The sequence below is a fragment of the Thalassolituus sp. UBA675 genome (assembly GCF_002297765.1).
In the GTDB taxonomy this organism is placed as follows: domain Bacteria; phylum Pseudomonadota; class Gammaproteobacteria; order Pseudomonadales; family Oceanobacteraceae; genus Thalassolituus.
Genome location: NZ_DBNJ01000001.1, coordinates 57672 through 166329 on the forward strand (window position 1 = coordinate 57672; position 108658 = coordinate 166329).

The window sequence follows — 108658 nt, forward strand, 5'->3', positions numbered from 1 at the left end:
GCTGGAATGCCAATATCTCAGATCCAACGTTCTGCAGTTGCACACCTGCTAACGGTAAAGAGTGTACGTTGATTGAAGAGAGCGAGCAGTGCCCTCGCAGTACTACCGAGTGGGGTGACGTGACCTTGCTGCAATTCGACTTTGCTGTAAAAGACAGTCGTGCCAAAGGTACTGAGTGGGTGTTCGGTACCTTCGTTGCTGACGGTCAGCGTAAGGCGGATGTAGCAGACCCGTGGCAGCGTATTGCTCTGCTGGGTGTTATGTGGGGTAACGACACACCACCAGAAGGTCAGCTTGCGTATAACCATCCGGTCGACGTGAAGAAAAATGGCTTTAAACAGGAAGTTATTTTTTGGGATACCGTTGATGAGCTGAATAAATACGGTGGTGATGACGTCATGAAGCAAATGGGGCATCTGGGCTGTAATTATCGCTTAAATGGCCCTGCGGATAATGCCAACAGCTCATGTATGTCCTGTCATGGAACGGCTTCTGTACCAGACAAAAATCTGGTGACACCGCCACTTCTCTCGCAGTTCTCATCTCTGACCAAAGAATGTGTCACGCCAAATGCGGCTAACCCGGCTATTGGTAAAGATCGCAGTGGTGCTGATGCAACAGTGAATAACGGTATCGGCTTTGCTGAAATAGACAGTATTTACTTCGCCAATACGCCAGCAGCTGAGCCATTTAATATGACGGTTGAAACAGGCTCTGGCCCAGTTAACGTGATGGGCGATGGCGTACCGGCTTATGACAGCGGACGCAGCAGCTGGATTTCACTGGATTATTCATTGCAGCTTTCTATTTCGCTGACGCAGTGGATGCAATGGCAGGATCACAGCGATGATCCAATTGAGGGACGCATTCATATGAAAGAAATCCGACGCGGTTACCCAGCTGGAGTCGGGCATAAAGCGGAATAATTTAAGTACGTTGTAAACAAAAAAGCCCGGCCATTGTTAATGGCCGGGCTTTTTTATTGTGATCATTCAGGAAGCCCAATTCTGGTTGCCAGAACCGAAGGTCGAGGACATTGCACCTTTGAGGTTGCGTGCCATTCCGCATAGGCTGGCGGCTTTACCAGCAATAACGACGACGCCACCGGCAATAGCCAGTGCAGAACCTAAGCCTGCTGGGCTTGAAGCCGCCAGCTCGACAAGTTTCTGCACACTTTCGACACCGGCTTCACCCGCAAAGTGAGCGCCAGCACCGGTGAAAGCAACCGCACCTGCCGCTTTGCCAATTTCTTTCAGAGCATCATTGCGAGCATCTGGATTATGTAAAACGTCGTTCTTATTGAGGTTTACATCGACAAAACTCATACCGACGGACTTACAGATAGCTTCCAGATCTTTTTTACTGGTGTGACGTCCACGAGGATTGGAAAAGAAAACATCCTGATTGGCCATGCCTTTCTGCGCAGTGATGATATCGCTGGCAACCGGGTTCGCTTTGATAAAGCGTAGTGCCTGTACGAATGTGCCACAGCCTTCCCCATGAATCAGCCACTTCATACTCTTGCTCTGCTTTTGCGCTTGCTGGATCATTGATACAAGGCTTTGAACATGCTCTTTGCTGGTGAATTCGTTGTTCAGCCAGAACAGGGAATAATGGTTGCCTCGCTGGCGAGCATCTGAGAGTGCGTTACTGCCTTTTATGTAGGCTTTTTCAATATGAACACCCATCATTCGCCCAGCCCGCTCTTTGTTTTCGAACTCTCCTGAAATAGCAGCAACATGAGCATTATTTGACCAAGCGTGATCTAAATCCATCGCGGTAGATGGGCTTGAACTTTCAGAAACTTCCCAGCTATCACCCTCCCATCTTGGCTTGTAAATACCCGGGGTTCTGGCTGAAATATGAGCGTCGTTTTTAAAGCTGATCAGGTTGATGAATATATCTTTCCGATCAGCACTGGTCGTATACGAGAAGCTGAATGCACCTATGCTCGCTTTGGGAGCGACCGTTTTATCGCCAACGGCAAGGCGCAATACCGCCCTTAGTAATGTGGTTTCATAGTAGTTACCGACGTGGGAGTTCTTGATTGTCTCCCACGATGCTTTCTGACTTTCCGGAATATGCACATTGTGTGCGATTCCAGATTCATGGCTGCTGAATATCTGAGCGTATCCTGCTTTAGTAACTGACATAACTACTCTCCGTGTAATGGTTAAATATGGAATTCGGGTGCTGGGTCGCCTGGTTCTAGAATGATGGCGCGTGTTTCGCCCTGGCTTGCAACCCCTTCACGCCATTTGGCGGGATACTTCCAGGTTGCAGGCTGGCGCTCCGGGCTAATAGAGGCATTGGGGTACTTGGACCTGACCTCCTGCTTTCGCTTTTCGGCGTGATCACTCAGTTGCCAGTGAATGCTACCGACAACCAGATCCCGGACTTTGCTCGCAGCCTCTATTGATTCTGCAACCGGCATGCTTCCAAAATTAATAAAGCGTAAAAATAAGATGTAATGATCATCCAGGGCAGTCACTGCGAAGGCTTTAAAATTAGAGTCTTCGTGCTCTTCAGGCTTGTCTGCCGGGAGGTCTTTGTGCTGCTCAAACAAGATCCATGGGTTGCCCTGTTTGCTCTCGACCCGCCAGTTTACAGGCGCAAGCTTCCGCCCGAAATCAGGCATTGCTGGGCCTGTTTCATACAAATAGCGCATGACTACTTGCTCTAAAGTAGCTGGATTGAAACAGCTCATTCCTTCTGGAAGGCAATCAACTCTTAATGATGTGACCTGAAAATCAGTCATTCCAATGGAATCAAACTTCCAGATTGGGCCGAAAAACTCCCAATTCCGACGAATACAGTTGGCGTAGCTGAACTTATTATCTTCGTATTCGTGGCCGTAGTCGTAAATGGAGCGTTCGTAGATATTAGGAATATCCTTCGGCTCGACATCAGCGTCGAAACCGGCTGAGGAATAGTGCGGTGGCAGCGTGATATCCAGCTTGCAGCCAGCAATGGATACAGACACGCGCTCTGGATTGTCCAGACCGGGAACGTAGGGATTTTTATGAGAGGCAAAGAGGCGCTTAAACATAGTCCATTGCAAGTGATCCTGAATTGACCTGAGTGTAACAATCTGAGCCGTACCAAACCATAGTCAAGCTGTGACATATGTCTGTTTAATAAACAAAAAAGCCCGCCGAGCAGACATGCCTGGCGGGCTTTTCTTGGTCAAGGTATCAGCCTTACAACACCGAAATATCCGCGATACCGATAAACAGCCCTTGCAGTTGCTTCAGCAGTGCGAGACGGTTGTTTTTCACGGCTTCGTCATCGGCCATGACCATAACGTTATCGAAGAAAGCATCCACTGCGGTACGCAGGCCAGCCAGTTCGTTCAGGGCGGCGGCGTAATCGCCTTTGGCCATCAGGGGCTCGAGCGCCTGATGCTTGGCTGCGATTTCGCGGGCCAGTACCTGCTCTTCGTTCTGTGAAAGCAGCTCGCCGTTAACTTTGGCTTCGACGGCATCGCCGCCGTTCTTGGCGAGGATGTTGGATACACGCTTGTTCGCGGCAGCCAGTGATTCGGCAGCATCGAGCTTGCTGAATTCGAACACGGCCTTAACGCGACGGTTCACATCCAGTGCATTGGTAACGCCCAGAGCGCGTACTGCCTGGAATACGCCAGTCGGGATGTTCTCATCCGCGTACCAGGCGCTGAAACGATCCAGCATGTATTCGATCAGGGTGGCTTTGGTATCGGCCTTCGGTGCCGTTTTCCAGTCGCCTTCAAGTGCGTAATCAATCAGAGTCGCCAGATCAATATTGATCTCTTTCTCAACCAGAATACGCAGCACACCCAGAGACGCACGACGCAGTGCGAACGGGTCTTTGGAGCCCGTTGGGATCTGACCTAAGCCAAACAGACCGACAAGGCTGTCGAGACGGTCGGCCAGTGCAATCAGAGTACCGGTCTGTGTTGCCGGCAGTTCATCACCCGCAAACGCAGGCATGTACTGTTCAACCATGGCGGCTGCAACATCGGCGTGCTCGCCATCGTGTTCCGCGTAGTATTTACCGGCGAGACCTTGCAGGTCGGTGAACTCAAACACCATGTTGGATACGAGGTCGTTCTTACACAGCTGCGCTGCACGCTCAACCAGTGCTTTATCGCCACCGGTTTCGCCAGCGATGCGGGCTGCCAGTGCGCCAATGCGGCGGGCTTTATCAGCAACGGAACCGAGTTTGTTTACCCAGACGACGTTCTCGAGCTTGGCGAAACGGCTTTCCAGTTTCTGCTTACGGTCGGTATCCCAGAAGAAGGCAGCATCGGCCAGACGTGGACGGATCACTTTCTCGTTACCTGAGATCACCTGCGCAGGGTCTTTCGACTCGATGTTTGATACCGTGATGAAGTTAGGCAGCAGTTTGCCATCTTTCATCACGTGGAAGTATTTTTGATGCTCTTTCATAGAAGACACCAGTGCTTCTGGCGGAACGCGCAGGAAGTCTTCGTCGAATGAGCCAGCCAGAGCGACAGGCCACTCGTTGAGTGCGGTCACTTCGTCGAGCAGGTCCTCATCAATAATGGCTTCGCCACCGAGGTTTTTTCCTTCAGCTGTGACCTGTTCTTTGATCAGGGCTGAGCGCTCTGCAAAGCTGGCCATCACATAGGCGCTACGCAAGGTTTCCTGATACGCCATTGGGTTGGCAATCACGATCTCGCCCGGTGCATGGAAACGGTGGCCACGGCTGGTATTACCGGCTTTCAGGCCCAGCACTTCGCCATCAACTACCGCATCACCCAGCAGCATGACCAGCCACTGTACCGGACGTACGAATTCAACACGTGATGCACCCCAGCGCATACGCTTAGGAATTGGCAGCTTATCGAGACTGGTCTGAATGATGCCGGCGAGAAGTTCGGTAGTCTGCTGGCCTTTGATGGTGCGTTGCAGCATCAGCTTACCGGCATTTTTGCCGTGTGACTCGGGTGCCGTCTGAAGTTCAGAGGCATCAGCGCCTGCCCGTGAGGCAAAGCCTACAGCCGCTTTTGTTGGGTTACCGTCGGCATCAAAGGCAATGTTCGCCGGAGGGCCGTAGAGAGTTTCTTCTTTATCGGCCTGTTCGCACTGGAGTGCTTCAATCGTGATGGCGAGGCGACGTGGAGCAGCGTAGCTGACGACGTTTCCGTGGCTCAGGCCAGCTTCTTTCAGGCCGGCTTCAACACCAGTAGTGAAAGCGTCAGACAGCGACTTTAACGCCGTTGGTGGCAGCTCTTCGGTACCGAGCTCTACCAGAAAATCTTTATTAGACTGGCTCATTTTACTTCTCCTCCTGAGCGGCAGCTTTTGCTTCGCGGTCGGCTTTTTCGGCCTGATACTTGGCGAGCACATCAGCACGGTTGGCTTCTTCAGCCAGCGGGAAGCCCAGTTCTGCACGGCTGTTGAAGTACGCCTGTGCAACTGAGCGCGCCAGAGTGCGGACGCGGAGGATATAGCCCTGACGCTCGGTCACAGAGATGGCGCCACGGGCATCGAGGAGGTTGAAGGTATGTGATGCCTTCAGAACCTGCTCGTAGGCTGGCAGAGGCAAGCCAGCATCAATCAGGCGAGCGCAGTCTTTTTCGTACTGATCAAACGCAGTGAACAAAAAGTCTACGTCCGCGTGTTCAAAGTTGTACGCCGACTGCTCGACTTCGTTCTGGTGGAATACATCGCCGTAAGTCACGGCTTTGCCGTCCGGGCCGTAGGTCCAGACCAGATCGTAAACAGAATCGACTTCCTGCAGGTACATGGCGATACGCTCAAGACCATAGGTGATTTCGCCAGTCACCGGGAAGCACTCAAGGCCGCCCACTTGCTGGAAGTACGTGAACTGAGTGACTTCCATACCGTTCAGCCAGACTTCCCAACCCAGACCCCAGGCGCCCAGCGTTGGAGATTCCCAGTTGTCTTCAACGAAGCGGATGTCGTGCACCAGAGGATCAACGCCCATTGCACGCAGCGAATCGAGGTAGAGTTCCTGAATGTTTACCGGATTAGGTTTCAGAACCACCTGGAACTGGTAGTAGTGCTGCAGACGGTTCGGGTTCTCACCATAACGGCCATCGGTCGGGCGGCGGCTTGGCTGAACATAGGCAGATGCCCAGTTTTCAGGGCCAATAGCACGCAGGAAGGTAGCGGTGTGGAAGGTACCGGCACCGACTTCCATATCGAGCGGTTGATTGATCACACAGCCCTGCTCGGACCAGTATTCCTGCAGGGCAGCGATAAGGCCCTGGAAGGTTTTGATGTTATGGCGGCTCTCACTCACGGTGATAATTCCTGTGGTTTGCGCGAATTCAAAGACTGGCGATTATAGCAGTGGCGGCGCGGGATAACAGGGGGCAGACGCCCCGTCTTCATTGGGGAAAGTAAACGGACACAAAAAAAGGGGCCAAGGCCCCTTTTTTCACGCTGATTGGTGTTTTGCTGAAAGCTGTTCAGCCTTGCAGCCAGCCATTCAGCATATTGATGTCGCCTTCGTTCAGCGTGCCTGCGTAGTACTTCAGGGTCAGCAGGTTGATGATGTAGTCATAACGCGCGTTTGCGTAGTCACGCTCTGCACCGTACAGCTGCTGCTGTGCGTCGAGCACTTCAACAATATTGCGGGTACCGACTTTGTACCCTGTCTGGGTCGCATCCAGTGCACTACGTGCAGAGCGGATCGACTGCTGGCGTGCCTTGATGTTCAGAACATCATTCTGGACCTGCAGGTACAGAGTACGGATATTCTGACGAACTGTGCGTCGTTCGTTCTCAAGCAGATAGTCAGCGGCAGCGTAATTCAGAGCAGCCTGTTTGGTCTGAGCATACAGAGAACCACCGGCCAGCAGAGGTACTGATACCTTGATGCCATAAGCGGTTCGGGTGGCGCTAGCAGGATCTTCGGTGATGGTTGTGGCCTGATCGCCGTCTTCATAGTTAGCAAAAACTTCTACGGTAGGCAGGTGCGCTGCACGTGCGGCGTTGCGTTGCAGGCGAGCGGCTTCAAGTTGTGAGTCCACCATGCGCAGGCCCGGGAATTTATCCATGCCGGAAGTAACCCAGGCGTTCGGGTCGGCAGGCTCTGGACGATTCATGTCCACCGAGCCTTTCAACGCGGCAACATCACTGATGGTCTGGCCTGTCAGCTGCTCAAGCGTTTCGTACTGAATCTGGCGGTTTGCCTGCTGGCCCAGCAGGTTGGCATAACTCAGATCGTAAGCGGCTTGCGCCGAATGAACATCGGTAATCGCAGTCAGGCCGACGTCATAGCGCTGCTTAGTTTGCTCCAGTGAGCGTTGCACGGCTTTCAGTTCAGCATCGGCAGTCGACAGGTTGTCTTCGGCACGCAGGACGTTGAAGTAGGCTTCCGCCGTACGAAGCAGCAGTTGCTGTTCGGCCATTTGCAGCTCGTAAATGCCGTTGTCGTTACCAGCGCGAGCTGCCTTGTAGGTGTACCAGCTGTTCAGGTTGAACAGTGACATTCCGGCGGTAACCGAGAATGCGCCGAGTTCGTAATCAGTGACCAGTCCGTTTACACCGTCGATTTCGATTTCGACATTAGTGTGCGTGTAGCTGGCTTCTGCCTGTGGCAGCAGAGCGCCGCGGGCGATCATGACGTTGTATGCATCTGCTTCGCGACTGGCGCGGGCAGCAGCAATTTGTGGGTCGTTGCTGGCGGCCATGTCGTATATGGTGCTGAGATCTGCAGCAATAACGGCCGATGGCAACAGGATTGCAGATGTCAGAGTAAGCAGTTTTTTCATAAAGGTGCCTTTCCCAGGAGAAGGTATAAAATGCTCTCAGGTGCCCCTGGAATTTCCGGAGGTGCACCAAGTCTAACAGAAATTATCCGGCTTTCAGTTTCACCTTTGTTGCTACTGAGCGAACAGTCAGTATTGCCGGTGTTTATTCGAATATTCTTGTATAGATATATAGATAGGTCAAGCATGTCCGTTTTCCCATCGCCCATGACAGCCGCCGATGTCGTCGTGGAGGCAAAAGAAGTCGCATATCAGGGGTTCTTCCGCATGGAAAAGCTCACCCTTCGCCATAAACGCTTTAACGGCGAATGGATGGGGCCGTTCACTCGTGAGCTTTTCGAGCGCGGGCAGGCGGTCTGTGTCCTGCTGTTTGATCCCAAAAAAGATGCAGTGGTGCTGCTTGAGCAGTTTCGCGTCGGGGCGCTTGAGGATGAACGTTCTCCCTGGCTGATTGAGCTGGTCGCGGGCATGGTGGAAGAGGGCGAAACGCCTGAGGACGTCGCCTTGCGTGAATCCGAAGAAGAGGCTGGCACCGTGCCCACCCGCCTGATTCCTGTGTGCAATTACTGGGTGTCCCCAGGCGGTACCAGCGAAAAGGTCGCGATTTTCTGTGGACTGATCGACAGTGAAGGCATGGGCGGGCTGCATGGTCTTGATGACGAACATGAAGACATCCGTGCATTTGTGGTGCCGTTTGACGATGCCTATCGCGGTGTGGAGGATGGCACCATCAACAACGCGGCGACCATTATGGCGTTACAATGGCTGAAGATTAATCACGCCTCAGTGACTGCTTAAAGGCAGCGTTCAGGACGACACATGCGCTCTTTTGAGGGCGTCTTCAGTCATGTCTGACATTGCCGGTAGTGGCGCTGATCAGGAAAATCTTCATGCGTCCTGCTAAGGTGTTGTGTCTTTGATATTTACTCCGGAGAGAACGCTTGCGCCGTAAACGCTACGTCCCTGACCTGCAGGAAATGGCTTCCGTTGCCGAGTCGAATTACCTGCGATTCCTTCGCTTGCTGCCTGAGACCGACGAAGGCGGTGAGCGCACGTTTGCGATCACAGGGATGGGTGATCAGAGTGCCCGGGTGCGGATCAGGATCGACGAGGTGCAGCCATACACCACGATGCTGACCGTACAGCAGGAGGGCTTGAGCCCGGAGTGGGTCACTCCTCCTTCCATGAATGTGCGCCTGTACCACGACGCCAGCATGGCCGAGGTGCTGAGTTACCAGAACCAGCATAAATTTGAGGGGCGGTATCAATACCCCAATCCTCAGATGCGCATGCCCGATGAAAAAATTCAGCTGAATAAGTTTCTTGCCGACTGGCTCGAGCACTGTCTGCAGCACGGGCATGTCGAGCAGCCTTTCAGTTTTACGCCGACCTTTTAATTAAGTGTGTTGAGCCGGGCCACTCTGGCCTGGGCTGGTACTTTTTTCGTATATTGGCCCGTATATTCCGATATGTGATGGGTTTCCGTTCGGGGCTTCGACAGACGTCTAGTATATAGTCTCAGCCCACTGAAATTCACACTGAGGCCAACGTGTTCCAACTGACATCCGCCGAGACATTGCGCATCGTGCAGGTGACCGATACCCATCTCTTCGGGGATATCGGTGGTAAGCTGCTGGGCGTACCCACGTACGACAGTATGCACGCCGTTTTGTCTCAGTTGGATGCGTTTCCGTTTCAGGCTGATGCCATGCTTGTCACAGGCGACCTGTCTCAGGATGGCAGCGAACAATCCTACCGCCTGCTGGACGATGCCATGGCCCGCTTCGGTGCCCCTGTCTTCTGGCTTCCCGGAAATCATGACGAACCCCGTAATCTGGAGAAAGTCGGACGCGAGCGGGATCATCTGCATAAGGTGATCCGCAGCGAACACTGGCAGATTGTGATGCTCGACTCTCAGGTGGAAGGTGCTGTGTTTGGCCAGCTCAGGCAGGAGGAGTTGGATATGCTCGAACGTGCTCTGACGGAGCGGGATGACCTGCATTCGCTCGTTTGTCTGCATCATCATCCGATCCCGATGAACAGCGAGTGGATGGACAACATCGGTTTGCGCAACCGTCAGGCGCTGATGGATATTCTCAGTACTCATGACAACGCGAAAGGTGTGCTCTGGGGCCACGTGCATCAGAGCTGCGATGGTTACGTGAATGGCGTGCGCCTGATGTCCACGCCCTCAACCTGTATACAGTTTGAGCCGCAGACCAGTGGCTTCAGTCTTGATGAAGCTGCACCGGGTTTCCGCTGGTTAGAGCTGCACAAAGATGGGCGCATCAGCACGGGCGTTGAACGCCTGAGCAATGTATCCTTTGCGGTAGATCGTACCCAGACAGGATATTGATATGCTGATTCCAGCCTCTGTGCAAAACAGCGGCTGCCTTTATCTCCACGGTTTTCTCAGCTCACCTGCATCTGAGAAGGCCCAGCAGATGATGGCTCTGTTCCGTGAACATCCCGAACTCGGTTCCATTAATGCCCCTTTTATCCACTTCGCTCCTCAGGATGCCATTGCACTCGCCGAGCAGGCCTTGGCGGAATTGCGTGAGAAGCATGACCGGGTCTGGATTGTCGGCAGTTCGTTGGGTGGCTTTTACGCGACCTTTTTAGCCGAAAAGCACGATGTTCCTGCCGTATTGATCAACCCCGCGGTCAGGCCGTTCGAATTGTTCAGGCATTACCTCGGCGAGCACACTCACTACCATACGGGCGAAACGCTGCTACTCGAACAAGCGCACCTGCATCAGCTTGAAGCGCTCAATACGCCAGTTGTTCAGAATCCTCAGAATCTGCTGCTGCTATTGCAGACAGGCGATGAAACTCTCGATTACCGGCATGCTGCTGAGCTGTATCGCGAATGCCCGGCCTGGCTGGAAGGCGGCGGTGATCATAGTTTCCAGCATTTTATTGATCGGGTACCTCAGATGCTGGGGCACTTGAGTCGCCTCTGGTAGGCAGACTCCCCCACGCCCCGGTATACTCCGGACATTACTGCAATTCATGGTTTGACAGGGGAACAGATGTCAAAGCAATACACCGCCTCATCGATTGAAGTCCTGAGTGGTCTGGACCCGGTCCGTAAGCGTCCGGGCATGTACACCGAAACTACCCGCCCGAATCACCTGGCGCAGGAAGTGATTGATAACTCGGTGGACGAAGCTCTCGCAGGTCACGCCAGCAAGATCGAAGTGACGCTGCACGAAGATGGCTCAATGACTGTGCTTGATGACGGTCGTGGTATGCCAACGGATATTCACCCTGAACATGGTATTTCGGGCGTTGAACTGATTCTTACCCAGTTACATGCCGGGGGTAAGTTCAGTAATGACAATTACCAGTTCTCCGGTGGTCTGCACGGTGTCGGTGTTTCTGTCGTGAATGCCCTGTCGCAGGTGCTCGAAGTAACCATCTGGCGCGACGGTCAGGTCCAGCGCATTGGCTTTAAAGACGGTTATAAAGCGATTGATCTTCAGGTGGTCGACACCTGTGGTAAGAAACGCACCGGTACCAGCGTTCGCTTTTTACCGGACCCTCAATACTTTGATACTCCCAAGTTTTCTGTCGCACGACTCAAGCACAACCTGCGTGCTAAAGCGGTTCTCTGCCCGGGACTGCGTATCAAGTTCAATGCCCCGAACGCTGAAGACAGTGCTGAGTGGTATTACGAAGATGGTCTGAAAGATTACCTCAAAGTATCGACAACTGGCTGGGAAGCGATCCCCGAAGAGCCCTTCACAGGCGCAATGAGCGGCGATACTGAAGGTGTCGACTGGGCCGTGCTCTGGCTGCCTGAAGGCGGAGAGCTGTTGCAGGAAAGTTACGTTAACCTGATCCCGACCGCGCAGGGCGGTACTCATGTGAATGGCTTCCGTTCTGGCTTGCTCGACGCGTTGCGTGAGTTCTGCGAATTCCGCAACCTGTTGCCGCGCGGGATCAAGCTGACACCAGATGATCTCTGGGAGCGCTGCTCATATGTTTTGTCTGCCAAGTTAGCCGACCCTCAGTTTGCGGGTCAGACCAAAGAGCGCCTGTCTTCTCGTGAAGCCTCAGCTTTTATCTCGGGCGTAGTGAAAGATGCCTTCGCGCTTTGGCTGAATGAAAATACCGCGGATGCCGAACGTCTGGCTGAGCTGGCGATTTCCAGTGCGCAGTCGCGTTTGCGCAAATCCAAGAAAGTCGCACGTAAGAAAATTACTCAGGGTCCAGCTTTGCCGGGCAAGCTGGCCGACTGTACCGGTCAGGACAGCGAACGTACGGAACTCTTTCTGGTGGAAGGTGATTCGGCGGGTGGTTCTGCCAAGCAGGCCCGTGATCGCGAGTTTCAGGCCATCATGCCGCTGCGCGGTAAGATTCTGAATACCTGGGAAGTGGAGTCAGGAGAAATTCTGGCATCGCAGGAAGTACACGATATCGCCGTTGCTCTTGGGATTGACCCAGCATCAGATAACCTTGATGGCCTGCGTTACGGCAAGATCTGTATTCTCGCCGACGCAGACTCCGATGGTCTGCATATCGCGACCCTGCTGTGCGCGTTGTTTGTGCGTCACTTCCGCAAGCTGGTGGCGGATGGCCACGTCTATGTCGCGATGCCGCCGCTGTACCGGATCGACGTCGGTAAAGATGTCTACTACGCGTTAGACGAAGGTGAAAAGCAGGGCGTTCTTGAACGCATTAAAGCCGAAAATAAGCGTGGCAAAGTGAACGTCCAGCGCTTTAAAGGTCTGGGTGAAATGAACCCGATGCAGTTACGTGAAACCACGATGGACCCGAATACCCGACGTCTCGTCCAGCTGTCGCTGGAGCCGGGGGATGGCACCAATGAAATGATGGATATGCTGTTGGCGAAGAAGCGCTCCTCTGACCGTAAGGAATGGTTAGAGACGCACGGCAACGAGGTTGAGATTCTCTGATTTTTCACCGCTCCACTGTTTCCAGCACAATAGCCGGCAGTGCGCTGCTGGCACCCTTGCCTGCTATGGCTGATGGGATTGCTGCTGAGCCGTTTGATCTGATTCTGGCCGTATTACTGCTGGCCATGATTTCAGTATTCACTGTGCTGCTGTTGCTTCAGCAGCGCCAGCTACGCGCGCGCAGTGATCGTCAGCTGGGTGCGCATACCGCCTTGTTCGGCAACATTTTCGGGGCGCTGCCTGAGATGGTGTTCTACAAAGACCGGCGCGGCGTCTATCGCCTGTGTAATGGGCCGGGTAGTCGTTTTCTTGGTCGTCCGGCTGATGAAATTAAAGGTCAGCGTGATACCGACTTCTTCGATGTGCAGAGTGCTAAGCGGATGCGCCAGCGCGATGTTGAAGCCATTGAGCGACGCAGTGCGATACGCTCAGAAGAATGGTTGCTTGGGCCGGATGGTGAACAGGTACTGCTCGAGATAAACCGCCAGCCGCTGTTCAGTGACACTCAGGAGTGTGTCGGTGTGCTTCTTACATGCCGTGACATTACGGAAACCCGCGAAAAGCAGAAGAAACTTGAGTATCAGGCGCGTCATGACATTCTGACCGGGCTTGCCAACAGAGCGCTGCTGCATGAAAAACTGACCTTTGCGCTGCAGATGGCAAAGCGCAATGATGAGTCGCTGGCGGTAATTTTCATCGACCTTGACCGTTTCCGTGAAGTGAACGATGCGCTGGGCCATACGGTCGGTGATCTGCTGCTACGTGACGTTGCTCACCGCTTGAGCAGTAATCTGCGAGATAGTGATATCTGCGCCCGCTTGAGTGGCGATGAATTTGTCGTCGTACTGACGCAGGCGGATAAAGCCTACGTTGAGAGCAAGTGCACACAGCTTCTCGAAGCTTTAGCACGTGCATATCAGTTGCAGGGCCATTTGCTCAGTATCAATGCCAGCGCAGGGATTGCACTGGCCCCTGAGCATGGGGACAACAGTGATATTCTGCTAGTACATGCTGATGCCGCACTGCATCACGCAAAAGCGCTCGGGCGCAATCGCAGCTGCATCTATTCACAGGAACTGTCGGCTCATAAGAGCAGTCAGTTGTCGCTGGAGCAGGACTTGAGAGATGCGGTTGAGAATGAAGAGTTCAGCCTCGAGTTTCAGGGGCAGTTCCGGCCCGGAGAGCGAGTCCCTCGCCGGGTCGAAACACTGATCCGCTGGCCTCATGAATTACGCGGCCAGGTTTCTCCGCATGAATTTATTCCATTGGCAGAAAGCAGTGGCCTGATCCGGGAACTCGGTTTCTGGGTGTTACGACGCGCATGCGCTGAGTTCATGAGTTGGCGTCAGCAGGGAATGAAACTTGAGAAAATTGCCGTCAATGTGTCGGCCATGCAGATCAACAGTCGCTTCGCCGAAACGGTTGAAACCATTATGAAAGAAACCGGTTTCGAGCCCGCTTGGCTGGAGCTCGAAGTGACCGAATCGTTAATGATGTCGGGCATGACCGAGGTGAACAACCAGATTCACCAGCTTCGGGCGCTGGGTGTCGAGTTTTCAATTGATGATTTTGGTACCGGATACTCTTCGTTGAGCAAGCTAAAAGAGATGCCCGTCAGTGTGTTGAAAATCGACCGGTCGTTCGTGCGTAACATTCACGATCAGGAAAACGACTACGAGATCGCCCGCGCGATAGTGGCCATGGCCGATAGCCTGAACATTGAAGTGGTGGCTGAGGGCGTTGAAAATGAAGAGCAGGGCGAGACCCTGAGACACCTTGGCTGCGAATGGTTGCAAGGATACCTGTACGGCCGGCCTATGGCGGCGGACGATTTCCTCAGGCACTATTCCGAAACGTAGTCCTAAACGCAGTTTAATTGTTAAGTCAGAAGCAGAATATTTTAAACACGGCCCTGTGACGGGCCTCGAGCAGACAACCGGATACTATGACGGATCAGATCAGTTATACCGATGATGGCGTTGAACGTCAGTCACTCAAACAATACACCGAGAATGCGTACCTGAATTACTCCATGTACGTCATTCTTGATCGCGCACTGCCTCATGTGGGCGATGGTATGAAGCCGGTACAGCGCCGGATCATTTATGCCATGAGCGAACTTGGCCTGAAGTCTACGGCTAAGTACAAAAAATCGGCCCGTACTGTCGGTGACGTGTTGGGTAAGTATCACCCACATGGCGACAGCGCCTGTTATGAAGCCATGGTGCTGATGGCTCAGCCGTTCTCATACCGTTATCCGCTGGTCGATGGTCAGGGTAACTGGGGTGCGCCGGACGATCCGAAGTCCTTTGCTGCGATGCGTTATACCGAAGCTAAGTTGTCACAGTTTGCTGATGTGCTTCTGAGCGAGCTTGGTCAGGGTACGGTCGAGTGGCAGCCGAACTTTGATGGCACCATGGACGAGCCTGCAACACTGCCAGCACGTCTGCCGACAGTGATGCTCAACGGTACGACCGGTATCGCGGTGGGCATGGCGACGGATATTCCGCCGCATAATGTCCGCGAAGTGACCTCGGCATGTATTCGCCTGCTGGATGAACCGAAAGCCGATATTGATGCTCTGTGTGAGCATGTCATGGCGCCGGACTTCCCGACAGAAGCCGAGATCATTACCCCACGCGAAGATCTCAAGAAGATGTACCGCACGGGTAAAGGCAGCGTCAAAATGCGCGCGGTCTACACTCTTGAAGACGGTGATATCGTCATTACGGCGCTGCCGCATCAGGTGTCTGGCGCCAAGATTCTTGAGCAGATCGCCGCTCAGATGCAGGCTAAGAAGCTGCCGCTCGTAACGGATTTACGTGACGAGTCAGATCACGAAAACCCGACTAGATTGGTGATCGTGCCTAAGTCCAACCGGGTTGATACCGCCGCAGTGATGGCGCATCTGTTTGCGACGACTGACCTTGAGAAGAACTATCGCGTTAATATGAACGTGATCGGTCTTGATGGTCGCCCGCAGGTCAAAGATCTTAAAACCATGCTCAGTGAGTGGCTGGAATACCGTACCGGTACGGTGCGTCGTCGCTTGCAGCATCGCCTGGATAAAGTACTGGCGCGTTTGCATATCCTTGAAGGTTTGTTGGTTGCCTTCCTGAACATCGACGAAGTGATCGATATTATCCGCACTGAAGACAAACCAAAGCCGGTGCTGATGGAACGCTTTGGTATTTCAGATATTCAGGCCGAAGCCATTCTTGAGTTAAAGCTTCGTCATCTGGCCAAGCTCGAAGAAATGAAGATCCGTGGCGAACAGGATGAGCTGGAGAAAGAGCGCGACATGCTCGAGAAAACTCTGGGTTCTGAACGTCGTATGAAAACTCTGATTAAGAAAGAACTCACTGCCGATGCGGAGCAGTATGGCGATGAACGTCGTTCTCCGGTGGTTACCCGTGCCGAGGCGAGAGCCTTCAGCGAGACCGAGCTGGTGTCTGCCGATCCGGTTACGGTGGTACTGTCGCAGAAAGGTTGGGTCCGCGCCGCCAAGGGTCATGACGTTGATGGTGCAAACCTGAGCTACAAAGCCGGTGATGCCTTCCTCACGTCGGCCAAAGGTAAATCGAATCAGAGTGTGATCTTCCTTGATAACACTGGCCGATCGTACAGTTTGCAGGCGCATACACTGCCTTCAGCACGGGGTCAGGGTGAGCCGTTAACTGGCAAGCTGAACCCTCCGGCAGGCAGTCTGTTCACGAATGCATTGATGGGCAAAGACGATGACCGCTACCTGCTAAGTACCGACGCGGGCTATGGCTTTATCGGTACGCTCGCTGACATGCAGAGCAAGAACAAAGCCGGTAAGACACTGGTTACTGTGCCGACCAACGCGAAAGTGTTGCCACCAACACTGATCGACGAGCCGGATAAGAGCTGGATTGCCGCGGTGAGTAATGAAGGGCGGATGCTGGTCTTCCCTGCGGCTGATCTCCCACAGATGGCGCGCGGTAAAGGCAACAAGATGATCAACATCAACGGCACCCGGGCGGCCGCCAGAGAAGAGCTGATGGTTGCCACGCTTGCTTTCAAAGAAGGGGATACCCTGCTGGTTCATGCCGGTAAGCGTCACCTGAAACTCAAGTTCTCAGATCTTGAACATTACCAGGGAGAGCGTGGGCGCCGTGGTAACAAGTTACCGCGTGGTTTCCAGAATGTTGATTCGATGGAGGTTCAGGGGGCTGACTAAATCAGCGCCCACCTTCTGAAGCAACGAAAAGGTCGGGTTGCCGCTCCGGCCTTAACAGATCTGCAACGGCCTGGGATGTTGGTCTTGCTCTGATCGTGCCATCGGTCGTCACGCTTGCGATGCCGGTGCAAGTTGCCCCCTGAGGGACAGTCGCTGCCGAGCGGTTTGCCTCGCCACTGAGTATTGCATCAATCTCAGCCTGACTGAGTGCTTCCAGGGTCTCCGCCGCGGTGACCTTATGTCCTTCGAAATAGGCTGTTTGTTCACTGTCCCACGAGCCATCGAAATTTCTGTCGAAGTGCTTGTATTGTCCGTGCATCATGCCTTCATCCAGAGTGATGCTCAGAGAGCCCGATTCGCTGTAAGGTGAAGTCGCAGTCTTATCGGTCAGTGAATAGGCGCCGCGCAACTGTGAAGCCTGTTGGTTGAGTGTTATTGGCGTGAAATTAGCGGTGCAGTCGTGTAGCCGGAATTCTCCGTGGCCAGTCTCTTCCAGTACGACAAGCTGTCGTCCGGACATTTGGGTGCGGATATCACTTCCTGAGTCATTGATGCTATCGCTCATTGTTGTCTGAACATACCATACCCCCGCTGGGGAGCTGTCTGTTCGCGAGCTGTCTGCGTTTGAATTATCGCTCATGCATCCACTGATGCAGGTAAGTGAGGCAAGGATCATCGTTGATAGAACTGAGCGCCTGGTCTTCATAACAACTCCTTGCCTGGGTATTCACTAAATCGGTTAACTACCATAGCAATCCATTCCTGGATGAAAACGGGCCCTTAATGACAAGACTGTTAATTTGAGGAGGAAGTCACAAATCCAGCGTTTTCCGGTACGCTTTCTGTCAAATTTGTCACAGATATCAAGAAATGGAAGGCGATTACCTGTTTGTCTACGGCAGCTTAAGGCCGGCTGCGCGCTTTACCAGTTCCATAGTGGGCTCCGATAAGGCAAGAGCACTCCTGACAAAAGACCGCCATGAGACGGCTGCGACTGTTCCTGGTCACTTGCTCTCATTGGGGCTCTATCCTGGGTGGGTCGCGCCCGGAAGCTTGCCGGGTACTTCGTCATATTCACATGTTCAGGGAGACATTTATTGCGTTAATGACCGCATTCTTGCCTGCCTTGATGTGTATGAGGGTTGTTCCGCCTCTTGCCCACAGCCTCATGAATACCGTCGGTGTAAGGTGATAGCGGTAACCGCAGAGGGTTCTGAAATCGAGGTTTGGGTGTATGAGTACATCGGCCATTTAACTGGAATGATCCGGCGGATAGAGCTGATTCCATCAAACGACTGGCTAAAAATGTAACAAAACGAGCCATTGAATTCGTAATCCGGCCGGAAAAGATATGGGCGGCATGATTACCAGACCTTACTATGTTGCCTGCTTATAAGTGAATGAACGACTCATAGAGGAGTAATAATGAAAATAGTTAAAGCGATAGCCGCGCTGGTGGTGGTTGTAGTCATTGGTATTACAGGCACTATCATGGTTGCCCCAGAGGGGACCGCAGCGTTTCTGGTTGATGTGAAACGCGGCCTTGGAGACCTTGAACAGAAAGAAATTACACTGCCAAGTGGTCTGACCTACGTTTACCTGGAGTCAGAAAATACCGACGCTGACACGCTGGTTCTGTTGCACGGCTTTGGTGCTGACAAAGACAACTTCACTGAGTCAGCGCCATACCTGAAAGACTTCCACCTGATCGTGCCTGATCATATTGGTTTTGGTGAATCGTCGAAACCTAACCCAGCTGACTACACACCAACCGCTCAGGCCAAACGTTTGCATGAGTTGTTCAGCGAGCTGAATCTTGATCGTAAGATCCATATGGGCGGCAGCTCCATGGGTGGCCATATTGCTATGACCTACGCCGCGCTGTATCCAGCTGAGGTAAAGAGCCTCTGGTTGCTTGATCCGGGCGGTGTCTGGTCTGCGCCAAAATCTGAAGTCATGGAGATTATCGAAGAAACGGGCAAGAACCCACTGACAGCCAAAACCGAAGATGAATTTCGCGATGTGTTCGACATCGTAATGAGTGAGCCGCCGTTTGTCCCTGGGTTCGTGTTGGACCAGATGGCTAAGAAACGCATCGACAACTTTGAACTGGAACAGGATATTTTCGTTCAGATCAAATCGGACAGTGTTGAAGAACGTGTGACTGGCCTCGAGACCCCGACGCTTCTGGTTTGGGGTGTCGAAGATCGCGTGCTTAACGTCGGTGCAACGGATGTTCTCGAACAGCTGATGCAGAACGTGACTACTATCAAGATGGAAGGTATTGGCCACCTGCCTCAGCTGGAAGCGCCAAAGCAGACCGCTGAAGATCTGAAAGCCTTTATTGCGGGGCTTGAGCAGTAATCAATTACGGTGTTAAACCAAAGAAAAGGCCAGCAATTGCTGGCCTTTTTGTTTGCCCTACGATTACTTCACCATAGTCCTGATTTGCTATGGCAGCTATAATCCGGCGCTTTACTCACTCCCATCTGGAATCCGCCCATGACTGAGAAAACTTTTGTCCGCGAGCGTCTGTATGACGACTACGCCCAGTCCTTCACTGTCAGTGATCTGCTGTTTGAAGTAAAAACCGAACATCAGCATCTGGAGATCTTTGAGACGCCGTTTCTTGGCCGGGTGATGCTGCTTGATGGCGTGGTACAGACCACCGAGAAAGATGAATTTATCTATCACGAGATGATGGTGCATGTGCCGATGCTGGCACACCACAATCCAAAGCGTGTCCTGATTATTGGTGGTGGCGACGGGGGTATCCTGCGCGAAGTTCTGCGTCATAAGAACGTAGAGCACGTGACTCAGGTTGAGATCGACCAGAGCGTGATAGATATGTGCAAAGAGTACTTTCCGAAACACTCTGACGGCGCCTATGACGACCCGAAAGCCAATATCGTCATTGCTGACGGCAAAGACTTCGTGGCCAACTGCACTGACAAGTTTGATGTAATTATCGCTGACTCTACCGATCCTATTGGTCCGGGCGAAGTATTGTTCACCTCTGACTTCTACGCCGATGAGAAAAAGTGCCTGAACGAGGGCGGCATCATGGTGGCCCAGAATGGCGTGCCATTTATGCAGGGCGATGAAGTGACTAACACTTACCAGCGCCTGAGCAAGATTTATAACGAAGCCAGCTTCTACGTTGCTCCGGTACCAACTTATGCGGGCGGCTTTATGTCTCTGGCATGGGCAACAGACGATGAGTCACTGCGCAAGCAAACAGTTGAGCAGATTCAGGCGCGCTATGATGCGGCGGGCTTTGAAACCCGTTACTACAACCCTGAAGTACACGTCGCCAGCTTCGCGTTGCCGAATTACGTGAAAGTGCTGATGAAGTAAGGCATTTGCCTGGTATTCATCTGAAGCCCTAAGGCAAAGATAGAAGTAATGATAGAAACGATAACGCCCGCGTTGGTTGCTACCAGCGCGGGCGTTTTTCGTATTGGTGCCTAAAAATGCCGTCCGGGATCCTGTCTGGCGTGCAGTACCCGGATGATTTGTACCGAATTCGCTCGTATCTGGTAGTAGATAACATGGCTCTCTACTAACAGGCTGCGGGTGTCGGTTAACAAACTATCGAGTAACTCAGGCCGCAGTACACCACTATGAGGCTGCTCCACTAGCCTCCAGAATGTATCTTTGATCGCATCCAGATAATCTCGCGCTTTCCTCTGTCCCCATTGTTGGGCACTGTAGCGGTAGATATCGCTAAGATCGTTATTCGCTGCGGGCGAAATGGTTAGTGCGAAAGTCACGTCTGAAATCAGCCGGTGATGTCTTTAAACAGGCTATCTAACGCATCACGGGATTCAACCTTGATGCCTTCGCCCTGGTTGAGCTGGTCCGCTCCGACCTTTAGCTGCTCACGCAGCTGCGCCAGTTTCAGCTCACGAACCCAGTCTTCGTGGGTTTCCATAAAACGCAGAGCTTCCCGTACAACCTCACTGGCATTGTTATAAAGGCCGCTTTCTACCTTGGCTTTAACCCGTGATTCGAGTTCAGAAGTGAGCGAGATATGCATGGTGAGCCTCTCTGATTGAGTGGATATTGGTTTCAGATTATGAGTCGCTACAAAGATTGTCAATTTTTGATTATTGCCTGAGGTTTATTTCTTAACCGGCTACCTTCGACGTACTTTGACAATAGACCCTGAGCTCCTTTCTTTATAAAGTGCCCCAAAAGAAATCACAGGGACTCTAACGTGAAGGCAACGTACTCACCTTTGCTCGCTATGCTGTTTGTTGTCGGGGCACTGACCGGCTGCGGCGACTCAGGCAGCAAAGACAAAACACCGGCTGATCCGGGCAGTTACAGCGAAAATTCTGAAAACGAGCAAGCGTCTGAGCAACCAACGACTTACGCCGTTACGCTTGCCGCGACCGACGGCGGTGTACTCAGTCTGACGGGTACGCAAACCGTTGAAGAAGGCACCGGTTTCAGCGTAAGCATCACGCCAGATACCGGCTATCGCATTGAATCGGCCAGCGGTTGTGGCGGCTTACTTACCGATAACACCTTTACAGTGGATGCCATCACTGCTGATTGTGCCATCAACGCCACCTTCGCCCGCCTTGAATACATAGTGTCTATCAATGCCAGCGGCAATGGTACTGTCACGCCCGATACGGCACAAACCGTATTGCACGGTGACAACCTGACCCTGACGGTAGCGCCAGACAGCGGATATTACGCCTCGGCCATCACAGGTTGTGAAGGTACGCGCACAGGCAACGACTACATTACGAATATTACCGCCGACTGCACTATCGACGTCATCTTTAATGAGCAAGGGCAGCTCAATGATACTGGCATCACCCTGTGCGGTAACTACGATGCCGAAGATGAAGCCCAGTGGAGTTCAACGTTCAACTGTACCGATACTGGAGCGACGCACACCGCAGATGGTATTGATGCCGACGGCAATCTGATACCTTCGGGGCAGGATGCCCACTATGGCCGCGATCCACAAGCTGCCAACGGCCAGCTCGCCAAAACCGGTGCTGGCGATGCTGGTTTTGACTTCACCAAACTCGATGCGAGCGGCAACGATCTGCCAGAAAGCGCCACCGAATGGTCCTGCGTGCGCGACAACGTTACCGGCTTAATCTGGGAGGTCAAAACCCCTTCTGATGGTAACGTCGGCGACAGCCTCCATGATGCCGACGACCGATATAACTGGTACGACACCGACTCCTCCACCAATGGCGGCTCTGTCGGTTACGCCGATGACGATGGGGCTATCTGTTACGGCTACGACAACGCTAACAGCACCACGCATTGCAATACCGAGGCCTTTGTAGATCGCGTCAATGCCGCCGGCCTGTGTGGCGCTAACGACTGGCGCATGCCTAAAAAAGAAGAGCTGCGCAGCATCGTTCATTATGGGCGTGCCAATCCCGGTATTGAGATTGGTTACTTCCCTAACACTATTAGCACTTGGTATTGGTCAGGGTCACCTAATGCTCGTCGTAATAGTCATTCTTGGATTATGAACTTCTACACTGGCGGTGATGGTAACTTTAGCCGTGACGCCGACTTTAGAGTAAGGGTCGTTCGTTCTGCGCATAATTGATCACTAAAGAGGAAAATTGAATGAAAAACTATTTGTCAGTTGTCGTCGTTTTGCTGGTGCCTTTGCTGGCTTTCGCGCAGACAGTGAACCCCGATATTGAAAATATCACACCTGATAGTCGTTATACCTTACACGACGATGGTACGGTTACGGACAACGAGACTCGTTTGATGTGGTTGCAGTGCTCAGAAGGACAAGTCTGGGAACCTAATGGTGGTGCGGGTAACTGCACCGGCGCGGCAACAACTTATACTTGGAGTGATGCTCTTACGTTGACCTCAGGTATATCAGTTGCGGGCTATTCAGACTGGCGCCTACCGAATATTAAAGAATTGAGCTCCCTGGTTGCGGAGGATCGTTTAGATCCGGCGATTAATCTAGCAATTTTTCCGGCGACACCCTCATCAAGTTTCTGGTCGGGATCGCCGGAAGCAGGCCGCGATGGCTATTCGTGGACTGTGGAGTTTGAATACGGCGCTGATTTCTCTAGGCAACGTAATGCATATTATCATGTTCGATTAGTACGTCACTTACCATAATTCGGATTTGGGGCAGTAATGTGTTCAGAAGGCAGGTATAGCTTCAGTCCGACAACTGCTCTTTCACCAACGCCAGCAACTGCGCTACTGCACCACGATTACTCTCTACCACGTCCAGCCCTTTATGACCCATCGCTTCGCGGGCAATGCTGTCCCTCAGCAAGCGAATTACCTCATCCTGCAACGCCGGCAGGCTTTCGCAAACGGCTATGGCGCCAGCCTCGGTCAGTTCATTAACAATACTGGTGAAGTTTATGTGATCAGCACCAATCAAGGTGGCTTTGCCGAGTGCAGCCGGTTCAATTGGGTTGTGACCGCCGCCGCCCGGATAAAGGCTTCCGCCCATGACGACGACATCGGCTGCGGCAAGCATATTCAGCATTTCGCCCATGGTATCGGCAACATAAATCTGAATATCGTCAGAGACGTTGCCATTCGTGCGGCGGTGGACGTGCAGGTGGCGGCTACGGGCAGCATTGGTCACTGGCTCAAAACGTTCTGGGTGGCGTGGAATCAGTAGTAGCAGGAGGCCTGGAATGGCTTTCTCTAACGCTGGATAGATATCAAGGAGTTGTTCGTCTTCGGTCGGGTGGCTGGATGCGAGTGCCAGTACCGGGCGATCTGCTCCCCATTGCCCGCGAAGCGCGACTCCCTGCTTATGGCAGTCCTCCGGAACAGTGACATCAAACTTTACGCTGCCGGTTACTTTCATACGGCCGGTGGGTAACCCTAATTCAATAAAGCGCTGGCCGTCCGTCGGATTCTGCACTGCGACTACACTCAGGCTGTGTAGCATTGGGCGGGTCAACGCTGGGAGTTTTGCGTATCCACGAGCAGACTTCTCGGACAGTCGGGCGTTCGCCAGTACCACTGGAAGGTCATGCTTAGCGCATGATGCCAATAGGTTTGGCCAGAGTTCAGTTTCAATAATGACCAAGGCACCAGGCTGGATGTTCTTGATAAAACGATTGATGAATGACGGCAGGTCATACGGCAGGTACATGTGGAACACGCGCTCGCCGAATATGCGTTTTACCTGCTCTGAGCCCGTTGGAGTCGTACTGGTAATGATGACCGGCGTGTTCGGGTTCTGCTCCATGAACTGTTTGACAAACTGAGCCGCTGCGAGCGTTTCACCGACGGATACAGCATGCACCCAAAGGCCGCCCGGACGTGGCCTATGGGGCAGAAAACCGAAGCGTTCAGCGACACGCTGGCGGTAACCCGGGTTCGCGCGTCCACGCCACCACAGTCGGGCGACGATTAAGGGTAAGAAGAGGCTGTAAATCAGGGTGTAGATGTGTCGTGCCACAGTGCGTCCGGGTACTGAATGTCGGGCCCGGATAGTAGCACAAATCAGAGGTCGCCTATGTTAAACTGCGCGCTTTCTGATCTACCGGCGACTCCCCTGATGGATGTAACTATCCCTGATTTTCACAAAGCCCGGGTTCTGGTATTCGGCGACATTATGCTCGACCGCTACTGGGGTGGCCCGACGTCACGTATTTCTCCCGAGGCACCTGTGCCTGTGGTGAAAATTCAGGACACAGAGAACCGTGCTGGTGGTGCGGGCAACGTTGCGTTGAACATTGCGGTGCTCGGTGGTCAGGTCGACCTGCTTGGCATTACCGGTCAGGATGACAACGCTGCTTTGCTCGAAGGTCTGTTACAGGATGCCGGCGTTATTTGTGATTTCCAAAGGCACGACACCCATCCGACCATCACCAAATTGCGGATTATCAGCCGTCAGCAGCAGCTGATTCGTCTCGACTTTGAAGATGCCTTTCATGCGGTGGATATCTCCGCATCGAAAGCGTCGTTTGAAGCTCGCTTAAAAAATACGGGTGTAGTCATCTTGTCGGATTACGGCAAAGGCTCGCTGGCAGATCCTCAGCCTCTGATTAAAGCCGCGAAAGCGCAGAATGTTCCGGTTCTGGTCGACCCGAAAGGTGCGGACTTCGAGAAATATCGGGGCGCGACCCTGATTACACCGAATCTCAGCGAGTTTGAGGCCGTGGTTGGCCCGGCTCAGTCGGACGAAGCGCTGGTTGCAAAAGCCCGTGCGCTAGTCGAAGAGTTTGATCTCGAAGGCGTGCTGGTGACCCGCAGTGAAAAGGGCATGACCCTGGTACGTCGCGACGCTGAGCCTTTCCATCTGCCGACCCGCGCCCGCGAGGTGTACGATGTGACCGGTGCCGGTGATACCGTAATTTCTGTTCTGGCGGCCTCGCTGGCTGCTGGTGCTGGTTTTGAAGAGGCTACTGTGTTGGCAAATACTGCTGCTGGCATTGTGGTCGGCAAGCTGGGTACCGCAACGGCCTCAACCGAAGAGTTGCGCCGTGAGCTGCGTCAGGACAGCCAGCAGGGTGCTGGCCTGTTTGATGAAGACTCGCTGATGGTACTGGTCGAGGAGGCCCGTGAACGTGGTGAAACTCTGGTCATGACCAATGGCTGTTTCGACATTATTCATCCCGGTCATGTGCAGTATCTGAAAGAAGCGAAAGCCTTGGGTGACCGCCTGTTGGTTGCGGTGAACTCTGACGAATCTGTGTCGCGCCTGAAAGGCCCGGCACGTCCAATTAACCCACTCGACCACCGAATGGCTGTGTTATCTGGCCTTGAAAGCGTGGACTGGGTGGTGCCTTTTACCGAAGATACCCCGGAGCGCCTGATCTGTCGGGTGCTGCCGGATATTCTGGTGAAGGGTGGTGACTACCGCATCGAAGAGATTGCTGGTGGTCAGTGTGTACAGCAAAACGGTGGTGACGTGATCATCCTGAGCTTTAAAGACAACTGCTCAACCACGGCCATTGTTAAACGCATTCAGGAGACAGAAGCATGATTATCGTAACAGGCGGCGCTGGCTTTATTGGCAGCAACATCGTTAAAGCCCTGAACGCGATGGGGCGCACCGACATCATCGTGGTGGACGACCTGAGCGACGGTCGCCAGTTCTATAACATCAGCGATTGCGATATTGCCGACTATCTGGATAAGGATGACTTTATCCAGCGCGTACAGATTGATGATGGCCTGCTGGACGATGTTGAAGCTATCTTCCACGAAGGTGCCTGCTCATCCACTACCGAGTGGGATGGCAAGTTTATGATGGAGAACAACTACGAGTACTCCAAGATTCTGCTGCATGCCTGCCTCGAACAGGGTATTCCGTATCTGTATGCCTCCAGCGCATCGGTTTACGGCGGCAGCGACGTATTCAAAGAAGAGCGCGCTCACGAAAAGCCTCTGAACGTGTACGGCTACTCTAAGTGGCAGTTCGACCAATACGTTCGTCAGTTGCAGGCCACTTATCCGAATAACCGTTTCCCAAGTCAGGTTGTGGGCTTCCGTTATTTCAACGTGTATGGCCCGCGTGAGCAGCACAAAGGCTCTATGTCGTCAGTAGCTTTTCACTTCAATAACCAGATTAAGGACACCGGCGTTTGTAAGCTGTTTGGCGAGACCGAAGGCTGGGGTGCTGGCGAGCAGCGCCGTGACTTCGTCTATGTCGGCGATGTTGTGAAAGTGAACCTCTGGTTCTGGCAGCAGAGAGCGGCATCGGGGATTTACAATTTGGGAACAGGTAAATGCCAGAGCTTTAACGACGTTGCAGATGCCGTCGTTGCGTGGCATGGCGCGAAAGGTACCGATGGCAAGAAAGAGTACATTCCGTTCCCGGATCATCTGAAAGGTGCATACCAGAGCTTCACCGAAGCGGATATCTCGAATTTGCGTGCAGCTGGCTACACCGACGAATTTTTCACAGTTGAACAGGGCGTTAACGCGTATCTGGACTGGCTGAATGGCTGATGTATCTAAAGGCGGCGCGGAGCAGCTCAAAGCTCCGCTCCACCCTAAGCACTGGCCCATCTGGTTGGGCGTAGGATTGCTCGCGCTTCTGACTCGCTTGCCCTTTTCATGGCAGTTGGGAATCGGCAAAGGTATTGGCTTGCTGCTACACAAGGTCGCCGGGAGTCGTCGCAGAATTGCCGAAGTAAATATGGAAATCTGCTTTCCAGAGAAATCCCCGGCTGAGCGTGATGCCCTGGTACGTCAGATCTTTATCGATAATGGCATCGGTTTGATGGAAACCTTTATGGGCTGGTTCCGTGATCCTCAGTGGTTGGCCGCCCGCACGGATTTTGTAGGTTTCGATAAGGTGCGAGAGGCACAGAATAACGGTCAGGGTGTGATGTTGCTCGGTGCTCATTACTCCATGCTGGATCTCGCTGGCAGCCTGGTCAGTACAGTGCAACGCGTGAGCGTAAGCTATCGCCCGCAGGATAACCCGGTGATGAATTATGTAATGGAGCGGAACCGCGCCCGTTTGTACGATGAATGCCTGACGCGTAAAGACATCCGTGGATTCATCCGTACGTTACGTCAGGGCAACGTGCTCTGGTACGCCCAGGATCAGGATTTCGGCCGTAAGAACAGCATCTTCGTAAACTTCTTTGGCCACCCGGCGGCGACGATTACAGCGACTTCCCGTATCGCGAAAGCGGGTAAGGCGCTGGTGATGCCGATCACTTACTTCCGTAAAGATGATAACTCGGGCTATACCGTCACGGTGCATGATCCTTTACCGATTCCGAGCGGCGATGACGCAGCCGACGCCCAAATGGCGAATGACTTTATCGAAGCACAGTTACGGGAGCACCCCTCTCAGTATCTGTGGCTACACAAGCGCTTTAAGACAACGGTTGACCCTGACATGAAAAAGGGCAGCATTTACCGCAAGAAAAAATAACAACAACTTACGGGGTTTTATCATCATGCAAAAAGTACTGATCACAGGTGCAGCCAGCGGTCTTGGCCGCGAACTGGCCTTACGCTTCGCTAAAGAAGGTGCCGATATCTGTATCGCAGATATTAACAGCGAGGGCTCGGCTGAAACTCTGGAGCTGGTAGAAAAAGCAGGTGGTAAAGGCTGGACGGCCTATCTGGATGTCACCTCTGAAGATCAGTGGAATGCACTGCGTGCTGATGTTGAAGAGCGGTGGGGTGGCCTTGATGTCCTGATTAATAATGCTGGTGTTGCCACTGGCGACCGTATTGACGCGGGCGAGTGGGCCTGGTGGGAATGGATCATCGATATCAATCTGAAAGGCGTCGCTCTGGGCTGCCGGACCTTTACCCCTGTAATGAAGAAGCAGAACAGCGGCTACATTATGAATACTGCTTCGCTTGCCGGTCTGATGATTCTGCCGTCAATGGCCTCCTACAATGTTGCTAAGGCGGGTGTGATCGCACTCTCTGAGACCATGTACTACGAGCTGCACGCTTATAACATCAAAGTCACGGCGCTGTGCCCGGGCTTCTTCCGTACCAATCTGAATAAGACGATGAAAACGTCTGACCCTTCGATGTTGAAGTTCGTCGACAAGGTGTTCGAGAAGTCAGAGCTGGATGCCAGTGAAGTGGCTGATCGCGCCTATAAGTCGCTGATGAAGGGCGAGATGATCTGCAATCCGCACCCGATTGGCCGCAAAGCGGTATTTATTAAGCGTTGGCTGGGTGGTCTGTTCCGCTGGAAAGTGAAGCAGGCATCATTCGATTTGCGGCGTCGTGAAGAGTCACTGCAAAAGCAAAGCTGATTTTGTTCAGTTGGCTTAATCGTCGAAACACACGCATTAAAAAGGGCCGCATGAGCGGCCCTTTTTAATTGAACGGAAGTGAGAGTATTTTAACGACTTACTGAACGGACAGGCTTGCTATCGCTCTCGTCTTCCATGCTGTTATCCGCTGGCTCAGATTCTATGAGGTCAGGCTCTTCGGGGTCAGCTGATGGATTAGCACGCAGAATCCCGAGTCCGCCGTCATCACTGACATCAATGCCGCTGACCAGGCTGACAACAAAGTCGATGTCGGTTACGTCACCGTTAACCTCGACGACTTCTTCAGTCACTGAGTCAGGATAGCCGCCGCAGGTTTCCCCGTTCTGGCAGATGAAAAGATCAACGTCGATATCTGAACCTGCGACAATCCGATAGCTGCCGGTAGGCACATCCGTGACCGCGTAGCTGCCATTTGGATTTACGAGGGTCTCTGCAACGATTTCGGCGGTTTCAGAATCCTCCAGCAGTACATACTGAGGCGCTGAATCTGTCATGGTGATGATGTCACCGACCCGCATAGTTACTGTCACATCGAGACTGTTGCCAGTATCTGGTGTAAAGCGGACCAGACCTTCGTACATGCCATCTACAAGGTCGGCGCGATCGACAGTCACTACGTATTCGCCAAAGCCATTACTGTCGACATCACTCGGGCTGATCGTGAGCCAGTCTTCGCTGACGTCTGTCGTGATGACGGGGTCATCAGCTTCATCATTAACGTTGTTCAGGGTAAGGGTCAGTGAAGAGCCTGAACCGAACTGAAGCTCGTCGGGGTCGCTCTCCAGTACAGGAACCTGGGGAACACTGCCGCCGCCGGCGAGGTTGTTTGCTTCCTGAACCGCCTTTAGCGCGTTGATAAGACCGTGTCCGAACTCATTATCACGACCGGCAGCGCCGATGTCGTCGGTAATCCGACCGCTACTCAGCAAGGAATCTACTTCGCCCGGAGTCAGTGTTGGGTCGACCGCTTTCATCAGCGCAAGAACACCGGCGACGTGCGGTGTCGCCATCGATGTGCCTTGCTGAAGCGTATAAGCACTTTGTCGAGTGCCTGCGGAGTCATCCACCGAGGTACTTAGTACACCGTCCGCTTGCCCATCAGAGTTTGTGTCGTTACGTAGGTCTCCGCCCGGAGCAGCAACGTCTATCTTGCTGCCAAAGTTTGAGTAGTAGGCCAGGCTGTCATCAGGGGCGGTAGCACTGACAGAAATCACACCATCGTATGACGCTGGGTAGAAAAGTTCATCGGTGGAGCTGTTTCCTGCTGCGGCGACGATAATAACGCCGGCATTCCGGGCTGCGGTAAATGCATCCTGTTCCGCCGAGCTGCGGAAGCTCGAGCCAAGGCTGAGGTTTATGATGTCCGCCCGGGATGATGGCAGGGTTCCACTGTCATTACTCAGACGTGCAGCATAGCGAACCGCCTGAAGTACGTCGTATGTTGAGCCTTCACCGTTAAGGCCAAGCACCCTGAGAGGCATAACCCGGGTATCCCAGCCAGCTCCTGCGGTCCCTTGTTGGTTATTGGTGGCTGCCGCAATTGTTCCGGTGACGTGAGTGCCATGCCACGAGCTGGCTCCGCGTTGGTTGCTGTCGCCTGGATCATCAGGGTTCGAATCAATGCCATCACCATCGCGGCTTACCGAGGAGTCGCTGATGAAGTCGTAGCCCGATACCAGCTTACCGGCCAGATCCTCATGGTTGAGGAATACCCCGCTATCAATCACGGCAACAGTCACAGAAGAAGAGCCTGTGGAAAGGTCCCAAGCTTGCGGAAGACGTATATCCGCGTAGTGAAACTGTAGGCGATACAAGCCATCATCCGGTGTGGCTGTGGCATAACGGATGTAGTTAGGTTCGGCGTACTCAACGTCATCGCGCTGATTCAGTGCCTTAATAGCTGAGAGAGTGTCGCGGCCAGCGTTAAAAGCACTCAGATCCTGACCAGTACTGGCCGATAGGCGCTCAACCGATGCCGGTTTCCTAAGGTTGAGTTTGACCGGGCGATCGGTCGCAGTGCTCATCGCTTGTGCACGATGGTCCCGCACATTGAAGGCAGTAATAGCGGAGGTATCCGCAGTGTCTTTCCATTGCACGATGGCCTCACCCGGCTTGAACGATGGCCGGGCAGGTTGTGACTCAGATGCGGTTGGCAACAGGCTATTACTTGCCGGGAGGATCTGTAAAACATACTTAGAGATACCACTGTAGGCGAACACCTCAAGAATGTAGTCACCATCGGCCGGCACTGAAAATTCTTCGCGGTTGGTCTCTGACTGTGAACTGCGGATGGGGTCGCCGCCGGTATTCAGATACAGATACATGTCCAGATCACCCGCGTATGCGCTATCCGGATTGTTATTGCCGTAGTAGTCAACGACGTTCATTACGATTCGCTGTCCGCCCTGAAGTGAGACTGCATAGTAGTCACTTTCATCCGCTACGTTAGCGAAACGTTCAAACTCTGCATCGCCGGTCGCTGTGGCGTTGGTTGGCGTGTTCGAAGCAAAGCCTTGCACTGTGACCACGTTTGGCAGGGGCTGGCCATTGAACGGATCGTCGTTGGTCAGGGAGCCGCTATAAACGTCATTGATGTCGTAATCGATGACTGTCTGCCCGGCGGTGAATAGAGTACCACTGACCGTGTGTCCGGAATTTGAGTCTCCGTCTGAACAGCCAGCCAGCATGGCTGTGCTCAGCAGGGCAGCCGCGAAACTGGCTACTGTCGAAGTAGCATTACGAGTGTTACATTCATCATCGATTAAAATGTCAGGAGTCATGGTTTCATCTTCTTCGCTACTGGTGGCGCCTCCACGTCCTGCTAAGACCAGGCTCAGCGCAATACATATGGGAGAGAGCCGGTTCACAATACGTTCCTTTCAAACTGCATTCTGTTGTCCATTTCCCGCTCATTCGCTCGGCTATAAAATCCAGATACGACCTGGCCGGGATTTCAGATGCAAAGGATACGTGACTGGCAGTTATGGTGTCAGTCTTTCTTCGTATGGTCGTCACTCAGGCACTTCTATAGTCTAGCTGGATACAGCGGCAAGGAGGCCCGATGTCACTTTCTACAGTTTATACCCGTGCTCAAGTTGGCATAGAGTCGCCATTGGTTCAGGTTGAGGTGCACTTGTCTGGCGGTTTGCCTTCTTTAAGTCTGGTCGGTTTGCCTGAGACGGCGGTTAAAGAATCCAAGGATCGCGTGCGCAGTGCGATTCTGAACAGTCACTACGAATTTCCGGCTAAGCGCATCACTATCAACCTCGCGCCTGCTGATCTGCCAAAAGAGGGAGGGCGCTATGATCTGGCGATTGCGTTGGGCATTCTTGCGTCTTCAGATCAGGTACCGAAAGATAAGCTTGCCGATTATGAATTCGTTGGCGAACTGACCTTGTCTGGCGAGCTGCGCCCGGTGACGGGTATTCTCCCAACAGCGTTACGTGCGGCGCATGCGGGTAAGACGCTGATCGTGCCCGCTGGTAATGCCGGTGAGGCAGCCCTCTGTCATGAGGCCAGAATTCTACAGGCGCGTTCCTTATCCGAAGTCTGTAGCTGGTTGCACAATAATGAATCCCTGCCGGAAGTCAGCCCTGAGGATGCACCGGTTCGTACCTCCCGTCTGACGAATGATCTTTCTGAGGTAAAAGGCCAGGTCGGTGCTCGGCGAGCGCTTGAGATAGCCGCAGCTGGGCAGCATAACTTACTTTTTATCGGGCCTCCGGGGACTGGTAAAACCATGCTGGCGTCGCGTTTGCCCGGAATTCTGCCGCCGATGAGCAATGACGAGGCCTTGGTCGCTGCGTCTGTCGCTTCCATCAGTCACCACAGCGGCGACTGGCAAAGCCGTTGGGGGCAGAGGCCCTTCCGGGCACCTCACCATACTTCCTCGGGTGTTGCTCTTGTTGGCGGTGGCGGTAACCCCAAGCCCGGTGAGATATCTTTAGCGCACGGTGGGGTTTTGTTTCTGGACGAGTTGCCGGAGTACAGCCGCAAGGTGCTCGATGTTCTGCGGGAACCTCTGGAGAGTGGCGAAATCGTCATCAGCCGTGCCAACCGCTCTGTCACTTACCCGGCTAGTTTCCAGTTAATTGCTGCGATGAACCCGTGTCCGTGTGGTTACTATGGCGATCCTTCCGGGCGCTGCCAGTGTACACCGGATCAGATCCGTCGTTATCAGGGGCAGACATCGGGGCCCTTGCTGGATCGGATTGATCTTCATGTTGACGTGCCTCCAGTATCACCAGCGCTGCTGCAGCAGGCGCCACCCTCAGAACCGAGTACGGCCGTCCGTGATCGCGTGATCGCCGCGCGTGATCGCCAGATGCGCAGGCAGGGCTGCGCGAATGCCTGCCTGTCGGGGCAACAGCGGGATGATGTGTGCCGGTTGCTTGAGAGTGATCAGGCATGGCTTCTGGACACGATCGCACGTCTGAATTTGTCTGCGCGCTCGTATCATCGTTTGTTGACCGTTGCGCGCACGCTCGCAGATCTGAATGACGCGGACAGCATTCAGCGCCAACACTTAATGGAAGCGATTGGTTTTCGGGCTCTTGACCGTTATCGGATGGCCTGACCCGGCGAGTTTGGTATAGTGCTCAGGTTGAAGAATAATAATTATCCGGAGAAACCTATGAGCCTGCTCAAAAAACTGACGATTGCCGCCAGCATTGCTGGTCTCGCTGCCTGTGGTGCAGACGACGACAGCGATGCCTACGTGCGTATTTTACATGCTTCACCTGATGCTCAGGCTGTGGATGTATACGTTAACGGCGAACTGCAGCTTAGTGATGTAGCTTTTCAGGATGGTACGGGTTATCTCAAATTGTCTGATGGCAATGCCAATATCGAACTGCGCCTTGCTGGTACAGATACCGTTGCTGCGTCTTATGCTGCGAGCCTGAACTCGAATGCATACTATGCCGCGATTGCCGTAAACCAGGCGAGTGACCTTGAGATTACGGTACTTGATGAAACTGACGTCGTCACTGACGGTGATATTGACTTGCGTGTACTTCACGCGGCACCAGCAGCCTCGTCAACAGACGTCGATGTGTTTGTATCAGAGCCCGATGCTGAGCTGGGGGAGACGCCTCAGGTGAATGCGTTGTCTTACCTGAGTAACCAGTTGCTCGAGGGTGTTGAAGATGGTTCTTATCAGGTGCGACTGACAGCGGATGGATCAACGGACGTTATATACGACTCAGGCTCGTTGAGCGTCAGTGATGATGCGATTGTTGTCGCTGTGAACAGTGATAAAGGCCGCTCCCCCGTTTCTTTGCTGGTTTGGGCCGGTCCTGCTGCGACTGCTATTCAAGACAACACGGCTGAGCTGCGTATCGTACACGCTATCGATACCCAGGATATTGATGTGTATATCGAAGGGGAGCTGTACGCTCCGTTGGAAGATATGAGTTACACCCAGGATTCAGGCTATGTTGTGTTTCCTGCGGGTTCACTGCCTATCAGCATTACTGCAGCTGATGCAGCTCTGGAAGATGCCCCATCTGGCTTATCAACCTCGCTTGAGCTTGAAAGAGGGGAGTCTTACACGCTGGTTGCGAGTGGCAGCAATGATGACTTCGCAAGCGCGATACGTATCTTCCTGACCGATCAGCGTGAGGCATCACAGGCGGGTTCCGCAGATATTCGCTTGATAAATGCATCCGTCGCTACAGATGTGAATTCGGCAGATGTTTATATCTATGAGTCTGCTGATAGTAGCCAGGAAGCATACGAAACCACTGGGATGAGTCAGGGCGATGACACTGACTATATCACTCTTGCTCCTGATACATACGACATTCACGTCGTCAATTCAGGTGCTACCAAAGCTGGGCCCGCGGTTGTCCCTGGGCTGACCAATCAGACGGTAGCTGAGGGAGATGTCGATTCAATCGTTATAATCGGTAAGACGACCCCGGTTGCGCTTAATTTATCATCTGACAAGCGCGCGGACTGATTGCTTTTACAAAACAAAAACGGGGCTTCAGCCCCGTTTTTTTGCGCCATGTTTCCCCCAAAGGTGTCTTCTTGCGAAACCCCGGTGACGTGCCAGACTGATAAAACAGACTGAGCAATTGCGGAGACCTGAATGAATAAACAACTGATCATATTTCTGTTAGTTATCGGTGCTTTTGTTGGCGCTATGTCTTATTACCATGTCAGCACGCCGAGTCCTTTTGATGGAGAGGCGTTCTTTGGCCCGAAAGAGACTCCAGCACCGCCACCTGAAACGCCTCAGGAGTAAACAGATTGCAACGGAGTCGGGCTGGTAGGGAATGCTAAAAAAGGCTCTGCTGCCCGGAAGCGTAATCGACAAGAACAGACTCCTGAACGCAGGCGCGCTCAATCAGTTTGTCGACTGACATGGGCTGAGCGTAAAAGTAGCCCTGCACACGATCACAGCCCAGTGAATGGATCACTTCAAGGCAGCTCTGGTCTTCAATCCCTTCTGCCGTTGTTTCCAGTTTCAGGCGTTTAGAAAGATCCAGCATGGTTGCGACTATATGCCGTTGCGCTGAGTTTTCGTCGTCGTGGTTCAGTGGCGTCACAAATGCCCGGTCAAGTTTGATGCCGGTAATTGGCAGGTCGCTGAGGTGAGAAAGCGACGAGAAGCCAGTACCAAAATCGTCTAGAACAATGCGGACTCCTGCCAGCTTTAAGCGGTTCAGGTTATTCAAAGATACGCTGGCGTCCAGCATCATCGCGGTTTCGGTGAGCTCCAGTTCGAGGCTGGCAGCGGGGACACCGGTTTCATCCAACAGGTCAAGAACCTTGTCGGCATAATCAGGGTCAGCTACCTCGGGAAAAGAAACATTCACCGCCATCCGGATATTGATGCCACGGTCGTTGAGTATATGCCAGACGCGCAGGGTTTCACGCAGGGCCCAGCTTCCCAGGGTGCGGATCAAGCCGGCCATTTCGGCATCCCGTATAAATGCCGTAGGCGGCACCATACCCAGCTCTGGATGTAGCCAGCGTAGCAGGGCTTCTGCGCCAACAATCGTCGCTGTGTGACTATCAAATTGTGGCTGGAATTCGAGGTAAAATTCTTTATTTCGCAGAGCGCGTATCAGGTCTTTAACGACCACAGATTCGTCCGCTGTCAGCGAGCGCCCCCCGATTCTGCTGCACATCATGCGGCTGCGCTCAATCTCGCGAACACAGTGCTGCAACGCTTCTCCCAGTTCATCGTATGAGTGAAGTGGTACCGGGGTACTCAAAAAAGCCGTCCACAGAAAGCTTGTATCATCATCGTGAGAGCGGACCCACTTTTCTGAAAGATGCTTTTTATTCTGGCTGACAATCACAAACTGATCGTCCAGGAGCTTCCCTATTAGTGCATCGGCGGGAGCGCTTGCCCGCAGTTGATGTTCAAACGATTGCTGGGTGTCAAAGCGGATTTCAGCGCTATCGCCGGAGGCAGCAGGCCGCCAGCGACAGCTCACGAGCTGCAGCATCAGGTCAGAATTGCGTTCCAGAAGGCTGCGACACTGCAGCATCCAGTTCTGGCGCGCCAGTAATGGACGGAGCTGACCAGCAACGCAGGCTCTGAGCTCAGTCAATCCGTGTTTGAGTGCGTGAGGTGTGAGGTGATCTGCGTCGATCCAGACGCAGGCATCAGGGTAGAAGGCCCGTTCGTCTGCGAATCCGATCAGTAGCGTCGGCACCTGAAGAGTCACCTCCTGAACCCGATCGCGTTGCTCCGGATCACCATGGGGCACGGTAATCACGACCATATGACCGTCCGGGATGGGAATAAACGCATCCAGCATGCCTGTACGAATCACGTTTTTCTGCTGCGCTGACTCCTGACACAGCCAGTCTGTCAGAAAATCAGGCATTGGGCTGTCAGTGCCCAGCGCCAGCAGCATCGGTTGCTCGGTGTCCATTCTCTGGCTCATCCTGAAACGGTGTACCCCAAAATTAATCCGCTCTATGACATATAGAAGAGAGAGCAGGGCTTCGCGAATGAATGGCCGGAAATGTGCCTCGATTGGCACGTTATTTTCACCCCTGACTTTGTTTCTTCCCTTGTCGGCAGTGGTGTCTCCTTTGCGGTAAATACTGGTAGAATCAGCGGCCTGTTTCAGAGGTATGTCCGTGGTCGATTTAAGTCAGCTCAATCCCCGTCAACGAGAAGCCGCCAAGTACATTGATGGCCCCTTGCTGGTGCTCGCGGGTGCGGGTTCGGGCAAGACCAGTGTGATCACCCGTAAGATCGCTTATCTGATCGACGCCTGTGGCATCAAATCGCACCATATTGCGGCGGTAACCTTTACCAATAAAGCCGCGAAAGAGATGAAAGAGCGGGTAATGCAGCTTACCGGCCGCGGTGGTGCTCGTGGGCTTACCGTCTCGACTTTCCATAACCTCGGGCTGGGTATTATCCGTCAGGAACTGGCTACCACAGGTTATAAATCAGGTTTTTCTATCCTCGATCAGGATGACTGCAAAGGTATTCTTCGCGACGTGATGCACCGGGAGCACGGTGATGACGGCGATATGCTGGACATGGTTCAGAACGAAATATCCAACCTGAAGAATGACCTGATCACGCCTGAGCAGGCAATTAATAAGGCCGCCAGCCCGCAGGAAGTATTGGTCGCTCAGACCTACAGCGTTTATCAGCGTATGTTGAAAGCATACAACGCTGTCGACTTCGATGACCTCATTATGGTGCCAACCATCTTATTCAGGGATAACCCAGAGGTTCTGACCCGCTGGCAGAAAAGGATCCGTTATCTGCTGGTGGATGAATATCAGGATACCAACACCTCGCAGTACGAGCTGGTTAAGCTGCTGGTGGGTCACCGCAATGGCCTGACGGTGGTAGGCGATGATGACCAGTCGATTTATGCCTGGCGCGGTGCGCGGCCGGAGAACCTGTCGTTACTGAAAAAAGATTTCCCGTCACTGAAGCTGATCAAGCTTGAACAGAACTACCGCTCTACGGGCCTCATTCTGAACGCGGCGAACATTGTTATTGATAATAACCCTCACGAATTCGAGAAGAAGCTCTGGTCTGATCAAGGGTATGGCGATCCGATCAAAATTCTTAAGTGCAAGAATGACGAGGTTGAGTCAGAGCGTATCGCTACCGAAATTGTCGAGCGACGCCTGCGCTACGGCGGCACCTATCGTGATTTTGCCGTGCTGTACCGTGGTAATCATCAATCGCGCATGATTGAGATGAAGCTACAGGCTTATCAGGTGCCGTATAAGTTGAGCGGCGGTCAGTCATTTTTCGGGCGTAATGAAATCAAAGACATCATGGCGTATTTACGCCTGCTGATTAACCCGACAGACGATGCTGCATTTTTACGTGTAGTGAATACACCGCGCCGTGAAATCGGGCCCAGCACGATCGAGAAACTCAGCGAATATGCAGCGATGCGCAATATCAGCATGATTGCCGCAACGACCGAAATGGGGCTGGAGCAGGTACTGATGCCAAAGGCTCTGGATCGCCTGCGTCGTTTTGGTCACTGGCTGGAGCGTATCACCCGCAATGCCTACACAGATGATCCTGTTGCTGCCATCAAAGAAATGATCGACGACATCGATTACGAAGGCTATCTGCACCAGAACTCCGGAACGCCTCACCAAGCTGAGCGACGTATGAAGAACGTTTACTTCCTGGTTGATCAGATTCAGAAAATGATCGACAAGGCGGATGAGCTGGGCGACGAGTGCACCATTGAAGATGCGGTCGGTAAGCTCATTCTGCGCGACATGCTGGAGCAGCAGAGCGAAGAGGACGAGAACGATCAGGTGCAACTGATGACACTGCACGCTTCGAAAGGTCTGGAGTTCCCGCATGTCTATATCATGGGCATGGAAGAAGAGCTTATGCCACACCGTAACAGCATCGAAGCAGACACGATTGAAGAAGAACGTCGCCTGATGTACGTGGGTATTACACGCGCTAAGCGCACTTTGACGCTGACCTATGCCGGTAAGCGCAGACAGTACGGCGAAGCCACGGATACCACACATTCCCGTTTCCTGGATGAGCTTCCGCCTGATGATATCGAATGGGAAGGCAAGTCAGAAACCTCTCCGGAAGAATCCAAAAAACGAGGGCAGGATACACTCGATAGCCTGATGAATCTGTTCTGATACGAACTTTCCCCTTCTAAAACTAAAAAGCCCCGGTATTACCGGGGCTCTGAGACGTGTCGGACCAGCTATTGCCAGCGCACTTTTAGCGGACGTCCCATACCTCTCCATTCACCTCGCCAGTTGCGCTGTCGAGTGCACTGCTGTCTTCAGTATCCTGTCCAAAGCTGACAACGCTGATCTGACGAGCATTCAGTTCAACTTTGGCAAGGTTCATTCTCAGGTACTGAGTCACGCCATCATCGGTATGTTGAGTATTGAGAATGAGGTAGCCGACGTCGTTGATGGTCCAGGTGAAGCCGAGTGAGACAAAGTCCCCATCATTGATTTCTCCCTGATACAGGCCGTTGCCGTCCTGGGTAAAGCTGAAGGCACCATCACCGAAGAAGAATGACTTTCCGGCCACATCCCCAGAGGTGAACGATACCGCGCTGCAGTCGGTCGCAGCTCTGTCGAAGTCAGCAAAAGAAGAGTCTTCGTTATCAGCGATATCGCAGGCCGTGAGCTCATCCAACAGGGTATAGTCGAATGCTGCTTTAATTTGTTCGCGTGCGTTCCCATTAAATACCCATTGTTTGTCGCTGCGGCCGCCGGCAGGCATCATCTCACCCGCGCGTACGTAGCCATCGACAACTGCAAGTAAGGGCTTCGCTCCGCGGTCGTAATCACTGCGCAGTGCAATATCCGCAGGCAGGTCGATGACCAGCACTTCTTTTGTTTCTACCGTCGACAGGCGCCAGCTCGTTGAGCCAGCAGCGATCAGGCTTTCCGATTCGCCCATGCTGCTGCGTTCGATACGATACAGATTCGCCGTGCCACCAGAAACCAGCTCTACAACGTGCTGATTGTCATCGCCATACAGGTCGATGCCTCCCAGGTCTGCTCGATATTGTGGATTACTTGCGGCTGCTGAGCTGATCAGTTGCGAGAGAGAGGTTGCTGCATCGCCATCTGTTTCATGATTGCCATCGCCTGTGTGGACAAAGACGTTGTTGCACCAGGTATCGGTCGGTGACCAGGTATTACCCTCGATAACCTCTCCATCCCAGCAGTCGCCGACTGACTCTACATTGTCTTTGTACAGCTCATACGTATCCTGACTGCGGGTAAAGGTCAGCAGATAGCCCAGGGCGGTATCGTCGAATGTCACTGCAGGATCAATGACTGCCTGATACTCATGCTCCAGATAGGCACCAATGCGCTTATTTTCCAGGTTGATCTGTTCACCAGAAATAATTTCCTCGGCGAAACTCAGGCCACCGCGCAGAATACGTACGTTATTACCATCGGTTGACACGGATTCGTTATCCTGTGCGAAACAACGCCACTCACCATTGCCGAGCAGACAATCCTGTTGCTGATTTCCCTCGTCAGACATGGCTACCCAACTGTCGCCCTGTGTGTCATAGCCATATTGAGTGATGGAAATAACCCCTTCACCATCAGCCTGGACATTGCCATAGCCGAACATCATTGCGCCTTCTTCTTCAAACGCCTCGAAGAAATTAAGGCCATCTCCATCCGTCAGTAAGCCGGCCAGATTTGCCGCGGTAGCTGCGCGGCGGTCGCGGCGTTCTTCAAGTTGTTCTTCTACTTTGCTTGGGTCCAGACGGGTACTCTGAAGGTCATCGGAGCCTGCCAGGTCATCGGCGTCGAAACCGTCTCCAGCGGTTTCAATCGCTTGCTGAATATCGTCGAGTGCTTCCAGTACCTGTTCTACAATCAGAGCGGTCAGGTCTTCCTGAGACACGCCGGTTTCGTTGACCACTGTATTAACCAGCTCAATGTTCTTCTGCATGACAGCACGAGTGACCTGGGCAACCTTGTGCAGGCGCTGAAACTCCTCTCCACTGGTGCCGTCATCAGAGCCCGCGACATAGTCTTCAGTCGGGTCAAGTTCAGTACCTAGTCTTGCCTGAATACTGGCTTTAGCCTCATCCGGGCTCAGTCCATTTTCTTTAATTTCGTTCTGCACCATTGTCGTCAGCGGGCTGACAAACGCTGAACCAGCGGGTGCGGTCAGGGTATAGGTCTTATCAATGGTTTCACCTGGGTTATCTTCATCGATGGTTTCACCCACGATAATTTCAACCACGATGGGTGAATTCGCGATCTGTTCCTGCGTCACACCTTCGAGGGTATAACCACCACCGGCACTGGTCGTCGTGGTCGGCTCGCCATCGTCGCAGCTCGCATTATTATTTAAGTCGAGGCAAACACGTGCCCCTGCAAGGTAGCCATCGGCGGCTTTACCTTCTAGTGAGACATTTCCACTGCCGTCGCTGTTGTCTGGATCGTCAGAATTACCACTACTGCTGGAGCAGCCACTGGTGATTAAAATCGCTGCAAGCGCAGCACCTGTTGGGATGAGTTGTCTGAACATACGCAAATTCTCGGCTGGGAGGAGGTATGTTCAGTGAAGCAGCCTGTATGGATTTGTGTTGCCGTGGTGACTTGTCTAACACGACAAGAGTTTCGTAACTGGTGGGTGGCTACAAAACAGAACAGTGGGGTAACGCCCCTGCTACGTGTAGCCGGGGCGTGAGAGAAAATTATGTTTGTGTTAATGCCACTTCGGTAGCCAGACTTTATTACTCAGGCCAGTCAGCTCATCGTCCATTATGACGGTCGTTGCGGGCAGCTGTTTATCGCCGACTGCGTATTTTGCCGTAACTGTGTAGTTAATCCGGCGACGCTCGCCGGGCGCCAGCGGTTCCAGCGTCCGCTCCCATATCAATTCTGTGCCGTCTTCAGATACAAAACGAGTGAAGTTATCGCCTGCGCCGCTGAAATCAGTATCGTCGAGTGCATCCCTGAGAATCAGTTCGCTGGTGGCCTGTGAGCCGTGGTTAACTACTTCGATACTGATTTCGACAGGCCCGGTTTCTACTGGGATCGGATATACGGTTTTACGAACCTGAAGGTTCACCGGGCCGGGGTTATAGGTGAATTTGATCGGCTGTAACTGCTGAGAGCGAGCGTAATATTCGTACTGAAACTCTTCCTCTGCTGACTTTTCCATCGCCGGCGGTTCTGAACGGATCATCGGATAAGCGGCTTCAGGAATCTGGATATCTATATCGACCGAGCTGATGGCCGGGGCCGGTGCATTATCTAAAAGTAATGAAAGGTCGACTTCAGCTTTTTGAATCTGGTCGATCTTTCCTGCGTGGCGCGGTGATGTTGGCAATGAGATGGTGGTCGACTCTCCAGCCGCAATAGCGATCTCCTGAGCATCAGCACCCGCAAAACCTATCACCCCGGAATAGCTTTCGTCCGATTCATTCTCGATCAGCAGCTGGAGCGATGTTTCGGGTGACTCGCCATTCTTCAGAATAATATTGCCGGTCAGTTCACTGAGAACGATCACTGGCTCTGGGATCGCGTCTTCTTCAGGTGTTTGCGCTCGCGGCTCAGCATTGGCAAAAACGCTGACCAGCAGGGAGGTCAGAATAAGCGAGGTCAGTCTGGTCATCTTTGACATGGGATTTTCCACAGTTCGGTCTCAGGCATTGTTACCCGCGTGCCCTTTTCAGGCAAGGCGCATAGAATGCCATAAATCCTCAAAGGCACGGCCATGGCAACGTATATCTATCGGAAACCGCACGGAAAAACCTACACATATCAGGATGAAACAGGTGAGACGGTACGTAATGCCAGCCTGAAACGCTGGGTGAAGTCTTTGGCCATTCCTCCAGCCTGGGAAGAGGTTGAGATCAATACCGACAGAAATGCGAAAGTACTGGCGACGGGTCGTGATGCGCAGGGACGTAAGCAATATATCTACAACCCGGATTGGGCAGCCGAAGCGGCGGAGCGTAAGTTTCAGCGAATTCTGCGTTTTGGTGAGCAGCTGGAAACTATGCGGCGCGTAACGGCTCAACATATCAACCAGCGGCCGGTAAACGCGGATGCGGTCCTGGCGGGCATGGTGCGCTTGATGGATGAGGCGTTCTTCAGGCCCGGGAGCCAACGTTACACCGAACAGAATCAGAGTCATGGCCTGACGACGCTGAGAAATCGTCATATGACATCCCACGGCGAGTCCATCGTCTTTGAGTACCAGGGGAAGTCGGGGCAGGAGCAGCGTCGGATCATTGAAGACGAGGCCGTCTGCGATCTTCTGCATGAGCTAGAGGGGATGACGGGCTACGAGTTGTTTGACGTGACCTTACCGGATGGTGAGCGTCAGAAATTTACCTCAACAGACCTGAATGAATACATTGGCCGGATCATGGGTGAAGACTTTACCTCAAAGGACTTCCGCACCTGGGCGGGTACGCTGCTGATGGCCGTCGCGCTTGCTGAGGCAGGCCCTCAGGACGAAGAAAAACTCACCACCTCAGAAGTCGTCCGGGCGGTAAAAAATGTAGCAGAGCGGTTAGGGAATACGCCTGCCATCTGCCGGGAGAGTTATATTCATCCGGCGATTATCAAAGCTTATGAGCAAGGCAGAACGATCCGGAATCTGCGTAAGCAACTCAGTGAGCAGCCGGATGGCTTACTGTCCGCCGATGAGCAGGCAACGTTGGCGTTGCTGACCCGGGATTGATCACTGACGCTCAAGCCAGTTTTTTTCCTCGGCCGCTGTCATCACTCCTGCGGGTTTGCCGGCAGTGGCGGTGACGTAGCCCGGTGTGGACTGATGCTGCTGCCATTGCCACTGGTCAGATTGCAGACAAGCGCTGTATTCAGTCGAATGTTCCGGCGTATGCAGCATAAGATCCCGGCAGATATCGCCTTCAGCCGTCTCGCGGGTAGCCAGGATTTCCATACGCCAATCGTCCCCTTGCTCGACGTAGCCCGATGCCTCTGTGGTAAGTGCCGGTGCGACCGCCAGTTGAGCGGGATGCGCTGGTGACTGCAGACCTGTCTGCCATACAAGTACGGCAGACAGGACGACACTTGCGGCGATGGCTGCAGGCCGCATAACGTTGCGTTGCGGCTGCTGTAGTGAGCGCGTTGGTAGTGGCACGACGTTGTCTTCAGGGTCTGTCCGCTCTGCAGAGTCGCTCCTGATAAGCGCTTCCAGCCCTGCGGGCATTGGGGCTTCATCGACAGGAATGAATGCGGCCCGCGCTATCTCATCGGCAGACTTAAGAGCGTTCAGTTCAGCCCGCAGGTCTGGTGAATCAGCCAGAGCCTGGTCTACCGCAAGACGCTCATTCGAAGAGAGCTCACCATCAATATAGGCAGATAAGGTTTCCTCAGAGATTCTGTTCATCGTCATTACCTCAACGTTGACTGGCTTCGGCCAGATGCTTGCGCGCGCGTGCTAAACGACTCATTACCGTACCTGAAGGAACATCCAGAATATCGGCGGCTTCCTGATAGCTGCGACCTTCGACAGCAACGAGATACAACGCCATTCTTAACCCCTCACTTAAGGCGTTGAAGTGAACCTGCATCTGCCCCAGAGCGGCCTGAGTCAAAGCCTGTTGTTCCGGGTTATCGCCTTCATTGGTGACCATCAGGTCGTCAGTAAGCTCATCGCTGTTTTTTTCTGTTCGCATGGTATCGATCCAGTGATTACGGCACAGGCGATACATCCAGCGCTCAAATTCAGTGCCGGGTTGGTATTGCTGCCACCGGCGCAGCGCCTTTTCCACGCTGGACTGCAGCAGATCATCAGCGCTGTGCATGTCCCCGGTCAGCGCATTACAGTAGCGTCGCAGCTTGGGTAGCATGGTCAGCAAGCGCTGACGGAATTCGTGTTCCTGTGCCTTCATATTGTTATTAACGACACTCCCTGCCTTTTATTCCCTATGTGAGGAAATAAATTTTCAATTTCTTCGTTATAGTAAATAGAGAGTAACCAACCGGTGTGTGCTTTGCGACGTATAACCTGCTTAACGCTTTTTATTTATCTGATCCTGTCCATCGGCCTGTGCCATGCCAGCGACGATGATTTCGAAGAGGACCATGAGGATTCTGTCGAAAATCAGTTGGATGAAAGAGACGACGATGACGATTGGGAAGAGGATGACTTTGATGAAGCCGAAGACGAACTCGAGGATCGTCTTGAGGCCAGATTCGGCCATTCCGACGATATTGATGATGATCTTGAAGATCGCCTCGAAGATATGTTCGGTGAGCGCGAAGATCAAGATGATGACTTTGAAGATGAACTGGAGGAGGCCTTCGAGGATCGGTTTGAAGACAATATGGAGCGGCTGGAGCAGCGCCTTCCTGAGCGCTTGGACAGCGTCCATCAACTAGCAGAGCTGGATGAGCGTCTCGATGACCTTGAGGTATTGTCCGTGCCGGATGAGTACATTGAACTTGTTGATGCTGAAGAACTTGAGACACTTCGCAATGCCGGCGTGGATATCCAGTCTGTCGAGGAGCTGGAGAGCCTCGGTCAGCTGCTGGTGACCTTCGGCGACGAAGACCGCCCACCATCTGCTGAATTAAACCACCTGTATACACTGGATGGCCCGGTGGAGAAGGCCGGAAAAGCGGCCAGTGACGGCACCAAAAACAGCGACGGAGGACTTCTGCCTCTCGAAGCCGCATCTTATATGGGGATTGACCGTCCGTCTCCGGTGGCTCTCCGGATAGGCATGATGGATTCTTCGATAGATCAGTTGCACGAGTGCTTTACCGACACTCCTGTTGAGCAACGAATGTTTATCCCGCCGGATAGCCGGCCTGATTATCGTCACGGTACCGCGATTGCCACCGTATTCAGTCGCTCCTGCGGAATCCTTGAGCAGAGTGAGGTTTACAATGCGGTTGTGTTCGGGCGCAGCGCCCGAGGTGCCGTGGTAGCCTCGGCAGCCGATCTGATACGCGGTCTGGACTGGCTCCTTGGAGTCCGGCCAGACGTGATAAATCTCTCGTTGTCCGGGCCTCCGAACCGTATGCTGAGCGCCGCCATTGAGCAGATGTTACTGCGCGGAATTCGCATTGTGGCATCGGTGGGCAATGATGGTGCGGCTGCTTTTCCCCGTTATCCCGCGGCGCAGCCAGGCGTGATTGCAGTCACGGCGGTCGATACAGACATGGCTGTCTACACTCGCGCCGTGCGCGGGCAACATGTGCAGTTTTCTGCCTTAGGGGTAGGTCTTCGTCTGGCGGCACCGGATCAGCGATTTGCGATCAAAGACGGAACATCGGTTGCCTCTGCACTCGCCAGTGCAGTTCTGGCTCAGGGGCACAGTGTTCAGCAGTACGAAGACTCGGCAATTGACCTCGGTGAACCGGGTTTCGATGACACCTTTGGGTTCGGCTTACTCAACATTGACAAAATAATGACCTCGAGCGGGGAATAAATCTCCGGATAGCTCGTTAAACCAGATAACGGAACAACATGGGTGTGCTCGGGTGCAGCCATTGTTCTGAAGACTCAGCTTAACGAGGTAATGTCATGAAAAACAAAATCGTCTTTCCAGCGCTACTGCTTTCATCTTCGGTTCTTCTTGTCGCGTGCGGCAGTGGTGGTTCTTCATCATCTGGCAGCAGTGCTGCAGAGGACCGGACTGTGGTCGGTACCGTCGATGGTTTCGGCAGTGTCATTGTTGACGGCGTTCACTATGAAAGCAGTAATACCGAATTTGAAATAAACGACCGCTCCGGTGTCGAAAGCGAACTGCGCGTTGGCCAGCGGGTTATTGTTGAGGGTTCTGACGATGGCAGTGAAGGTGTTGCCAGCCGCATCAGCTATGAGGCCGATATCCGTGGTCCGGTAGAGTCCATCGACCTGGCAGCCGGCACCCTGGTGGTTCTTGGTCAGACAATTACCACAGACGCTATGACCGTCTTCAGTGGCACAAGCCTCGATACCATGGCGGTTGGTCAATACATTGAAGTCAGTGGTTCACGCAGCGGCGATGGCAGTGTGCTGGCGTCGTTTATTGAGCTGGAGGACAGCACTGAAATTGAGTTGCGCGGAAATATCAGTGGGCTTGATGATACGGCCATGACATTCGCCATTGGCGGCCTGACCATCGATTACAGCAGCGTTGCGACGCTTGAACTTGATGATGCCGCCCTGGCGAACGGCATGCTTGTTGAGGTAGAAGGTGAACTGGAGGCCGGCGTTCTCGTCGCCAGCAAGGTCGAGCAGGAAGACATGCACCATGATCATGACGGCGAAATTAAAGTATACGGTGCTGTCTCGGATCTCGATGCCGCGGCCGGAACCATGACGGTGAATGGCACCAGCGTTGTGTTTAACTCGTCAACCCGCTTCGACGATGGTTCGGTCTCCGATCTGGCGCTGAATGCTAAAGTGAAAGTAGAAGGTTCATTTAATGCGGATGGTGCACTGGTCGCCGCTGAAATTGACTTCGAGGCTGCTGTAAAGCTTGAGCTGGAAGGACCAGTTACGGCAGTGGGCGATGGTACGATTTCGGTGATGGGTGTTGAGGCTGTCGTGAATACCTCGACAAGGGTCAGGGATGAACGTGACGAAGAGTATTACTTCAACCTCAGCTCAGTCGCTGTGGGTGATTACGTTGAAGTCCTCCTGACCATAGAAGCCGATGGCACATACCGCGCCCTGAAGCTTGAGCGCGAAGAGGATGATACAGAGGTGAAAATCACCGCGCCCGTGACTGCCGTTGATGTAGCTGCTGGGACTGTCACCATGCTCGGAATTACGGTGGATATGTCGTCACTGAGTCAGATTGACCTGGCATCTCTGCAGACCGGCACCTACTTTGAAGTGGAGGGTATCTACGACGGAAGCGTCATCGTTGCCAGCGAGGCTGGGGAAGATCATGAATACGACGATCACGAGGATGATCATGACGACGACTGATATGAGAGGTCGCTTCTGAGGTGAAAAGTACAGTCATCCGCCACAACATAAAGACAGTCGCATCAGTGGCTGTCTTTTTCTGCGTTCTGGCCTTGGTTCAGGGTGGTGATGCCATGGCCTCTCCGGAGTTCGGAGCCTCCGCGCAGGCGGAATATGACAGCAATATCCTGCCCGAAGCCGATACCACCACGCAGAATTCGGGTGACTGGGCATGGGGTGCGGGCGCCTATATCGGCTGGGATTCTGATTCTAGCAGTCCCGTCGATTGGCAGGCTCGCTATGATTACAGCGCCACCCGGTGGCAGCAGGCGGTTGAGTTCGATACCGATTTGCACACTGGGTTCATCAGAGTAGGCGTGAATCGCGGAGATTATACGTCGGACATGGTTGTGTTGATGGCCCGTGCAGACCTTCAGGGAAAGCCATTTATGCAGATTCGTCGTTTAAGTCCGGCTCTGGGGTATTTCTTCACCCGGAAGTTCTATGTGCGCGCACAACTGGATATCGGGGACAAGCGTTTTATGCTTTATCCTGAGCGCGATGCAAAACAGCTCGGTGCTCGAGCAAACCTATACTGGCTGTTAAGCAGGACACGAAATTATCTGTCGCTGCGCACAATTTACCGCAACGAGGACACAACCGTCGCACCATTTGGGTATGAGTCGTTCAATACGCGCCTCCGCTGGAAGTATCGACCCAACGATATCGCTTATCGCCTGCAGGGTAGTTGGGAGGTACGCGAGTATGAATCTGTCTGGCAGGATATCGGTGAGCGCCGGCAGGATAACCGTTTTCGGGTTGAGGCCGGCGTTGACTGGCCTCTCGGCAAGGGCTTCTCATTGCACGGTCAAGTGGGGCGGGATTTGTACCGATCAAATCTGGTCATCGCTGATTACCAGCAGTACCGGTTCAACACAGAGTTGAGCTGGGAATTCTAAGCGGCCAGAATTTCGCTGGTCACTCCACTGTGACAGATTTCGCCAGGTTCCGCGGCTGGTCGACGTCGGTGCCCTTGATAACAGCCACATGGTAGCTTAAGAGCTGCAGCGGTAATGTATAGAGGACAGGGGCGATAATGTCATCGCAATGCGGCACGCTCATAACCTTCATATTACTTTCTGGTCTGATGCTGAGTTTCTCATCGGCAAAAACAAACAGTTCACCACCGCGGGCACGAACTTCTTCAATGTTCGACTTCAGCTTTTCGATCAGCTCATTGTTGGGTGCCACAACGATGATCGGCATTTCTGAATCAATCAGTGCGAGAGGGCCGTGCTTAAGCTCACCTGCGGCATAGGCCTCGGCGTGGATATAACTGATCTCCTTCAGCTTCAGGGCGCCTTCCATAGCGATCGGATACTGATCACCACGTCCCAGAAACAGGGCATGATGCTTTTCTGCGAAATGCTCGGCGAGATCTTTAATAGCACCATCCATGCCGATGGCTTTTTCAATCAGGGCTGGCAGCTTCAGCAGGGCTTCGGCGATACGGCCTTCACTTTCCTTGCTCATGCCGTTTGCGCGTCCGAGACCCGCTGTCAGCAACATCAGTGCGGTCAGCTGGGTGGTGAAGGCTTTGGTCGAGGCCACACCTATTTCTGCGCCTGCCCGGGTAAGCAGAGCCATATCAGACTCGCGGACCAGGGAGGAACCGGGCACATTACAGATGGTAATCGTGCGGTCATAGCCGGTTTCTTTCGCGAGTCGCAGCGCTGCCAGAGTATCGGCTGTTTCACCGCTTTGTGAGATGGTAACCAGCAGGCTATTAGGGCGCACAACTGATTTCCGGTAACGGAACTCTGAGGCAATTTCGACGTTACAGGCAATGCCGGCGAGCTCTTCGATCCAGTAGCGGGCTGTCATGCCAGCGTGGTAGCTGGTACCACAGGCAATGATCTGAACCTGGTCGATATTACTCAGATCTCCGAGGGACTCGAGATTGAGTTTCCCGCCGACTAAGCGGCCTTCCAGAGTATTCGCGATCGCAACCGGCTGTTCGTATATTTCCTTCATCATGTGATGGCGGAATTCACCTTTGTCGCCAGCGTCGTGCTCTACGTCGGACTCATGAGCTTCGCGGGTTGTAGGTTCGTTACCTGCATCAAAAATGCGGATTTCTGTACGGGTAATCTCTGCAACATCACCTTCTTCCAGATAGGAGAACTTACGGGTAACCGGAAGCAGGGCCAACTGATCTGAGGCGATAAAGTTTTCGCCAATGCCGTGCCCTACCACCAGAGGCGACCCTGAACGCGCAACAACCATACGCTCAGGGTCTGTACGGTTAATTACCACCATGCCGTATGCGCCCTCGAGCAGTGATCGGGCCGCCATGACCGCATTCAGCAGGCTGGTTGAATCGCGCAGTTCGCGCTCAACAAGGTGGGCGATGACTTCGGTGTCTGTCTGGGAGGTAAAGGTGTAACCCTGATCCTGCAGCTCTTTACGCAGTTTTTCGTGGTTTTCTATGATGCCGTTATGAACGACTGCAATGTCGCCCGACATGTGCGGGTGTGCGTTATCTTCAGAGGGTTCGCCGTGTGTTGCCCAGCGGGTATGGGCTATGCCTGTTCCACCAGGCGTCGGCGACTCGGCGATGGCATCTGCCAGTGTTTGCACCTTTCCCATGCGGCGTACACGCCGGAGGTTCTGTGACTCATTGATGACTGCGACACCTGCGGAGTCGTACCCCCGGTACTCAAGGCGACGTAAACCTTCGAGCAGGATCTCAACAATATCGCGCTGTGCAACAGCACCAACGATTCCACACATGATACTCAAACCTTCCAGAATTCCAGCGGCGAACTATATCTGATGCCTGCTGGGCTGGCAAAGTTGCGCGAAGACGTCATGCGGTTGTCAGGCGATCACCGCGCGGTTGCGGCCCGACTTTTTGGCCTTATAGAGGGCTTTATCTGCTCGCTCGAAGACCATTTCAGTGGATTCCAGCGCTCGAAATTCACTGATGCCAAACGACATGGTTATGGATACACGTTCACCACGGAAATTAAATGGGCAGGCTTCGATACTGGTCCGCAGCTTTTCTGCGACCCCAGCCGCGGCATCTGCCGGAGTACCGGGCAGCAGAATGACAAATTCCTCACCGCCATAGCGTGCGATAAAGTCTGCCTCCCGTAGGTTCTTCTTTAGCGTGCTGGCGATCAGTTGCAGCACCTTATCCCCTGCGATATGGCCGTAGTTGTCATTAATCTGTTTGAAGTGGTCAACATCACAGATAATAAATGATAACGACCTGCCACCGCGGCTGCGCTTCATCAGTTCTTCGCCAAGCTGAACTTCATAGGCAGCACGGTTTGGCAGGCCTGTAAGGTGATCCAGCGTCGCACGTTTCTTCTGGTCTTCAATGATCTGGCGAGCCTGAGATGCCTCGGCCTCCATCTCTGATAGCCGGTTCTGCAGGACTTCAAGCTGCTCTGCCAGTCTCGCTTCACGCTGTGACTCGACTTCCTGATAGTGCTCCATCGCCCGGACGATGTTGGTCAGATGCTCTCTTACGCTGGAGCCCAGCTCACCAAGATCACCGAGACCGTTTACCACGCCGCGGATGTCATCAATCTGATCCCTGACCATGGTTTCGAGGTTTGTGCGGGCATCTTCACGGTCAGTCTGCCCAGAATTGGCGTCTGATACCATGGTCTGAATAGCTTGCAGGCGCTGATCCAGGCTATGAAGAAATCGCTCGAATTCCTCTTGCCCGGAGCCCAGGCAGTCGAGCAGGAACTGGGAGGTATCTTCCAGTAGGCTGACAAATTCATACCAGTGCAAACCGTCATCAAGGCGTTTCTGTAGCTCGTCAGAGCGTTGGCGCAGTCGCTCTGGTACGACCAGCCGTGATATCAGCCCATTCAGTGCGCTGGCGACTTCTCGTGCAATCGTCGAGAAGCCGGGTTCTGCTGGCTCGTCACTGCCGCTGGTATCATCGGCAGTGATGGCTGCTTCAGGAAGCTCGGGCTTTTCAGCGGCTTCTGTGGAAGTATTCTCTTTTGAAAAGACCTTTTTCCACCAAGGGCCCTTGCCGGTATCGCCCGAACCCTCATCGAGGGTTACCAGCGTCGACAGGACGCCAGCCCAACCCTCAAGCTGGTGGGAGTAGCCTTGCCAGTTATTGAGAGCATCTGGCGCAGCTTTGCGCAACGCACGAACTTCGTTCACTAATTTCTTAGGTATCTGGCAGTGACACAGTTTTTCAGCCATCAGACTGATTTTCTCAGCGAGAGCGGCTGAATGTTCTGCCTGGCTCAGATCGTATTCTTTTATCTGGCCATTGAGCAGATTCATCGTTTTGTTCAGGTCGCTGGTTGAGCCCCGCATAGACTCGCGAAGATCTGCCAGAGTCCGGTCGAGAGGATCAGACTGCCCTTCAGCCAACAGGGATACCAGCACTAGCCCACGCCGCAACTGTTCGTTGCGAGTGCCTACCTGAAGCTTAAGCTTGTCGTATTTTTCGTTGAGGGCGAGGTACTTATCCCTCCATTGAAGATCGGAGGGTCCCTGCTTTGTTACCGCCATGTTACTTCCCGAAGACGATTCTCAGATGATTGTGTTCTGAGTATAGTCGCGATTGGACAGTCCGCTGGGTAGATCCAGACTTTTATAGCTCTATTTCTGCGGCTACCGGGAGGTGATCTGACTGCGGGTGGTCAATAACCGCAATGCGGTGCAATGGGATGCTATCGCTGACAAGAATATGGTCAATCCCGCGCGCGGGTTGCCAGCTGGGGTAGGTCGGGAGTTCATCGGCAACAGGGTGCAGGTTCAGTCCTTTCAGTGGGCTTTGCTGAAGGAGCCATTCGCTTTCCTGATTCAGGTCTCCCATGATGACGACTTTGCGCGCATCAGCGAGCACATCAACCAGGTAGCGGATCTGACTGAACTGCGTTTGCTTGCGCAAAGCCAGGTGAGTAACTGCGACTACCAGCGGGTCTTCAGGGTCACCGTAACGAAGAATCATCATGCCTCGGCCGGGTAAGCCAGGGAGAGGGTGGCGCTCAATACTGAAAGCGCGGTTGCGGCAGAGTACGCCATTAGAGTGCTGGGCGAACCGCCCAAGATTACGGTTCACCTGGTGATGCCAGTGATCGAACCCCGCGAGTTCTGCGATGCACTGAATCTGATTTTTCCGGCCGCTGCGCCAACTGCCTCCGTCGGCTTCCTGCAAGGCAACCAGGTCAAAAGGCCGGACCAGATCTGCGATGTTATCTAACGCCGATTCACGGGCCTGGAAAGGAAGAAGGTGTTGCCAGCTGCGCAGGAGGTAGTGATGATATCCGCCAGTGCGGATACCGACCTGCATATTGAAGGTGAGTAGTCTTAGGCGTTCTGGGGAGCAGGGAAGCTCTGTGAAGGCCCTTAGAGAGGTTAATTCAGGCACGGCCGCTTAGCGGTTGCGTTCCTGTTCGATCAGGTAGTCGACAACTTTAACCATATCTTCCTGACTGCCGGCACTGCTGGCATCGACGATGTACTGACCGTTAACAATCAGAGTAGGCACGCCGCTGATCTCAAATGCGCGAACACGCTTGTCGCCACGGGTCATTTTTGAGCGCACGGCGAATGACTCGTATGCTTTATCAAAGTCTTCCGCAGAAACATCCGCTTTCGTCATCAGAAAGTCGCGTTGCTCTTCTTTGGTCAGAAGGCGTACTTTCTGAAGGTGGATGGCATTGAAGATATCGCCGTGTACCTGATCAAGCACACCCAAGGCATCAGCAGTGTAATAGAGCTGAGCATGAACCACCCAGGCGCGACCAAACATAGCCGGGACACGTGAGAAGGTCACGTCTTTCGCCAGAGTCTTTTTCCACGGAACGATGACAGACTCGAGGCTGAAACAGTGTGAACAGCCATACCAGAAAGCTTCTTCGACGTGAATCTGTCCGTCTTGCATGACTGCGACTGGATTTTCCAGTACACGGTAGTGCTTACCAGCTTCATAATCTGCCGCCGACGCGACAGATGCGACTGTTACTAAGGCTGCTGCCATCCATTTCTTGAAAGAAGAAAGCATCATCGCTCCCGTTTAATTATGTTAGATAGTTTATATTTTGCCCAGAAAGGCCCCGCACGACCAGACTGGCTGTGCAAAGCTCTGTCAATCTGAATTGCACAGCAGAAAACGCAGGCATAAAAAAAGGTGGCCAGGGCCACCTTCTTCTCAGTGCTGCTTAACGCAGACCCTGGATGTAAGAAGAAACCGCTTCGATTTCTTTGGCATGCAGGCGATATGCGATATCACGCATCATTTTGCTGTCACCGTCGTTGGTACGCTCGCCGTTGCTGAACGCGGTCAGCTGCATAGAAGTGTAAACATCATGTTGACCCGCAAGACGTGGGAAGCCAGCCGCTTCAACACCTTTACCCGAGGGGCCATGGCATGCCAGACATGCTGGGACGTTCTTCTCTTCGATACCGCCGCGGTAGATGCGCTCACCCAGTTCGGCAAGTTCTTCTTTAGCACCGCCAGCTGTGGGTACCTGCTCAGTGAAGTAAGCAGCCAGATCGGCGATGTCCTCATCCGACAGGCCGGTTACGAAAGGCATCATGGCTGGAGCCTGACGATTACCGTCACGGATGTCAGTGATCTGTTTGATCAGGTAGCGCTCTCCCTGGCCAGCGATTTTAGGGAAGGTCGGCGCCATGCTGTTACCGTCAGCACCGTGGCAGGCTGCACAGGTAGCAGATTTCGCTTTACCAGCTTCTGCATCACCCGCGTGGGCGACGGTTACGAGGCCGGCAGACAGAATGAGGCTAATCAACAGGTTTTTCATCATCAGGTCCAGTTTCAGATATAGTTCTTAGTTACTTGTACGATTATTTCGGCGTTGACATATATTCGATCAAAGCCTTGTACTGATCAGCAGTACAATCCATGCAGAGACCTCGTGGAGGCATCGCATTCAGGCCGTTTGTCACGCTCTGTACAAGAGTGTCCATGCCTTTCTCAAGGCGCGGCGCCCATGCTTCAGCGTCGAACGCTTTAGGTGCACCAGCGACTGCCATAGTGTGGCAGGCTGCACAGGCCTGAGTGTATTTGGTTTCAACATCAAACGCCTGCACGTTGGCGCTCAAAGTGGCGGTCAGGGCCGCGAGTAGTGTCAGTTTTTTCATGGTCTGATCTCTCTCTTTAGTTATAGCCACAGGTTTCCGACAAACACACCACTTCAGAATTATCCCTCTATGATAGAATAGGATCTGCGCTGAAGGGCGCTCATTATATACCATTATTTTCCGGACGGTCATTACCAATACCTTATGTCAGCTCAGGAAACCTTGATTTACACCAACGCCGAGTTCGAAAAGAGCGCCGCTAAATTGAGCCAGTGCCCGACGGACATCATCCGTGAGGTGGCTTTTGCCGGGCGTTCTAACGCCGGTAAATCCAGTGCGCTCAATACATTAACGGCGAATAAGAAGCTGGCTCGCACCAGTAAAACTCCCGGTCGAACTCAACTGATCAACTTCTTCCGGCTTGGGGAAAGTAAGCTGGCACTGGTCGATTTGCCAGGCTATGGCTATGCAAAAGTACCGGTCGATAAGAAAAACGAGTGGCAGAAAGAGCTCGAAACCTACCTGAATCGCCGTCAGGCGCTGTGCGGGCTGGTTCTCCTGATGGACATCCGCCACCCTCTCAAAGACTTCGACAACGCTATGCTCGACTGGGCTGCAGAAGCCGGTATGCCTGTTCATATCTTGCTGACTAAGTCAGATAAGCTTAAGCGTGGGCCTGCGAAAACGACGTTGTTAAAAGTTAAAAAGGCCGTTGCTGATCTGGGCGACCTTGTTACGGTCCAGACCTTCTCAAGCCATAACCGTGAGGGGTTAGGTGATCTACAGAGCAAACTGACTCAGTGGCTGGATGCACCGTTTATTGCTCAGGAATGAGTAAATTTTTTAGTATTTCGTAAATAAAGGAGGCTGTTGCCTCCTTTTTTACGGTTCAGTCGTCAGTCTTTAAAGATAAAGCGTTTGATGAAGTCCTGTTGATCAGGGCGATCCGAAGCGCGAGCAAAAATCAGGTGCGCAGAGGCATGGGATGCTTCTTCAGCGAATTCACCCTCCCAGATCAGAGGGACGGTTCCAACAACCGGCTTGTAGTGGCGGATACCATAGCCGTCCTCGTCAAAGTCACTCTCAACACGAACATCCGGCATATCGAACAACGGCTCGCCAACAATTGGCAGGTCAGCCAGGTTAGCGGCAGCAACACTGCTTGAGTTCGGTACGATCGTGTCGCCAGCACCGTTAGTCAGCATCAGAGGACGAGCCTCATTACCAAGCTGTGGATGACGGAACATATCGATGTAGTTGATCGAGTCACCGTGGTCGAGGGTTTGCTGAATTGCACCACGCAGCATAATGGCCTCTGCACCGTTGGCTTCAGAAGGTACCAGACTCGAGAACATAGGAACCCATAGGATCGAGTTAGCCAGAATGCTGGTTACACCTACACCCGTCACATGGTACACGCCACCTTTGATAGTAGGGCTGACTGCGCCGTAGGTTGAACCCAGTACGCCGCCGAGTGAAGTACCTTGCATCATGACCTGAGTGGAGTCTATGTCAGCAACACCGTCGGCTTTGTTACCGTACCAGCTGCGCCAGCTTTTCTTGCCAACTACATCAATGTCCGCCAGAGTGGTTTCCAGTGCACGATGAGCTGATGCGAAGTCGATCGCGTTCTGGTTAATCATACCCACCGGGATACCCAGCTTATCGGTGCTGACGTTCGCCAACACGTAGCCACCATCCGCATCGCCACGCGCGCCGTGGTTTGGAAATCCAATTGAGAAGGTGGCAACGCCGATTTCAGCGTTCATGGTAGATACCACGCCATCACTTTCTTTGTTAGCGCCCAGACCATGCGCATAAAAAGCAACCGGAGCAGCACCATCGCGCGACGCTGCAGGCAGCGTCAGGCGGAATTCAACCCACTGTTCCATAGGCTCAGCGTCGTAATCCACGTTGCTCGTACCGTTTTTCATACGATAGTTGTAAACCAGAACTTCACCTTCAACGCGAGCGGCAACGTCACGGTTGGTGTAGTTGTAAGTCACGTCGAGGTTACGTACTGGGTGTTCGCGATCACGAACGTCAGCAACGGCGTTGAATACTGGCTCGATCACTTCGGCGCGATCGCGAACCAGAAAGCGGGTGGCGTTACGTACGCTCAACGGATTTACACCGTTGGCCGTCAGAGTGGAGATCAGATCCTGTGTATAGGCACGTTGATCTGCAGTGCCAGATAAAATCTTCGATACCAGGCCTGCTTCTGGTGACTCCAGATCCAGATCTGTCGTGATCGCCACTACGATTTCGTGCCCGTATTCCCAGCGAGACTGAGGATAAACCTCAACCACATGTGCGGTGCCATTCACTTTATCGGATTGTGAGTACTCACTGATGACGGCACGAACCGGAACCTGACTACCGGTAGTCAGATCGATGGCGACGACGGCAGCGCCACCATTCTCAGGCAGAGAGGCCGCATCTGGCGCACTGTTAAACTCGAAAACAGCGGCACTGGCAGCGGAAAAACCACTGGCGCCATTAAAGATACCTTCCGGAGTAAATCCTTCATCCGCTGGCAACTGAGCCAGTATCTCTGGACGGATCATGGCGTTGGAGACCTGGATGGTCTTACCTGTTGGGCTCATTGCATCGTCTTCCATCCAGTAAGTCGAAGGGAATGGCAAAGCACAGGTATTCAGAGAGGTTGGGTTACACAGCTCGTCAGCGTAGCTGACCGACGCCAGTGCAGTCATCGTGACCGCAAGAGCAGAGCGCATGGTATTGATAGGCTTCATTTCGTCACCATATTTATTTTTGTAGTGTGGTGTTACGTGGCAGACCAGTCTCACTTATGCCAGGGCTCACGTATACGATTCTTCGGGCCAGACAGGTCGTAAGAACGGTCTTATATGGCCAAGTATCGGTTAAATTATTCATTTCAGGGTTGTTGAACACCTGATATAGCCAGAATGAAGCTAAAAGACAGACATAATGACAAATCTGTCTTAAAACGTGATGGATCGCACGGCAAAATTGAAAATAGGGTCTATAGTTAAAATATTCCTCCTGCGATTAAGTGTGATTGAGGTCACTTGAACGCGAAGGGTAGTTCTTTTTCCTTCGGTACTTCCCCCAATGATCCGAAGTTGGCCCGACAGTTTCCCCCAATGGCTGCCGGGCCTTTTTTTATCCCTTTTTCTCATGTTCCTCCAAATTCTTGGTCTATTCGAGCCGATGCTACACACCCGTATTGCGCGGGTAATCTGCGCGTAGCAGGCTAACTGTGGAAACTCTATTGCACCGTTCGTACACAGAAAAACTAAAAAGAAGAATAAAAATGGCCAAGATGAATCGACGTAAGTTCATACAAAGCTCAGCCGCGGCGGGTGTCGCTGCTGCAGCCTCAACTGCTCCAACAGCCAATGCAGGCTGGTTTACCAGAACAACTCGTTCGCAGACCAAAGCGCTGGTGATCGGCTCCGGATTTGGTGGCTCAGTTGCCACATTGCGCCTGGCCGAAGCGGGCATTCAGACCATGCTGCTCGAGCGTGGCAAACACTGGAAATACGAAGGTGAAGGGAGCTACCCAACGCTGGCAGAAACTGGCTCGACTCTGAAGATCAACGACACAGTACTCTGGACCAACCCAAGCTCACTGATACCGGGCTCCATGGGCATGGTGGAATACTTCGTCGATTCGTCAATCGCTGTGGGCTGTGGTGCCTGCTTAGGCGGCGGCTCTGTTGTATACGGTGGTGTATTGCTGCAGCCTAAACGAGAAGCCTTCGAAGATGCGCTGCCCATGTTGTCCTACACCGACATGGATCAGGTCTATTATCCGCGCGTGCTCGATCGCATCAGTGGCGGTCCGATTCCGGACGATGTACTGAATCACCCGAATTACACATCCAAGCGTGAGTTTATCCAAAGCGCAGAAGACGCTGGCCTTGAAGTTGTGCGTAGCCACGTCAGCTTTGACTGGGATGTCATCCGCGAAGAACTTAACGGCACCAAACCACGGTATGCCTCTGTCGGCGAATACGTATTCGGCTGCAACAGCGGCGCGAAAAACACTCTCGACCGCAACTATCTGGTCGATGCCGAAGCGACAGGTAACGTCACCATTAGTCCGCAGCATCTTGTGACCGATATTCACGCCAACAGTGGCGGTGGCTATCGCGTTACCTGCGACATGCTGGACGAAAAAGGCAAAATCACCGGTAAGCACGTAATTGAGTGTGACTATCTCTTCATGGGCGCAGGTTCGCTGCACACCACACGTCTGCTGCTGCGCGCAAAAGAACGTGGCGATATTCCGGGCCTGAACGATCAGGTCGGTGCGGAGTGGGGTACCAACGGTGATGAACTGATGGGCCGTAACGACATCAACACTTCGACTGCACCGATTCAGGGTGGGCCACCATCTATTGCGGCCTTCGATACCGAAAACCCATATAAGATCACTGGCTACATGCACTCGCCGACATCAGTTGCAAAGGAATTTACTCAGTTACAGATGGGCATGGTGGTGTCAGACGAAAGCTCCCGCGTGACCTATAACCGCTGGACTGACAAGATAAAACTCAACTGGGATCGTGACGCTAACGAGAACTCCCACAACGCCCTCGTGCACACCATGGAAAAAATGGTGCAGAGCGGTGGCGGTAAGATCAACGAAGCAGGTTGGTTCGGCACCTGGCATCCGCTTGGTGGTGTTGCCATGGGCAGTGCCTGTGACCTCAGTGGTAAAGTCTACGGGGTAGAAGGTTTGTTCGTGGTCGACGGCGCAGCGATTCCTGGCTCTAGCGGCTCGGCTAACCCGGCCTTGACCATTGCCGCCAACGCCGAGCGCATGATGGAAGAGATTATTCCGCAGATCAGCTGAGTAATATTGGGCGCTTCTCTTGAGGGGCGCCCAGTCCAGAAGCGCCCAGCTCAGCAGACCTCAGATTTCAGGCCTCAGATGTTTTTCGGGTACCATCCGTTTGTGCAACACCGCAAATATCGTGATCCCAGCTTCGGCGCTGAGGTAATAAATCACATGGCTACGAAACGGAAAACTGTAGCTTGAAGCACTGACCTCCGGGCGGTGTTTGCCTATTCCGGGATTCTCTGCGAGCGTCTGTAAGCTGGTGCGCAACGCCATCAGATATTCGCGCGTATGAGGCACTCCCCAGCGCTCATCTGAGTAAACCTTGAGTTGGTGTAAGTCTGCCTGAGCAGCATTCGTGAGCGAGTAATGAGTCATAGCGTTTCAGTAGGGAGTAGGGAGCAGGGGTCAATCCTGTTGCGTTAACTCGCTCAGGAAGGCATCGCCATCGGTCGTCAGGCCAGACGCTACGTCTTTTTCTGCCTGTACCGCTCTCAATTGCAGTAGCTGCAGTTTCAGTTCTTCATTCGAGGCGTAATCTTCCGCCGAAAGCACCACTGCCGCTGGCTTGCCATTTTTGGTGATCTGCACCGGCTCCCGCTGACTCTGTAATAGTAACTCGCCGAAATGCGTTTTTGCCTGATTGGCAGTCATCTTGTTCATATCGTTCAAACCATGCGAATCGTTTGATTTGGTTAGTTTGCAGCCAATTGACCCGTCGATCAAGTCACCGCTATTATCCTACTAAGTAGTATAAAAGAGTATTGGAGTAACCTTTTTATGGCCATGGTCAAAAAGAGCATTACCGTCACCGATCAGCAGGATGCCTGGCTCAAAGCCCAGATCAGTGCCGGGCATTACGGCAACGAAAGCGAAGTGCTGCGCGAGCTGATTCGTGAGCGTCAGCTCAGAGAACAGGAAGCCCAACGGGAAGTTGAGTGGATTCGGGCGCGCCTTGTTGAAGGTGAACGCAGCGGCTTCACAGATCAGACACCGGCAGAGATACTGCAGGAAATCAAAAACGGATTAGGACGGGATGACCTATAAAATAAGTAAACAAGCGAAGATGGATCTTGCGCGGATTTACTGGTTTGGCGTTCGGGAGTTTGGCGACGCTCAGGCCGAGAAGTATTACAACGCATTGATTGGAAGATTCGAGTCCATTGCAGAGAATCCATTAACCTACCCAATGGTTGATCATGTCCGGTTGGGCTATCGGCGCTGCGTATGTGGTGCGGATAGCATCTACTATCAGATCAATAATGGCTACGTAGAGATCATGCGAGTGCTGGGTAGGCAGAACACGACGAGTGAGATACCGGCAGAACACTAAAAAATAGCGCAAATGATTAACCGATCAGCGGATGGCCTATGAAAACAATCCCGTTTACCGAAGCGAGAGACAATTTTAATAACGTACTTGATCAGGTTGTTAACGACGCAGAGCCCATCGTTATCAATGGCTCTGGTGAAGGCGTCGTGGTGGTGATGTCTCTCCATGATTACAGCAGCCTGATGGAAACGGTACATTTGCTGCGTTCAGCAAACAACTCCGCGCACTTAGGTCGTTCTATCGCGCAGTATAAAGGACGAATTGGCAGTCCGAAGGATCAATGACACCATTTATTTGATAGATGCAGAGGGGGGTCATATGATTGCAGTGGTTTCGTGTTGGCATCGTCCAACATTAATGGATGAGCATCTAGGAAGAATTTAGGATGGAACCGCAAAAAGACGTGCCGTACGCGCTTCAGACTTCGTTAGAGCGTGCCTTAAATGGTTACAAGGCTCGGTTAGCTCAGAATATCAAATTGAAAGAAGATCCTGATCGTTGGCGCCGTTTCGTGCAGCATGAGCGTGGTCGTATTCAAGCGGTTGCACAGGTGCAAGCAGGTCTTGCGCAATACCGCCAGGAATGTCAGGCGAAAGACGTTGATGAGCTCGAGGATGAAAAGCACTGTTCCCTGAAATTGGGAGATCATATGCGGGCGGAAGGCTTTGCGAGACCGAGCCCCTATTGGCATGCGCATGCTATTATTGCCGGCGGTGATACACGGTCTTGGCAATTACGGGCACTACTTGCTGAACTCCAGATTGGCATTGATGATGCGCATAACGGTTGTTGGTTACCTTCCCGAACGAAATACGCAGGACAGCAGCCATACCCGAAAGCTGTGCCTCATAGCCGTATTCATCGCCATAATTATTACGCTTGGTTAAACATCCGATTTGCCGGTGTGTTCAGTGAGCAGGTTATGCGCTCACGCTTATTAGCAACACGTAGTGATCTTTTACATGCTAGCTTTCCAGAAGAAGTAATGCTCCCTAAAGGAAAATGGAACGAACCCTATGACAACCTATCGCTTGCTGAATAACGTAAAAAGTTATCATGAGGCTTTTGTAGATTTCAGAGCGATGCGAAAGCAGTTCGACGGCGTCAAAGTATGGTTTTCACAAAAAAATGAAACACTTATTGATCGTCTAAAAGATGATTGGAATCCAGTTTCAGTGATATTCGAATCTGATACAAAGACAAACCAAGTCCCCGATATTTCTGTCTGGAACTATTCGTGTTTGGTGCTCAGCTCTAAAGCTAAATCAGCGCTAGAGAGTCTTTTATCCGGTGCTGGAGAGTTTTTACCGCTGGAAGATGGTTTCTGGCTTTTTAACTGTCTCGATAGTATCGGCGGCGATTCTATTGATGCTGAACAATCTAAGTTTCAGATAGATTCAGAAGACTCTCTTCATATTCCTACATCACTTACTCTGAAATCCGAAAAAATATCTGGCAAGGCATTGTTTAAACCAGGGTTTGCACATAATAGTTTTTTAATGTGCTGTGATGAATTCAGAGATATTGCTATCAAAGAGAATCTTGGTGGTGTTGTATTTGAAGAAAATTTGGCGAAGATTTTTCTGTAGAAAAACAGGCGCTTAATGCGCCTGTTCCCAGTTATCCCCAATACCCACATCCACAATGAGCGGCACGTCTAACGTCGCTGCGCATTGCATCTGGGTTTTCAGTTCTACCGCAAAGGTTTCGGCCTGATCTTCGCGTACTTCAAGGATCAGTTCATCGTGTACCTGCATCAGCAGTTTGGCGTCGTAGCCTGAGGCTGGCAGCCATTCGTGTACGCGGATCATTGCGCGTTTAATGATGTCGGCGGCGGTGCCTTGCATGGGCGCGTTGATCGCGGTGCGTTCGGCATGTTGGTGGCGCTGGACGTTGGATGAACGGATATCCGGCAGGTACAGACGGCGGCCGTAGAGAGTTTCAACGTAGCCCTGTTCTTTCGCTTGTTCGCGGGTGTTGTCCATGTATTCGCGCACGCCCGGATAACGCTCGAAGTATTTACTCACGTAATCCTGGGCTTCGCCACGGGCAATGCCGAGCTGCTTGGCTAAGCCAAAGGCTGACATGCCGTAAATCAGACCGAAGTTAATCGCTTTGGCGCTGCGACGCTGATTGTCGGTGACGTCTTCTTCTTTCTCGCCAAAGACTTCGGCGGCAGTCGCGCGGTGAACGTCGCGGTCTTCCGCAAAGGCGCTGACTAAGCCTTGGTCACCTGATAAGTGCGCCATGATTCTTAGTTCAATCTGGCTGTAATCGGCCGCGACCAGTTTGTAGCCTTCTGGGGCAATAAACGCCTGACGGATCTTGCGGCCTTCTTCTGAACGGATCGGAATATTCTGCAAATTCGGGTCAGTCGACGATAAACGACCAGTAGCTGCCACGGCCTGATGGTAAGACGTGTGCACCCGACCGGTTTTGCTGTTCATCATTAATGGTAGCTTGTCGGTGTAGGTACTTTTTAGTTTGGCCAGTCCGCGATTTTCAAGAATAAGACGCGGCAGCTCGTATTCTTCGGCGAGTTCCTGCAGCACTTCTTCAGCGGTTGAAGGCGCGCCTTTCGGTGTCTTTTTAACAACCGGCAGGCCCTGCTTCTCAAACAGGATTTCGGCTAACTGTTTTGGTGAACCCAGGTTAAATACCTGACCGGCGCTGTCGTGGGCAGCGCGCTCCAATTCCTGCAGGCGTTGTTCAATCTGAGCGCTTTGCTCGTGGAGCTTTTCTGCGTCGATTAAGGCGCCGTTCTCTTCCATTTCGAACAGTACCGGCATGACCGGCATTTCGATGTCTTTAAAGACTTTGGATTGCGCTTTACGGGCAGCCAGCTGCGGCCACAGCATCTGATGCAGGCGCAGCGTGATGTCGGCGTCTTCAGCGGCATACGGGCCTGCTTCTTCAATGCCGATCTGGTTAAAGGTCAGCTGTTTTGCTCCTTTGCCTGCGATGTCTTCGTACTTAACGGTTTTATGGCCGAGGTACTTGAGTGACAGGCTGTCCATGTCATGCTTAGTCGCGACGGAATCCAGCACATAGGATTCAAGCATGGTATCGAATTCCACGCCTTTTAACTGGATGCCATAATTCGCTAATACATGCGCATCGTATTTCATATGCTGGCCGACTTTTTTCAGATTTTTATCGTCTAAGATCGGCTTTAACTGTGCGAGCACGGCATCGCGGTCGAGTTGTTCAGGTGCGCCTGCATAGTCGTGGGCCAGTGGTACGTAGGCGGCTTTGCCTGCCTCAGTACAAAAAGACACGCCGACAATTTCGGCGTCTTTATAATTCAGCGACGTAGTCTCGGTATCGAAGGCGAATAATTCGCTGGATTTTAATTGATCGATCCAGTGATCAAGCTCGGCCTGTTCGAAAAGTATTTCGTATTCGCCTTTGCCAGAAAATACCTCGGGCGTTGGAATATTTTCTTCGTCGTCAGATTCAGCTGCAGCCGAAGATTTAGCCGAGGAGCTGGCAGCACTTGCTGCGACTTTGGCCGCTACTTTTGAGGCTATGTCGTCACCCACTTCATCCGACAGCTCGGCGATCCAGGCTTTGAATTCCATATCGCGGAATAAGCCCAGTAGAGTTTCCTGATCCGGCTCGATACTTTTGATTTCGGTCAGGCTTTGCTCAAGTTCAACGTCGCACTTAATGGTCGCGAGTTCTTTCGACAGGAAGGCCTGATCTTTGTGTTCTTCGAGCTTTGGGGCGAGGGTTTTTGCGCCACGGAAGCTCAGCTCTTTGACTTTATCGAGGTTGGCGTAGATATCTTCGAGGGAGCCTAAACCGGCAACCAGGCCGACGGCGGTTTTTTCACCGACTTTGGGCACGCCGGGAATGTTATCGACTTTGTCGCCCATAAGTGCGAGGTAGTCGATGATGTGCTCTGGCGGTACGCCGAATTTTTCTTTCACGCCTTCTACATCCATAAACACGTCGTTCATGGTGTTGATCAGGGAGACGTGTTCGTTCACCAGCTGGGCCATGTCTTTATCGCCGGTGGATACGATTACGTCCTGTTTGTGTTCTAACGCCTGCGCGGCGAGGGTGCCGATCACGTCGTCGGCTTCAACGCCGTCGATAATTAACAGCGGCAGGCCCATGGCGCGGATGATGTTATGAATCGGTTCAATCTGCTCGCGCAGTTCGTCTGGCATGGGCGGGCGGTGCGCTTTGTATTCCGGGTAGATGTCGTTTCGGAAGGTTTTGCCTTTGGCATCGAAAATCACGATGACCTGAGACTCCGGGTAATCTTTGTTGAGCCGCTTCACCATACTGATCACGCCCTTGATGGCGTTGGTGTGAAGACCTTTGGAGTTGGTCAGCATCGGGATCGCGTGAAATGCACGGAACAGGTACGACGACCCATCAACAAGAATCACAGGTTTTGCGGTCTCAGACATCTTGGTTTGGCCTTGAAATCAAAGGAAGACTGACGCTTACCAGCCCTCTCAGGTACACTGGTGTTAACGACGTTACTGGACGGGAAGTCTACCATGAAGATGCCAAAAACTCTGGCTGTTGGCCTTATCTCTGCGGTTCTCTCCGCTGTAATCTCAGCGAGTGCGCTGGCCGCCGAACCTGCCGGTGAAACAGTGACCATTCGCAACGATGGCGACAATACTTATTACGAGTTCCGGGTAAACGGCGAGATCGTTGAGATCAAGGTACAGCCGAAAGTCGGCCCAGCATATTACCTGACACCAACTCAAAGCGAAGCGGAAGAATTTGAGCGCACGGATGCCCCGAATATGCGGGTGCCGAAGTGGGTACTGTTTCGCTGGTGATCTGATTTCCTATGGCGGTTTATACCTCTCTGACGGCAGCAGATGTATCTGATCTGCTGTCACATTTCGATCTCGGTGAACTGGTGGAACACTCGCCGATTAGTGCCGGTATTGAAAACTCCAACTATGCAGTGACTAGCTCACAGGGTGAGTATGTGCTTACTCTGTTTGAGCATCATGCGCCGGATGAAGTCCGTAATTTTGTCCGGCTGGCCCGTCATCTGGGGGAGAAAGATCTGTGCGTCCCGAGTCCGGTGGAAGGTGCGTCGGGCGTTTGGCTGCACAGCCTGAAGAATAAACCCGCGATACTGTGCCGACGTTTTACCGGGTCTCATCCAGATCAGTTATCGGAGCAGCAATGCGAGGCTATCGGTCGAGAATTGGCGGAGTTTCATCTGGCCTCCAGTGATCTGCCTGATCCGCGCCATGACGAGCGCGGCTATGACTGGTGGCAGAGTATCGCGCCAGAGCTATCTACCGATCTGGAAGCGAGCGACAAGGCGCTGCTAACCGACGAACTGGCGTTCCAGAAAGCTCAGCGAGCTCAGTGGTGTCAGTTGCCCCATGGTTGGATTCACGCGGATCTGTTTCATGACAACGCGCTCTTTGATGGCGATGAGCTGACCGCGATCCTCGATCTCTACAACGCTTGCGAAGGTGCATGGCTGTATGACCTGGCGATTGTTGCCAACGATTGGTGTGCTTCTGACGATAGCGGCCTCGACCCAAAGCGCTTAGAGGCGCTTCTTATTGGATATCAAAGTGTCCGCCCGCTGTCGGAGTTTGAGAGTGGCATGTGGAATACCGTTCTGCGTGGTGCTGCGCTGCGTTTCTGGCTGAGTCGCCTGTTGGCCGCGCGTATGGCAAAAAGCCGCAGCGAAGAACTCCCAGCGCATAAACAACCTACGGAATATCGGGATCGCCTGCGTTGGCATCGCGCTAAATCCTTATCGAAAGGCTGAACGTCTTATGCGCTATTTTTCGTGTGACTGCACTGCTGGTGACAGCAAACCCGTCGCGCTGTTTTTTGAGAATACCCAATGCCTGAGCTGCCAGCGTCAGGTCGGTTGGTGTTTTGAAGAGCGCGACATGTTGGTGTTCGATCAGAATAAAGACGGCGGCTTTCATTACAAGGGCCGCGACTATGTACCTTGTGCTAATCGTGCGAGCGGTGTCTGTAACGCCATGATTCCTGCGGATCGTATAGGCGCCGAACCCGCGCTCTGCTTTGCCTGCCACTTTAACGACAATATTCCAGACCTGACGGTCGAGGGGCACGCTGAGCTCTGGGGCAATCTGGAAAGGGCCAAGCGTCGCCTGCTGTTTACTCTGGATTCACTCAGTCTACCGATGCCAGATAAACGGCAGTCGCCGGAAGGACTTAGCTTTCACTTCATGGCGGATAAAGACGCGAGTGACCATTTCCGCACGCCATTGACGCATGTTGCTGCCGTGTTCACTGGGCACGCACAGGGCGATATTACGATTAACCTTGCAGAGGCGGATGACGTTGCCCGCCATCGCATGCGCGTTGATATGGGTGAGCAGTACCGGACCTTGCTTGGGCATTTCCGCCACGAGGTCGGGCACTTTTACTGGGATTTACTGGTCAAGCCGGACGAGGCTCGCCTGATCAGGTTCCGCGAGGTGTTTGGAGATCCCGATCTCTCGTATCAGGCTGCTCTGGATAAGCATTATGCCCGAGATCCGGAAGATCAGAGCTGGCGCAGTCAATTTATCAGTGCCTACGCGTCGATGCATCCGTGGGAAGACTGGGCCGAAACCTTTGCTCATTACCTGCACATTATCGACACGCTTGAAACCGCGCGGGAGTGGGATCTGATCGATTTTGGTCAATACGCGGGGCTGACTCTGCCACAGGATGAGGGCATCTGTGATCCTCAGCGGCTGATCGACTGCTGGGGCGAGTTCAGTGTCAAGCTGAATGCACTGAACCGCAGCATGGGGCTGGCGGATGCCTACCCATTTGTGATCAATCCAGTGGTGGTCGGTAAATTGAAATGTGTGCACTCTATGCTGGATAAAACTCGCTAATCCCGATAGTTGTCCAAAAAGGATACTTTGCGCCGAATAGTGCCGTTTAGTCCCGGCGTCCTTGCCCGTTTTTCAGGGCGGTTATAAAATCGCGCCGCTATTAAAAAGACAAGCAGGGAGTCATATGAACGTCTTCATCACCGGGGGAACTGGGGGTATCGGGGCTGCTCTGGCCAGATACTATCTGAAATACGGTCATCGGGTCGGAGTCTGCGGCGGCGATCATGATGATTTTATCCGTGCTTTTCCTGATCAGCCTGAACTCGTTGAATTTTACTCACTTGACGTGACCTCACGCGAATCCTGCATTCAGGTTATTGGTGAGTTTGCTCAGGGTTCGCTGGATATTCTTATTGCGGCGGCAGGCGTGAATGATGGATCGCCGGTTCAGGGGCGTCCTCTGGATTTTGATCGCTCTAACCTTATTCTGGATGTGAATTTGCGTGGCGCGCTCAACTCCGTTGAAGGTGCACTGCCGATGATGCAGGCACAGGGATTTGGCTCAATCGCAATTCTTTCCAGTGCAGCAGGCCTCAATGGTTTTGGTCAGACGCCAGCCTATTGTGCCTCTAAAGCGGCGGTGAACATGCTGTGTGAAAGCCTGTCACTCCGTTACGCCGATCAGAATATCTCGGTTTCGGCGATTATGCCGGGATACATCGATACACCGCTGGCGCGGGCAACGCATCCTGATCTCGAAAAAATGCCATTCCTGATGGACTCTGAACGGGCTGCCCGAAAAATTGCCCGGGCAATTAAGCGCAGGAAAATGCGATATGTTTTCCCTTGGCAGATTCGTATGGTTTCCCGTGCGTTGCAGGTGATGCCGCGACCTTTGTTCCGCAGTCAGTTTAAGTGGAGTGAAAAATAATGGCGATTGTAATCACGGGTGCTTCTACCGGTATTGGCTTTTCTCTGGCTGAGCAATTAGCTGGTCAGGGGTATACCGTCTTCGCAGGTGCCCGTAAGCAGGAAGACCTGGATCGTCTGGGGGATGCTCATGCCAACATACGACCTGTTGCACTGGATGTCTGTAATCCTGAACAGGTTAATGCATTGGTTGAGCTGCTGCGGAATGAAAATATTAAAGTCGATGCCCTGATTAATAACGCCGGTGTCGCAGTGATTGGCCCTCTGGAAATTCAGAGTGATGACGATCTCCAGTGGCAAATGGAAACCAACCTGATCGGTACAGCACGCATGATCCGGAGCCTGTTGCCATTTTTGCGCGAGACCAAAGGGCGGATTATTAATGTCAGTTCGACATCCGGTTTAGTCGCCTGGCCTTTTGCCGGTGCGTACGTAGCGTCTAAATATGCGATCGAGGGATTGAGCGATGTGCTCAGAGTTGAGCTTCGTCGTTTTGGTATTGAAACGATTCTGATTAATCCGGGAGCAGTGGCCACCCCGTTGTGGGAAAAAACATTTTCGGCGGTGCATGAAAAATTAGCGCGCCAGCCTGAAGAAATACGTAAGTTTTATGAAGCCGACTCGAAACGCTCGGAAGACGCGGTGCGCAAAAGCGTCGATAAGGCTGTGAAACCAGAAGTTGTGGTTAATACAGTGCTTGAAGCCCTGGCAGCAAAAAAACCTAAGCCACGTTATCTGGTCGGCCCCAGCGCGAAAATTCAGTGGTGGATGCGGGTGCTTCTGAGCACGCAGTGGTTCGACAAATTAAAATATAAAATTGTCTACGGTGATAACTGATAACGAAAAGAGAAGGTACTTCCGGTGAGAAGTACCTGACCTGAAGAAAGCTGGCTAAAGCAGGATCAGATCCGCTGGCGGACGCTGGTGCCCAGATAACTTCCTTCCAGAACAATTTCAAAGCGCCTGTCGGTCGGGTGTCCGCGTCTCCTTCTTCCCTCTCTGGATATGCCTGGCAACCCAAGCCTTTGATAGCATCGCTTTGTGCTCATATTCATCAAGGCCGTTCACTGAAGTACCGAGCGTTCAATTATCAGAGGCAATTGTGGCTCTGGATATGGCGTCACCTAACCAAGCAGGGAGTTTATCCGGTCGCGTGTGCCAGTCGCCATGAGAGATCCAGTAACCGAACCTGTGCGCGCGCGTCGGCCATCACCGCACGAAGATTCTCAGGAATGAATGATTCGAACAAGGCCTGCTTATTCTCTGGTAATTGCAGCTGAAGGGCGGCGTAGTCGAGAGACGGGTGGGCCAGTGCTGCGTATTCCCAATCCAGCAGCCAGAGTTTACCTTCGCTATCGCGCAGCCAATTCGCGGGCAAAGGGTCAAGGTGGCACAAGCAGGCGTCATCGGCAGGGAGAGGTACAAGCTGAGACACTTCTTCTTTCAGTCTGATGACAGCTTCTGAATGGCCATCGCACTGGGCAAGATACTGAGCGCATGCGGCCTGGACATCGAGAGTATGCAGGTTGGCCCGGGGGCGCTGGGCGTGGACAGTAGAAAGCACTTCCGTCACTGCACGAAGGTCCTCGCTTGAAGGCGCGGCAGCGAGGGGTGTCCCGAGGATAAAATCACGTACCCAATAATTAAGCTCAGACGAGTGATATCTCACCGCTGGGGTAAGCCCTGCTTTGGCCATATGCTGGTGAATTGCCAGCTCTTCGTCGCGGTAAATACCCAGTGATGTTGCCGTATTATTCAGACGCAGCAGCACTTCGGTTCCCTCACTGCGGATCAGATAGTTCTGGTTGGTCAGGCCTCCGTGGATGCTCAGGATAGAGTCAGGTGGTGACGCTAACCCCCACTGATGCCACTCAGCCAGAATCTGTTCAGGAATCATATCTAAGCTCACTAAGCAGCCTGAGGTGACGCTTGTTGGGCTTGATAGTCTCTGCGCCATAATAGGTAACCACCCACCGCGAGCACGACATAGAAAGCCATCAGCACAGCCGTCAGGTAGAGCCCGCGGTCTATGTAAAGGTAGATCGCGGCAGCGTCGATCACGACCCAGTACAACCAGTTCTCTAGTATCTTGCGCGTTACCATCCAGGTAGTGAGTACGGCTCCCCAGGTGGTGAATGAATCCAGATAGGGCAGAGCCGCACTGGTATTGTTCGTCAGCAGCCATCCACTGATCAGACTGATCAGCACAACACCGCCAATGGCGATGCCATGCTGCTGGATTCCCCAGCGTTGAACCGGGAGGTCGGGTGATTCCGGAGAACCATTACGCCAGGCCAGCCAACCGTAAACAGCCATCGCCAGATAGTAAACATTCAGCGCAGACTCCATAACCAGCGACACATCAAAGAAGAGCCAGCTGAAGATCGCTGTGCTGCCAAAAGCCGCGTACCAGCACCATTGACTCTGACGCATCGCAAGCACCAGATAGGCAACACCCAGAAGTACCGCAGTGGTCTCCCAGTGACTCATTGTCTGAGCGTATTCAATCGCGCCTGAAATAATGGTGTTGAGCATGGTGGCTCCCGGTGTTCGTTTTTGATCAAAATGAATGGCGCGCAGTGCGCACCCTACATGCGGTAAGGGCGAGCACTGCTCGCCGTCTTAGCCGTGGGGGTTAAGCGCCGGGTCAAGATTCACGCCGATAAACTTACAGACGAAAATCGCTTTGCCGTAGGTTTCCCAGCTCAGCTTCATTTCATCGCGCAGGGTGTTCATCACCAGCTCGTGGTCGCCGAATACCTGAGTACTCATGGTGTTGGTGACCACGGTTAAGCCGTCGATGGTATTCAGACGGTCGATAAAGCTTTTGATCGCCGGGATGTAGTCGTCTGCTAATGGGTATTTGCTGATTTCTACTGAGATTTCCATAGTGTTCTCCAGTGTTTGATGTGTAGGAGGGAAACTTCTTCCCGAACACCGTTATTGCCGATGCTCAGGGATAAGATCCCCTCCTGCATAAAGGTCAGAAATACAGCTTACCTTCGACACCGTAAGTCAGAGGCTCGCCGTACTGGACATAGCCGTACGAGGCGTAGCCATCGCGAGGGTCGTTACCAAATCCGAAACCGCGTACTTCGTAATCACGGTCGGTCAGGTTACGGCCATACAGGCTGACCTCATAGTCTGGCTTGGCGTAGGCGATACGGGCATGCCAAAGGACGTAGGCTTCTGACTGGAGATCATGGCTGTCTGAGAAGTAGAACTCATCTTTAGCTTCGCTTTCCAGACGTACAGACAAAGCATCAGTCAGACCATAGGTCAGTGCGGTAGATGCGCTGTACTGAGGAGCATGTGCCTGCTGACGACCGTCCTGAACGAATACACCGTAGTATTCAGATTCATAGGTGTATTCGCCGATTTCTGTGATCAGGTAGCCGTAGCTCAGCGCCCAGTTCAGACGCTCAGTGATGTCCCAGTCAGATTCCAGCTCAATGCCGTAGTTTTTGCCTTGTTTGGTGTTACCGATGTAATCCTTGAACTTCGGCGCCCCATCTTCCATGTAGCTGAACGAGTTCTTGATCTGCTGGTCTGTACGGTCGATATAGAACGCGGCAATACGGGTTTTCAGGCTGTCAGCCAGCAGTGATGATTTCAGACCCAGCTCAATGCTGTGGTTGATTTCGGCATCGAAGGTACGCAGTTCATCATCCAGCACGGGTTCGCTGTTCACGCCACCGGCTTTATAGCCGCGCGCCAGTGTTGCGTAGGCCAGGTGCTCGTTACTCACCAGTGCTTCCAGTGTAATACGGCCGCCGACCAAGGTTTCGTCGGTGCCTTCACTCAGGCCAGTGTTGTCTTCGAAATCGTTTGCCCAGTTTTCAACACGTAGACCTGTGATCAGGCGCAGTGTGGATGACAGATCGGAGTTAAGCTCACCATAGGCCGCAATTGATGTGGACGTCAGCTCACTGGTGAATACTGGATCGTAGGTGTAGTTGCGGGTCAGGTCTTCGCTGCGCTGCATGGCGTAGATGCCTGCTACCCAGTCAGTAGTGTTATTAAATAGACGGCCATCAGTGCCTGACATCAGGCGGACATCAGCAGACTGGCGCTTGTAGTCGCGCAGATATTGGTCAAATGAACTGTAACCATCGAAGTCGGCAAGACATGGCCCCTGCGTGGTATCGCATGGATCAGGCTGGTACACAGGCTCATCCGCAAGGAAGATGTATTCTCCGTATGCCCAGTCTTCGTCGTAGCTATATTCAATGTCCGACATGCTGGCAGTCAGCTCGGTCTGAAGAATCAATGCACTATTGATCTGAGTGTCAGAAGTGAGGGCGAGTGCATGTGTATCCTGAGCGTCGACGCCAGGAGCGTTTGAGTACGTCTCACGAGTGTTGTCCAGGCTGAATGCATCGTAGCCATTGTCGACATCGGCATAGAGGTAGGTCAGACTAACGTCAGTGTCATCACTGACCTGAAACGCCAGCTTACCGCGCGCAACGACTTCGTCGATGTTGTTGGTGTCATCACGGTTCAGGAAGGTGTTATCGATGTAACCGTCAGACTGATAGCCGTTGACAGCGATACGCCCCTGAACAGAATCAGTCAGGCTGCCGGAGACTGCACCACCGAGACCATAGCTGTCGTAGTTACCAGCGCGGGCAGACAGGTAGCCTTCGGTTTCTTTGGTCGGGTCATTGGAACGGATGTTGATCATGCCGGCCAGTGCATTCGCACCGAAGCGTGTGCCCTGAGGACCACGCAGAATCTCAACCTGTTTAACGTCGAACAGGGTTGCAGCACCGCCTAATCCAGTCATGTCGATGCCGTCGATCACCAGACCAACGGATGGGTTAACCGGATCAATGAACTGACTTCTCTCACCAATGCCGCGAATCTGGTAGAAGCGACCACGGGAGGCACCAGAAGAGTAATTCACATTCGGGGCAAAGCTCAGCACTTGCTCCAGGTGTTCCGCGCTGCGCGCTTCAATATCCTCGCTGCCAACCACCGTGACGGCTTCAGGAATTTGTTGAACATTGGTCTGGCGGAAATCTGCTTCAACGGTGATGGGAGTCAGTTCGACATCTGAGTGCGCCATTGAGGAGGCGGTCATTACAGCAATAGCCAGTGGAGTGCGGAGCGTTTTATGAGTCATGGGTCTGCCTGTAAACCTTACGATACTGGTAAACAAAGACCCGGCTGTCGCGTAGCTGCGCATGGCGCGCAATGTATGAATTGTCGTGCAGTATCGACTGCCTTCCCATTCCTACGCCGGTACTAACCGGATCAGGTTCCGGGGTTTAAGCTTGAAGCTAATCTCAGGCTGCACTCGGCAACCTCCCCCTGGGTATGGCGCATGGTAACTAAGCGTCAACACCACTGTCATCACCTTTTTTTACACTCACTATCTATTGATATGCGGGCGTAAAACCCTCATAACCAGTGTCAGACCCTTACTTGATTAGCGGAGAGCACAAAGATGCTTCGTATATTTCTCTTTCTGGCGACCAACCTTGCAGTAATTCTGGTCGCCAGTATCACTCTGAGTCTGCTGGGTGTGGACTCGTATTTCCAGCAGAACGGCACGGATCTTAACCTCCAGTCGCTGCTGATTTTCTGTCTCGTCTTCGGTATGGCGGGTTCTCTGGTATCTCTGTTCATTTCCAAATGGATGGCAAAGAAAGGCATGCGCGTACAGGTCATTGATCAGCCGCATAACTCCGGAGAGCAGTGGCTGGTCAGTACGGTAAAAGAACTGGCAGACAAAGCCGGCATTGGCATGCCAGAAGTCGGTATTTTCCAGTCGGATGCGCCTAACGCTTTCGCGACGGGCTGGAACAAAAATGATGCGCTGGTGGCGGTCTCTACTGGCTTGCTGCAGCGTATGAGTAAAGAAGAAGTGAAAGCGGTGCTGGGTCACGAGATTGGCCACGTAGCGAACGGTGATATGGTCACGCTGGCTCTGATTCAGGGTGTGGTGAACGCGTTTGTTATGTTCTTTGCCCGTATTATCGGTAACTTCGTCGATAAGGCCATTCTCAAGAATGAAAATGGCCCGGGCATTGGTTTCTTTGTGGCAACCATCGTTTCAGAGATTATTCTCGGTATTCTGGCTTCGACCATCGTGGCATGGTTCAGTCGTCGCCGTGAATTCCGTGCGGATCAGGCGGGTGCCGAGCTGGTCAGCCCTGCTGCGATGGCGTCGGCGCTGATGCGTTTAAAAGAGACTTACGAGCAGCCAAGTGAACTGAAGGGCGAGCTGGTCGCATTCGGTATCCGTGGTGAAGGTAAGTTCTCAGCTCTGTTTGCGACTCACCCACCGCTTGATGTGCGCATACAGGCACTTCAGCAGCGCTACGGTAATTCGCAGTAATAACCGTTTCCTCTGCAAATAAAAAAGCCCGCTTTCGCGGGCTTTTTTATTGTATTTTCTTCAGCAGTGCATCGCGCCACGCATCAGCAATTTCCCGGATGGTCTGTTGATCTGGGCAGATGTGAGGGTGCATCTTTAACGTCAGTGTCAACTGACCGTACCACTCTGTTGTTGTCGCCGAGATTGGGTAGTTGGCCGTGCCCGGAGCCACAGCAACCAGGCGACGGTTATCTGGCTTGGGTGGATTATCCTGGCCGGGCAGGGGCCAGCTGCCCATGTTAGAGCAGCTACCCATGTAAAACTGTTTGCCACTGGTCATGCGGTAGATCAGTTTCACGCCGGTCATACCAACCCACTTACCAATGTTTGCCAGTTTCCAGTTTGCCCAGTGTTGTTTGCCTTTAAAGCGTTGCCGCATCTGTGATTGCCACTCCTGAGGAGAAGATGTCGGCTTGGTGAGCATGTAAAAACCAGAGACCTGATTAAAGCTTTCAGTCTGGATACCTGTCGCACCGCGCACGTTGACTGGATAAAACCAGTAAAAGGGATCGTCGCCCTCAATCATGCGTGCGGCAACAATATTGCTGAGCTCGGCGTAGATCAGGCTACCCGGGCTGACCTTGTGCTCTTTGCACCACTGGTTCAGTTTTGTGGTTTCTTCTTCTGAAAAGCAGGAAATCTCCGGCGTCAGTGCGTCGTGCTGAGTGTTCTCGTAAGTCTTCTTCCAGCGTACGACCTTTCTGCCTTCTTCGGTTGGGAATTCTTTTTTGGCTTTGCAGATTTCTCGCCAGCCCGGAACTTTGGTTTCGTTACAGACAGGAAGCGGATAACAGGGGTAGCCCATTGGCCGGAGGATATTGGCGAAGCCCGCCATGCCATCAGCATCCGCGTGTTGCCAGGTCTTCCAGTCAGTGCTGTTGGTCTCGGGGTCGTACCAACCCCAATAAATCGTGTCGGTTATGCCGTATGGTTTGCGCGCGTGATACCACATGGCAATGTAGTCTTTTTCTGCCATCGGGGCTTCCTATTATTGTTATTGTCGCCGAGTAAACCAACTATAACGGATATCTTAGGTCAGCGGTATGAGACGACAGGCGCCACTTCAAAACAAGTTGCGTACCAAGTCACTACTTGCAGGTTTGACCTGAAATGCCTTACCCAGTTACGCCAATCTCACGAGTGATGACGTCCGAGTGACTGGCTGAGCAGGTCGACGGGTCTCTTCAGAGACTAGTTCATTTATGGCATTCATCCAGCCACCTGTTAACGGACTAGCTCCATTGGCTTCTGATCGAGAGAAGGCCAACCTCAAATCCTTGTCTATACTTGAAAAGTTATGTTCCCGGACGGTGGTATGTTCTTCGTCAGAATTTTCATTGCTGCGCTGGCCTATTTTGTCTTTGCTCGTCTGGGCACGGCACTGGCCATTCCTCCTGACTATGCCGCCGCTGTCTGGCCAGCCGCTGGCGTTGCCTTGGCCTCATTTCTCCTGTTCAGCCGAACCGTTGCATTCGCTGGGGTTTTGACAGGCGCTGTTCTTGCCAACCTGTACACCACCACGTCAGCGTTGAATGAGTTGTCGGTGACCACTCTTGTGTCTGGCGTGGCGATGGGAGCCGGTGCAACGTTGCAAGGGTTGTTCGGAGCATGGCTGTACCGTACCTATCTCCCCGGTCGCAGCCGCTGGGATGAGCTGTCTCACCTGATTCGCTTCTGTTTTGTCGTCGTCGCCTTAGGCAGTGTGGTCAGTACAACGATTGGTAATATCACCCTCTACGTTAACGAGTTTATTGTCACAGAACGCCTGGCGTTTAACTGGATCACCTGGTGGGCTGGCGACGCGATCGGAGCGCTACTGGTGACGCCTGTCATCATGGTGTTGGCAGCTCCTGAGAAGATCTACAGCCGTGATCGTAAAATTAAAGTGATGGTGCCCATACTGCTGATTCTTACTGCGGTTTTCGGACTCTTTTATAAGTCGGTCGGGTTTAACCGGGAGCGGATTGTCAGCGATCTTCAGGCCGCTGCTGATGAGTTATCACAGCTCGTTGACGCACGGCTGACGATTTCAGAAAACAAGCTGATTGCTTATGCCGCCTTATTCAGTGCAAGTGAATTCGTTACGCCTGAGGAATTTGCCCGGTTCTCCGAACGGGTGATGTCCCGTGACGATGCATTCTTTGGCGTCGGGTGGACAGAGGTCGTCGACAATAGCGGCCGCGCCCGCTGGGAAACTTTCTACCGTGAGCGTGGTTTCGACGGTTTTACCTTCACCGAGCTCGCTGAGGGCGGGCGCCTGATCGAAGCCAGTGATCAGGAAACCTACTATCCGGTCTTGTATATCTATCCATTTGAACGCAATCGCCGGGCCTTTGGACTTAACCTGGGAGCCAACGCTGAGCGAAAAACGGCGCTCGACAAAGCGGCGATAGAGCATGTTCCAGTGGCAACCGCACCAATTGTTCTCGCTCAGGAAACTGGAAAGAAGCGTGCGATCCTTCTGTACATGCCGGTATTTGATCTTGAAGACGATGAAGCACTTGTCGGCTATTCCAGCGGTGTACTCAAGGTCAGTGGCATACTTGGTGAAAGCGTTTTTCAATCTCGCCAGGCGGGTCTGTATTTTAATTTATACGATGTCACGGATGGCGAGCGGCTGACAATCTATGAAGCGTCGGAGCAGGCGCACTCCAACCTGCCAATGCATAGCTACGACGCTTACTTCGGTACACGTAAGTACCATCTGGAGATATTCCCTGCTGAGAATTACGTATACGGGCGCAATGACTGGACCAGCTATGTCATCCTGACCGGTGGGTTTGTGATTGCGACGCTGTTTCTGGTTTTTGTGCTGACTACCACTGGGCAGATTGAAACGGTCCGGCGACAGGTTGAGTTGCGAACGTCAGAACTGAGCGACGCCGTATCCCGGGCGAATGCGGCCAGTGACGCCAAATCTGCGTTTCTCGCCAACATGAGCCATGAGTTACGTACGCCCCTTAATGCGATCAATGGATTTCTCAAGTTGGTGCTCGATACGGCGTTAACTCCCGTACAGAAGAACTACCTGCAGAAAGCGGATCTTGCTTCTGTGACCTTGCTGGGACTGATTAATCAAACGCTGAATTACGCAAAAATAGAATCCGGCAACATGGAGCTAGAAAAATCCACTGTGCGCATGCGACGTATTGCGCGGAAGATGGAAGCTTTGTTTGGGCACATTGCCGATGAGAGTGCACTGGATTTCAGAATCAAGCTGGCTAATGACGTGCCTGAAGTACTGATAGGCGATGAATTGAGAATCGAGCAGATTACCCTCAACCTCCTTAGCAATGCATTCAAGTTTACCCGTGAGGGCCATATCGACCTGAATATCAGTTACGAGGCAGACGATGAGAAGCTTCAGATTCGTGTCACTGACAGCGGTGTCGGTATTCCCGCCGATAAAATGGAGCATATCTTTGCCGCGTTTGGACAAGCGGATGCTTCGATCAGCCGCCGTTACGGTGGCTCGGGCCTCGGCCTGAGTATATCCCGCCGAATCGCCATCATGATGAAAGGCGATATTCTGGTGCGAAGCACAGAAGGTCAGGGCAGTGAATTTCTGGCGTACTTGCATCTGCCCGTTGGCGATGCCGCTGCTGATGATGTGGGCGCTCCGGAAAGTTGTGGGCAACTTCAGGGTAAGTGCGCCCTGATTGTTGAGGACATCAAGGTAAACCAGATGATCGTACAGGAGTTTCTCAGTAAACACGGTATCAGCACCCTGGTCGCTGAGAACGGGCGAGAGGCCGTTGATCAGATGGCGGCCAGACCTGCGGTCGACTTTATACTGATGGATGTGCAGATGCCGGTCATGGATGGCTATGCAGCTACTCGCGAAATTCGCAAATTGATGCCTGAAATCCCAATTATTGGTATGACGGCCAATGCGATGGATGACGATAAGATGGCGTGTCTGGCTGCTGGAATGAATGACCATATCGCCAAACCTATTGATCCTGAGAGCCTGATCCGCTGTGTGCAGGATGTGGTTAACAGATGTGGCTAAACGGGCCATGCGTAGACTGAATTGACCTTGCTCACATTGTTCCGCTGCAGAAACGTATCGTTCTGCTAGACTGTCCCCGTTCTGTAATAATTCTCAGGGGAGCGGTATGACGCAGATCGATACCGGAGCACAGGTGCTCAGAAAAACAAAAAATGACCTGATTAAGCGGTACGCTGTCCGCAACAACGGTATTGCATTGAAGCAGACGCTGTCCACGCTCTTGCCAGTCTTCGCGTTGACCTATGCAGGTATTGCTGCACTCGAGGTCTCTCTGTTGCTGACCGCCGGCGTAGTCCTGCTCCTTACGCTTTTTCTGCTTCGTGCTTTTGTCATGCTCCACGACTGTGGACACAATTGCCTGTATGAGTCGCCACGTGCCAATAAAATCGCCGGTTTCATCTTTGGTGTTGTGTGCGGTGTTCCTCAGTACGTCTGGTCGCGACATCATGATTATCACCACTCGACCAATGGCAACTGGGAGAAATACCGTGGCCCGCTGACGGTGTTGTCGACTCAGGAATATGCTGAACTGACGCCGAAACAAAAGCGCAGCTATGCGCGTCAGCGTAAGTTGTTCATGGGGCCTCTGGCGGGCTTTCTTTTATTTCGTGTTTAACCCACGCTTCACTTGGCTGAAGGGAACGTTCGGGTTGATCGCGCATGTGCTTAAAGGCAATAAGGCCTCTGACTACAGCACGCGATACTGGGCTGACTGGAAAGAATTCCGCCACATGACCGGCAACAATATTGCGTTGCTGAGTATCTGGACCCTTGCGGCTATGGCATTTGGTGCGGCTGAGTTCGCACTGGTATTTATCGTAGCTCTTTCGTTGGCGGGCGCATCAGGGATTATACTGTTTACGGTTCAGCACAACTTTGAAAACTCATACGCGTCACCGACCGAAGGTTGGGACTACTATCAGGCGGCATTAGCAGGTACCAGCTACCTCAAACTGCCTCGAATCCTGCATTGGTTCACGGCAGATATTGGTTATCACCATATCCACCATCTGTCTGCGCGCATACCTAACTACCGTTTACGCGATTGCCATGAAGAGAACCGGGAGTTGTTTGAGAGTGTTACGCGGCTGACATTGAAAGATGTTCCACATTCGATGCGCTACATTATCTGGGATGAAAACAACGCAACCCTGATGACGCCTGAGCAGTTCGAAGCTCGCACAGTAACTGCCCAAGCTCCTGAAGCGGCTCAGGCTGCCTGATCTGTCAGCGAAGACGCTGAGTAAGAGTGGCTGCCAGTTCCTCTGACAGCTGCTCTGCTAATTTCTCAGATGCTTTATTCAAGGCATTCTGCTGAACGCCCGACACACCACGTGCTCTGTCTGAGAACGAACTTAAAACCTTACCGCTGCTGTCTCGAAGGTTCACCCGCGCGTTCGCAAATACGTAGTAATTGCCATTCTGCTGCTGGCTGTCGAGGTTGGCGCTGACTTCGAAGCTGAGGTCTGGGTTATCGCTTTCGCCTAGTCGAAGCCCCTGGCTCGTCAGTGTTTCAAATAAGCCGCCGCGCATAATGCGAGCGCCGTCATCTAACAGAACCAGCCGGACATCAAGCGCTTTCACGGCAGCAAGAATATCTCCCCGGTAGTCGCGCAGTGCCTGCGGGGCCTGTGGTCGGGTTCTGCTGGTGGCAACAAACGCATATTGCTCCGCCAGTTGATCATGTTGAGCAAAGAGAGCCAGTGCAGGTAACTGTTGCTGCAGGCGTTCGAGCTTGCCGGTGCCAGTGACCTGTGCTGCTTGCATCATCTCAAGCTCGGTCTCGAGTTCCTGTAGTTGTCCTTGAATACGACTCGCTGCCGCGCTTCGGTCCAGCTCAGCAAGAGCGTAGGCGTAGTTATCATCAACATACGTGTCGCGAATGACGACTTCATCCAGCGTGACTGTCGGGATGGTGCTGCTGACGGCTTGTGAGATGTTTTTCTGCAGGCGGGTTTCACCGTCAGACGTGTACTCGTTAATGCGGCTTGAGTTGGTTGCTGAGATAGTCACCTTCAGGCGACTGACCAGATCAGCGCGCGCAAAATCAGCTGCGCGCTTTAACGCCTGATCCGGGCTCCCATACACTTCCATCGAGCCGACACCGTATGCCTTCGTTTTATCCGACGGCTGCTGTGTCACCCAGCCAGGCAGGCTCTGAACCTGAGTGACATCGTCGGGGACCACGTCAGAGTCGTCCTTCTCATACAGCGAGCTACAGCCACTCAGGAGGCTGATGGCGAGGGTGAGAGGGATCAGTGAAGTCGTCAGGTATCTGGTCATCATTGGCAGTCCGAATAGGTCCTTGAAGCAGCAGTTCGATCGGGTTGGGTAGAGTGTACCCTGATACGAAGAGAGAATGTCATCTCTCTGACCGTTAAAAGCGGCGCAATATCCCACATCCGCAAAAAGCTAACATCAGTGACAATCAGTAACCGAGATTAGACATTACTTGACGGTGGTGACTTATTAAGCAATTGTTCGCAAAAATTTGTCTTGTGACGACAACCTGCTAATTGAAAGGGACACCCGATGGCTGACGAGGTGATTACACAGGAACTGGCCGTTCAGGAGAGCGTCTGTGTTGGAGCGGGATGCCGAAACCTTCGGTTTTGAAACCTTAAAGGTGAAAAGCGCGAGTCCACTGGTGTTATTTGACGACACAAGCTCCTCTGCTTCCTTTCCTGATAACGACTGGCAGATAGGTGTGTCAGATGACGTTGCCGGCGATCAGGCGAGTTTTTTATAGAAGATGCTACCGGTAATCGTCGTGTTTTTGAGGCCTCACCGGCCGGTGATATTGCACTGGGCAGCAACTCAGTTGTCGTCGAGGGCGCGGTCTCGGCGGATGAGCGGGGCGAGCTGATGTTCACGTGCTTCTCCGGCGATGCTCAGGCTGTGACTGCGGGATATCGCATCCTGTTCTGATTACGTTTCTGGTGGCTTTTGACCATGCATTAAAAAAGCCTCTCAGGTCACACCAGCGAGGCTTTTTTGGAAGCTAAGAAAATTCAGAAGAACTTAACGCTCTTGAAGCTTCTGGATTTTCTTCTGGCCATTCCAGACTTCGCGATTGCTTTCCATATTGATGAGCTTCATGTCTACCTGATAGAAAGTTACGCGCTTCTTACCGGCTTCATCGACGATGCTGTTGATTGAACCTGACAGGGCAAAGTCAGCCGCATCTTCCTGGCCCATCTCTTTCGCATTACGTGAGTTCAGCTCCTGATCACGACGCTCATCACGGACGGCATCACGTTCTTCACCAGCAACGACAAAGTCTGCTTTACCTGAGCGCAGCAGGGCACGCTTGATGTCATTAACGAAGGTATCAACGGCGATATGTTCGTGCGACTTGTTCGCGATGCGCTGGATAATAATGGTCGGGCGCTCATTGTTTTCCAGTTCGAAGTCAGACACCCAAGGGAACGAGAGCATGTCGTTGATCATTTCGGTCGCGACCAGCTCCGAATCTTTGTTATTCCACTGATCAGACAGAGCGATCTCTTCTGCTGGATCAACACGACTGACTTTGGTCGCGCAACCAGCGGTCAGAACAGCTGCGCCAACCATGGTCAGGGCAGCGAATCGGGCAATAGGGTTTAACATAATTTCATTCCTTCGTTGGCAGTCTTCGGGTCGGTTTATCTGTTTTTGGAGCGGAGTCCGTCGTCGGAGTTCCGCCCTGGGTATCCGGCTCAGGAGCAGTTTCATTCTTTTCAGGCAGTGCCTTACTGGTTGTATTAGCTCCCGTCGTGCGCACCGTCCAGAGTTGAATATCACCCGGTTTGAGGGATACCTGCTTCTGGATTTGCTGCCGCCTATTGTCGGTCAGGTGCGAGTCGAGGGTTAGTGTGTGGTCGCCGGGCTCAAGAAACAAGCGTCTGATCTGTATTTCACCGGGCAGCAGTAACCAGCTGCGGGTTTCTGCTGCGTCTGAAAGCTGAGCAGCAAGTTTGCCAGCGAAGGCCAGAAGACCAGTGGAGTCCTGTGAGCCAATGGCGGCTGCAGTGATGGCTTTCACTGCAGCGCGGGACAGGGCAGCACGGATCTCTGGCCCCGCATTTTTCATCTGTTCCTGAATCGCCATCAGCTGTGGGCTGGCGGCCGGGTCCAGAGACCAGGTCTGTTGATCAATGGTCAGCAGGCTTTGCCCGTAATCGACAGGGCGACCGTAATAAGGGACAGCTACCCTCAAAGAACTGCCGATAGCGTTGGTCAGGCCCATGCTTTCGGCGGTGTCGTACAGTGGGCCAAGGAATATGGTCTTGGTGAAAAAATCGACCCGGAAGTTACGGGTGGCGTTTAGATAGTCTGCCACCAGGCCGTAGAACATCTTGTCGGCATAGAGCAGGTAGAACCAGTTGATCTCTTCTTGCGAGTACTCAAAAAAGTACGGCTGTAGCTCAAGCGCCCGCAGGTTCGGGTTGATTGAAAGTTGTAGGTTCAGCTCTTTCTTTTCGGGCACGCGGCCCTTGTGCTCAACCACCAGTAACTGGCTTTTATCAGCAACGCTGTCGAGCAGGCTCAGTTGAGATTCAGAGAGTTTGCCGCCGGTGATCTGAGTTATTTCGTTGTCTGAAAACCCGGTTCTGCGCATCATTCGGGCAACATCCAGCCAGGCTTGCTGAGCCATGCCGTTGCCAAGTTGAAACTGCTCTGAGTAACCGGATTCGTAGCTTTCTGCGGCTTTCAGATAACTGATCCGGGCGTTGTCGTACTCGTCATTCATTTCGAAGCTGACGCCCGTCAGGTAGTGCGCTAGTGCGTCGTCCCGGTAGGTGAGATCGTCGGTGTCGACCAAGTTACCGACCAGCACAGAGAAGACGTCCATGACCTTTGAGAAGGTGCGTTCTTCTTTGTCTTTGTACTGGTTGTAAGAGCCTTCGTTATTGCGCAGGGCCTGCAGGCGAAGTAATAGACGACGGGATTCAATGCGCGCGCCTTCAACGGCATCGAGGCGAGCGTTACCGGATGGCAACTGCCCCGCGATCGCAAGATAGTTCAGGGCCTTGTAGTAGTAGATCATCATTTCTTCATGAGTGTTGCCCGCATAATCAGCGTTGCGCGGGTTACTCATCATGACGACCAGGCTGTCACGAAGTTGTTTCTTCTTCAGCGCCTCACTAATACGAGCCGCGTCTTCGAGCAGGCGATTACTCTCTGCGTAGTTGCCTTCAAGGTGACGAATAACGCCGAGCTCAAGGTTGTAGAGCAGGCGGTCTTTGCCATCCGCCGACAACGAGGATTGTATCTGTGTTGCTGCCTTGGCGTAGTCGCCTTCTTCAACCGCTGTCAGTGCCTGTTCGACACCGCTTCCATACGTTGCGCAGCCAGCCAGTTGGACCAGTACCAGGGCTGAAAGCAGGGTTAACAGTCGCCGGGCTATCAAAACAGTTCTCCTTCATCGACACTCAGGAGTGTAACCTACCCGTGCCAAGCTGCCACCCGTATTGGACGCATTTGTCCGGGACAGCACAGTATGGCTCTGTTACTTTATGGCCAGCAGATAAAAAAGAGATTATTTTCATGTCGAAGACAAAAGCCCCTGTTGTATTGATTGCCGGAACCTACTGTTATCCCGAAGTATGGGACGATATGAAGCAAGCATTCGAGGAGCGTGGTTACGAAGTTCATGCGCCGCCCCTGCGTCATCATGAATTGCCCCTGCTTGAAGGCGCTCTGGCGATGAAAGACAACAGTCTGCTGGATTATCGTGACGACTTTATTGAACTGATCAACGGCCTGAGCCAACCACCGATTATTGTCGGATGGTCAATGGGCGGCCTTATCGCGCAACTTGTTGCTCAGGAAGTGGAACACGCCGGTCTGATGTTGCTGGCACCTGCGCCCGCGGCCGGCATTTTTGCGGCTTACCCTTCTATGCTGCGTACTTTCCAACATCATTTCTCGCGCTGGGGCTTCTGGCGTAAGCCTTTGATGCCTGAATGGGAAAGCTTTTTCTGGAGCACCGGGCACTTACAGGGTGAGCAGTTAATGCGTGATACCTTTGTGCAGCTGAAAGCTGAATCCGGAAAGGCTTACTTCGAGATGGCCATGTGGTTCTTCGATAAGAAACGCGCCAGTAAAGTCTATCCAGAACGTATTACAACGCCGGTTCTGGTCATAGCAGGGAGTGATGATCGTATCGTTCGTACGCCTATTGGTAAGACGACAGCGCTGCGTTTCGAACACGGAAAGTTCGTCGAGCTTTTCAACCAGGACCATATGTTGGTTACCGGGACAGGTCTGCCACGAGTGATGCCGGAGTTTGATCGCTGGGCACAGGACAATAGCCTCTGACCTTTAACCGTGACTGGATTAAAAATAGTTAGAGAAATGAAGAAAACAATCAGAACAGGCGTGATCGCCGCAGGCCTTGCAGCGACCGTCGCGCCCTCTGTGCAGGCATTGCCTATGACACCGAGGGCGACGACATCGACCTTGTTCGTCTTGTGTTTCGTTACCCACTGGGACCTGTGGCGCTAGGTGCTCTCTGGGAGCATCGCGATGTACTCGCTGAGTCTGAGGCGACGACCGGTTGGCTGGCATCTGCTGAAGTCCCCATCAATACAGAGCTGGCTGTGCAACTGCAGTATGGCGCATCTGATAATGTGGCCGAGAGCAGTACGAGCGCGAGCCTGGGGGCAACCTACGACCTGGGTAACGATGTGGGTCTCTACGTCTTCGCGACAAAGAACTCGTCTGACGAGATCGACGATGAGTCTGAAGTTGGTGTTGGCATAAGCTACGTGTTCTGAACTATCAGCTCTCTTCTTCAGGGCTGTTCAGTTATACGGGTATAAAAACGGGCATTGCGGCTTCCTGCCGCAATGCCCGCTTTATATTGGGTGCTGTTGTTGTGTCTGTTGGTTGTGACAACAGTTTAAGGGGAAATATCCCGCAGGTGCATCAAGACTTTAGTAAAACGTCATGTGGCACCGGTTTTACTTACTGTCAGTATCTTCTAAGCCCATAATCCTCAGCGGCTTCACATCTTCATCCAACAACGCCTTTCCATCGACGGGTGTCACTCGTGTAGTCAATTCTGTTGCCAGACCTTCCGCCTGAGAGTTCTCCTGCGCTTGTTCTTTGCTGGTCTGGCTGTAGTCACAGCTGATGCACTCGCGGACTTCGTCGCCGTCGTCGTTGGTGTACATTACGGTGCGGTCCATTTCGGAGCACTTGGGGCAGACCGCACCTGCGATAAAGCGGCGCGGACGTTTGGGTGCCTGATATTCGTTTGATGCGTCGCTCACGCCACCTCCGGGATTTCAATACCTGAATGACGCAGCAGCGGTTCCACCGACGGCTTGCGGCCACGGAAGGCTTCAAACAGTTCAGCCGCTTCACGTGAACCGCCCTGAGAGAGGATTTCTTTCAGGAAGCTTTCTCCGGTATCGCGGTTGAATATGCCTTCTTCTTCAAAGCGTGAGTACGCATCCGCACTCAGTACCTCGGCCCATTTATAGCTGTAGTAACCGGCCGCATAGCCACCGGCAAAGATATGGCTGAAGCTGTGCTGGAAGCGGTTGAATTCAACCGTGGGTACGACGGTCACTTTTTCACGGACTTCATTCAGAATCTGCTCCGCCGTCACCGGGTTGCTGTCGCTGTACTCGCGATGCAGGCGGAAGTCGAACAGCGCAAATTCGAGCTGACGCATGGTCATCATGGCGCTCTGGAAGTTTTTCGCGTCGAGCAGCTTATCCAGCAGCTCCTGTGGCAGTGGTTCGCCGGTCTGATAATGACCAGACAGGAAGGCCAGCGCCTCCGGCTCATAACACCAGTTTTCCATAAACTGACTTGGCAGCTCGACCGCATCCCAAGCCACACCGTTGATGCCACTCACCGCGCTGACGTCGATCTCGGTCATCATGTGGTGAAGGCCGTGACCGAACTCGTGGAACAGGGTAGTCATTTCGTCGTGGGTCAGCAGGGCGGGCGTGTCACCGACCGCTGGGCTGAAGTTACAGACCAGATAGGCAACCGGCAGCTGCACGCCGTCTTTGGTGGAGCGACGCACGCGGCAGTCGTCCATCCAGGCGCCGCCACGCTTTTTCGAGCGGGCGTATAAATCGAGATAGAAGGCAGCAATCTGCTTACCGTCTTTGGTGACGTGGAAGAAACGCGCATCCGGGTGGTATGTATCGAACTCGTTCTGTTCTTCAAACTCAATGCCGTACAGGCGTGAGACGACTTCGAACATGCCTTTAATCACGGTGTTCACCGGCAGGTACGGGCGAATGTCTTCCTGAGAAATGCTGTAGCGAGCCTGACGCAGTTTTTCCGCCGCGAAGGTCACGTCCCAGGGTTTCAGGTCGGTCATGCCCAGTTCGTCGGCGGCGTAGGCTTTCAACTCTCCGAATTCACGCTCCGCCTGTGGCTTGGCTTTGGCGGCCAGATCATTGAGGAAGTCGATGACTTCTTGGCCAGATTCCGCCATCTTGGTCGCGACGGAATATTCAGCGTAGTTGTCGAAGCCAAGCAGTGTCGCCAGCTCATAGCGTAGCGCCATGATGTCTTTCATGTTCTGGCTGTTGTCGAACTCGCCGGCGTTCGGGCCAGTGTCCGAGGCACGCGTGACAAACGCGGTGTACAGCTCTTCGCGCAATTCGCGGTTGGTGCAGTAGCTCATGATCGGCATGTACGACGGGAAGTCGAGGGTAATCACGTAGCCGTCGAGTTCGCGCTGTTGAGCTTGCTGAGCGAGCAGGCCTAAACCTGATTCAGGTACGCCATCGAGCTCTGATGCATCGGTGATGTGTTTGGTCCACGCGGCGGTGGCGTCGAGGACGTTCTCGCTGAATTTGCTGGTCAGCTTTGATAGCTGCTGTTGGATCTCGGCGTAACGCGCTTTTTTATCCGCTGGCAGATCAATGCCGGATAGGCGGAAGTCACGCAGCGCGTTATTGATCGCCGTCTTCTGAGGCACGCTCAGATTGTCGAATTCCGGGCTGTTCTTCAGCGCGTCGTAGGCTTTGAACAGGTCTTCGTTCTGGCCAAACTCCGTCCAGTACTGGCTCAGCAGTGGCAGACAGGCGTTGTAGGCTTCACGCAGCTCATCACTGTTGAGTACGCCGTTGAGGTGGCCGACCGGCGACCAGGCTTTACTCAACTCGTCGTGCCACTCGTCCATGGGTTCGATTAACGACTCCCAGGTCGGTGTCGCTTCACCACTGGCGAACTTACCCAGCAGCTCGCTGATGCGGGTACGGTTGGTGTTCAGGTGCTCTTCAACCGCCGGCAGTACGTGCTCAGCATTGATGTCTGAAAAAGGAGGTAAGGCATGTGCCTGCAGAAGCGGGTTGGACATAAGTGGCGATATCCCAATGACTGATAGACTTTCGAAAGCAATGAAGTAAGTATTTGGGGCAAATGGCCGGAATTCAAGCAGAGCCGCAAGAGAAAGGAGACAGCATGAGCAGTTCACACCGAGACATCCGCTCTTATCAGGGCATCACTCCGATATTAGGCGAACGGGTATTTGTTGATCGCACCGCGGTTGTCATTGGTGATGTTCATCTGGGAGATGATTGCTCGGTCTGGCCCTTAGCTGTCATTCGTGGCGATATGCACCATATACGTATCGGTGCGCGCACGTCGGTTCAGGACGGGTCCGTATTGCACATCACTCATGCCTCCGACTACAACCCAGGCGGTTATCCGTTGATCATAGGAGACGATGTGACCATTGGCCATCAGGCAATGCTGCATGGTTGTACGATAGGGGACCGGGTGCTCGTTGGTATGAAGTCTATGATCATGGACGGTGCTGTTGTTGAGAACGAAGTCATCATTGGCGCTGGCGCTATGGTGCCCCCCGGAAAAACGCTGGAAAGTGGCTTTGTCTACATGGGTTCACCTGCAAAAAAGGCGAGGCCGATCACCGAAAAAGAGCGCAAGTACTTTACCTATACCGCCGAGAACTACGTCAAACTCAAGGACAAGCATATGGCGGAAGGTTTTGATTACTGAAGGTTATCAGTCACCTTTGTGAATCCAATAAAGTTCCCTTGCTCGCTCCGTTGATCAGCAAAAAAATCGAGCTTTATGATTAATATTGAGTCCTGAATTGACTTTGCGTCACCTGGTGGCGCGAATAGTCTTTCATGTTGTTGTTAATTTGCGTCACCCTTTGAGTCGTTTTATGCCAAATAAGATCAGCGGTCGTTATTTGGCCTGAACCTGTCTTTTATGTCATGGCAATACCCGTCAAACGCAATGAATCAGAAATGAAAATGGCGCATATTCTTATCTGCCGTGCGGAAGTATTCGGCGGTATTGGGTGCAAACTCTAAATAACAGATAAGGAAAATCTTATGAAACTCCCTCTTCTTAAGGGGCGTCCGCTTGCTCTCGCTGCGTCTGCTCTGCTCTCCATCGCTGTAAACCAGGCTTCTGCCTACGACCTGCAGACAGGAAATGCGCCAGTTGAATTGGTGATCTCAAAAGTCGCGCCTGCAATCTTCCAGGACATCTCAGCGACTGCGGGTGACGCAACCCTGGTTCTGCGTGTGACAGCACAGGTGACCAATGCCTGGTACGACGCGTCGGCGCCTTACCACCCAACGGCGGTAGGTGTGTATTCACGTATTCCTAATCGTCCTGCGTCTGAGAGCGTAGACAACGAGAACATCAATATTGCGACCCTGTATGCGTCTTATCAGCTGCTGAAAGTGCTGCTGCCACAGCGCACTGCAGAATGGCGTGGAATGCTGGTTGAAGCCGGTCTGGACCCTGATGACACCAGTACTGACCTGACTACCCCTGTCGGTATCGGTAACGTTGCCGGCGCAGCAGTTGCAGAAGGTCGTCTGAATGACGGCATGAACCAGGCTGGTTGGATCAATGAAGATGTGCACCCACAGCCTTATGCCGACTACACAGGTTATGAGCCAAAGAACACTGCGTATGATCTCAAGCGTCCTTCAAAGTGGCAGCCAGATGTTCAGCGTAAGGGTCTTGGCCTCTACAAAGTGCAGCAGTTCGTAACGCCTCAGTACGCGAACGTTGAGCCGTATTCTTACGATGATCCAGAGCGTTTCAGTGTGCCTTGGCCTGCGAACAGCTTTGCACCTTTCAAGCACCTGTATAAGCAACAGGCTGATGAAGTTCTGGTTGCGTCAGCGAACCTGACCGAAGAGCAGAAGCTGAAAGCGGAACTGTTTGATAACAAGATCTTCTCTCTCGGTTTCTCTGCTGTGTTCGCGGCTCAGTCTCGTGGCCTGTCTCTGCTTGAGTTCATCCAGCTGGACTTCCTGACCAACATGGCAGCGTTTGATGCCGGTATTTTCGTATGGCAGGAAAAAGCTGAGTACGACGGTGTTCGTCCGTTCTCTGCGATTCAGCACATCTACGGCGATCAGCCGGTTGAAGCCTGGGGCGGCCCGGGTGAAGGCACTGTGATGCTGCCAGCGAACCAATGGCGCGCTTACATGGAAGAAGCGGATCACCCTGAGTACCCATCAGCATCCTCTTGCTTCTGTGCAGCACACTCTCAGTCAGCGCGTGCTTTCCTGGGTGACGACATGCTCGGCTTCCCTGTTGAGTATCCGGCAGGTTCTTCCCGTATCGAGCCAGGCCTGACGCCAGCAGCGGATACCACTCTGGTATTCAATACCTGGAGTGAGTTCGAACAGGACTGTGGTCAGAGCCGCGTTTGGGCAGGTGTTCACTTCCAGGCAGCCGTTGATGAGTCTCTGGCACTGTGTGGTGACTTCGGTGACATGGCTTACGACTACATGCAGTCTCTGATCGATGGTACTGCGCCAGCGCGTGGTCCTAGCCAGCCGCTGCGTGATCCAGCGACATACAGCAACAAGAAGTGGTGGTAAGCCGCTGAGTTGTTAGTTGCTTATTGAGCAGTAGAAACGGGGCCATTGGCCCCGTTTTTTTTGGAGTGCGTAGAGGACAAGGTGCTGGGCTGGAAGCCGCACACTTCGTGCCAGTGGCTTGTCGCTGGGTAAAGTTTCTTGACATGTGTCTATAAAAAACAGATCTTACCGGCGTTTGTATAAATGCTGACCAGTACAGCAGTTTCAGCATTCACTATAAGAAAAAAAGACGTTTCCGGGGCAATCTCTGATGCATAACCAACGCAATGTTAATGCGGCGCTTGAATGGTCGATGGCGCTGCCTGCTTTTCTGATTTTAGTTTTCGTTATCCTGCTGAACACCAGCCATACCGTTCATGGCCAGCTTCTGCAATTGGGCGAGTCGGTATGGGAAGGGTATTTCCAGCTGCGCCAGGACCCGGTTGAGCCAACCTGCGACCCGCAGATGGACATTGATGCTGAGGTTCAGAAGCGCATAGAGGCTGCGCCACCGGCGGATGAATTTGATCTGTTTGCTGCTCCACCTCCCGGTCCAGAGGTGCTTCGTCAGTCTCTGACCGCTTCTAAGGCGAGTTGCCAGCTGAAACATCAGCATTATGCAGAGAATATGGATCAGATCACTGCAGGGGTTGAGGTATTCCGTTCAGTAGAGCTGGCGGTATCTAAGCTGGGGGATATTGGTCTTTCGGCAGAGCGTATCCTGCTTGCAGTACTGGTACTGATCTGCGGCGGTACGGCGCTGTTCCGTCGTCACCATATTGCTCTGAAGCCAATGGAAACCGTGATGGACTACCGTGTCGCGGCGGTAGCTCAGGGCATTGCGTTCGCCGTCCTGTTTGATTCGGTCTGGAATTTCAAAGATATCGTTTTCTCCGCGGGCGTCGACGTTTCTACAGAGCACGCCGTTCTGCACTGGATGTGGATAGCGGGTTTCGCGGCTCCGATATTTATCTCTATCTATCAGTTCTTCGTCATTCCTGATGACGCTAAGCCGGGCGGCAGCTTCCTCCGTGCTCAGTTATCTGTGCCCTTGTATGCGAGCATGGCGATTGGTACGGGCCTTTACTTTATTCTCAGTGGTCATCCGGCGGGCGTTGCTATCCATCTGAATCAGATGATGGAAATGTCACAACTGTTCCTGAATGTCGGTCTGTATGTGTGGATCGGTATGCTGCTGAAGCGGACCGATATGGCGCAGAAGGTGTTCAATATATTCCGGCCTTTCAATCTGGCGCCGGAGATCTTTTCGGTCGTGCTCGTCATTCTCGCTGCACTGCCTACGGCGTACACCGGTGGTTCGGGTATTTTCGTTATCGCTGTCGGTGGTCTGATTTATCTTGAGTTGCGTCGCGCAGGCACGCGTCGTCAGCTGGCGTTGGCGGCAACTGCGATGTCTGGCTCCCTGGGTGTGGTGCTGCGTCCATGCCTCTTGGTCGTTATCGTTGCGGCACTTAATAAAGAAGTAACCACAGATCAGCTGTTTGGCTGGGGGGTGAAAATCTTCTTGCTGACGACCACGCTGTTTGCCCTCTACGCTTTGCTTACCCGCAAGGGCGAGTCGAATAAAGCGAATTTCAGCAATGATGCCTGGTCGCAGTTCTTCACATCGCTGCGTCCGCTGATTCCGTACGTCATCATTATTGCCCTTGTTCTGGGCATCTATGCAGTGCTGCTGGATGCGTATCTCGACGAATTTTCTGCACCTATTATTCTTCCTGTGCTGTTGCTGGCCATTATTGCTTATGAGCGTATTGCGCAGGAAAAAGGCCTTCTTAAACGTGAGAATCTGAACGCAGACTACGTTGAGTCACGTTTGGCGAACTCGTTCGCGGACCTGAAACACGGCCGCGACAGCATGGAGAAAACCCTGCGCGAGTCGACCACGGAAGCAATCGTTCATATCGGTGCGCTGCTGATGCTGATGGGCATGTCGATGAGTCTTGGCGGCGTTGTCGAACGCGCTGAACTCATGTCGTATATTCCGGTGGACTTCAACTCAGTATGGCTGGCGATGGCAGTGCTCGTATCGATACTGGTGGTGATCGGCATGATCATGGACCCATACGGCGCAGTCGTGCTTGTGAGCGTATCCATCGCAGGTATCGCTTATCAGGCGGGCATTGATCCGGTGCACTTCTGGATGGTGACGCTGGTGGCCTTCGAGCTTGGCTATCTGAGCCCACCTGTTGCGCTTAACCACCTGTTAACACGTCAGGTGGTCGGTGAAGAAGAAGTCCGGTTGTCGAAAGAAGAAGTGATCGGCGAAAACTTCTGGTACCGCCATGAGAAGATCCTGTTGCCGCTGGTGACGATGGCGACAGCTCTGATGATTGTTGCCTTTATACCATTGGCGATTGGGTATTCCTGAGAGTATCAGTTCTCAACTTCGGATGAGTGATTGTTGAGGAATCTGACACAAAAAACGGGGCCATTGGCCCCGTTTTTTGTTGCTTTGTTTTCGTTATGCGCGAACGGTACTCAGCGCATCAGCTTAGGTGCATTCGCCTCCAGCGAACTGGTGCGCATCCGCTCAGTGGCAATGCTGTAGTCGATATCATTGATATCGACGGTACCCATTACTTCGTCGTAATCCATATCGATGAAGGCCGTTGTTTCCAGCATAAGTGTGTACTCACTTTCTGGCAGCACAGTATCTGTCATACCAGGAGGCAAGGACGGCAGGGTGACCGTTGATTCACCTGCGGGCAAGTGAACTGCCCAGGCAGTCTGGTTGCCACCACTATTCGAAGTCGTCCCCAGTTTCAGCGTCGTCAGATCACTGTAACCATCGATGCGGTCCCGGACAGGTGTCCAACTGATGGTTGGGTTCGCGCTGCTGTCGTCCTGACCTTCGATCAATGGGCGATAGGCAATACCGGTCACTACTGAGTGCTCGACAATATCGCCGCTGCGGTCCAGCAGGCTGCGAGGCTGCCAGTACTCCCAGGTTTCGGTGTAGGCCATGCTCACCAGAGTGGCATCCGGCAGGTCGATATCGATACCCGGCAATTTCGCAGGGTAGTTCTGAGTCGCATAGTCGTACTCGAAACCAAGAGAGAGGAAGCCACCAAGCGTGATGCTGGAGTAGTAAGTGCCTGCGACTGGCACTGCGAAAGCCCCTTGCAGAGCCACCGGAACCAGATCCGTGGCAGTAAACGAAATGGACAGCTGCTCACGTTCACTGACGATCGGATTTTCTCCAGCAGGAATGGTCGTGAAGGTCTGGCTGCCCAGATCTTCTGCACCGGTAATGACACCACTCTCGACTTTGAAGGCCCAGAGATTTCCTGTGACTTCAGTGCCAACCGGAACGTCGAAGTAGAGGTCTTGGTAGTAATAGTTGGCTGCGTAGGATGTCAGGAGAAAGCGATCAGCTTCGTTCACTGGCTGATGGTTATCGTCAAGCAGCGCCAGTACATAGCTGTCGCCGGTGTCGTTATAAAAGGGCACATAGGAGCGATCTGCCGCCACGCCAAGCTGGTCAAGCTCAGAGTACAGGGTGATATCCTGCCCCGGAACAACGCAGTAGAAGCTCTCGTAGCCGTAGCCGTCATTGAATACGTGCACATTCTGAGTGCCCGACAGCCCCGTGAATGAAGCGATGCCAGACGCATCCGTTGTGACCGTGGCATCGTTGTCGTTCAGCATTACGATAGCCCCTGCGATTGCTGCGCCGTTGGCGTCGCGCACCATCACGGAGATGTCTCCGCTTCCAGCCACGAGGTCCGCACATGCATTTGGAGTAAACCCTGCATTCATTGCCAGCGTATCAGTGCCATAATCCAGAAGATAAATGGCATTTACGGTGTAGCGGTCATCGTCGGTGTCCCACAGGCCATCGCTGCCCTGATACTCGCTGGCTGACATGACCAGTTCACCTTCTGCGTTGTACTCACTTAGTGAATAGTAAGTGAAGTCATCATCGGTCTTCCAGATACCGTCTGGCCCTGCGCTGTAGGCACCGCTTTCACGCACGATCAGGCCGTCCGAATTGCGCTCGGTGTAGGACACATTGCTGATGTCTCCGGCGGCACTGAACCAGGTGGTGTACAGCGGATTGCCATAGGCGTCTTCGTCGATCTCGCGATAGCCAGCAAGGACGAACGCGCCGGAATCATTGAGCACAAATTCCTCAATGCGGTAAGACGTTGATGACAGTTCGGTGTACTCAATATAGAACAGCAGGGTGTTATTGATGTCGTAGCGCTCGCTTACGATCAGGCGACTACCATCATAGGTCTCGATGATGTAACCACTGCGTACGTCATCGTCGGTAAACCATATAGCATCCGGCCCCGGTTGATTGTACTGGTCGTAGCCTGTGTCTGTGGCGATAGAGTATGGCCAAGCCAGAGTGTCGTCTTCCGTCAGAGGAATATCATCGTTACCGAACGCGGTTGTGCCGACGTCGAGACTGTTGGAGAAATCCGCAGAATACACTTTGTAGCGATAGATCTGACTGTCGCTGAATGCCGGGGCGTTCGGATCGCGCGCGGGGTCATAGTAAAACTGCTTAAGCACACGCCCCTCGGTATCGCGTTCGTACTTCAAGTAGTTGTACGAGGCTGTCGGTAGGTCGTCCGAGGTAAACCAGAGGCCGTCCGCGCCTTTGCTGCTGAAATCCGCACGCTCAAGCTCGTTGTTGGCGTCGTCATACATCCGGTAGCTGTAACCGTAGATATTGTCGTCGCCGCTCAGCCATTTTCCGTCCGGGCCAATACCGTTCACTGGTGCGGTAATCCTGACGGTGCCGGTATCGGTTTCCTTGGTCAGTGACAGGGTGCCGCTGGCAAAGTCATCCGCAGTGAACCATTCGCCATCGAAGCCCGGGCCTCTGTGATTGGCAATAATCAGTAGATCGCCGTCTTCGTTATAGCCGTAGTAACTGTAACCGTTGGCGTAGTCGTCGGCAGTGAACCAGGTGGCATCACTACCGGCTAGGGTATAGTTTGCTGCATACAGCGGCTGGTAGTTATCGCCCAGTAACTGCTGGACGTGAGTGTCGACGACGTCGTCATCGGTAAACCAGATGCCATCCTCGCCCTCATCGTCGTATACGGCGGTGACGGTCTGAGGAATGCTAAGGTCAGTGGTGACGGTGACATAGCTGTCCACTACGTCATCACTGGTGAACCATATTTCATCCGCACCGCTGCCTTTGTAGTTGACGACCTGGCCGCGATTGCCTTCCCCATCGATAACGATTACCTGGTAAACAAGAATACATCCCGGAGAGTCATCTTCGGTAAAGGCAACGCCATCCTGGCCTGGGTCCAGACACGGTAGGCTCAGAATCGCGCCTTCGCTGGCGCCTTCAAATTCAAGAGGGCTTTCCTGCGAAATGACCACCGCGCCACCATTGCTGCTTGCTGCGATATCGTCTTCGGTATACCACACGCCATCCTGTCCGGGATGATCAAAGCCATACGACACGCCCAGGTATCCAAAAGGCGAAATGGTATAGCTCATGATGAAGTCATCGCTGGTGTCGGCGACGGCATCGGCGCCCATGCTTACAGTGGTGACTCTCAACCAGTCATGGGTCGCCGTTGTTTCTGTAATTTGGTAACTATTGCCAGTCGTAATATTGTCTACCGAGCGGGTTAGCTCGTCAGGAATCGGTGCAAATATCGCGTCATGTTGTTGTGCCGCCAGCTGAGCATACAAGCTGGCAATATTGCTTGATGGATCAATCGGCGATGCCTGTGGAGCAATGGGCGTGAAGCCTGCGGGCAGTTCAGGGTCGAGATTCAGGCCAGAAAAATCGTAGAGTGCCTCGCCTGGAGTCGGTGGTGGCGTCACTACTTCGTCTTCGCAGGTGATGGCGACGTTGCTGACATTGCCGGTTAATGTGCCACTGCCGTTGCTTATGGTGCAGGTCTGGCCCGATGGCGCCGAGTTGATGCTGAGTGTCCAGGCGCTGCCACTGGCCATGGCATCAGTGAAGGTCACTGCACCGTTAGTCGCACCGCCATCGTTGAAGAATACACCGTCTTTGTACAGTTCCCAGATCATGCTGCCAGAAGCGCCTGAGACCGTGCCGCTGATGCTGTACGTGGTGGGGCCGACAACGATGTCCGAACAGGTGATAGAGACAGTCGTCACATTGGCGGTCAGGGAGCCGTTGCCATTGTTGATCGCACAGGTCTGACCGGAAGGCGCGGATTCAATCACCACGGACCAGTCACTGCCGGCGTCCATTGCAGAGGTAAAGGACACATCGCCATTGCCACTACCGCCATCATTGAAAAATACGCCGTCTTTGCGCAGTTCCCAGATCACGCTGCCAGAAGCACCTGAGACCGTGCCGCTGATGCTGTACGTGGTGGGAGCAACCACTTCATCGCTACAGGTGATGGAGACGTTGGTGACGTCGGCCGTCAGAGCGCCGCTGCCATTGGTCACAGAACAGGTCTGGCCAGACGGAGCTGTATTAATGACCACACTCCAGTTGCTGTCTTCAGCAATGCCAGCAAGAGGTGAGAAGGTCACAGCGCCGTTCGTGTTTCCGCCGTCCTGAACAATACTGCCAGCGACGAGAGTTTCCCAGATCACGGTGCCGGTCGCCCCTGAAATGGTGCCTGCAATACTGAACATCTCAGGCGGCGGTGGTGCAGGGAGATTCGCTAGATTGCCGTCTTTCACCAGGGTGACCAGAGCGTCGTAATCGGCAATGGCCGGATCGTTGTCGATGGCGTCACCGATGTCATCAAGCAGGCCATCCCAGCCCGAGCCGTCGGCTGCAAACGGCGTGGTCAGGGGGTTGCCTGTTGCTGGGATAGTGAATCCTTTGTCAGCAAACGAATTCAGCAGATCAGTGGACGCTGTTGAGGTATCCACCGCGGTTCCGTTGAAGTTCGCAAACCAGTCGGCGGGGCTCTGGCCGGTCGCTTTGGCCATAATCAGGTCGGTAAGCGGTGTGATATTCACCGTGCCTGCGGCCGTCGCATAACTGTGTAAGGTCACAGGCGGGTTGCCACCTGTAACCTGCAGAGCACAGGGCATCGCACCATCGGCGACTTCGCCTGACCAGTTACCGTTAGCGTCGGTGGTCACACTTTCAGTAAAGCTGCTGCCGTCAGAGCAGACCGCTGTCACAGTTCCGTCAGTAATGGCTGCGCCAATCGCTGCGGTACCCGATACCGTTTGTGTCGTAACCGGAGCCTCTGGCGTAGTGGGGTTACCGGGTGTGGGTTGAGCATCGGAGGAGCTCGACCCGGACGAGCTGCCGCAGCCGCTCAGCAACAATGAACCCGCAAATATCCCTGCGAGCGCAATGCGTTCCATCTTAATACGTTCCATAAACGTGGCCTCAGAAAAGGGGGTTTTATCAGCCCGAAACGTTAACTCTGAGGAGGGGAGGCAGGGCACCCATGTTCAGGGGGGTCCTAAAGTGTGGCTACCCTAATGAAAAGGGTATAGATATCATCCGTTTCCTGAACAGACCTGTCAGTTTTTATGACTGAGGGCACAGGAGCGCTATCTGAATGATAAAAACAGTATTGATTGTTGAAGACCTTCCCGACGTTGCCGAATGGCTGACGGAACGGGCGGAAGACATCTTTCCGGGCGTCGCTGTACATCAGGCCGAATCGGTTACCGAGGCACTGCGTCACCTGGTGCTTCCGTCCATTGACCTTGCCTTAATTGATCTCGGATTACCCGATGGGCGCGGTGAGAGCATCATCCGTCATATCAAAGAAAGAAAGCCCGAAACTCTGTGTGTGGTTACGACCATCTTCGATGACTCAGAACATCTTTTTCCTGCATTGCGGGCGGGCGCAGATGGTTATCTGCTCAAGGATGAAACGAACGATGAATTTACTGCCTCGCTCCGCGGAATCATGGATGGGCGTCCACCGCTGTCGTCATCAATAGCTTTACAGGTTCTGAATTATTTTCGTCCTGGCCACAGTGAAAAAGTCGAGCTGACAAACCGGGAGCGTGATGTTCTGCACCTGATTGCTAATGGTTTGAGCGTAAAGCAGGCGGCTGATGCTCTAGGGCTGAAGCCCAATACAGTCTCGGGCTATATGAAAATTCTGTATCAGAAATTGCAGGTTTCGAATCGGGCCGAGGCTGCAGTAAAGGCCGTCAATATGGGCCTGATTGACCCATAAAAGGACTCTGACCCCATGAATATGGGGTTTTTGAAAACGCACTTCTTACTAGACTTCGGAAGTTATTTAAAGGGAGACAATCATGAAAACGTTAGCAGTTCCTTTCATCGCTCTGACACTTGCTATTGGCGGATGTGCCAGCATGGGAGGCGGCGAAGCCGAAGAGAAAAAAATTGAAGTAGTTACAGACAATCTCGAGAAAGTACAGGGAAGCAAAGAAGTTTACCTCGGGCAGTTTTCCGTAACCTTTGTTACCAAAGATAAGGCCTCGGCGACTTCCGAAAGTGGCATGTTCAGCAAAGACCGGGCATACGCAAAAGCCATTCTTAAATCTGAACTGAAAGGCATTCCGCAAGAAACTATGCAAGCCATTACGGAGGAAGCTTACAAGAACTTCGTCGCTAAACTGGAGGCAGACGGTTACGTTATCCGCAGTTATAAAGAACTTACGGCCAACAAAGACTGGGAAAAAATTGATACGTTGGAAACCCCGTATCAGCCCTCTTCTGTTGGCTCTTTCTTTAAAGGTGATAAAGGAAAAACCCTGACCTTTACTCCAGAAGGAATGGATCTCCTTTACTACAAGTCGTATCCCGCGGTACCTGGCGTGCCCATGGTTTATGACTTAGCGAAACTGGCTGGAGATCTGGACTACCCGGTGATCATGGCCGATTACCGTGTTCACTTCGCCAACCTGTCGGGCCAGACGGACCGCTCAATGGATTACAACACGGGTGAACGTACCTACAGCGCAGAAGTTTCCTTTGGTCAGGCGATTAACGTACAGCCAAATTCCGGCATTTCATTCCTGCGTGGGGTGTCCGGGACATTCAGTAACAAATCAGGCTACGCCCAACTTGAAACGCCGGTCATTATTGGTGGCGCGTACGGCGAAACTGAAGATACCACCTCAGGTGCTCAGAAAGCGGCGAATGCATTCAGCGGACTGTTAGGTATGGTCAGCGGTGGTTCATCTGATACCACTGAAGTCACTGTGAATGCTGATCCTGTCATTTATGCGCGTGGTGTACTTCAGGCCATCGACCTGACTAATGACGAAGTTCTGAAAGCCTTCACCTCCGGAGAGTAACCTCTTCGTTCTTTTCAGGGCCTTCGGGCCCTTTTTTCTGACCTTTTGAACAATTCAGGCAATAGATAGCACATGACCTGTTTCGACGTGTTATTTCAGGCAACTCCCATTTAAAGTCGGCCACTCCCTTGCACGGATACTGTCTATGAATCTCCGCTCTCAGGCCATGCTTTCGGTTCTGGTTCCTGTTATTTTTCTGGCGCTTATTGCACTGACTTCGCTGTCGCTGCCTGAGGCTGATGGCACTTTTAATACCTCTGACGGCCATGTTTTCTACTCTGACCTTGAGACCGATCCGAGGAGCGAGATCCAAACTGACCGGGTAATTGCTTTTGTGAATCGCACAGCGCAAGAGCAGCGTATAGTGGCGACGCCTGAACTCTTTATTGAAGAACCGGACAGTCTGCCTCTGATTGAAGACTATCGCAGAGTCATGGATGAGGTGGGTCTGGTTTCATCCTGGTTGCTGGATGATCAGCTCTCATTGGCACTGGACGACGGTCGCCTGATTGACGTTGATCCGCGGTCGAGAACGCTGGCGGATCTCAGGTTTGATTTCTGGATTCAGGCCTTCAGTGGCTTTCTTGCCGCTCTTATCTGTTTCCTGGTGTTGCTACTCAGTTCTGATAAAAGTGAACGCTCCGGCCGGATAGCATTTGTGATTACAGGCGTCGGCTTTGCGTTATCGAGCCTGTTTGCAGCCATTTACAGTACCCGCGATTTGTTTATTCAGGGGGATCTGTTTTTTGCAGCCTCGTTGATGAACCATCTTGGCTCTTCGTTGTTTGCTACTGGTCTGATTGCTTTTCTGTGGAATTACCCCGCAATACTGTTTGGCTCGCGCTTAGCCTGGTGCGTATTCAGTCTGCCACTGATTTCGACATTGAGTGCGCAGTTCTTTCCCGTGCACCCCGAGACAGCCGTTATGTTTTATCTGCCTTACGGTATTTCTTTGATCGCCGCTCTTATTGGTTTGTTTGTGCAGTGGATGAAGAGTGCGCCGGGGAGTGAAGAAAGAATAAAAGTACGTTGGATTTTTATATCGGTCGTGGCAGGAACGGGTATTTTCGCAATAACCGCTATTGTTCCTATGCTGATGGGGCGTCCACCTCTGGCCTCTCAGTCCATGGTGCTGGTGACGTTTGTCTTTATGTACTTCGGGATGTTGTTTGCTGTGATCCGGCACAGGGTGTTTGATCTTGATCCCTGGTACTTAAAAGTCTGGGGCTGGATCGCGGGTGGTATGGCCATCCTGATGATCGATATTTTGCTGACGTATCTGCTGTCGCGCAGTGGCCCTGAAACCTTAGCAATTTCTCTGGCCTTGGTCGGCTGGCTGTACTTTCCGGTGCGTCAGTTCTTTCTTGCGAGGCTGCTTCCAGCTCACCGTGGGGAGCTTGATCATTGGCTCAGGGATTCGTTGCCCGGGTTAGTAAATGATCGATACCTGAGCCGTGAGGAGCGTTTAACCGACGCGTTCAGAACCGTATTCTCTCCCCTGGATATCAGAATCTATACCGGCTCACATCCTCAGAAAAACGTTCTGCAACTGACGGCGCCAGATGCCTCAGGCGAAGCGAGATTTCTCGAGTTGTTGCATCCTTTTCAAGGCGCAAGAAACCTGACAGAAAATGATTTCAGAACCGCTGATTTAATTCGAGCGTTGGATGATCTGATCGACCGGACTCATGGTGCGCATGAGGAAGGTGTGCAGTCGGAGCGCCAACGAATCCGGCGCGACCTGCACGATGATATTGGGGCAAAGCTGCTGACCATTCTTCGCCGCAGTGCAGAAGAGGAGCAGGCATTGGTGCGTTCCGCCATTTCGGATTTACGCAACCTGCTTAATCACAGTTTCGATGCGCCCGATGGACTGGAGGCTTTATGTGTGTCAATGAAGGATGAGGCACAGGCGCGTTGCCAGGACTATGATGTGCCGCTTGTGTGGACGCAAGATGTTCCAGATCTCACGCTCACCAGAAACGGTTATTACCACCTTGAGCGTATTCTCCGCGAAGCTCTCAGTAATGCCCTGCGAGCAGGTAGTAACAGCATTGAGGTAAGCGCTTCTGTGAAAGGCCCGGCTCTGGTCGTCACCATGATAAATTACTGTAAATCATCGGATTCACCAGACCTGCCGCGCATTGATCAGGGCTTAGGGCAGGAAAGTATGCGCGCCAGAGCACAAGCGCTTGGCGCAGAAATTTCGGTAAAACCCCACGACGAACAGGGCACCGTCTGCTGGCAGCTTATATTGGAAGTGCCATTAGACGGGCCGCTACTCGACACTGTAGGGCTGGATGCTGCAATCAGCCAATCCCGTGAGTAATCATTGCCCCCGCGAGTTTCTTGAAACCATAGATGTTCGCCCCGCGGCTGTATGGATAAACGCCATCCTTTTTCTTTACATGCTGAATGCACCGCTCATGGATTTCTTTCATGATGCGGTTCAGTTCTTCATCAACGCGGGAAATTGGCCAGGTCGTTAGCTCAGCATTCTGAGACCGCTCAAGGCCCGATACAGCAACGCCGCCAGCGTTAGCTGCTTTCGCAGGGCCGTATAACGCGTAGGCGTTGAGGAATTGTTTACGTGCTCCGTCTGTTAGTGGCATGTTTGCGCCTTCGCACAGAATACGAACCTCATTGCCGAGTAAGGTTTCTGCGTCTTTATCATCCAGTTCATTCTGTGTAGCGCAAGGCAGCGCGATGTCAGCATTTTCTATGCCCCAGGGTTTCTTATCCTCCTGGTAATCACCAACGGAGGCTTCTTTAAGCCGGCCTTTATCGTCGAGTTTCAGTGACTTTATGGCGTTGAGCTCTTTTTCTGTCATTCCGTCTTTGAAATACAGAGTGCCACTCGAATCCGAAACAGTAAGAACAACAGCGCCTTCAGCGATGGCTTTCTCGGCGGCATGAAGCGCAACATTGCCTGAGCCTGAAATTAAGATACGTTTGTTATCCAGCGAGTCATCATGGGCTTGCAGCATTTCGCGTAGAAAATAAATAACACCGTAACCTGTTGCTTCTTCGCGGCCACAGCTGCCGCCGAACCCTGGGGTTTTGCCTGTGAGTACACCTTCCCAACGGTTATTGATACGAAGGTATTCGCCAAACATAAAGCCGATCTCATTACTGCTGACGTTAATGTCACCCGCAGGCACATCGGTATCCGGGCCTATGTGTCGATACAGCTCCCGCATAAAGGATTGGCAGAAGCGCATAATTTCACGCTGACTTTTTCCTTTAGGGTTAAAGTCAGATCCACCTTTGGCTCCGCCCATGGGTAAGCCGGTGAGTGCATTTTTAAAACACTGCTCAAAACCCAGAAATTTAAGAACACTCTCATTCACTGTCGGGTGAAATCGTAAGCCGCCTTTGTAGGCGCCAAGCAGATTATGAAACTGCACGCGCCATGCGCGGTTAACATGCACTTTCCCTTTATCATCTTCCCAGCTGACGCGGAATTTAATAATCCGGTCTGGCTCAATCAGGCGCTCGATGATATTCCACTCGGCATAGTCATCACTGCTTTCATATTCTTCGGCAATGTCGTCACAGACTTCTTTCACCGCCTGATGAAATTCCTCGGCATGAGGATGATAGTTTTCTAGTTATTCCTGGTATGTAACGGGGGATGACATGGACGTTTCCTGTGTACGGATAGGGTGCTGTTATTCGGTCAGGCAGGGCGTCCGCGCCCTGCCTTTTTCATCTTTATGAGAAGGTGATTTGTTTCTGTTTACTGATGTCTGGGCGATCCTGATTACCCAGAATGGCTTTCGCGGTTTGCCAGCTGAAACTGATCGGGTTAGCCGTAGAGGCAGACAGTTCGGCCTTTTCTGGTGAGAACGCCATTAATTGAAGGTTGTCGTCACGCTTGCCTTTGTCGTACCAGGCTTCAATATCGACAGACCATTTATTAGCAACGACTTCTGAGTCATTGACGACCTTAATACGTCCCTTGATGTCGGCCCAGAAATGTTCGGTTGAATCGCTGATGCAGATGCGTGCAGCGGGCTCACCCGACAGGCGGCCAAATGTTTCGCTTCGTTTATCAGTAAAGAACCAGATGGTTTCGCTATCAAGGTCTGGTTTGGCGGCCATAGGCTTCATAAAGTCAGTAACGCCATCTATTCCCAGCATGACTGCGGTTTCCTCGGAAAGTGCGTTCCACAGTGCGGCTTTTGGGTCATTCTGAAGTTGATCTAATGCGGCCATGAGAGACTCCTTAGCAAAAAGCTAGACAAGTGTTGTACATGGTGTGAGTGGCAGATAAGAAATTTGTTCCAATTTCTTTCACTGGCTGGCATTGCTGTATTGATTCACACAGAATCCCGCTCCGGATATCGCGCTTCTTTCCAGGTGGTGGGTGTATGTTTGTATGGCAGGGCAAATGGCGAGATAAATGAAAGAAACCAGCGTTACTCGTTTGAGAGCCCGACAGAAGGCGCTTTCACGCCGCGAATTCCTGGCCCGTGGTAGTAAACTTTCCCGGTGTGACGACTGCCTGTTGTCAGTGCGCCTGTGTGTCTGTGGACAGCGACCGGAGTCAGTTGCCGGTATTGCCGTTTGCCTTATCTACTATCAGGGTGAGGTCTTCAAGCCGAGCAATACGGGGCGGTTGATTGCAGATGTGCTCGAAGACAACCATGCCTTTCAATGGACGAGAACTGAGCCAGACAAAGATATGTTGGCGCTGCTCTCTGATCCGGCATACGCCCCCGTGATTGTTTTTCCGTATGAGTACGTTGAGGTAGAGCGCCAGCTGCGCGAAGAGCGAACTTTGGCAGAGTACATTGATGGACGAACGCCGCTTCTGATTTTTCTCGATGGCACCTGGCGCGAAGCGCGTAAGATGTACAGAAGTCCCTGGCTCGAATCGTTGCCGGTGATAGCCGTAGAGCCAGAAGCTCTGTCTGAGTATCGCCTGCGTGTTGCGGTGCGCGATCATCAATTGGGAACTGCCGAAGTTGCAATCCCCTTGCTGGAACGCCTTGGTCACCGGGAGGCAGCGCGTCGTTTACAGGCGTATTTTGATGTCTTCCGGGAGAATTATCTGGCAGGGCGCTCGAATAAATTCCCTGCTAATGAGAAGAGCGATTCAGCTCCGTCTTCAGAAAACTGACAATCCCGACGCCTGCGGGTACAATCGGCTTTTTTAAATCAGCCACAAGAAGCAATTCCTATGGGCCGCGCGTATCAGAACCGTAAAGAATCAATGGCCAAAACGGCCGCTGCAAAAACCAAAGTCTACTCCAAGTATGGCCGTGAGATTTATGTAACGGCCAAAGCCGGTGGTACAGACCCTTCAGGTAACCTGGCTCTGCGTTCATTGATTGACCGCGCGAAGAAAGATCAGGTGCCAAGCCACGTGATCGAGAAAGCACTGGATAAAGCCAGTGGCGGAACCGGCGAAGACTTCCAGCCGGCTCTTTATGAGGGTATTGCTCCGGGCGGTGCCATGGTGCTGATCAGCGCACTGACCGATAACGCCAACCGTACCTTCGGTGAGATCCGTGGTGTGTTCTCGAAGTGTAAGGCCAAGCTGGGTACACAAGGCTCTGTGTCGCACATGTTCGACCACCGTGCCATGTTCGTATTTGCCGGTGACGACGAAGAAGCGGCACTCGAAGCCCTGATGATGGCCGACGTCGATGTGTCTGACATCGAGTGCGAAGATGGCATGATCACTGTTCTTGTTCCACCGACCGAGTTCTTTAAAACCAAGACGGCTCTGCAGGAAATGAACCCGGATATCGACTTCGAAGTTGAAGAAATTACTTATCTGCCAACGATGGAACACCCGATAGCAGGGGATGACGTTGAACAGTTTGAGCGTTTCGCAGGGTTAATTAATGACCTCGAAGACGTTCAGGAAATCTACCACAACGGTTCATTTGAATAAGCCGTATGTTGGACAGATGATTGGCTAGTTAGTAGGTTAGAAACGGGAGCTTCGGCTCCCGTTTTTTGTGGGTGTCCATAGCCACCGATTCCTGTGAGGGAGTTGTCACTAAGCTGAAATAATTCTCGGTCATCCTGCGTCACTGATAAATATGTGACTCTGGGGAAGACGATGAAAACATCTCTGACAGCGCCCGCATTGAAGATCATTGTGCCTGCGATTCTCGCAGCGACTCTGGCAGCGTGCGGCGGCGACGATAGTAACAACAGTAATAACAACGCAAATACGGATACCAATACCGACACGAACACAGATGCAGGTAGCGAAACCAATAACAGCCCTAAGCTGGCGGATCTTGGAATCGAGTGTGAAACCGTTACGACGGCAACCGATACCTCCGTGGCGGGCACTCTTGAGCTGTCAGTGGTTGATACCTATGTGTCTGGCAATGAGTTCGATACGGCGTCTGCTGAGATCGTTTCGTACGACAAGTGCTCCGACAAACTGTATGTCGTGAACGCAGAAGACGCGACCGTTGACGTCCTCTCTCTGGCGCAGACCACAAGCGCGCCAAGTAAGCACGGCACGATCAACCTTTCTGCTGCAGCCACTGCGGCGGGTATAGAAATTGGCGCGGCTAACAGTGTGTCGGCGAAACAGGGTCTGGTAGCCGTGGCCATCGAAGCGGCAACTAAGCAGGACGCTGGCCTGATTGCTCTGTACCGCTCCGATACTCTGGAATTGATTGGTACTTACACGGCGGGTGCTCTCCCAGATATGGTGACCCTCTCTGAGGATGCACGTTACATCCTGACCGCTAACGAAGGTGAGCCAAGCGGTGATTACACCAATGACCCTGAAGGTTCTGTCACTATCGTTGATCTGCAGAACGGTTTTGGCCCGGATGACGCCGTTGTCTCTCAGGTCAGCTTTGCAGACTTTAATGTCGGTGGTAGCCGTGCCGATGAAGTCCCTGCAAGTGTACGTCTGCCTGGGCCTGCGGGCACCACAGTTGCACAGGATCTGGAGCCTGAGTATCTGGCATTAAACGCCGATGCTTCTATTGCCTGGGTAGCTATGCAGGAAAACAACGCGGTCGCCATTATTGATGTGGCTGACGCTCGTGTTGAGGGAATGAAGGGGCTGGGTAAAAAGTCCTGGAATTCAGCGTCGGGCAATGAGCTGGATGCATCTAACAAAGACGACGGCACGGGTGAGTTCGCCAGCTACGAGCAGCTGGTGGGCCTGTATATGCCAGACACCATCGTCAGCGTAGAGATCGACGGCGCGACCTACATCCTTACCGCTAACGAAGGCGACGGTCGTGAGTACATCTACGAGACGACTCAGCAGGCCTGTGATGCTGCTGGTCATGAGTGGGATGGCGATGACTTCGCACCGGGTGGTGAAGATGAAGACGCTGATGCCTACGCCAACGAAGAAGACGATTGCATCTCGTGGATTGATGAAGCCCGTGGTGGTGATATCGAAGAGCTGGTTGCAGAAGCACATCCTCTTAAGGCGGCTCTGGATGACAATGATCAACTGAAGCGTATCAAAGTAACGATGGATCAGGCGGAATACGCAGCCGGTGATGACATCGTGACCTTCGGTGCCCGTTCATTCTCGATCTGGGACGCAGCAGGCGACCTCGTTTATGACAGTGGTGATGTGATTGCCCAAAAAGTATTCGATACAGATCCAGAGGACTTTAACTCGACGAACGACGAGAACGACTCAGGCGACAACCGATCTGATGACAAAGGTACTGAACCAGAAGCGATCGAAGTTGCGCAGATTGGTGATCGTTTCTTTGCGTTCGTTGGTCTGGAGCGTCAGGGTGGCGTAATGGTGTTCGACATTACTGACCCAACTGAGCCTGTGTATCAGAGCTATCTGAACAACCGCGACTTTGATGCACCTGTCTGCACTGTGGTCGATGGTACAGAGTGCGACAACGACACTTACAGTGTTGATGCGGGTGATCTTGGCCCTGAGTCTATTGAGTACTTTACTCGTGAAGGAAAGCACTTCATTGCAGTCGGTAATGAAGTCAGCGGTACGACGACCGTTTACTCAATCGCTTTTCAGGATATCCGATAAACGTTAGCGAATAAGAAGCCCGGCTGTCGGATGGCAGTCGGGCTTTTTATTTTAGGGTATCCGGATTATCTGGTTGCTATGCGAAATTGAAAGGTGGGCGACAAGCAAAACTCACAACGGATTAACTGGTTGATAGGCCCTACATAACCACACTTGAAGCACCGTGAGGTGTCGGGATGGGCGAACAGGAGTCAGCAGAGGCCATATTAGGCTCTCTAACCAAGAGCTGAAGGGCTGAACCTGTCACGAGTGGATAGTTGACCACTCTCTGATGTGTACGAGCAGAAGCCTCCCCGGAGGGCTCTCGATAACTGTATGGCGGGCCGGAAGCCCAAAGACTGTCGAAGCGCTCAGAGCACACAGGCGAGCGAATTCAGCGGAACGAAGCTCAGCCCGATAATGGGGGACAGGAACCGCCGTGGTACGGATCCGTTTGCCCGGTGGTGTGAGAGGACGGGGGAGGCGACTCCCCCTCCTACTCGATTCTGCCCCGCCCTGAATAGAGTTCATCTGAAGTTTCTGTGTACATAGCTATCTGGCAATAATCAATTCCTGAAAAAGGGGCGCACCGACGCGCACGTGGAGTCGTCTGGCAGTCTGTCGGGATTAGGTTGTTAGGTCTCTCATAGCCAGAAAACCCCGGTTGGAAACCGGGGCTATGACAGAGAGGGAATGCAAAGGCGAACTCGCCGCCGATCAGTTGGCCTTGGGTTGTTGATCAGAAATTAACGCTGATCCCCA

Annotated in this window: 92 protein-coding genes and 1 riboswitch (1 of these 93 running past the window's edge); of the genes, 54 read left to right on the top strand and 38 right to left on the bottom strand. The window is 52.9% G+C overall.

Features of this window, described 5'->3' with window-relative positions:
• Positions 1–926, top strand: partial view of a hypothetical protein gene (locus B3007_RS00275; RefSeq protein WP_301377787.1) — the 3' portion only. 742 nt of this gene lie to the left of the window's left edge; only the last 926 of its 1668 coding nucleotides appear in the window; its start codon lies off the left edge, out of view; the stop codon is at positions 924–926.
• Positions 927–992: 66 nt separating this feature from the next.
• Here B3007_RS00275 and B3007_RS00280 read toward each other — a convergent pair whose 3' ends face one another.
• The 5 genes from B3007_RS00280 to B3007_RS00300 form a co-directional block, all read right to left on the bottom strand.
• Positions 993–2153, bottom strand: a complete 1161-nt coding sequence (locus tag B3007_RS00280) for a hypothetical protein (protein WP_068442641.1) — start codon at positions 2151–2153, stop codon at positions 993–995.
• 20 nt (positions 2154–2173) lie between these two features.
• Complete coding sequence (locus tag B3007_RS00285) at positions 2174–3049, bottom strand: hypothetical protein (protein WP_301377790.1); 876 nt, start codon at positions 3047–3049, stop codon at positions 2174–2176.
• Between the two features lie 151 nt (positions 3050–3200).
• Positions 3201–5279, bottom strand: a complete 2079-nt coding sequence (gene glyS / locus B3007_RS00290; protein ID WP_301377792.1) for a glycine--tRNA ligase subunit beta — start codon at positions 5277–5279, stop codon at positions 3201–3203.
• A 1-nt stretch (position 5280) separates the two neighbouring features.
• On the bottom strand, positions 5281–6270 hold the full coding sequence (gene glyQ, locus B3007_RS00295) for a glycine--tRNA ligase subunit alpha (protein WP_068442629.1): 990 nt from the start codon (positions 6268–6270) through the stop codon (positions 5281–5283).
• Positions 6271–6439: 169 nt separating this feature from the next.
• Positions 6440–7747, bottom strand: coding sequence for a TolC family outer membrane protein (locus B3007_RS00300; protein ID WP_068442626.1), 1308 nt, complete (start codon positions 7745–7747; stop codon positions 6440–6442).
• Positions 7748–7930: 183 nt separating this feature from the next.
• Between B3007_RS00300 and B3007_RS00305 the strand changes: the two genes are divergently transcribed.
• From B3007_RS00305 to parC, 7 genes are all read left to right on the top strand, one after another.
• The gene (locus B3007_RS00305) at positions 7931–8542 is read left to right on the top strand and encodes an NUDIX domain-containing protein (protein ID WP_068435246.1); all 612 of its coding nucleotides are present in this window, start codon (positions 7931–7933) and stop codon (positions 8540–8542) included.
• Between the two features lie 143 nt (positions 8543–8685).
• Positions 8686–9141: a DUF1249 domain-containing protein gene (locus tag B3007_RS00310; protein ID WP_068442623.1), complete on the top strand. Its 456-nt coding sequence runs from the start codon at positions 8686–8688 to the stop codon at positions 9139–9141.
• Between the two features lie 152 nt (positions 9142–9293).
• On the top strand, positions 9294–10100 hold the full coding sequence (cpdA, locus tag B3007_RS00315) for a 3',5'-cyclic-AMP phosphodiesterase (RefSeq protein WP_301377796.1): 807 nt from the start codon (positions 9294–9296) through the stop codon (positions 10098–10100).
• A gap of 1 nt (position 10101) precedes the next feature.
• Positions 10102–10710 (top strand): YqiA/YcfP family alpha/beta fold hydrolase, encoded by a 609-nt coding sequence (locus B3007_RS00320; protein WP_301377798.1) that lies wholly within the window; start codon positions 10102–10104, stop codon positions 10708–10710.
• Between the two features lie 66 nt (positions 10711–10776).
• Positions 10777–12666, top strand: coding sequence for a DNA topoisomerase IV subunit B (parE, locus tag B3007_RS00325; protein WP_068442612.1), 1890 nt, complete (start codon positions 10777–10779; stop codon positions 12664–12666).
• A 65-nt stretch (positions 12667–12731) separates the two neighbouring features.
• The gene (locus B3007_RS00330) at positions 12732–14525 is read left to right on the top strand and encodes a putative bifunctional diguanylate cyclase/phosphodiesterase (RefSeq protein ID WP_301377800.1); all 1794 of its coding nucleotides are present in this window, start codon (positions 12732–12734) and stop codon (positions 14523–14525) included.
• 86 nt (positions 14526–14611) lie between these two features.
• Positions 14612–16870 (top strand): DNA topoisomerase IV subunit A, encoded by a 2259-nt coding sequence (parC, locus tag B3007_RS00335; RefSeq protein WP_301377802.1) that lies wholly within the window; start codon positions 14612–14614, stop codon positions 16868–16870.
• 1 nt (position 16871) lies between these two features.
• Here parC and B3007_RS00340 read toward each other — a convergent pair whose 3' ends face one another.
• On the bottom strand, positions 16872–17576 hold the full coding sequence (locus tag B3007_RS00340) for a hypothetical protein (protein ID WP_301377804.1): 705 nt from the start codon (positions 17574–17576) through the stop codon (positions 16872–16874).
• 164 nt (positions 17577–17740) lie between these two features.
• Here B3007_RS00340 and B3007_RS15600 point away from each other — a divergent pair, with 164 nt between their 5' ends.
• The 3 genes from B3007_RS15600 (at position 17741) to speE (ending at position 20227) form a co-directional block, all read left to right on the top strand.
• On the top strand, positions 17741–18181 hold the full coding sequence (locus B3007_RS15600; RefSeq protein ID WP_301377806.1) for a gamma-glutamylcyclotransferase family protein: 441 nt from the start codon (positions 17741–17743) through the stop codon (positions 18179–18181).
• 114 nt (positions 18182–18295) lie between these two features.
• Complete coding sequence (locus B3007_RS00345) at positions 18296–19234, top strand: alpha/beta fold hydrolase (RefSeq protein ID WP_301377808.1); 939 nt, start codon at positions 18296–18298, stop codon at positions 19232–19234.
• A gap of 138 nt (positions 19235–19372) precedes the next feature.
• Positions 19373–20227, top strand: a complete 855-nt coding sequence (gene speE / locus B3007_RS00350) for a polyamine aminopropyltransferase (protein ID WP_301377810.1) — start codon at positions 19373–19375, stop codon at positions 20225–20227.
• A 110-nt stretch (positions 20228–20337) separates the two neighbouring features.
• Here the strand turns inward: speE and B3007_RS00355 are convergent, their stop codons facing one another.
• Positions 20338–20643 (bottom strand): type II toxin-antitoxin system RelE/ParE family toxin, encoded by a 306-nt coding sequence (locus B3007_RS00355; protein ID WP_301377812.1) that lies wholly within the window; start codon positions 20641–20643, stop codon positions 20338–20340.
• An 8-nt stretch (positions 20644–20651) separates the two neighbouring features.
• A complete protein-coding gene (locus B3007_RS00360; protein ID WP_301377814.1) occupies positions 20652–20909 on the bottom strand; it encodes a type II toxin-antitoxin system ParD family antitoxin in 258 nt (85 codons plus the stop codon).
• Between the two features lie 180 nt (positions 20910–21089).
• Here B3007_RS00360 and B3007_RS00365 point away from each other — a divergent pair, with 180 nt between their 5' ends.
• Entirely contained in the window at positions 21090–22460 is a 1371-nt protein-coding gene (locus B3007_RS00365) for a DUF1566 domain-containing protein (protein WP_301377815.1), read from the top strand.
• Between the two features lie 20 nt (positions 22461–22480).
• A complete protein-coding gene (locus B3007_RS00370; protein WP_301377817.1) occupies positions 22481–22999 on the top strand; it encodes a DUF1566 domain-containing protein in 519 nt (172 codons plus the stop codon).
• Between the two features lie 43 nt (positions 23000–23042).
• On the opposite strand, the gene waaA is transcribed toward B3007_RS00370, so the two are convergent.
• Entirely contained in the window at positions 23043–24311 is a 1269-nt protein-coding gene (waaA, locus tag B3007_RS00375; RefSeq protein ID WP_301377819.1) for a lipid IV(A) 3-deoxy-D-manno-octulosonic acid transferase, read from the bottom strand.
• A gap of 99 nt (positions 24312–24410) precedes the next feature.
• Between waaA and hldE the strand changes: the two genes are divergently transcribed.
• From hldE to B3007_RS00395, 4 genes are read left to right on the top strand one after another with little or no spacing between them, the layout of a single operon-like run.
• The gene (hldE, locus tag B3007_RS00380; RefSeq protein ID WP_068442655.1) at positions 24411–25841 is read left to right on the top strand and encodes a bifunctional D-glycero-beta-D-manno-heptose-7-phosphate kinase/D-glycero-beta-D-manno-heptose 1-phosphate adenylyltransferase HldE; all 1431 of its coding nucleotides are present in this window, start codon (positions 24411–24413) and stop codon (positions 25839–25841) included.
• Complete coding sequence (gene rfaD / locus B3007_RS00385; protein WP_068442588.1) at positions 25838–26809, top strand: ADP-glyceromanno-heptose 6-epimerase; 972 nt, start codon at positions 25838–25840, stop codon at positions 26807–26809. Before hldE ends, rfaD begins: the two co-directional genes overlap by 4 nt.
• The gene (gene lpxL, locus B3007_RS00390; RefSeq protein WP_068442585.1) at positions 26802–27749 is read left to right on the top strand and encodes an LpxL/LpxP family Kdo(2)-lipid IV(A) lauroyl/palmitoleoyl acyltransferase; all 948 of its coding nucleotides are present in this window, start codon (positions 26802–26804) and stop codon (positions 27747–27749) included. The genes rfaD and lpxL overlap by 8 nt, the downstream gene beginning before the upstream one ends.
• 25 nt (positions 27750–27774) lie before the next feature.
• Positions 27775–28596, top strand: coding sequence for an SDR family oxidoreductase (locus tag B3007_RS00395; protein WP_301377822.1), 822 nt, complete (start codon positions 27775–27777; stop codon positions 28594–28596).
• Positions 28597–28685: 89 nt separating this feature from the next.
• Here the strand turns inward: B3007_RS00395 and B3007_RS00400 are convergent, their stop codons facing one another.
• Entirely contained in the window at positions 28686–31397 is a 2712-nt protein-coding gene (locus B3007_RS00400) for a S8 family peptidase (RefSeq protein ID WP_301377823.1), read from the bottom strand.
• A 281-nt stretch (positions 31398–31678) separates the two neighbouring features.
• On the opposite strand from B3007_RS00400, the gene B3007_RS00405 reads away from it, so the two are divergent.
• The 3 genes from B3007_RS00405 to B3007_RS00415 all read left to right on the top strand — a co-directional run bounded on the left by B3007_RS00405 (position 31679) and on the right by B3007_RS00415 (position 34867).
• Entirely contained in the window at positions 31679–33193 is a 1515-nt protein-coding gene (locus tag B3007_RS00405) for a YifB family Mg chelatase-like AAA ATPase (protein WP_301377825.1), read from the top strand.
• Positions 33194–33250: 57 nt separating this feature from the next.
• Positions 33251–34579: a DUF4397 domain-containing protein gene (locus tag B3007_RS00410; RefSeq protein WP_301377826.1), complete on the top strand. Its 1329-nt coding sequence runs from the start codon at positions 33251–33253 to the stop codon at positions 34577–34579.
• Between the two features lie 132 nt (positions 34580–34711).
• Positions 34712–34867 (top strand): hypothetical protein, encoded by a 156-nt coding sequence (locus B3007_RS00415; protein WP_175607862.1) that lies wholly within the window; start codon positions 34712–34714, stop codon positions 34865–34867.
• Positions 34868–34901: 34 nt separating this feature from the next.
• Here the strand turns inward: B3007_RS00415 and B3007_RS00420 are convergent, their stop codons facing one another.
• The gene (locus B3007_RS00420) at positions 34902–36512 is read right to left on the bottom strand and encodes an EAL domain-containing protein (protein ID WP_297533695.1); all 1611 of its coding nucleotides are present in this window, start codon (positions 36510–36512) and stop codon (positions 34902–34904) included.
• Between the two features lie 211 nt (positions 36513–36723).
• Here B3007_RS00420 and rep point away from each other — a divergent pair, with 211 nt between their 5' ends.
• The gene (rep, locus tag B3007_RS00425) at positions 36724–38742 is read left to right on the top strand and encodes a DNA helicase Rep (RefSeq protein ID WP_301377829.1); all 2019 of its coding nucleotides are present in this window, start codon (positions 36724–36726) and stop codon (positions 38740–38742) included.
• Between the two features lie 85 nt (positions 38743–38827).
• On the opposite strand, the gene B3007_RS00430 is transcribed toward rep, so the two are convergent.
• Together B3007_RS00430 and B3007_RS00435 are read right to left on the bottom strand one after the other, a co-directional pair.
• A complete protein-coding gene (locus B3007_RS00430; protein ID WP_301377830.1) occupies positions 38828–41125 on the bottom strand; it encodes a hypothetical protein in 2298 nt (765 codons plus the stop codon).
• Between the two features lie 180 nt (positions 41126–41305).
• The gene (locus tag B3007_RS00435; RefSeq protein ID WP_297533698.1) at positions 41306–42226 is read right to left on the bottom strand and encodes a hypothetical protein; all 921 of its coding nucleotides are present in this window, start codon (positions 42224–42226) and stop codon (positions 41306–41308) included.
• A gap of 93 nt (positions 42227–42319) precedes the next feature.
• Here B3007_RS00435 and B3007_RS00440 point away from each other — a divergent pair, with 93 nt between their 5' ends.
• On the top strand, positions 42320–43294 hold the full coding sequence (locus B3007_RS00440) for a DNA topoisomerase IB (protein ID WP_297533699.1): 975 nt from the start codon (positions 42320–42322) through the stop codon (positions 43292–43294).
• Here B3007_RS00440 and B3007_RS00445 read toward each other — a convergent pair whose 3' ends face one another.
• Together B3007_RS00445 and B3007_RS00450 are read right to left on the bottom strand one after the other, a co-directional pair.
• Positions 43295–43966, bottom strand: a complete 672-nt coding sequence (locus tag B3007_RS00445; protein ID WP_297533700.1) for a zf-HC2 domain-containing protein — start codon at positions 43964–43966, stop codon at positions 43295–43297.
• Positions 43967–43976: 10 nt separating this feature from the next.
• Positions 43977–44471: an RNA polymerase sigma factor gene (locus tag B3007_RS00450; RefSeq protein WP_297533701.1), complete on the bottom strand. Its 495-nt coding sequence runs from the start codon at positions 44469–44471 to the stop codon at positions 43977–43979.
• A 102-nt stretch (positions 44472–44573) separates the two neighbouring features.
• Here B3007_RS00450 and B3007_RS00455 point away from each other — a divergent pair, with 102 nt between their 5' ends.
• The 3 genes from B3007_RS00455 (at position 44574) to B3007_RS00465 (ending at position 48444) form a co-directional block, all read left to right on the top strand.
• Positions 44574–46016 carry a S8 family serine peptidase gene (locus B3007_RS00455; RefSeq protein ID WP_297533702.1) on the top strand — a complete coding sequence of 481 codons (1443 nt, stop codon included), beginning with the start codon at positions 44574–44576 and terminating at the stop codon, positions 46014–46016.
• 95 nt (positions 46017–46111) lie between these two features.
• Entirely contained in the window at positions 46112–47506 is a 1395-nt protein-coding gene (locus B3007_RS00460) for a DUF5666 domain-containing protein (protein ID WP_301377834.1), read from the top strand.
• 65 nt (positions 47507–47571) lie between these two features.
• Positions 47572–48444: a hypothetical protein gene (locus B3007_RS00465; RefSeq protein ID WP_301377835.1), complete on the top strand. Its 873-nt coding sequence runs from the start codon at positions 47572–47574 to the stop codon at positions 48442–48444.
• A 19-nt stretch (positions 48445–48463) separates the two neighbouring features.
• Here B3007_RS00465 and glmS read toward each other — a convergent pair whose 3' ends face one another.
• From glmS to B3007_RS00495, 6 genes are all read right to left on the bottom strand, one after another.
• Complete coding sequence (gene glmS, locus B3007_RS00470; protein ID WP_301377837.1) at positions 48464–50278, bottom strand: glutamine--fructose-6-phosphate transaminase (isomerizing); 1815 nt, start codon at positions 50276–50278, stop codon at positions 48464–48466.
• A gap of 87 nt (positions 50279–50365) precedes the next feature.
• The gene (locus B3007_RS00475) at positions 50366–52036 is read right to left on the bottom strand and encodes a GGDEF domain-containing protein (protein WP_301377839.1); all 1671 of its coding nucleotides are present in this window, start codon (positions 52034–52036) and stop codon (positions 50366–50368) included.
• Positions 52037–52118: 82 nt separating this feature from the next.
• The gene (locus tag B3007_RS00480; protein ID WP_297533706.1) at positions 52119–52898 is read right to left on the bottom strand and encodes an endonuclease/exonuclease/phosphatase family protein; all 780 of its coding nucleotides are present in this window, start codon (positions 52896–52898) and stop codon (positions 52119–52121) included.
• Between the two features lie 6 nt (positions 52899–52904).
• Positions 52905–53534, bottom strand: a complete 630-nt coding sequence (locus tag B3007_RS00485) for a thiol:disulfide interchange protein DsbA/DsbL (RefSeq protein WP_297533707.1) — start codon at positions 53532–53534, stop codon at positions 52905–52907.
• A gap of 157 nt (positions 53535–53691) precedes the next feature.
• Entirely contained in the window at positions 53692–54294 is a 603-nt protein-coding gene (locus B3007_RS00490; RefSeq protein ID WP_076514415.1) for a c-type cytochrome, read from the bottom strand.
• 43 nt (positions 54295–54337) lie between these two features.
• Positions 54338–54634, bottom strand: a complete 297-nt coding sequence (locus B3007_RS00495) for a c-type cytochrome (RefSeq protein WP_068440327.1) — start codon at positions 54632–54634, stop codon at positions 54338–54340.
• A 144-nt stretch (positions 54635–54778) separates the two neighbouring features.
• Here B3007_RS00495 and yihA point away from each other — a divergent pair, with 144 nt between their 5' ends.
• A complete protein-coding gene (yihA, locus tag B3007_RS00500) occupies positions 54779–55408 on the top strand; it encodes a ribosome biogenesis GTP-binding protein YihA/YsxC (protein WP_273088494.1) in 630 nt (209 codons plus the stop codon).
• Between the two features lie 62 nt (positions 55409–55470).
• Here yihA and B3007_RS00505 read toward each other — a convergent pair whose 3' ends face one another.
• Positions 55471–57330 carry a hypothetical protein gene (locus B3007_RS00505; RefSeq protein WP_297533708.1) on the bottom strand — a complete coding sequence of 620 codons (1860 nt, stop codon included), beginning with the start codon at positions 57328–57330 and terminating at the stop codon, positions 55471–55473.
• A gap of 542 nt (positions 57331–57872) precedes the next feature.
• Between B3007_RS00505 and B3007_RS00510 the strand changes: the two genes are divergently transcribed.
• Positions 57873–59420: a GMC oxidoreductase gene (locus B3007_RS00510; protein WP_301377843.1), complete on the top strand. Its 1548-nt coding sequence runs from the start codon at positions 57873–57875 to the stop codon at positions 59418–59420.
• Between the two features lie 60 nt (positions 59421–59480).
• On the opposite strand, the gene B3007_RS00515 is transcribed toward B3007_RS00510, so the two are convergent.
• Both B3007_RS00515 and B3007_RS00520 read right to left on the bottom strand, forming a co-directional pair.
• Complete coding sequence (locus B3007_RS00515; protein ID WP_297533710.1) at positions 59481–59783, bottom strand: type II toxin-antitoxin system RelE/ParE family toxin; 303 nt, start codon at positions 59781–59783, stop codon at positions 59481–59483.
• Between the two features lie 30 nt (positions 59784–59813).
• Positions 59814–60068, bottom strand: coding sequence for a type II toxin-antitoxin system Phd/YefM family antitoxin (locus B3007_RS00520; RefSeq protein WP_297533711.1), 255 nt, complete (start codon positions 60066–60068; stop codon positions 59814–59816).
• Positions 60069–60185: 117 nt separating this feature from the next.
• Here B3007_RS00520 and B3007_RS00525 point away from each other — a divergent pair, with 117 nt between their 5' ends.
• The 5 genes from B3007_RS00525 (at position 60186) to B3007_RS00545 (ending at position 62327) form a co-directional block, all read left to right on the top strand.
• Complete coding sequence (locus B3007_RS00525) at positions 60186–60452, top strand: type II toxin-antitoxin system ParD family antitoxin (protein WP_297533712.1); 267 nt, start codon at positions 60186–60188, stop codon at positions 60450–60452.
• A complete protein-coding gene (locus B3007_RS00530; protein WP_297533713.1) occupies positions 60442–60738 on the top strand; it encodes a type II toxin-antitoxin system RelE/ParE family toxin in 297 nt (98 codons plus the stop codon). The genes B3007_RS00525 and B3007_RS00530 overlap by 11 nt, the downstream gene beginning before the upstream one ends.
• Positions 60739–60776: 38 nt before the next feature.
• On the top strand, positions 60777–61022 hold the full coding sequence (locus B3007_RS00535) for a type II toxin-antitoxin system Phd/YefM family antitoxin (protein WP_297533714.1): 246 nt from the start codon (positions 60777–60779) through the stop codon (positions 61020–61022).
• Between the two features lie 101 nt (positions 61023–61123).
• Positions 61124–61780, top strand: a complete 657-nt coding sequence (locus B3007_RS00540; RefSeq protein ID WP_297533715.1) for an AHH domain-containing protein — start codon at positions 61124–61126, stop codon at positions 61778–61780.
• Positions 61755–62327: an imm11 family protein gene (locus tag B3007_RS00545; RefSeq protein ID WP_301377848.1), complete on the top strand. Its 573-nt coding sequence runs from the start codon at positions 61755–61757 to the stop codon at positions 62325–62327. Before B3007_RS00540 ends, B3007_RS00545 begins: the two co-directional genes overlap by 26 nt.
• A 12-nt stretch (positions 62328–62339) precedes the next feature.
• On the opposite strand, the gene polA is transcribed toward B3007_RS00545, so the two are convergent.
• Positions 62340–65159 carry a DNA polymerase I gene (polA, locus tag B3007_RS00550; RefSeq protein WP_301377849.1) on the bottom strand — a complete coding sequence of 940 codons (2820 nt, stop codon included), beginning with the start codon at positions 65157–65159 and terminating at the stop codon, positions 62340–62342.
• Between the two features lie 93 nt (positions 65160–65252).
• Here polA and B3007_RS00555 point away from each other — a divergent pair, with 93 nt between their 5' ends.
• From B3007_RS00555 to B3007_RS00575, 5 genes are all read left to right on the top strand, one after another.
• Complete coding sequence (locus B3007_RS00555; protein WP_245820038.1) at positions 65253–65543, top strand: DUF2782 domain-containing protein; 291 nt, start codon at positions 65253–65255, stop codon at positions 65541–65543.
• A gap of 11 nt (positions 65544–65554) precedes the next feature.
• Entirely contained in the window at positions 65555–66505 is a 951-nt protein-coding gene (locus tag B3007_RS00560; RefSeq protein WP_301377850.1) for a homoserine kinase, read from the top strand.
• Positions 66506–66512: 7 nt separating this feature from the next.
• Positions 66513–67598 carry a zinc-binding metallopeptidase family protein gene (locus B3007_RS00565; RefSeq protein WP_068436160.1) on the top strand — a complete coding sequence of 362 codons (1086 nt, stop codon included), beginning with the start codon at positions 66513–66515 and terminating at the stop codon, positions 67596–67598.
• A 124-nt stretch (positions 67599–67722) separates the two neighbouring features.
• The gene (locus B3007_RS00570) at positions 67723–68469 is read left to right on the top strand and encodes an SDR family NAD(P)-dependent oxidoreductase (protein WP_068436164.1); all 747 of its coding nucleotides are present in this window, start codon (positions 67723–67725) and stop codon (positions 68467–68469) included.
• Positions 68469–69305: an SDR family oxidoreductase gene (locus B3007_RS00575; RefSeq protein ID WP_068436166.1), complete on the top strand. Its 837-nt coding sequence runs from the start codon at positions 68469–68471 to the stop codon at positions 69303–69305. The genes B3007_RS00570 and B3007_RS00575 overlap by 1 nt, the downstream gene beginning before the upstream one ends.
• A 304-nt stretch (positions 69306–69609) precedes the next feature.
• Here B3007_RS00575 and B3007_RS00580 read toward each other — a convergent pair whose 3' ends face one another.
• The 4 genes from B3007_RS00580 to B3007_RS00595 all read right to left on the bottom strand — a co-directional run bounded on the left by B3007_RS00580 (position 69610) and on the right by B3007_RS00595 (position 73593).
• Positions 69610–70377: a choline/ethanolamine kinase family protein gene (locus B3007_RS00580; RefSeq protein ID WP_301391309.1), complete on the bottom strand. Its 768-nt coding sequence runs from the start codon at positions 70375–70377 to the stop codon at positions 69610–69612.
• Positions 70377–71003 carry a nicotinamide riboside transporter PnuC gene (gene pnuC / locus B3007_RS00585; RefSeq protein ID WP_068436664.1) on the bottom strand — a complete coding sequence of 209 codons (627 nt, stop codon included), beginning with the start codon at positions 71001–71003 and terminating at the stop codon, positions 70377–70379. The genes B3007_RS00580 and pnuC overlap by 1 nt, the downstream gene beginning before the upstream one ends.
• Positions 71004–71090: 87 nt before the next feature.
• Positions 71091–71357: a YkoF family thiamine/hydroxymethylpyrimidine-binding protein gene (locus B3007_RS00590; RefSeq protein WP_068434962.1), complete on the bottom strand. Its 267-nt coding sequence runs from the start codon at positions 71355–71357 to the stop codon at positions 71091–71093.
• Between the two features lie 94 nt (positions 71358–71451).
• Positions 71452–73593 carry a TonB-dependent receptor gene (locus tag B3007_RS00595; RefSeq protein WP_301377852.1) on the bottom strand — a complete coding sequence of 714 codons (2142 nt, stop codon included), beginning with the start codon at positions 73591–73593 and terminating at the stop codon, positions 71452–71454.
• Positions 73594–73684: 91 nt separating this feature from the next.
• Positions 73685–73792: riboswitch (TPP riboswitch) on the bottom strand.
• Between the two features lie 125 nt (positions 73793–73917).
• Between B3007_RS00595 and htpX the strand changes: the two genes are divergently transcribed.
• Positions 73918–74811 carry a protease HtpX gene (htpX, locus tag B3007_RS00600; RefSeq protein WP_068436660.1) on the top strand — a complete coding sequence of 298 codons (894 nt, stop codon included), beginning with the start codon at positions 73918–73920 and terminating at the stop codon, positions 74809–74811.
• 46 nt (positions 74812–74857) lie between these two features.
• On the opposite strand, the gene B3007_RS00605 is transcribed toward htpX, so the two are convergent.
• Positions 74858–75826, bottom strand: coding sequence for a hypothetical protein (locus B3007_RS00605; RefSeq protein ID WP_301377853.1), 969 nt, complete (start codon positions 75824–75826; stop codon positions 74858–74860).
• A 339-nt stretch (positions 75827–76165) separates the two neighbouring features.
• On the opposite strand from B3007_RS00605, the gene B3007_RS00610 reads away from it, so the two are divergent.
• From B3007_RS00610 to B3007_RS00620, 3 genes are all read left to right on the top strand, one after another.
• Positions 76166–78862, top strand: a complete 2697-nt coding sequence (locus B3007_RS00610) for a CHASE domain-containing protein (protein WP_301377854.1) — start codon at positions 76166–76168, stop codon at positions 78860–78862.
• 106 nt (positions 78863–78968) lie between these two features.
• Positions 78969–79478, top strand: a complete 510-nt coding sequence (locus tag B3007_RS00615; protein WP_068436654.1) for a fatty acid desaturase — start codon at positions 78969–78971, stop codon at positions 79476–79478.
• Complete coding sequence (locus B3007_RS00620) at positions 79417–80085, top strand: fatty acid desaturase (protein WP_297533304.1); 669 nt, start codon at positions 79417–79419, stop codon at positions 80083–80085. The genes B3007_RS00615 and B3007_RS00620 overlap by 62 nt, the downstream gene beginning before the upstream one ends.
• Positions 80086–80089: 4 nt before the next feature.
• Here the strand turns inward: B3007_RS00620 and B3007_RS00625 are convergent, their stop codons facing one another.
• Positions 80090–81148 (bottom strand): LPP20 family lipoprotein, encoded by a 1059-nt coding sequence (locus B3007_RS00625; protein ID WP_301377855.1) that lies wholly within the window; start codon positions 81146–81148, stop codon positions 80090–80092.
• Positions 81149–81443: 295 nt separating this feature from the next.
• On the opposite strand from B3007_RS00625, the gene B3007_RS00630 reads away from it, so the two are divergent.
• Positions 81444–81611, top strand: a complete 168-nt coding sequence (locus tag B3007_RS00630; protein ID WP_301377856.1) for a hypothetical protein — start codon at positions 81444–81446, stop codon at positions 81609–81611.
• A gap of 272 nt (positions 81612–81883) precedes the next feature.
• Here B3007_RS00630 and B3007_RS00635 read toward each other — a convergent pair whose 3' ends face one another.
• Both B3007_RS00635 and B3007_RS00640 read right to left on the bottom strand, forming a co-directional pair.
• Positions 81884–82471: a penicillin-binding protein activator LpoB gene (locus B3007_RS00635; RefSeq protein WP_068435438.1), complete on the bottom strand. Its 588-nt coding sequence runs from the start codon at positions 82469–82471 to the stop codon at positions 81884–81886.
• A 4-nt stretch (positions 82472–82475) separates the two neighbouring features.
• Positions 82476–84254, bottom strand: a complete 1779-nt coding sequence (locus tag B3007_RS00640; protein WP_297533307.1) for a hypothetical protein — start codon at positions 84252–84254, stop codon at positions 82476–82478.
• A 137-nt stretch (positions 84255–84391) separates the two neighbouring features.
• Between B3007_RS00640 and B3007_RS00645 the strand changes: the two genes are divergently transcribed.
• From B3007_RS00645 to B3007_RS00655, 3 genes are read left to right on the top strand one after another with little or no spacing between them, the layout of a single operon-like run.
• Positions 84392–85165 carry an alpha/beta hydrolase gene (locus tag B3007_RS00645; protein ID WP_297533308.1) on the top strand — a complete coding sequence of 258 codons (774 nt, stop codon included), beginning with the start codon at positions 84392–84394 and terminating at the stop codon, positions 85163–85165.
• A gap of 36 nt (positions 85166–85201) precedes the next feature.
• Positions 85202–85351, top strand: a complete 150-nt coding sequence (locus B3007_RS00650) for a hypothetical protein (protein ID WP_245820050.1) — start codon at positions 85202–85204, stop codon at positions 85349–85351.
• Entirely contained in the window at positions 85318–85623 is a 306-nt protein-coding gene (locus tag B3007_RS00655) for a porin (protein WP_301392186.1), read from the top strand. Before B3007_RS00650 ends, B3007_RS00655 begins: the two co-directional genes overlap by 34 nt.
• Positions 85624–85809: 186 nt before the next feature.
• Here the strand turns inward: B3007_RS00655 and B3007_RS00660 are convergent, their stop codons facing one another.
• The gene (locus tag B3007_RS00660) at positions 85810–86121 is read right to left on the bottom strand and encodes a YheV family putative zinc ribbon protein (protein ID WP_301377857.1); all 312 of its coding nucleotides are present in this window, start codon (positions 86119–86121) and stop codon (positions 85810–85812) included.
• The gene (prlC, locus tag B3007_RS00665; protein WP_297533313.1) at positions 86118–88178 is read right to left on the bottom strand and encodes an oligopeptidase A; all 2061 of its coding nucleotides are present in this window, start codon (positions 88176–88178) and stop codon (positions 86118–86120) included. The genes B3007_RS00660 and prlC overlap by 4 nt, the downstream gene beginning before the upstream one ends.
• A 104-nt stretch (positions 88179–88282) precedes the next feature.
• Between prlC and B3007_RS00670 the strand changes: the two genes are divergently transcribed.
• From B3007_RS00670 to B3007_RS00680, 3 genes are all read left to right on the top strand, one after another.
• Complete coding sequence (locus B3007_RS00670; RefSeq protein WP_297533314.1) at positions 88283–88840, top strand: gamma carbonic anhydrase family protein; 558 nt, start codon at positions 88283–88285, stop codon at positions 88838–88840.
• A 344-nt stretch (positions 88841–89184) separates the two neighbouring features.
• Positions 89185–90699 (top strand): vanadium-dependent haloperoxidase, encoded by a 1515-nt coding sequence (locus tag B3007_RS00675; RefSeq protein WP_297533315.1) that lies wholly within the window; start codon positions 89185–89187, stop codon positions 90697–90699.
• Positions 90700–90949: 250 nt separating this feature from the next.
• Positions 90950–93067: a TRAP transporter large permease subunit gene (locus B3007_RS00680; RefSeq protein ID WP_297533316.1), complete on the top strand. Its 2118-nt coding sequence runs from the start codon at positions 90950–90952 to the stop codon at positions 93065–93067.
• A 110-nt stretch (positions 93068–93177) separates the two neighbouring features.
• On the opposite strand, the gene B3007_RS00685 is transcribed toward B3007_RS00680, so the two are convergent.
• Positions 93178–98001, bottom strand: a complete 4824-nt coding sequence (locus B3007_RS00685) for a hypothetical protein (protein WP_301377858.1) — start codon at positions 97999–98001, stop codon at positions 93178–93180.
• A gap of 185 nt (positions 98002–98186) precedes the next feature.
• Between B3007_RS00685 and B3007_RS00690 the strand changes: the two genes are divergently transcribed.
• From B3007_RS00690 to B3007_RS00700, 3 genes are all read left to right on the top strand, one after another.
• The gene (locus tag B3007_RS00690; protein WP_301377859.1) at positions 98187–98819 is read left to right on the top strand and encodes a LuxR C-terminal-related transcriptional regulator; all 633 of its coding nucleotides are present in this window, start codon (positions 98187–98189) and stop codon (positions 98817–98819) included.
• An 82-nt stretch (positions 98820–98901) separates the two neighbouring features.
• Positions 98902–99909 (top strand): hypothetical protein, encoded by a 1008-nt coding sequence (locus B3007_RS00695; protein ID WP_068434835.1) that lies wholly within the window; start codon positions 98902–98904, stop codon positions 99907–99909.
• 145 nt (positions 99910–100054) lie between these two features.
• The gene (locus B3007_RS00700) at positions 100055–102238 is read left to right on the top strand and encodes a sensor histidine kinase (RefSeq protein WP_301377860.1); all 2184 of its coding nucleotides are present in this window, start codon (positions 100055–100057) and stop codon (positions 102236–102238) included.
• Here the strand turns inward: B3007_RS00700 and gdhA are convergent.
• Positions 102219–103478 carry an NADP-specific glutamate dehydrogenase gene (gene gdhA, locus B3007_RS00705; RefSeq protein ID WP_301377861.1) on the bottom strand — a complete coding sequence of 420 codons (1260 nt, stop codon included), beginning with the start codon at positions 103476–103478 and terminating at the stop codon, positions 102219–102221. The genes B3007_RS00700 and gdhA overlap by 20 nt on opposite strands.
• A gap of 145 nt (positions 103479–103623) precedes the next feature.
• Positions 103624–104127, bottom strand: coding sequence for a pyridoxamine 5'-phosphate oxidase family protein (locus B3007_RS00710; protein WP_301377862.1), 504 nt, complete (start codon positions 104125–104127; stop codon positions 103624–103626).
• 187 nt (positions 104128–104314) lie between these two features.
• Here B3007_RS00710 and B3007_RS00715 point away from each other — a divergent pair, with 187 nt between their 5' ends.
• From B3007_RS00715 to B3007_RS00725, 3 genes are all read left to right on the top strand, one after another.
• On the top strand, positions 104315–105034 hold the full coding sequence (locus B3007_RS00715; protein ID WP_301377863.1) for a tRNA-uridine aminocarboxypropyltransferase: 720 nt from the start codon (positions 104315–104317) through the stop codon (positions 105032–105034).
• A gap of 60 nt (positions 105035–105094) precedes the next feature.
• The gene (locus B3007_RS00720; protein ID WP_068434842.1) at positions 105095–105814 is read left to right on the top strand and encodes a YebC/PmpR family DNA-binding transcriptional regulator; all 720 of its coding nucleotides are present in this window, start codon (positions 105095–105097) and stop codon (positions 105812–105814) included.
• Positions 105815–105985: 171 nt separating this feature from the next.
• Complete coding sequence (locus B3007_RS00725; RefSeq protein ID WP_301377864.1) at positions 105986–107917, top strand: choice-of-anchor I family protein; 1932 nt, start codon at positions 105986–105988, stop codon at positions 107915–107917.
• The last annotated feature ends 741 nt before the right edge of the window (positions 107918–108658 follow it).

Bases quoted from the DNA above. Each gene is read 5' to 3' on its own strand.
- B3007_RS00370 (WP_301377817.1), top strand. From the start codon at position 22,481: ATGAAAAACTATTTGTCAGTTGTCGTCGTTTTGCTGGTGCCTTTGCTG.
- B3007_RS00485 (WP_297533707.1), bottom strand. From the start codon at position 53,534: ATGCTTTCTTCTTTCAAGAAATGGATGGCAGCAGCCTTAGTAACAGTC.
- B3007_RS00555 (WP_245820038.1), top strand. From the start codon at position 65,253: ATGAAGATGCCAAAAACTCTGGCTGTTGGCCTTATCTCTGCGGTTCTC.
- hldE (WP_068442655.1), top strand. From the start codon at position 24,411: ATGGATGTAACTATCCCTGATTTTCACAAAGCCCGGGTTCTGGTATTC.
- B3007_RS00680 (WP_297533316.1), top strand. From the start codon at position 90,950: ATGCATAACCAACGCAATGTTAATGCGGCGCTTGAATGGTCGATGGCG.
- B3007_RS00415 (WP_175607862.1), top strand. From the start codon at position 34,712: ATGAATAAACAACTGATCATATTTCTGTTAGTTATCGGTGCTTTTGTT.
- B3007_RS00690 (WP_301377859.1), top strand. From the start codon at position 98,187: ATGATAAAAACAGTATTGATTGTTGAAGACCTTCCCGACGTTGCCGAA.
- B3007_RS00345 (WP_301377808.1), top strand. From the start codon at position 18,296: ATGAAAATAGTTAAAGCGATAGCCGCGCTGGTGGTGGTTGTAGTCATT.
- B3007_RS00450 (WP_297533701.1), bottom strand. From the start codon at position 44,471: ATGAAGGCACAGGAACACGAATTCCGTCAGCGCTTGCTGACCATGCTA.
- B3007_RS00285 (WP_301377790.1), bottom strand. From the start codon at position 3,049: ATGTTTAAGCGCCTCTTTGCCTCTCATAAAAATCCCTACGTTCCCGGT.
- yihA (WP_273088494.1), top strand. From the start codon at position 54,779: ATGTCAGCTCAGGAAACCTTGATTTACACCAACGCCGAGTTCGAAAAG.
- B3007_RS00305 (WP_068435246.1), top strand. From the start codon at position 7,931: ATGTCCGTTTTCCCATCGCCCATGACAGCCGCCGATGTCGTCGTGGAG.
- B3007_RS15600 (WP_301377806.1), top strand. From the start codon at position 17,741: ATGGAAGGCGATTACCTGTTTGTCTACGGCAGCTTAAGGCCGGCTGCG.
- B3007_RS00605 (WP_301377853.1), bottom strand. From the start codon at position 75,826: ATGGCAGAAAAAGACTACATTGCCATGTGGTATCACGCGCGCAAACCA.
- B3007_RS00300 (WP_068442626.1), bottom strand. From the start codon at position 7,747: ATGAAAAAACTGCTTACTCTGACATCTGCAATCCTGTTGCCATCGGCC.
- B3007_RS00545 (WP_301377848.1), top strand. From the start codon at position 61,755: ATGACAACCTATCGCTTGCTGAATAACGTAAAAAGTTATCATGAGGCT.
- prlC (WP_297533313.1), bottom strand. From the start codon at position 88,178: ATGTCCAACCCGCTTCTGCAGGCACATGCCTTACCTCCTTTTTCAGAC.
- htpX (WP_068436660.1), top strand. From the start codon at position 73,918: ATGCTTCGTATATTTCTCTTTCTGGCGACCAACCTTGCAGTAATTCTG.
- B3007_RS00490 (WP_076514415.1), bottom strand. From the start codon at position 54,294: ATGAAAAACCTGTTGATTAGCCTCATTCTGTCTGCCGGCCTCGTAACC.
- B3007_RS00515 (WP_297533710.1), bottom strand. From the start codon at position 59,783: ATGACTCATTACTCGCTCACGAATGCTGCTCAGGCAGACTTACACCAA.
- B3007_RS00475 (WP_301377839.1), bottom strand. From the start codon at position 52,036: ATGGCGGTAACAAAGCAGGGACCCTCCGATCTTCAATGGAGGGATAAG.
- B3007_RS00505 (WP_297533708.1), bottom strand. From the start codon at position 57,330: ATGAAGCCTATCAATACCATGCGCTCTGCTCTTGCGGTCACGATGACT.
- lpxL (WP_068442585.1), top strand. From the start codon at position 26,802: ATGGCTGATGTATCTAAAGGCGGCGCGGAGCAGCTCAAAGCTCCGCTC.
- B3007_RS00360 (WP_301377814.1), bottom strand. From the start codon at position 20,909: ATGCATATCTCGCTCACTTCTGAACTCGAATCACGGGTTAAAGCCAAG.
- B3007_RS00645 (WP_297533308.1), top strand. From the start codon at position 84,392: ATGTCGAAGACAAAAGCCCCTGTTGTATTGATTGCCGGAACCTACTGT.
- B3007_RS00560 (WP_301377850.1), top strand. From the start codon at position 65,555: ATGGCGGTTTATACCTCTCTGACGGCAGCAGATGTATCTGATCTGCTG.
- pnuC (WP_068436664.1), bottom strand. From the start codon at position 71,003: ATGCTCAACACCATTATTTCAGGCGCGATTGAATACGCTCAGACAATG.
- B3007_RS00340 (WP_301377804.1), bottom strand. From the start codon at position 17,576: ATGAAGACCAGGCGCTCAGTTCTATCAACGATGATCCTTGCCTCACTT.
- B3007_RS00405 (WP_301377825.1), top strand. From the start codon at position 31,679: ATGTCACTTTCTACAGTTTATACCCGTGCTCAAGTTGGCATAGAGTCG.
- B3007_RS00710 (WP_301377862.1), bottom strand. From the start codon at position 104,127: ATGGCCGCATTAGATCAACTTCAGAATGACCCAAAAGCCGCACTGTGG.
- B3007_RS00620 (WP_297533304.1), top strand. From the start codon at position 79,417: ATGCGCGTCAGCGTAAGTTGTTCATGGGGCCTCTGGCGGGCTTTCTTT.
- B3007_RS00700 (WP_301377860.1), top strand. From the start codon at position 100,055: ATGAATCTCCGCTCTCAGGCCATGCTTTCGGTTCTGGTTCCTGTTATT.
- B3007_RS00590 (WP_068434962.1), bottom strand. From the start codon at position 71,357: ATGGAAATCTCAGTAGAAATCAGCAAATACCCATTAGCAGACGACTAC.
- B3007_RS00540 (WP_297533715.1), top strand. From the start codon at position 61,124: ATGGAACCGCAAAAAGACGTGCCGTACGCGCTTCAGACTTCGTTAGAG.
- speE (WP_301377810.1), top strand. From the start codon at position 19,373: ATGACTGAGAAAACTTTTGTCCGCGAGCGTCTGTATGACGACTACGCC.
- B3007_RS00520 (WP_297533711.1), bottom strand. From the start codon at position 60,068: ATGAACAAGATGACTGCCAATCAGGCAAAAACGCATTTCGGCGAGTTA.
- B3007_RS00650 (WP_245820050.1), top strand. From the start codon at position 85,202: ATGAAGAAAACAATCAGAACAGGCGTGATCGCCGCAGGCCTTGCAGCG.
- B3007_RS00615 (WP_068436654.1), top strand. From the start codon at position 78,969: ATGACGCAGATCGATACCGGAGCACAGGTGCTCAGAAAAACAAAAAAT.
- B3007_RS00635 (WP_068435438.1), bottom strand. From the start codon at position 82,471: ATGTTAAACCCTATTGCCCGATTCGCTGCCCTGACCATGGTTGGCGCA.
- B3007_RS00495 (WP_068440327.1), bottom strand. From the start codon at position 54,634: ATGAAAAAACTGACACTACTCGCGGCCCTGACCGCCACTTTGAGCGCC.
- polA (WP_301377849.1), bottom strand. From the start codon at position 65,159: ATGTCTGAGACCGCAAAACCTGTGATTCTTGTTGATGGGTCGTCGTAC.
- B3007_RS00280 (WP_068442641.1), bottom strand. From the start codon at position 2,153: ATGTCAGTTACTAAAGCAGGATACGCTCAGATATTCAGCAGCCATGAA.
- B3007_RS00430 (WP_301377830.1), bottom strand. From the start codon at position 41,125: ATGTTCAGACAACTCATCCCAACAGGTGCTGCGCTTGCAGCGATTTTA.
- B3007_RS00440 (WP_297533699.1), top strand. From the start codon at position 42,320: ATGGCAACGTATATCTATCGGAAACCGCACGGAAAAACCTACACATAT.
- B3007_RS00510 (WP_301377843.1), top strand. From the start codon at position 57,873: ATGGCCAAGATGAATCGACGTAAGTTCATACAAAGCTCAGCCGCGGCG.
- B3007_RS00565 (WP_068436160.1), top strand. From the start codon at position 66,513: ATGCGCTATTTTTCGTGTGACTGCACTGCTGGTGACAGCAAACCCGTC.
- B3007_RS00625 (WP_301377855.1), bottom strand. From the start codon at position 81,148: ATGATGACCAGATACCTGACGACTTCACTGATCCCTCTCACCCTCGCC.
- B3007_RS00435 (WP_297533698.1), bottom strand. From the start codon at position 42,226: ATGTCAAAGATGACCAGACTGACCTCGCTTATTCTGACCTCCCTGCTG.
- B3007_RS00685 (WP_301377858.1), bottom strand. From the start codon at position 98,001: ATGGAACGTATTAAGATGGAACGCATTGCGCTCGCAGGGATATTTGCG.
- B3007_RS00445 (WP_297533700.1), bottom strand. From the start codon at position 43,966: ATGAACAGAATCTCTGAGGAAACCTTATCTGCCTATATTGATGGTGAG.
- B3007_RS00675 (WP_297533315.1), top strand. From the start codon at position 89,185: ATGAAACTCCCTCTTCTTAAGGGGCGTCCGCTTGCTCTCGCTGCGTCT.
- B3007_RS00400 (WP_301377823.1), bottom strand. From the start codon at position 31,397: ATGACTCCTGACATTTTAATCGATGATGAATGTAACACTCGTAATGCT.
- rfaD (WP_068442588.1), top strand. From the start codon at position 25,838: ATGATTATCGTAACAGGCGGCGCTGGCTTTATTGGCAGCAACATCGTT.
- B3007_RS00720 (WP_068434842.1), top strand. From the start codon at position 105,095: ATGGGCCGCGCGTATCAGAACCGTAAAGAATCAATGGCCAAAACGGCC.
- B3007_RS00725 (WP_301377864.1), top strand. From the start codon at position 105,986: ATGAAAACATCTCTGACAGCGCCCGCATTGAAGATCATTGTGCCTGCG.
- B3007_RS00525 (WP_297533712.1), top strand. From the start codon at position 60,186: ATGGCCATGGTCAAAAAGAGCATTACCGTCACCGATCAGCAGGATGCC.
- B3007_RS00575 (WP_068436166.1), top strand. From the start codon at position 68,469: ATGGCGATTGTAATCACGGGTGCTTCTACCGGTATTGGCTTTTCTCTG.
- B3007_RS00420 (WP_297533695.1), bottom strand. From the start codon at position 36,512: ATGGACACCGAGCAACCGATGCTGCTGGCGCTGGGCACTGACAGCCCA.
- B3007_RS00460 (WP_301377834.1), top strand. From the start codon at position 46,112: ATGAAAAACAAAATCGTCTTTCCAGCGCTACTGCTTTCATCTTCGGTT.
- parC (WP_301377802.1), top strand. From the start codon at position 14,612: ATGACGGATCAGATCAGTTATACCGATGATGGCGTTGAACGTCAGTCA.
- glmS (WP_301377837.1), bottom strand. From the start codon at position 50,278: ATGTGTGGAATCGTTGGTGCTGTTGCACAGCGCGATATTGTTGAGATC.
- B3007_RS00410 (WP_301377826.1), top strand. From the start codon at position 33,251: ATGAGCCTGCTCAAAAAACTGACGATTGCCGCCAGCATTGCTGGTCTC.
- glyS (WP_301377792.1), bottom strand. From the start codon at position 5,279: ATGAGCCAGTCTAATAAAGATTTTCTGGTAGAGCTCGGTACCGAAGAG.
- B3007_RS00670 (WP_297533314.1), top strand. From the start codon at position 88,283: ATGAGCAGTTCACACCGAGACATCCGCTCTTATCAGGGCATCACTCCG.
- B3007_RS00320 (WP_301377798.1), top strand. From the start codon at position 10,102: ATGCTGATTCCAGCCTCTGTGCAAAACAGCGGCTGCCTTTATCTCCAC.
- B3007_RS00535 (WP_297533714.1), top strand. From the start codon at position 60,777: ATGAAAACAATCCCGTTTACCGAAGCGAGAGACAATTTTAATAACGTA.
- B3007_RS00610 (WP_301377854.1), top strand. From the start codon at position 76,166: ATGTTCTTCGTCAGAATTTTCATTGCTGCGCTGGCCTATTTTGTCTTT.
- B3007_RS00395 (WP_301377822.1), top strand. From the start codon at position 27,775: ATGCAAAAAGTACTGATCACAGGTGCAGCCAGCGGTCTTGGCCGCGAA.
- B3007_RS00530 (WP_297533713.1), top strand. From the start codon at position 60,442: ATGACCTATAAAATAAGTAAACAAGCGAAGATGGATCTTGCGCGGATT.
- B3007_RS00715 (WP_301377863.1), top strand. From the start codon at position 104,315: ATGAAAGAAACCAGCGTTACTCGTTTGAGAGCCCGACAGAAGGCGCTT.
- B3007_RS00595 (WP_301377852.1), bottom strand. From the start codon at position 73,593: ATGACTCATAAAACGCTCCGCACTCCACTGGCTATTGCTGTAATGACC.
- B3007_RS00695 (WP_068434835.1), top strand. From the start codon at position 98,902: ATGAAAACGTTAGCAGTTCCTTTCATCGCTCTGACACTTGCTATTGGC.
- B3007_RS00330 (WP_301377800.1), top strand. From the start codon at position 12,732: ATGGCTGATGGGATTGCTGCTGAGCCGTTTGATCTGATTCTGGCCGTA.
- B3007_RS00570 (WP_068436164.1), top strand. From the start codon at position 67,723: ATGAACGTCTTCATCACCGGGGGAACTGGGGGTATCGGGGCTGCTCTG.
- parE (WP_068442612.1), top strand. From the start codon at position 10,777: ATGTCAAAGCAATACACCGCCTCATCGATTGAAGTCCTGAGTGGTCTG.